Genomic DNA, 112,196 nt, shown 5'->3' on the forward strand with positions numbered 1-112,196 from the left:
GTCGGCAATTGCTCGCCCAGCAGCACGAAAATGATCCCGTTGAGCGAGAACTGCAGCGTATCCCACACCGAATTGCGCCGCATCCGCGTGATCGGCAACGCCTGACGCGATATCTCTGCGAAGGTCATCGTGACGCCGGCGCCGACCGCGGCGAGGATGCCCGAGGCATGCACCTGTTCGGCCAGCATATAGGAGCCGAACGGGATGAGCAGGCTCACCAGTATCTGTGAGCCGGTATCCTCGCCCCAGTGCTTCGTCACCCATGCCTTGGCGCGGGTTACCGTCAGCGTAAGCCCGACCCCCACAGCGATACCCGCCCCGGCAACCCAAAGGAAATTCAGCGCCGCGCCCGCGGCGGAGAAGGTGCCTGTCAGCGCGGCCACGATGGCAAAGCGCAGGCAAACGAGGCCCGAGGCATCGTTCAGCAGCGATTCCCCTTCGAGAATGTGCATCATCCGTTTCGGAATCGGCGCGCGTGCCGCAATCGCCGACACGGCGATCGGATCAGTCGGCGAGATCACCGCCGCCAGCGCGAAGGCGACCGCCAACGGCATCGCCGGGATCATCCAGTGGATGAACAGTCCCATGCCGATCACTGTGATGAGAACGAGGCCAAGCGCGAGTTCGACCACGGTCGACACGTCCTTGAGCAGTTCGTCCTTCGGGATGCGCCAGCCATCCAAGAACAGCAACGGGGGAAGAAATAAGAGAAGGAATAGCTCCGGTTCGAGCTCGACGCGATAAGAGGTCGACAGGCCGACTACCCCGCCGAGCGCGATCTGGACCAGCGGGGTCGGAATCGAAATCGGCAACATTCTCGACAAGGCGCCGCTGACCACGACCGCCAGAAGAAGAAACAGGACGATCGATACCGCTGCCAAAATTTGGGTCTCCACGGACTGAGGCATCTACTAGGGCGCTGGATCACGAGGGGGCAAGCCCGCATTCCCCTCCGGCCTGTGCTTGGCTTTTGCCCGGGCCAGGGTAACCTGCCGACAGTTTGGTTAGGAGAGCCTCATGGTTGTGACCGGCATAGGCGGCATTTTCTTCCGCGCCAAAGATCCCGAAGCGTTGCTTAAATGGTATCGCACCCACCTCGGCATAGCGGTTGAGGGGCAGATGCACTGGAACCAGCAGGCCGGCCCCACGGTGTTCATGCCGTTCGCGCATGACACGGATTACTGGCCGGGCAACAAGCAGTGGATGATGAACTTTCGTGTCACGGATTTGGATACCTTGCTGGCCTCGCTACGCCTGGCCGGCGTAGCGGTTGAAACCGATCCGAACTGGGATGCGCCTGAAATCGGTCGCTTCGCGCGCATCCATGATCCGGAAGGGAACCCGCTTGAACTATGGGAGCCGGCGGAGGGGGCTGGCTGATCTCGAAACCCGCGTCTTTGAGTATTCTTTCGATAGGGATTGATCCGATTGACCAGCACAAGGGAAATGACGGCTGACTATATCGTGTCTGCCACGAACGAAACCGGTGCCATACTGGTCCTGCGCGCCGATGATGAACGATCGGCGATCGAGGTCGCCAATCTTTTCCGCCAGAATGATTATACGCGCGTCACGATCAGCATAGCCGGCAGCGATCCCGATTGAGCCCGTGCGACTAGCGGCCGACGAATGCCGCCGCCCGCCGCTCCTTCGCAGATGACAGGCCCTCCCGGAAATCGTCGCTGCCAAGCAGTATCGCTTGCGTTGGCAGGTTCGCCGCCCACTCCGTTTCCATGCTCGTTTCAAGGCCGCGGTGGAGCGCCCGCTTTACAGCAGCATAGGCAAGTGGCGCTGCCGCGGCCAGTTCAAGCGCCAGTTCGTTACCGCGCGTCATGAGGGCGTCGCGAGCGACCACTTCGCCGACCAGACCGATCGTCATCGCCTCTTCCGCCCGCACGGCGCGGCCGCGCAGGCACATCTCGGCCGCACGCCCCATGCCGATGATACGCGGAAGCAGAAACGTGCCGCGCAGCGGCGGCATGATGCCGAGCCTGATCCAGCTTTCCTGGAACATCGCATCCTCGGAAGCGACGCGAAAATCCGCCGCCAGCGCCAGTTCGCAGCCGACGGTGACCGCGGCCCCCTGCACCAGCGCGATCGTCGGTTTCGCGCAGGCATAGAAGCGCCGGACCGCACCTTGGAAATGCGCGTAGACCTGGGTTTGCACATCGATGGCTGGCGTTTCCACCAGCGCATCCAGAAAGGCGAAATCGGCGCCTGCCGAAAAATGCTTCCCTTCCGCGCGCAGGATCAGGCAGCGGATCGCGGGATCAGCCTCCAATTCGTCGATGGCAGCGCCGATTTCGCGCATGGTCTGGGGGCGGATCGTGTTGCCGCTGCCGCGCGCCAGAACGATGTGGCCAACGGCTCCTTCCCGCACCACTCGAATATCGTCCATCATTGCTGCTTCTCCTCGACCGAAGACGAGGTCGTCGTGCGATAATCGCCGAACAGGCCATCGCGCGCATCGAGGGCGCGGGTGACGTTTTCGCGGAATTTGGCAAAGGTCGCTTGGCTGGTTTCGGTTGTCATGGCGAGCGCCTGTATTTCGGTGCCGGCGCGAATCGCTGCCCGCAGCCCCATTATTTCCATTGCCCGATGCACCGAGCGTTTGTTCATCGCCTGAACGTCTGTGGGGATGCGCGTCATCCGCTCGGCACGCTCGACGACCGCAGCGTCCAGCTCGGAAGCCGGGAAGGCGCGGTTGGCGAACCCGAGGCGAACCGCCTCCAGCCCGTCGATCGCATCGCCGGTGAGCATCATCTCCATCGCTGCGCGCATCCCGCACAACCAGGCGTGAAACTGGTTGTCGGGCGGGCTCATCATCCGCACCGGCGGATAGCCGATCTGCGCATCTTCGGCGACGTAAACGAGGTCGCACGCGGTCGCGAGTTCGGAGCCGCCGGCCAGGCACCAGCCGTGGACTTGTGCGATCACCGGCTTGGCGAGATCCCAGATGCGGAATGCGCCCTCGACAACGTGGCGCGGCCAGTGACCGGCGCCGGGGGCGGTGTGATAGGGAAAGGGCGGCGCTGTCCCGCCGCCAAGATCATAGCCGGCCGAAAAGCAGGTGCCGGCTCCCCGGATGATCGTGACGCGGGTTTCGGAATCGCGATCCGCATCCTCCAGCAGTGTGAAGAGCCGGTGCCGCAGGCTGTTCGACAGCGCATTGCGCTTTTCGGGGCGGTTCAGCGTCAGCCGCAGCACCGCTTCAGCCGGGCGATCGACAAGTATCAGATCGCGGTCATCCTGTTTCATCCATTCTCTCCTCACCTCCAAGGCTTGCAGAGGGGGAGGGTCCGGTCAATACTGACACGCGCAATCGATTCGGGGAGAGGGCAATCAATCTGGCGCTGGAAAGTGCCGCCTTGCGCGAAGGTGGGATCGAGGCGGTGGTGATTGGTGGCTGGCCCGTGCTGCTTGTGCGCAGCGAGGGAACCGTACGCGCCACGATCAACCGCTGCACGCATGCGGCGGCCGCGTTCGCGCCAGGCGGGCGCGTGCGTCGCGGGGTGCTGATGTGCCCGGCGCACGGCGCGCGGTTCGACACCGTCACCGGCAAGTGCATCGGCAGCCTTTATCGACCGCTGCGCACGTTCCCGGTGAAAGAAATGGATGGGTGGATCACCGTCTCGGTGCCGGATGACGCGCCGGGACCCGACGAACAGCCAGTCGCGCGATAGGGGAGTGAAACATGGAGTTGCAGGGCAAGGTCGCACTGGTCACCGGCGCGGCGGCGGGACTGGGCGAAGCAGCGGCGCGCAAGCTCGCTGAGGCGGGCGCGAGCGTGGTCGTGACCGATATCGAGGTCTCGACCGGCGAGGCGGTGGCGGGCGCGATTGGCGGGACGTTCGTTCGCCATGACGTAACCAGTGAGGCCGACTGGACGGCTGCCATCGACGCCGTGGAGCGATCTCAGGGCAGGCTCGACATATTGGTGAACAATGCCGGTATCACGCTGATGGGATCGGTCGAGGAAATGGATCTAGCCGGGTTCCGCCGCACGCTCGATGTTGACCTGGTCGGCACATTCATCGGCTGCAAGCTCGCGATACCGCTGATGACGCGGTCGGGCGGGGGGTCGATCGTCAATATCGCGTCGATAGCGGGTCTTCAGGCGTCGGCGAACCTGGTCGCATACAATGCGGCGAAGGCCGGCGTGACGCTGATGACAAAATCGATCGCGATGCACTGCGCGACCACGGGCACGGGCATTCGCGTCAATTCGGTCCACCCGGGCGTCATCCGGACCGCGATGCTCGACAAGGTCATGGCGCAGGTTCCGAATCCGCGGGAATTGATGGAGGGCTTCGTCGCCGTCCATCCGATCGGGCACATCGGCGAGCCGGACGATATCGCCGAGATGGTGCTCTATCTCGCCTCCGCGCGGTCGAAGTTTGTCACCGGCGCGGCGATGGTGGTGGACGGCGGCGCCACGATCTGAATTGACGCGACGTCGACGAAGAAGGTATAACACTTGCTACATTTGCAGGAGAGGGCCGCCCGATGAAAGCCATGGCGAATGCCGAGATCGCGGCAATGATGCGCCACAGCGTCAAACACGCGCGTGAGAATACGTTCGAACTCGTTGACGACGTGCTTGAGGTGCCGGCGAAAAATTATACAGACCCCGGCCGCTTCAAGCTGGAGGTCGACCGCATCTTCAAGCGCCTGCCGCTGATGCTTGCGCCTTCATGCGAGATCCCAAGTCCGAACGACTTCAAGACGATGGAAGTCGCGGGGATCCCGCTGCTGCTGGTACGCGGACAGGATGGGGTGGTTCGGCTGTTCATCAACAGTTGCACTCACCGGGGCACGAATGTCGCGGTCGATCCGACCGGCAACGCAAAACGCTTCGTCTGCCCCTACCATGGCTGGACCTTCGGGCAGCAGGGCGAGCTGATCGCGGTCGCGGCGGCGAGCGATTTCGGCAAGGTTGATAAATCGGGCTCTGTTGCAAAGATTGGCGGCAGTCAGAGGTAGGCTGTCGCTCTGCGCCGATCAGGCGGCTGCTGCGAAATGGTGGTTGAGCATGCCCATGGCCTCCGTCAGCGCCGAGGGCCCAATGCCAAAAGCTCTCTCCACAAGGCGCACCTCGCCCCTGATGCCGGGCTGCAGGCACCAGGGGCGAGCCTGTCCTTTGCGCAGGGCTCGCATGACTTCGAATCCCTTGATCGTGGCATAGGCCGTGGGGATCGATTTGAAACCGCGCACCGGCTTGATCAGTATCTTGAGCTTTCCGTGATCGGCCTCGATCACGTTATTGAGATACTTCACCTGCCGGTGGGCCGTCTCCCGGTCCAGCTTTCCTTCGCGCTTCAATTCGGTGATCGCTGCACCATAGCTCGGCGCTTTGTCGGTATTGAGCGTGGCAGGCTTTTCCCAGTGCTTCAGGCCTCGCAGGGCCTTGCCCAGGAACCGCTTCGCTGCCTTGGCGCTGCGGGTCGGCGACAGGTAGAAATCGATCGTGTCGCCCCGCTTGTCGACTGCCCGGTACAGGTAGGTCCACTTGCCCCGCACCTTGACGTAGGTTTCATCCAGGCGCCAGCTCGGATCAAAGCCACGCCGCCAGAACCAGCGCAGCCGCTTCTCCATCTCCGGGGCGTAGCACTGGACCCAGCGATAGATCGTCGTATGGTCGACCGAAATGCCGCGTTCCGCCAGCATTTCCTCAAGGTCGCGATAGCTGATCGGATAGCGACAATACCAGCGCACCGCCCACAGGATCACATCACCCTGGAAATGGCGCCACTTGAAATCCGTCATCGTTCCGTCCGTCCAATCTCCGCCAAGCATGCTCAAGCTTCACGATTTTTGCAACAGAGCCTCCGTCAAAGCTGCTGTGGGCCGAGTTCACCGGCCGCGCGACGGGAACGTGCAAAGGCAAGGGCGGCCCGATGCACATAACCCACCCGGAAACGGGGGTTATGGTGACGACGGGTGTCGTCGGCTCCGGCCTGCCGATCGCCAACGGCCTTGCGATCTCGTCGCAGAACCGCGGCGACGGCAAGGTAACGGTCGTATGCTTCGGAGACGGCGCGTCGAACATCGGCGCTTTCCATGAAGCGATGAACATGGCGCAGCTTTACAAGCTGCCGGTCATTTTCCTGTGTTCGAATAACAAGTATGGCGAACACACCGCGTTCGCGGCGCATACCGACAGCGAGTCGATCGTCAGCCGCGCCGCCGGTTATGGAATGCGCGGCGTGCAATGCGACGGCAATGATCCGGTCGACATGTATAATACCGCGAAGGAAGCGGTCGATCGTGCGCGGCGCGGCGAAGGCCCGACGCTGATCGAGGCGATGACGTTCCGCATGCTCGGGCATCTGTTCGGCGCGGATTTCAGTTACGTGCCGAAGGAAATCGCGGAACAGGGGGCGAAGGAGGATCCGATACCCCGTTTCCGCCAGCTGCTGCTCGATACGCACGTGTCGGAAAGCGAGCTCGACGCGATCGTCGCCGACATCGAGAAGGAGATCGATGAGGCTGTCGAATTCGCCCTCGCGAGCCCATTCCCCGAAGTGGACGAACTGCGCGTCGACGTCGTCAAGCAGGAGATCGCGGCATGAACGCGGAAACGGCCGTGAAGGCGAGCAAGATCAATTTCATTCAGGGTCTCCACCAGGCGCTGGACGAGGCGATGGCGGCGGATGAGAATGTCATCGCGCTGGGCGAGGATATCGGTGACGCACAGGGCGGCGGCATCTTCAAGGTGACGAAGGGGCTGACCGAGAAATACGGCAGGAACCGCATCCGCTCCACCCCGATTTCCGAGCAGGCGATCATCGGCGCGGCTGTCGGTGCGGCGATCGTCGGCATGCGTCCGGTCGCCGAGATCATGCTGATGAACTTCGTGACGGTGGCGATGGACCAGATCGTCAACCACGCCGCGAAGCTGCGCTTCATGTCCGGCGGGCAAACCAACGTGCCGCTCGTCATCCGCACCACCACCGGTGCGGGCGTCGGCTTTGGCGGGCAGCATTCCGATATGCTCGAGGCGTGGTTCGCGCACGTGCCGGGCCTGAAGATCGTGATGGCGTCCAACCCCGCCGATGCGAAAGGGCTGCTCGCCTCCGCGATCGAGGATGACGATCCCGTCATCATGATCGAAAATATCATGGCCTATGGTCAGATGGGGCCGGCGCCCGAAGCGGGCTATCGCGTTCCGCTGGGCAAGGCGGCGATCGCGCGCGAGGGCAGCGACGTATCGATCATCGCTTATGGGCGCGCGGTGCTCGATGCGCTTGCGGTGGCCGAGAAGCTGGCGGGCGAAGGCGTCTCGGCGGAGGTGATCGACCTTCGCACGATCGCGCCGTTCGACGAGGCGACGGTGTTCGCTTCGGTCGGCAAGACGCGGCGCGCCGTGGTGGTCCATGAGGCGGTGAAAGCCTATGGCACCGGTGCGGAGATCGCGTCACGGATCACCGAGGAACTGTGGGATACGCTGAAGGCGCCTGTCGGCAGGGTCGGCTCGACCTACTCGCCGGTGCCTTTCTCGCCGCCGCTCGAAAAGGCGTGGATCTACAGCCAGGATCAGATCGCCGCCGCGGTGCGCGGCACGATCGACCGCCGCGCGCGCGGCTGACCGGGGGAATACAGATGGCAGATATTTCGATTCCGAAGCTCGGCATGAGCATGACCGAGGCGACGCTGGTGGAATGGCTCGTCGCGGATGGCGGCGAAGTTGCGGAAGGGCAGGATCTCTACGCGATCGAAACCGACAAGAGCGTGCAGGAGGTGCAGTCGCCCGTATCGGGCAAGCTCCGCATCATCGCCGCGGCGGGCGAAGTGTATGAGGTCGGCCACCTGATCGCGACGGTGGATTGATCGCACGAGCGCCGGCGCCGCGGCATCGGCCCACCGCCGATCCCGGAAAATGTCACTCGGCGGCGCGCGGCGCGCGGCGGCGCGGCTTGGCAGCCGTCACAATCTCCTCGTTATCCGCGGCGCGCGTTCGGGCGGGCGGGTCAGCGATGGGGCTTGCGAAGCTGGTCGTGTCGCCGGTCCGCTTGATCTCGTCGAGGTAATGCGCGGCCTCGTCAGCCAGCGCGCCGCGCACCGCACCGATGATGAGCAGCAGCATGTTTTCCGCAAGACGCGGAAGATACTCCTCGTCGGTAAGGCGGGAGAGGCACCAGTCGTTGATGGTCGAATATTCAACGTTTGCAAGGCTGTGGTTGAAATGGTCGATCTCGATCCACGGATTGATGCTGGCGGCATTGTGCGAGAGCCAGTCGCCGTTGCCGCGCAACGCCATGTCCTGCAGCGTCTGCCAGACGTCGCGCGGGGTGGTGGGTGCGAAATAAATCGCGCAGACCGCCTTGGTATAATTGCGCACGCGAAAGTTGCGGCGGTTGATCGCGATCGTCCGGCTGAGCAGCCCGGACAGTGACGCCGGATCCGAGCCGGACCGTACATAGGCACTGAATTCGTCGAACGCCTCGCGGATAGCAAAGGCGATCAGCCGATCCTTGTTCTGGAAAGCGTTGTAGAGCGTGCGCTGCGCAACCCCGGCGCGCTGGCACAGCTTGCGGATCGAAAAGCCCTCCAATCCGTCTTCGGCGATCATGTGGCGCGCTTCCTTGAGCAGCCGCCGCCGCCGCGCGATGATCATCGGGCTGAAATAAAGCAGGGGCTTTTCAGGATGAGGTGCCAGTTCGCCCCGTCCGAATTTCGCAGCCATCCCCCGCTTCGCCTCCCGATGTCCCTGCGCCGAGAGTGGCGCAGCGAAGGCGTTGGCGCAACTGGCAATCATCGCCTCTTGATTGATGGGGAGCTTTACGTAAAAGTAGCGCGCAAATTACTTTTGGGGCGACATGGACTTCTCTCTCTCCGACGAGCAGCGGCTGCTGCGCGAATCGCTCGCCGGTTATCTTGCCCGCGGCTATGATTTCGACGCGCGTCGCGCGGCGGCGCAGAACGGCGGCTGGCGCGCGGAGGTGTGGCGCAGGTTCGCCGACGAGCTCGGGCTGTTCGGCGCATCGCTTGGCGAGGAGGCCGGGGGCCTGGGCGGCGGCCCCGTCGAGACGATGGTGATCGCGGAGGAGCTGGGCCGCGCGCTGGTAATGGAGCCTTACATCGAGAGCATCGTCGTCGCGACGGCATTGCTGCGCGATGAGCGCGGTGCGGCCGAGCCGCTACGCGCGGCCATCGTGGCGGGCGATGCGATCGTTGCGCCGGCGCTCTATGAGGCGAAGGGCAGGTCGAGCCCCGGCCTGGTGGCTGCCACCGCATCCAGTTCGGGCGATGGGTCGAGGCTGCACGGCACGAAGGTGGTGGTGGCAGCCGCGCCGATCGCCACGCATTTTCTGGTATCGGCACAGGAGGAAGGCGGTGTCTCGCTGTTCCTGGTCGATGCCCATGCCGAAGGTATCGAGCGGCGCGATTATCAATTGATCGATGGTCGCCCGGCATCCGATCTGGCGTTCGCCGCGGTCCCGGCTACGCGGATCGGCGCGGCGGGCGGGGCGATGCCACGCATCGAGCAGGCGATCGACGAGGGTATCGCTGCGCTCGCCGCCGAAGCGGTCGGCGTGATCGATGCGATGATTGTGCGGACGGTGGACTATACGAAGCAGCGCGAGCAATTCGGCGTCGCGATCGCCAGCTTTCAGGCGCTCCAGCATCGCATGGCGGATATGCTGACGCTGCTGGAACGGTCGCGCTCGATGGCGATCATGGCAACGCTGGCGCTGGATACGCCGGCCCCGGAGCGGCGACGCGCGGTATCGGCGGCGAAGGCGTTCATCAGCCACGCGCTCAAGACCGTCGGCGAGAGCGCGATCCAGCTTCACGGCGGCATCGGCACGACCGAGGAGATCGCCATTTCCCACTATTTCAAGCGCGCCACCACGATGCAGAGCCAGTTCGGCACGGCCGCATGGCACCTCGAGCGGATGGCGCGGGACGACCAGTAAGAACGACAATAATAAAACGAGGAGAGATCAATGCGAACGGTAGCGGTGATCGGCGCGAGCGGCCGGCAAGGTGGCGCGCAGGTACGGCAATTGAGCAAGGCCGGATTTGCCGTGAAGGCGCTCTCGCGCAGCGACGATCCTTTCTATGGCGAGGAGAAGCCCGCGAACGTCGAGGTGGTCGCGGCGGACCTTTACGATCACGATTCGCTGGTCAGGGCGTTCGATGGTGCGGAAGGGGTGTTTCACACGCACCCGCTGCGCGCGCGCGCCGATCGTGCGGCGATCGCCGGTGCGGTCGGCAAGGCGGCCAAGGAAGCGGGTGTGAAGCGCGTCGTGTGGAACACGTCCAGCTGGATTCCCGATCGCCCGGGCGATGCGTTCACCTATGCCGGCAACACGGAGGGGATCAACGCGCTGTGGCGTTCGGGCGTGGGCGCCACGGTGTTCGGATCAGTGCTGTTCATGGACAACCTGCTGACGAACTGGGCACGCCCGTTCATCGTCAACGAGGGGCGCTTCGTTTATGCGCACAAGCCGACCACCGAGGCGAACTGGATCAGCCTGGACGATGTGGCGCGGATCATGATCCACTCGCTCGATCGCCCGGATATGGAAGGCGCGTGGATGAATATCGGCGGGCCGGAGCGGCTGCGCCCCGGCCAGCTTGCCGATTCGCTGTCCAGCGTGCTGGGGCGCGAAATCCGGTATGACGCCTGTTCACCGGCCGAGTTCGGCCGTCATCTCGTCAATGCTTATGGGGACGAGATGGGGCCCGAGGAGGGCGAGGTGATGGCGAAGGGCATCGGCGACTTCTACGAATATAACGTCAATGCGCCGACGCGCCCGTTCGAGGTGGACACCGATGAGATGCTGCGGCGCATCCCGATCGAGCTGGAAACCTTCGCCGATTGGGCAAAGCGTCAGGACTGGCGCAACACCAACGGCAAGCGCCCCCCGGCGGGTTGAGCGGGATGCTGTCGCCAGATTACTGGTGGGTCACATTGGTCAGCGGCTTCGCGCTGCTGACCTATTATTTCACGCTGCTGATCGCGGGCGTGGCGCGGGTGCGTTTCAAGGTGCCAGCGCCCTCGCATGACGGGCCGGAGGACTATGTCCGCCGCGTCCGTGCGCATCAGAATACGCTGGAGCATCTGGCGCTTTTCCTGCCGGGCATGTGGCTGTTCGCGCTGACCGTTTCGCCGGTGTGGGCGGCGGCGGTCGGCGCGGTCTGGCCGCCGGCGCGGCTTGCCTATGCGATGGGATACCACCGTGCGGCGGAGAAGCGCCGCATCGGCATCTATATCAGCATGCCGCCGATCTACATTTTCGTGCTGGGCACGATCATCGCATCGATCGTACATCTGCTGCGACAATAGGAGAGAGACATGATCCTGTACGATTCGGTCGGGCCCAACCCGCGCGTGGTATCCATGTTCATTGCCGAAAAGGGCATGGAGATCGAGCGCCGCTCCGTTGACATCATGGCCGGCGAGAACCGGCAGGATGCCTACAGGCGCGTCAACCCCGGCGGCACGACGCCCGCACTGGAGCTCGACGACGGCGCGATGCTGTCCGAGACGGTCGCGATCTGCGAATATCTCGAGGAGAAGCAGCCGCAGCCGGCTCTGATCGGCACCACGCCGGAGGAGCGCGCGCACACGCGTATGTGGGTGCGGCGCATCGATTTGAGGGTGGCGGAGCCGATGACGACCGGGTTCCGCGGCGCGGAGGGGCGGCCGATGTTCGAGCCGCGCGTGCGCGTGGTTTCCAGCGCCGCCGCGCCCGATCTGAAGGAAATCGCCGCAGACGGCCTGGCATGGATCGACGGGGAACTGGGCGAGCGCGAGTGGATCGTGGGCGACCGCTTCACGCTGGCTGACATTCTGCTGTTCTCGTTCGTGGAGTTCGGCGCGCTGGTCGGCCAGCCGCTGCGCGAGGATCTCCACAGGCTGGCGGCATGGCGCGCCCGGGTTGCGGCACGGCCGAGCGCGCAGGGCTGAGCCGCGCAATTATCCGAGGGGAGGGGCGAGTGGTGACGACAGCCGGGACATTGCCGGAATTCTTCGATCCCGATATGCTGGAGGAGCCGTTCGCCTGGTATCAGGAGGCGCTCGCGCGCGGCCCGGTCGCCACGGCGGGCGGGGGCACGGTTCACCTGCTCCTCTCGCACAAGATCGTGTCGGAGGCGGCGGGGCGGCCCGATGAGCTCTCCAGCGATTTCGGCGCGATGATGCGGGGCGCGCGCGCCGACGACGCGCAGATCGCGGCGATCGAGGCGGATGGATGGCCGCAGGTCGATACGATGCTTACCGCCGACCCGCCCGTGCACACGCGGTTTCGCAAGCTGGTGAACCTGGCGTTCTCGATGCCGCGCGTGAACGCGATGGAGGATGAGATCCGCGGTGTGGTGGGCGGATTGCTCGATTCGCTCGCCGGGCGCGAGTCGATCGAGATCGTTCACGATTTCGCGGTCCCGCTACCGGTCGCGGTGATCGCCGCCCAGATCGGAATGAACCGCGACGAGGCCGCGAACGTGAAGCGCTGGTCGGACGCGTTCGCGGACCGGCTGGGCGGCATGGCGACGCGGGAGCGGGAGCTGGAATGCGCGCATCTCGTGGTGGAATTCCAGCAGCAGGTTAAGCGGCTGATCGATGCGCGGCGCGACGGCAACGGGCCGAACGACCTGCTCGGCGCGATCGTCAACGCGACGATCGAGGGCGAGCGACCGCTGGACGATGCCGAGATTCTCTCGGTCGTCCAGCAGCTGATGGTCGCCGGCAACGAGACGACCACCTCGACGATCGCCGGCGGCCTGCTGCTGCTGATCCGAAACCCGGAGCAGGAGGCGAAGGTGCGCGCGGATCGCTCGCTCATCCCGAATATGGTCGAAGAGATGCTGCGTCTCCTGTCGCCGACCGCCGGGCTGTGGCGCGTCGCCGCGAAAGACACGATGGTTGGCGACGTCGCGGTCAAGCGCGGCGAAATGGTGATGCTGCGCTTCGCGGCGGCGAACCGCGATCCGGCGGTTTTCCCCGAGCCGGACCGCTTCGATGTGGAGCGGAAGAATGCGCGCAGCCATCTGGCCTTCGGGCGCGGCATCCACATGTGCGTCGGCAACATGCTCGCCCGCAAGGAGCTGGCGGTGACGTTCGAGGAATTGTTCGCGCGCTACGACCGCTTCGAGCTGACGGAGGGAGCGAACGATTTTCGCCATGTGCCGAACCGGCTGCTGCGCGGGCTGGCGGCGCTGCATGTGCGGCTGCGATAGCAGGCGTCGCCGCGTTATTTCGCCGCCGCGTCGCCCGGCGCAGCCGCTTCGGCCGCCGCGGGTTGCGGCACCCAGACCATGTTGGGGAACTTCGGCACCTCGCCGGAACGACGCAGATCGATCAGGAACACTTCGGCTTCGTCGCGCACGGCGCCCTGCACGGCGCCGATCAGCAGCAGCAGCATGCTTTCGGCAAGCCGGGAGAGATACTGCTCGTCGGAAAGGCGGCCGAGGCACCAGTCGTTGATGACCGAATATTGCACGTTCGCCATCGTCGTCGCGAAGTGATTGATATCCACCCACGGCCGCAATTCGCCACGGCTTTGCATCACGACCAACCACTCGTGGATCGCGTTGACCGACATGTCGCGCAGCGTTTCCCACACGTCGCGCGGTGTCGTGGGCGCGAAATAGATCGACACCACCGCCCGCGTGTAATTTCGCACGCGGAAGTTGCGGCGGTTGATCGCGATCGTGCGGTCGAGCACGCCCGGCAGCGTGTTGGCGTCCGTCCGGTAACGGACGTTGAGGTTGAATTCGTCATACGCCTCGCGAATGGCGAGCGCGATCACCCGATCCTTGTTGTGAAACGCATTATATAACGTGCGCTGGGCAACCTCGGCGCGCTGGCACAGGCGGCGCACGCTGAAATTCTCGACACCGCCTTCGCCGATCATCTGCCGCGCCTCACGCAGCAGCCGTCGCCGCCGTTCTATGATGAGCGGGCTCGAATAGAGCAGTGGCTTGTCGGGGTGCGCGTCGAGCGCGCCGCGGGTTTCCGTTTGCGGCATGCACCATCTCTGCCCTGCGCGCGCGGTTTTGTCCACTGGCGACTAAAATGAATACGCAATGCAAAAAGATTGCACCCGGCCCAAAATTTGATACATGACTTCAGCGCGCAAAAATGCGGCTGCCCACGAGGCACTGTGTGGAGGAGATGGGATGAAGGCGTTTGCTCGGTCGCGGGCCTGCTGGCTCGCAGGAACCATGTTCACCTGCCTGGCGACGCCGGCGAACGCGCAGGAAACAGCGCCGCCCGCCACCGCCACCGCGAGCGCGGCCACAAGCGCGCCGCAGGTCGGCGGCCTCGAGGATGTCGTCGTCACGGCGCGCCGCCGCGCGGAGAGCGTGCAGGACATTCCGGTTTCCGTTCAGGCGATCAGCAGCGAGCAGATTCAGAAGCGCGACCTGACCAGCCTGGAGAAGATCGCCGCTTCCACCCCGCAATTCACCGTCGCGCGCGCCTCGAACGGCGCGGGAGCGCAGCTTACGATGCGCGGCATCGGCTCGTCCGCCACGTCGATCGGCATCGAACAGTCGGTCGCGGTCGTGGTGGATGGCGTCTATTACGGGCAGGGCCGGATCATCAACGAGGGCTTCTTCGATCTCGCGCGCGTTGAGGTGCTGAAGGGCCCGCAGTCGCTGTTCTTCGGCAAGAATGCCACCGCCGGCGTGATTTCGCTGAGCACCGCCGATCCCGGGGACAAGCCCGAATATATCGGTCGCGTCGGCTATGAGTTCAACGCGCAGCAGGTCTATGGCGAGGCGATCATCTCGACGCCGATCAGCGACAACGCGGGCCTGCGCGTCGCGATCCGCGCGTCGCGGATGTTCGGCGGTTACTATACCAACGACGCCGCCACCGCGACCTACAACACGACCAATTCCGCCAATTTCGTCACGACGCCGCGCACCGCCGAGCCCGCCGCGCGCGACGAACCGCGCGAGCGCGAACTGATCGGCCGTGTCACGCTCAAGTGGGATCCGACCGACCGCCTCTCGATCAATCTCAAGGCGTCCGGCTCGTTCAACTACACGCTCGGCAACGGCTGGAACTATTCAGCGGTGCGATGCGAGGGTGGGGTGCAGACGGCGAATCCGGCCTATCCGTGCAACGGCGGGTTCACGATCTTCCAGAACAAGCTGCCGGCCGCGCTGGCGCAGACGCTGCCGTTCGCGCGCAGCGACGGCCAGCTCTACAATCGCTATACCTCGTGGCAGACGACGGGCACGGTCAACTACAAGCTCGACAATGCGACGCTGACCTCGGTCACGAACTACAACTGGAACAACAATCGTTTCACCTGCGATTGCGATTTCCTGGGCGGCAACGTGTGGGCGACGGAGAATTCCACCTATCACGCGTTCAGCGAGGAAGTGCGCGGGCTGACGACGTTCGATGGCCCGTTCAACATCATGCTGGGCGGTCTTTACCAGAAAACGCGGCGTGATTTCTATCAGGCGGTGGTGTTCGCCGGCTCGGAGAATACCAACGCCGCGACGCAGAACACCTTCATTTCCTACGCCAAACTCTCCGCCACCGACGGTGAGACCTTGTCGGGTTACGGGCAGCTGATTCTGAAGCTCATTCCCGGCCTGGAGGGGACGGCGGGCGTGCGCTACACGCATGAAACCAAGACCAGCTTTTTCACCCAGCCTTATGTGAACCCGTTCCTCACCACGCTTTTCCGGCCGCAATCGGCGGCGGTGGACGGCACGCTTTATGGCAACCAGACGTTCAACGACTGGTCGCCGGATTTCACGGTGAGCTACAAGCCAAGCTCGAAGATCATGATCTATGGCGCGTACAAGACCGCGTACAAATCGGGCGGCTTCTCGAACAGCGCGATCAACTCCGCGCTCGTCACCAATAATCCCTCCCGCGATCTTGCGTTCAACCCGGAGAAGGGCAAGGGCTTCGAGGTCGGCATAAAGACCACGCTGGCGGATAATCAGGTGCGCTTCAACGTCACGGCGTACGACTATAAATATACCAATCTTCAGATCGATTATTTCAACGCGCAGGTATTCTCTTACGTCACCTATAACGCGGGCGAAGCACGCTCGAAGGGCATCGAGACGGAGCTTGAATATGCGCCGCTCTCCATGCCGGGGCTGTCGTTCCACGGCACCGTCAACTACAACCGCTCGCGCTACGATAAATTCCTGGCGCCCTGCTATTCGGGCCAGAGCCCGACGGATGGCTGTTCGCTGACGGCCGCCGGCGTCGCGCCCGGCGCAGGCGTTGCGGCGACGTTCCAGAATCTGAGTGGCGCGCCGACCGCGAACGCGCCTGAGTGGACCGCGACGCTCGGCGCCGCCTATGACACGACCACCGCGAGCGGCTTGAAGGTCGGCGGCAGCATCGATGGCCGCTATTCCTCCTCCTATCTCGGCTCCAGCTTCGGCGACGGCCGGACGCGGCAGGATGCGTATGCCGTGCTGGATGCCGGTGTGCGGGTCGGCTCGGCCGACGAGCGCTGGGAACTGGCGCTGATCGGCAAGAACCTCACCAACAAATTCTATTTCGTCGGCGCGGGGACGGCGCCGCTGACCGGGGCGAACACCGGCCTGCCGACGGCGGTGCCCGGTGATATCATCGGCTACGGCGCGTTCCCGCGCACGGTTAAGCTTCAACTGACGGTGAAATACTGATAAAGATAGCGCGCGTGTTATAAAGGATCGCTCATGGCTCTCAATGATCCAGTCGCGCCCGGTGTCGCGCGTTGCCCCGGCCCGGGCGCGCGCGAGATCATCCTGGCGGACGGGTGGCCAGTGCCGGATGCACTGGTCGCGGAGAGCTACGCGTTCCTTGGCGACGGCGACATCGGCTATGATCGTTACATCTCGCCGGCGTTCTTCGCGCGCGAAATGGAGCGCCTGTGGGCGAGGACGTGGCAATGGGCCTGCCGCGAGGAGCATGTGGCCGAGCCGGGCGACTGGATCACCTACGATATCGGGCCATGGTCGCTGCTGATCGTTCGCGGGGATGACCACGTCATTCGCGCCTTTCCCAACGCCTGTCTGCATCGCGGAACGCAGCTGAAACGATCCGAGAGCAGCGGCGCCTCCCCGGAACTGCGATGCCCGTTCCATGGCTGGAGCTGGACGCTGGAGGGCGGGCTGAAGAACGTCCCGTGCCGGTGGGATTTCCCGCATGTTTCGGACGAGAAGTTTGCACTGCCCCAGGTCAGGCTGGAAACTTGGGGCGGGTTTGTCTTCATCAATCTGGATCGTGATGCCGCGCCGCTTGCCGATCAGCTCGGCCCGCTCGCCGAGCATTTCACCGGTCGTTGGGATTTGCGCAACCGCCGCATCTCGCTGCATCTGCAAAAAGAGCTGCCGACCAATTGGAAAGCGGCGCAGGAAGCGTTTCTGGAGGCATATCATGTCTATGAGACGCATGCGCAGGGTCTGGCGACGGCGGGTGACGCCAATGCGGCTTATGACATCTTCAGCGATCATGTGACGCGCTTCGTTCACACGATCGGCACGCCCAGCCCGCATTATACCGAGCCGCAGACCGAGCAGCAGATCCTCGATAAAATGCGGGTCGACGGCGCGGTGGTGCCGGAGGGGCGGACGGCGCGATCAGTCGCCGCCGAAAAGCTGCGCGAGCAGATCGGCGCGGATGCCGGCGTCGATCTGTCCGACTATTCCGATAGCGAGATGCTCGATTCGATCGAATATCACCTGTTCCCGAACATGTGCCTGTTTCCGGGCGTGTCGCTGCCGATGATCTATCGTTTCCGGCCGATCGAGATGGATCCATCGCGCACGATGTTCGATCTGTTGTTCCTGAAGCTGGTGTCCGAAGGGACCCCGCTGGATTATCCGCCCGAACCGATCCCGATTGCGGCGGATCAGTCCTATGCTGATGCGCCGGGTATGAGTCCCGGGCTCGGCGCGGTGTACGATCAGGATACCGATAATCTCGCGATGCAATATCGCGGCTTCCAGGCATCGGCGAAACGCGGCCAGACGCTCGGCAATTACCAGGAGGCGCGCACGCGGCGCTTCCACCAGACCATCGATCAGTATCTGGCGCGTGACTGACATGGACCGGATAGACCGCCTCGAAAGCTGGCATGCGATCTACGACCTGTCGTGTGACTACATGCGCGGGCAGGATCGGCTTGATCCGGCTCTGCACCGCTCGGTTTTCCATGATGATGCGACGACGGATTACGGCGATGGCTCTCGCGGCGGCCCGGATGGCTTCGTTGCGTTTGCGCAGGGCGTGCTGCGGGCGCACGCCGCCAACCATCACATGATCGGGCAGGTGCGGATCGATTTCGAGGGCGCCGATACCGCGTTCGGCGAGGTTTATTTCCAGGCGTTCCACCGGGTTGGCGAGGAAGACCTGTTCGTATCCGGTCGCTATGTCGATCGCTACGAGCGGCGCGCGGGCGCGTGGAAGATCGCGCACCGCAGCGAACTGGTCGATTGGGTCCGCACCGAGCCGGCGGCGGACGGATTGCTGCGCGAGAAGCCTGGCTTTCCGCTCGGCGCGCGCGCGCCGCACGATCTGTCGTGTCGCCGCGAAGAGGTGCGCACGCGATGATCCAGATGTCGCTTCTCGCGGATCGGCTGGCGATCCAGGATGTGCTTTGCCGCTATGCGCGCGGGATAGATCGCTGCGACGAGGCGGTGCTTCGGGCGGTGTGGTGGCCGGGCGCGCAGGCGGATTACGGCAACGGCTTCATGGATGCGGGCGACTGGTCCGGCGGCGTGGTGAAGGCGCTGGGGGCGATGCGGCGGACGCAGCATTTCCTCGGCAACATGCTGATCGAGATCGACGGCGATCGCGCCACGGCGGAAACCTATTGCCGCGCCTATCATGAAGTCGATGGCGCCGAGCGACCGGAGGAGATGGAGGTCGGCGGCCGCTATCTCGATCGGCTGGAAAAGCGCGGCGGCGAATGGCGTATCGCGCACCGCCGCTACGTCCACGACTGGAACCGCAACACGCCATCCACCGCGTCATGGGACGGGCCGCTGTATGGCGGCCTGTCCCGCATCGGCGCGCGTGCCCCCCATGATCCGAGCTACACCGGAGACTGACGAATGACCGCACCCGATCCCCGACTCGCGCGGCTGCTGGACAAGCAGGATTGCGTCGAACTGGTCCACAAGCTCGCGCGCGCGATCGATCGCTGCGACGCTGATCTGGTGCGTGAGGTTTTTCATCCCGACGCCACCGACGATCATGGAGGATTCAAGGGCACGGCGGCCGATTTCGTTCCGTGGGTGATGGAGGTGCTGAAGGGGATGCGACGCACTCAGCACATGATCGGTAACGTTCTCGTCGAGATCGATGGCGATCAGGCGCAGGGTGAGGCATATTTCATTGCCCATCACGTGCTGCCGGGCGACGGCGGCGATCGCTTCATGGTGGCTGCCGGCCGGTATCTCGATCGTTTCGAGCGGCGTCATGGCGTGTGGAAGATCGCGCATCGCCACGCCGTTTATGACTGGAGCACCAGCGCGGGCGCGTCCGATATCTGGGATCGAGCGAATTCGCCCGGCTACGTCTTCGGCGATCGCGGCACGAGCGACGCATCCTATTCGCATTTCGCCCGCACCGCGCGGGCCGCCTGATTATCTGTTTTTAGGAGGAAAAAGCCATGGCCACCGTCATCAACCGGCCCGAAGGCGATATCGCACGGGCGGACATGTCCAAATTCCGCGAGCCGGAATTCAGGAATACCGCGATAACGCCGGATCGCTATTATTCTCGCGAATGGGCCGCCCGCGAATGGGACAAGATCTGGACCAAGACCTGGCAGATCGCTGGCGTCATGGCGCAGCTTCAGAAGCAGGGCGACTGGCTGACCGCCGATTTCGGTCCCGAGACGATCGTCTGCGTGCGGGGCGAGGGCGATACGGTGCGAGCCTTCTATAACGTGTGCCAACATCGTGGGATGCCCGTGGTGGTGGGCCAGCAGGGGCATGCCAAGCGATTGGTGTGCCCATATCACGGCTGGGCCTATGATCTTGCCGGCAAGCTAAAGACGGTGCCCGACGAAGCTGACTTCATTCAGGGCTCGCCGTGCGGCAAGCTGAACATGGTAGAGGTGAAATGCGAAGTCTGGGCCGGCTTTGTCTGGATCAACATGGATAACAACGCGAAACCGTTGCGTGATTTCCTGGGGCCGATCGCCGCGCAGATCGATACCTATCCGATGGACAGGATGGTCCGCACGCACTGGATGACGATCGAGGGCAATTTCAACTGGAAGCTCATCCAGGACAATTTTAACGAGAGCTATCACGTGCCGTTCGTCCATCCGCAGACCAAATTCGTGATGGAATATTCACATCACCACTGCCAGTTCGACCTGTATGAAGAAGGCCATGCGCGGATGTTCATGCCTGGCGCCGGGCCGACCAAGCAGCTTCGCGGCGGCGAGAACGAGACGCTCGGCTATCTGAAACAGGAGCTGGAGTTCTGGGGGCTGGACCCGGATTCATTCCGGGGGGGCAAAACCGGTGAGATCCGCTCCGCGCTGCAAAAAGCCAAGCGCGAGAAGGGAGCGGAGAAGGGCTTCGACTTCTCGACCTATCATGACGATCAGCTTACCGACCACTGGCATTTCACGATCTTCCCGAACCTGTCGTTCAGCCTGAAGCCGGACGGAAACATCTGGCTGCGCGGTCGCCCGCACGAGAGCGATCCCGAGAAATGCTATTTCGATATGTGGTACATGACGCTCTTTCCCGAAGGCACCGAGCGCTATTATTCGCAGAGCATGGCCGAATGGGTCGATGTCTCGGTGCCGGCACCCCACGTTCAGGGCAAGGTCGGCGAGGTCGACATGGGGCCGGGAATCACCCAGGATGTAGAGGTGTGGGAAGTGCAGCAGCGCGGGCTTCACTCGCGCGGCTACAAGCGCGACTATCTTGCCTGGCAGGAGCGGCGCGTGCGCTATTTCCACGAAAATCTGGAAAAGTGGATGAGCGCCTGAATGCATGGCCTCGCCGTGCCGATCGGCGCGGCGAGGCCATCAATGAGAAGGATCAGGGTTCGCCGATCTGGAGGATCATCTTGCCCTCGTTCGTCCCCTCGAACAGGCGCAGGAACGCGGGCAGCGCATTCTCGATGCCGCGATCGATATGCTCGTCGAACCGCAGCTTGCCCTCCCGTATCCAGGCGGCCATCTGCGCGCCACCCTCCTCGAACCGGGCCAGATAATCCGAGACCAGGAAGCCACGGATCGACGCGCGGTGGACGATCAATTGCCACAGCTGGCGCGCGCCGATCTTCTCCGGCGAGTTATACTCGCTGATGAGGCCACACAGCGCGACGGTCGCATGAGTGGAAAGACAGGCCAGAGTCGCATCGAGGATGTCTCCACCGACATTCTCGAATACCAGATCGATGCCATCCGGCGCGGCGGCGCGGATTTCCGTTTCCAGTGTCACGCGATCCTTGCGGCGATAGTCGATGCCGACGTCGTATTTATAATCCCGCGTCAGCCGCGCCACCTTCTCCGGTCCTCCGGTGATCCCGATCGTGCGACAGCCAAGGATCTTGCCGATCTGCCCTACCAGCGAGCCGACCGCACCGGCGGCGCCCGACACCAGCAGAGTTTGCCCCGCTTTAGCGCCCAGCACGTCCACAACGCCGAAATAAGCCGTCATCCCGACCGCGCCGAGCACCGAGAGATAGTTGGAGGGGGACGGCACCGCATCGGGGTCGATCCGCCGCATGAAGCCGCCGGCCTGCGACAGCGAATATTCCTCGATCGCGCCGAGCCCGCTGACCCATGCTCCCTCTGGAAAGTCCGCGTTCTTCGAGGCTGCCACACGCCCCACGGTACTGGCACGTACCGCATCGCCCAGCGGAATCGGCGGCATGTAGGACGGTGCATCGTCAAGCCAGCCGCGCATCGCAGGGTCGAGCGAGGCGTAGATCGTGCGGACTACGAACTCACCGTCACCCGGAACCGGGACGGGCGCTTCCGCCAAACGGAAGTCCGCAGGGCCGGGCACGCCGTTCGGCCGGCGTTCGAGCAGGAAGCGGCGGTTGGTCGGCATCATCTTCTCCTTGTGTTGCGCAGCTAAATATATAACGCTGTGCATGTTATCGCGCATCAAGCGCGGACGATAGCGGGAGAGGGTGATGGAGGCGAGTGACGCCAGACACCACCGGCGGGTAATCGCGTTGATGGCGCTGACGAAGCTGATCCTGACGGCGGATTTCGCCATCGTGAGCCTGGCGCTACCGTCGATCGGGCGCGATCTAGGTGTCTCGCCCGCCACGTTGGGCTGGGTCGTTACCGCGAACACGCTGGCGCTGGCCGGGACGCTGATCGTCGGCGGCAAGCTGGTCGACCGCTACGGCCATCGCCGCGCGCTCACCGTCGGCCTGGCGCTGTTCGGGCTGGCGTCGCTGGCGGCGGGGCTCGCGCCTCATTTCGAACTCGTCCTGGCCGCCCGCGTTGCGCATGGGCTCGCAGTGGCGCTGCTCTCCCCCGGCGCGTTCGCGCTCATCACCGCCTTCCTGCCGGACGGGCCGATCCGTCATCGCGCGCTTGGCATATTCGGGATCACCCAAGGATTGTCGCTGATCGTCGGGCTGCTCGTTGGTGGCTGGATCGTTTCGACATTCGGATGGCGCGGCGCGTTCTTCGTGAACGTGCCGCTCGTCGGCATCGCATTGTCCATGACGCTGGCCTGGCTGCCGCGGGTCGCGACGACACGCGGCGAAGCGATCGACGGCGCGGGAGCGATCACCGCGACCGTCGCGATGACGCTGCTGGTCGGCGGTATCGCGCTGCTCGGGCGAATCGGGGTGGCGCCCACGACACTCGCGATGCTGGCCGGTGCGGGCGTGACGGTCGCGATGTTCGTCGCGATCGAGCGGCGTGTCGCTGCGCCGCTGGTGCCCGCGACCCTGGTGCGGCGACCGATGTTCGCGCTGTCGGCATTCACGCTCACGTTGTTCATGGCGGCTGTCGGCGGTCTTCTCGTCTTGTCACAGCTTTACATGCAGCGCGTACTGGGCTTCGCGCCGGCGTTGGCCGGTCTGGCAGCGATGCCCTACGCCCTCGCCGTGATCGCGGCGGGCCAACTCGCGCCGACCCTGCTTGCGCGTGTTACCGCGCGAAGGGCGGTGCTGGGGGCCGGACTGCTAAACCTTGCCGGATTGACGTGGCTCGCGATGTCCATGGGGCAGCCATATGCGACCAGCATCGCGCCCGGCATGGTCATCTGCGCGCTTGGCAGCGTCACAACCTTCATCGTGATGATGCAGGCCGCGACCGCGCCGCTCGCCCCGGGCGAACAGGGCGTGGGCACCGCATTGCTCTTCACCGCCCAGCAGGTCGGCACCGGTCTTGGCGCCACGGTGACCATGGTGCTGCTTGACCCGGGCACGAAGGTGCTGGCGGCCGACGATTTCACCATCCCCTTCCTGGCGCTGGCGGGCGGCATCGTCGTCGCGCTGGCCGCGGTGATATTCACCCGTCCGGCGATGGTGCGCGACGGACAACTTAAACAGACCTGACGAGGAGGAATACGTGCCGATCATCATCAATGCGGTTATCGATCTGGAGCCTGACGGCGCACAGCAGGCGCTGCTCGACGCACAGCCGCTGATCGAGGCATCGCGAGCGGAAGCGGGCTGCGTAGCCTATGACTGGTCGCTTGATCCTGCCAAGCCGGGGCGCGTTAACGTTTACGAGGAATGGGAAAGCGAGGATGCGCTCGCCAGCCACTTCCGCGATCCGAGTTATGCTGCGATGCGCGATCACGTCGGCAAATCCGGTCTGATCCAGGCGCGTTCGCAGAAATATCGCTGCGATGCGGTTGAGCAGGTCTATGACGCCACCGGCACGCCGCAGGCGTATTTCGCGAAGGTCATCTGATGCGCGGATTTACAGGCAGCGTGGCCGATCGCCTCGCCATTCGCGAGCGCATCGAATCGTATAACGATGCGGTATTCCGGCGCGATCTTGAGGATTATGCCGAATGCTGGGCCGCCGACGCGCACTGGCAGGTTGGCGAGCATCGCGCCGAAGGCCGACAGGCAATATCCGATCTGTGGGTGAAACTGATGGCCGGCTTCGAGTGCGCGGGTATGTATGTGGCGCACGGGGCGGTGTCGATCGACGGCGATAAGGCCACCGCCCGCAGTTACATGCTGGAGATGCTCAAGCAGACGGATGGAACCGAGCGGCTTGTATCCGGGCGTTACGACGATGATCTGCGCCGCGATGCCGATGGCGAATGGCGTTTCACATCGCGCGGCTACACCGTGCTTCAGGTACGCTGATGGAACGCTATCGCGGCAAAGTCGCGTTCGTTACCGGTGGCACGAGTGGCATCGGCGAGGCCACCGTGGCGCGCCTTCGGCGAGAAGGCGCACAGGTGGTTTTTACCGGGCGCAACGAGAATGCGGGCGCGCGGGTGTCGGATGAAACCGGCGCGATCTTCGTTCGCCACGCGGTGGAGGACACTGCTGGATGGGCCGGGGTGGAGCAGGCGCTTCGCGCGCTCGGCCGGCTCGATCTCGCCTTCGCCAATGCTGGCGTGGAGGGCGGGGATACCAATGTCGAGGATATCTCGCTTGCGGCCTGGAACGACATCATCGCGATCAACCTGACCGGCCCGATGCTCACCGCGCAGGCCGCGATCCGCATCATGCGCGACAATCCCGAGGGGCCAGGCGGTTCGATCGTCCTCAACAGCTCGATCAGCGGGATGCTGGGGCTGGCGGGCAATGTCGGATATACTACTTCCAAGGGTGGCGTCCGTCTGCTTGCCAAGTCGATTGCGATGCATTGCGCGGCGCACGGCTATCGCATCCGTTGCAACGCGATCCTTCCCGGCGTCGTCGCCACGGCGTTGATTGAAGGGGCCATTACCGGCGCGCCCGATCCGATTGCGGCGCGCACAATGCTCGAAGGCGTATCGCCGATGAAGCGGATGGCCACACTGGAGGAGATCGCCGGGCTGGTCGCGTATCTGGGATCGGACGATGCGGCGTTCGTGACCGGCGCCGATTATGTGATCGACGGCGGGGCGACCGCCGGGATGGTGGGCGTGTGAGGCCGCCTGCGTCTGATGATGATCCACACGACCGACTAAGGAGAGAAACATGGACCTGAAACTCAAGGGCCTGAAAGTGGTGCTGACCGGCGGCAGCCGCGGGACCGGGCGTGCGACGCTGGAATTGCTCGCGGCGGAAGGCTGCGACGTCGGCTTCTTCTCCCGCAACCGGGAACAGATCGACGATGCGGCAAAAGCCTATGCGCGGCATGGCGGCAAGGTGGTGGCGAGGCAGGGCGATCTTGCCGATCTCGATCGCTATCCCGCGTTGCTGGCCGAGATCGCTGACGAACTTGGCGGATGCGATATCTTCATCCCATCCGCCAGCGCGTCCGGCTCGAAGCTCGCGCAGGATTGGGACGCTTGCTACAAGATGGACGTGCTCGGAACCGTGCGCGGGTGCGAGGCGATGCTGCCCTATCTCGAAGAATCGAAAGCGGCGTCGATCGTAATCCTCGCCAGTATCGCGGCGACGGAAACCTTCTTCGCGCCGAACGCCTTCAACGCCATCAAGGCCGCGTTGCTCACCTATTCGGGTCAGCTTAGCCAGGCGTGGGGCCCGAAGGGAATTCGTGTCAACGCGGTATCGCCCGGGCCGGTTTGGTTCGAGGGAGGCAATTGGGACGACATCCGGAAAGGCGCGCCGGACATGTACAAGTCGTTCGAGGAGGCGACAGCCGTAAAGCGGCTTGGCGAGACTGCCGATGTGGCGAACGCGATCGCCTTTCTCGCCAGCCCGGCGGCGGCGTGGATCACGGGCACCAACCTGATCGTCGATGGTGGCTATACCAAGCGCGTCCAGTTCTGACGCCCGTTTGGGCTACGGTGCGGCCATTGCCGCACCGTCCGCCATTATCCCGCCGCCGGTGATGAAGCGCGCAGCGTCGCTCATCAGGGAGGCGATGACGTCGGCGATATCCTTCGGCCTGCGCAGCCGCCCGAGCGCGGCTTTCTGCCCCCGGAATGCGGCATCGGCTGGGTTGGCGGTGAAGGCGGCCCCGATATTCTCCGGGCCCCGATCCCCGCGCATAGCGCCATCCCGTCTAACGGACCCATCGCCTCGATCGCGCCGTTAATGATCCGCTCCGCTGCATCGGCCTCGGTGACGTTCAGTGAGATAACTACCGCACCGTGCCCGATCCACGCCGAATACCTTGGCACCGTCCGTCTCAAGCCGCGCAATCGTCGTCGCAGAATTTCCGAACCTGCGCCTTTGACAAGTATATGGCGCCCGGCCAGCCGCATGCTCACTTTGCCCACTCCCGGGCGGCTGGCGATGAGACCCAGCGAACCGCATTCTCGACGAGCTTTCGATATACCGGATTGTCGTACGTCACTTTATCGTCGCCAGGTTGAAGATAGACTAGCGGGCTGTTACGCGCGCGCTTCGCCCAGCCGATCAGGTTTGAGCCGTCGGGATGTTCCCATCCTTCATTCGAGAACATGCGGCCCTCGATCGCGGCGGTCGCGGAGTAGAAATTGTCGCGAGCAAAGGCGTGTCGGGCGCGCAACAACGGCACCACATCGTCCTCGAACACCTCGCCCAGATATAGTTCGTCGACCATGGGGAAGGTCGCCGGAATGTCGGCAAGGACAGGGTGATCCGGCGTGACGACCTCAGCGGTATAATCGACTTGATGTCGATAGCCGGAATCTGCTCGCTGCTGACCACGCAAGATGCCCGACCGATACAGGAATGTGCCACCGAGCAATTCGCCGTATTCTGGCCAGCCCGGCCAGCCGGCAAGCGCGTGGTGAAGCGCGAGTACCCCTATGCCGCGGTCGAGCATCGCGGTGAAATTCTCTACGAATCCCGGGGGAGGGGAAACAGGCGCCGCGCGCGGCTCGGCGACGAAGTCGAGGCCGGGCATGTCATACAGCACTAGCGCGTCGAACGCCTCGATCAGATCGGGCCGCATCATATGCGCGGCCGCTGGTTGGTCGACGAATGTCGCGGCGATCCCGGGCATATCATCGAAAAGCGCTGCGAAGGCGTTCCGATCGAACGGGTGACCGCGAACCGCGACTAACAGGCGGATAGCTGCGTGATAATCGATCGTGGTCATTTCTGGTCCCGGTTCCGCCCGTCGCGATCAATCATATCGACTCCAAGGAACGATCAGGTCCTGCCCGTCCCAGTTCTGTGCTGCATTTCGCGCGGTGCGATACATTGCGCGGATGATTTCATTTTCCGGGTATAGCTCGATCATGTGACCATGCGTCGCACGCGCGGCGACATAGCAGATCTGCTCGCCGAAGCCCGTTATAAACTCACTGGCGATCGAATATCCGGCGGCGATCCACTTATCACGCGCAGCGCCGTAATCGGAGCAAAATACCGCGCTGTGATGAAAGCCTTCGGCGCCTTCTGCGAACATGTCGTTGAACGCGTCGGGCCCGCGGGAGAGGATTTGGATCAGTTCGAGGTTCAGATCACCCGACTGGGCGAACACCCCTCTGATAATGATCGGAGTAGTCCTTATTCCGCGGTAGATGTGATTATCGAGCGTGTTCTCTCCGCCGCCGACGAAGGGGCCTATTCCGTATAGCCCATGCATTCGAGCGCATGCCGCCTTCAGGTCGTGGACGACATAGCAATTCTGAACTATCGCGGCTTCGTCTGGGGCTTTCGTCATAGTCTGTCTCGTGTCGAACGACCGGCAGACGGCCGGCGCGCCCCCTTTTCCGCGCCGTCTGTCCACCGATCGCTCCCCGGTCAGCTCATTAGAAGCTGAAGCCGAGTTCGATACCATATGTCCGCGGTTCGCGGGCGTTGGGCGACTTGAACAGGCCCGGAACGATCGTGTTGGCCGCGATCCCGCGCTTGTCCAGTATGTTGCGCATATAGAGGTTAATCCGCGGCTTGAAGTTGCCGGTGCCAAGATCGGGCTCAAGCGCAACGCTCATGTCCCACTGATCCAGCGGTCGCGTTCGGCTGGCGACGACGTTGAGTGTCGGCGCAGCCGGGTTAGGGTTGGAGGGATCAGGCGTGATTGCGGTGAAATAGGTCGAGATATGGCGGTAGTTGGTGGATAGAGTGATGTCGCCGATCGCTGTCGGGGCGGTGTATGATCCGCCAACCGATCCGGTGAAGCTCGGGTTGAACGTAAGGCTGAGGCCCGAGAAGTCGATCGGGGTCAACGTCAACGGGTTGAGCGTCAGAAAGTCATTGTAGTTCGACTTCAGGAAACCGACGGAGCCGTTCAGCGACAGGCCCCGGACAGGGCGTGCCGTGAAGTCCGCCTCGATCCCCTTGATCGATGCAGAGGCGACGTTCGCCACCACAGTTTCGCTCGCGTTCGGCGATCCCGGTGGCGTGCGGCGGATGATCGATTCCTGCTTATTGTCATATTTGGTCTTGAACGCCGCGATGTTGAACGAGAGCTTGCGGTCGAAGAACTGCGTCTTGATGCCGCCTTCGTAGCTGTCCACCGTCTCCGGATCGTAGGATTGCTGCGACGTGGCGACTGAAGTGGCTCGCCCGTTGAATCCGCCCGCGCGATAACCGCGCGAATAGGAGGCATAGAACATCACCTGTTCATTGGGGCGATAGTCGACTGAAATCTTTGGTGTGAACTTGCTCCAGTCCTTGCTCGCCGAAACGTCGAACGCGCCGGGGAAACGGTTGCGGAACGTTTTGGAGTCTTTCGTGTATCGACCGCCGACAGTCACGCGGAAGTGATCGGCAAAGGCCCAGTTGGCGTCAAGATACGCCGCATATGATTTCGAGTTTTGTTCTGCGAACTGATTGGCTGTGGTGCCGCCTAAGATCGGGCCGAGGAAGGTGGTCTGGTGATTGGTATAGCGATTATCGAAATAATAAAGGCCGGACACGAAATCGAACGTTTCGCTAACTTTTGCGGAAACGCGCAACTCTTGCGAGAACTGCCGATAAAATTGGTCACGTATCGTTTCATATAGCTGCGCCGACGTGCCGTCGAAATCCTGGTAGAAGGATTCGTTGCTCTTGCGCCAGCCGGTGATCGACGTGAGCTTCACATCGTCGCTGACGTTCCAATTCATCTCCAGCGTAGCTGCCGGAGATGAATAGCGCGTCGGATTATCGAACTCGGTGAAGGTGGTATATAGATCAGTAGTTAGGTTGCGATTGCACTGATTGGCGGGCGCGACGAGGCAGACGAGATCGCCGGTCGTGCTACCGGAAGAATTGACGGTGTGCCCGCGTTGGGTCTGTTTCTCGACTGTAAGCAACGCTTCGAAATTCGGTGCTGGCGTGAAAAGGAAAGCGGCGCCGAAATTGTCCGAAGTTATGCCCGGTTCGCTGCGCTTGAAGGTTACGTTGTAGTAATAGCCGTCGCTGTGGGTGTGCTGCTCGAACAGCTTCACCGCCAGCACATCCTTGATGATCGGCACGTTCAGCACGCCCTTCGCCTGGAACAGCCCGTAATTGCCGAACGTGACTTCACCCTTGCCGCCGAACTCGCCCGTCGGGCGCGTGCGACGGATGTTGATGACGCCGCCGATCGTGTTGCGGCCGAAGAGCGTGCCTTGCGGTCCGCGCAGAACTTCAAGGCTGCCGATATCGAAGAAATCGAGCAACTGCCCTGTGTTCGTGCCGATGAAGACGCCATCGACCAGCACGCCGACGGCGGGGTCAAACGACTTTTCGATATCGGCGAAGACGACACCGCGGATCGCGATCGCGGCGGCCGAGGCGCCCGCCCCGACCTGCTGGATCACGAGATTGGGGATCGAGCCGCTGACATCCTGGATCGTCAGCGCGTTGGTATTTTCCAGCTGCGTCGGCGAGATCGCGCTGACGGAGAGGGGGGTCGTCGCCAGCGTTTCGGAGCGCTGACGCGCGGTGACGATGACGTCGCCCGGCTCATTCGCCGCCGCCAAAGGTTGCGCGGCGGCAACGCTATCGGCCGGGGGAGGCGCCGCCGTCTGTGCCAAGGCGGCGGGCGTCAGCGCCAGCACTAGCGGCGCCGCCGCGCAGAGGAGTAATCCGCGTGCCGCGCGGCCGGAAATGTCATTGGATTTCGACAGGCAAAAGCCCGCCTGCCCCATACGCAGTATGGCCATGTTCCCCTCCCTAAAAGCAGATCTTTCAGTCTGATTGCGCGGGGGTTAACGTTTTTATCGCACGCATGTCAATTTCTATTTGGGATCGTGCGATCACGTCGATCGGGGCATTGCGAAAAACACCTCATTGCGTCGCGAGCCCGGAGATTTATGATGTTCGTGATATAATCATGTTGCTCGGCATTCCACGCGGCTGAGCAGGATCAGAAAGGGCGGGGTGCGGCGACGGTGGCGTTTTCGTGTTCGAAACATCGACCACCGCATCTGGGCTTATCGGAGGGGAGATTGACGATGACGGGACGGGTCGAGGGCAAAGTGGCGCTGGTAACCGGCGCCGGTTCGGTCGGGGGGATCGGCCAGGCCATCGCCCGGCGTCTGTCGCAGGAAGGGGCGATCGTCTATCTCGGCGACGTGGACGAGGTGGGCGCGCGGGCGCGGGCGGCCGAAATCGGCGAGAACGCGGTCGGACTTGCGCATGATGCCACCTCCGAAACCGGGTGGGCCGATGCGGTGCGCCGCATTGTCGATGATCGCGGGCGGCTGGACATTCTGGTCAACAACGCGGGCGTGGCGATCCTTTATCCGATCGAGGAAATGTCGCTGGAGCGCTTTTCCAGACAGATGGAGGTCAACATGACGAGCGCCTTCCTGGGCATGCGCGAGGCGGTCGCCGCAATGCGAGAGGCCGGGAACGGCGGGTCGATCGTCAACATCTCGTCGGTCGGCGGGATCGTCGGTCTCGCGCGGACGCATGCTTATGGCGCGAGCAAGGCTGGGGTGCGCCTGTTCGGCAAGGCGCTGGCAATGGAGACGGCCAGGGACGGCATCCGCGTCAACAGCGTCCATCCCGGCATGATCGAAACCGCGATGACGGCGCCTCTCGCCGCGCCCGATCCCGAAGAGCAGCGCCAGCGGGTAGCGACGATGGTGCCGATGGCACGGATGGGCAAGCCGGAAGAGATCGCAAACTGCGTGCTTTTTCTCGCGTCGGACGAGGCTAGTTATGTGACCGGCGCCGAGTTCGTCGTCGATGGCGGGATGACGGCGCAGTGAGGTTAGCGCGCGGGCGGCCCGGCACTAACGATGGCCCGGAGGCGCTTGCTCGAACACGGATGACCCGACGAATTCTGTCCGCAGGCGCGATTCCGCTGTCCGCTGCGGCAGCGAGCCCTCGATCGGTCGTCGCTTACGAGACAGGGCCGGGCGCGCCACCCGGCCCTTGAGCAATCAGAACGCGTAGCCGACGGTTACCCGATATGACCGGCCGAAAATGGGGCGCACATCGGGGATGGCGGCACCCGGCCCGGCCAGGAAGCGCGGATTTCCTTCGGTCAGGCCGTGTGAGTTGGTGAGATTGTCGCCGGCGATCTGAAGCGTGAAGCCATCGACCCGCGCCTTCAGGCCGGCGCTCAGCGTCTGATAGGCGGGCAGCGCCTGCAGGTTCAGGAGGTCGCTGTAGCGCTTACCGATCGCCTCGAACGTGCCGTAGAGGGTGATATCCGACGTGTCGGAAGCGGTAAGCGTGTAAGTCGGCGTGACGCGCACCTGATACGAGGGGATACGCTGCGCACGCTTGCCATCGAACGCCGGGATCGCCGGTGTGTGCGTGCTCGCATCCTCCAGCACCGCATTGCCGACCACGCCGAAGCCGCTGGCATGTTGCCAGGAGGCATCGAATTCCACGCCCTTGGTTCGGGAACCGGCGATCTGCGGCGGCACGCCGACATCGTTATATACCGCGCCTTCCACCTCGTCGTAGAAGCCGGTCAGCGCGAGCGAAAGGCCGCGATCGCGATACTTCACGCCGCCTTCGTACGACCGAACGCTCCAGTTCAGGTCGAGCCGTGGGCCAGTGTTGCCAAGCTGCGAACGAACGTCGTCGAACGAGGGGGAGTGATAACCCTGGGAAACGCGCGCATAGACATCCAGCGTGCTGGTCGCGCGATAGTTGAGGCCCACCGTCCACGGGGTAGCCTGCCGCTCGATGCGGGCATAATCGGGAAGGCCGTTGCCCTGGATGTTGAACTTGATGTTCGTCCACTGATGCCTCACGCCGGCATCGATGCGCAGCGCGTCGGTGATGTTGAGTGAGTCGGACAGGTAGATCGCGTTGACGTCTGCCCGCCCGTAATCCGCGATCGCAAAGCTGCTGAGCGGGCCGTTATCCAGATCGACGAGATCGCGAGAGCCGCCGACCTGCATCCAGCGGTTCGCGCCCAGGCTCCACGCGTCGGTGGAGGAGAAGTGTGAGAAGTAATATCCCAGATTGAGCGTGTTGGCGCCGCTCTTGAAGGTCACCACCGCCTCGTTCGAGATGTTGCGGAGCTTCTTTTCCACCACCCAGGCGCCGAACTGCTGCACATAGTCGGTCGGGGCGAGGGTTTGACCGGTGTTGATGGTGTGCACCGCCGTCTGGCCCGGATTGCCCGAGGAGGCGAGCGCCGTCGCCACCGTCACCGCACCGGCACCGGCGGGCACGAGGCCCATCGTCTGCAGCGTGCCACTGGAGAATCCGAAGCGGTCGGCAAAGGAGAGGCCGCCGCCGAAATCGTAATTCAGGTTGACCCCGGAGACGACGCCCTTCCAGCCGCGCCCGCCGTTCAAATCCACATTCTGGGTGGCGCCGCTGCCGGCGCTGCCCGGAACGATGATCGTCGCATAGCGCGAATACTGGCTGAGCTGGTTGTACGTGCCCAGGTCGACGCCCGGAACGCCCGCGGCGAACGGCAGGAACCATTCGCCATGATCGTCGGTGTAGCGGGCGAACACGTTGATGCTGCCTCGGTCGAACTTGTGGGTGACGTTGGCGGTGATCTGCCCGCCCTTCTCGGTGTCGAAGCCTGCGCGCCGCACCGTGTCGCCACGAGAGAGGTAACCACCGACCATATAATATGTGTCAGTCGCGATCTTGCCGCTCAGATAGCCGTCGACCCGATAGGCGCTGTAATCGGTGACGGAAGCGCTGAGGCTGCCGTGCATCTGCTCGCCTCCCTCACGCAGCCGCAGGTTGGTGGTGAGGCCTGGCTGACCGTCCGAGAACAATGATCCCGGACCGCCGTTCACGCCTTCGATTCCCTCGATCGTGTCGTCGATGCGAACCATGCCGGTCTGGTCCATGAACGACAGGCTGCTGGCGCCGTACACCGGAATGCCGTTGAACTGCATCGTGACGAACGGCGCGTCGCCGGTGCTGGGGATGCCGCGCACGAAGACGTTCGAGGTGCCGACGCCGCCCGAGCTTTCGACCCAGACGCCCGGGATCGATTTCAGCACATCGCCTGCGCTTTTCGGCGCCTGCAGCTTGATGTCGTCGGCGGATATGGTGGTGATCGAATAGCCCGCCTCGAGCTTGTTGATCCCGCTGCCAGCCGGGCGGCCGGTGACGACGATGTCGTCCATAGCGGCAGAATTTCCGGCGTCCTGCGCCGCGACCGGGGCCGTCGTCGCGTCCTGTGCCGATGCTCCGTTGGCAAGGACCATCGCGACGGCGAAGCCCGAAACGGCGATGAATTTACGATGGCGCGACGACGTCATATTCCTCTCCTGCGGCGGACGCATCCTTTTCGACACGCGTCCTGGCACAGGATCTACGCCTCACTGAATTGCATTTCAATAAAATGTTGCAACTCCATTACCTGAAGATAAGCATTATATAACAAATAGTTATATATTTTACATCGGCGAGATGCGTTGCTCCGATGCAACACTGCGGATGAAACCAATGCGGCGGCCCCTCGTCAGAGAGTGCGTTTCGCAATCGTCGACACGCACGGAAACCGCGCATCGGCGCGCCTTGACGTTGCGCCGACGGCCTTCCCCAGCCTACCCTCACGTGCAAAGTGGCAAGCGGCCACGGCGGCGGTGATCGCGAAACCGGTTTCAACGGCTTCGGCGTGAGCCCCCGCTATCGGGAGTGAGAATATTGACGCGTCGGCGCGGCATGGACGTGAATATGGGCGATATCGCCCGGCTGGCGAACGTCTCCAAGCCTACGGTGTCGCGCGTCCTGAACAACAGCCCGCTGGTCAACGAGGAAACGCGAGAGCGCGTGCTGCGCGTCGCGCGCGAAAATGGCTATGCGATCAACCGGAACGCGCAGAAGCTGCGGCAGGCGCGCAACGATACGATCGCCGTGGTGCTGGACCTTGCCTCGCATCGCGCCGGCCGCATCGCTGATCCGTTCATCTTCGAGTTACTGGCGGGCGTGTCGGAGGCGCTGTCGGTGCGCAATCAGGATCTGCTGCTGTCGCCGCCCAATCTTACGGATGCGCAGAGCCATATCGACCTTGTCAGTTCGCGGGTTGCGGACGGGTTCATATTCCTCGGCCAGGGTGCGAGAGGGCTGATGCTGCGTGACCTGGCGCGCGCTGGCGCACCGTTCGTGGTATGGGGCGGCGTCGATCCGGCCGAGCCTTATTGCGCGGTCGGCAGCGACAACCGTCTTGGCGGCAGACTGGCGGGCGAGTTATTCGTCGAGCGTGGCGCACGTCGCTGGATGTTCGTCGGCAACACCGCTCATACCGAGATCGAGATGCGTCTGGCCGGCCTGCGTGAAATCGCCGCCGATCATCCCGGCGTCACGCTCGAGCATCTGGCGGCGGAGCAGATGGCCTATGCCTCAACCTTTCAAGGCGTAGCGCAGCGGCTGCGCGACAAGGCGCCACCGCCGGATGCGGTGTTCGCTTTTTCGGACACGGCCGCGATGGCTGTCATTGCCGCCTTTCGCGAAATCGGGCTTGAGGCCGCACGCGATTATTCGCTGTGCGGCTATAACGACATCCCGCCTGCGGCGCATTTTACACCCGCGATCACCACCATCGAACAGGAAACGCATCTGGCGGGAGCGCTGCTGGTGGAAAAACTGATGCAGATACTCGAGGGAGGAAAGCCGAGGTCGAGCGTCCTGCCGACCCGGCTGATCGTCCGCGAAACCTAGGCGCCTTCCGGCGCCAACCGCAGCACCGCCGCGAAATCGACGGCTGCCGTCGACTCATAGACCCGGTCGGCAGCGGCGAGAACGATCGGATCGCCAATCCCGACCGCCGTCATGCCGGCGGCTTTGATCGCGGCGACCCCTGCGGCGGCATCCTCGAAGCCGACACAGGCCGCAGCCGGCGTGGTCAGCGCGTCGGCGCATGCCAGGAAGATATCCGGTGCAGGCTTGGACAGGGCGATCGCGGCCGCGTCGGCCACGAAATCGAACGCGTCGAGCAGCCCCACGCGCGCGAGCACCGCGGTCGCGTTGCGGCTGGCAGACGCCACCGCCAGCGCCAATCCTGCGCCGCGTGCAGCCGTCAGCAGCGCACGCGCGCCAGGCAACACATCGTTTCGGCCCATTGTTTCAAGCGCTTCGAGGTAAAAGCCGTTCTTGCGCGCGGCGAGCTCGTCCTTTTCGGTCGCCGTGCGCGTTATTCCGCCCAGCGCCAGGATATGGTCGAGCGATCCCATGCGATCGACGCCTTTCAGCGCCTCATTCTCATGCTCGGTGAACGGAACGCCAAGTTCGTCCGCGATCCTTTTCCACGCGACGAAGTGCAGCCTGGCGCTATCCACCAACACGCCGTCCAGATCGAAGATCGCCGCCCGAAATGCCACCGTCACGCCGCGTCCGCCGGTGTGACGATATCTTCCCCACGACAGCGTACCGCGACGGCGGTGTCGCCACGCACCGTTGCGCGCGCGTGTCGCCCGGAAACACTCACCTCGATCCGCGCACCGCGAAACGCCACGGTAAAAGCATAGCTCGCCAACCCCGGAATCTCGATCGGATCGAACGTCAGCGCGTCGCCGTCGATACGCATTCCCGCAAACCCCATCGCCAGCGCGCTCCAGCTTCCCGCGAGTGCCGCCATGTGCAATCCGTGATCGGCATTGCCGAAGAGATCGGACAGGTCGGTCAAGGCCGCGACCCGCCAATAATGCGCTGCCCGCGCACCATCGCCGACCCGCGCCGCAGCCGTGGCGAACGCGCTGGCCGAGAGCGTCGAATCATGCACGGTCGTCGCCTCGTAGATATCGAGCATCCGGCGCCCCGCGTCGGCACCGAACGCTTCCGGCATCAACGCCAGCGCGAGCACCGCATCCGCCTGTTTCGATACGCGGTGACGATAGATGGTCAGCGGATGGAAATGCATCAGCAGCGGATAGGCGCTCGCGGGCGTCTGCGCATATGGCCAGGGTTGCAGGGCAAAGAACGCATCGTCCTGCGCGTGAACCTGCCTTTGCTCGTCGTATGGCAGCCACATCTTTTCCGCCGCGCGGATCATCCGCGCCGCCTCCGATGCGTCGATCAGCCCGGCAGCTTCGCCCTCGCGCGCGGCGAAGCGCAGGTGCCGCGCGGCCATCATGTTGGTATAGAGGTTGTTGTTGACGATCGCCGAATATTCATCCGGCCCGGTCACCCGGTTGATGACGAATGCGCCGTCGCGCGCCGGATCGTGGAAGCCGATCTGCAGCCATATCCGTGCCGTTTCCACCAGCAGCGCCGCGCCGCCGGCCGCCAGGATCGTGCGGTCTCCGCTGGCCGCGACATAGGTTTCCAGCGCGAAGGCGATATCCGCGTTGATGTGATATTGCGCCGATCCCGCCGGGAAGAAGGACGAGCATTCGTGCCCGCCGATCGTTCGCCAGGGATAGAGCGCGCCCGCCGTCTGACCCATTGCCCGCGCGTTGTCCCGCGCGGCATCCAGCCCGGAAATCCGCCATGCCAGCATCGCGCGCGCGATCTCCGGCCGGGTGAAGGCGAACACCGGCAGGACGTAAAGATCGGCATCCCAGAAGACATGCCCCTCATAGCCTTCGCCGGTCTGCCCCTTGGCCCCGATCGAGGTCTTGCCGTCGCGCCCCGCCGCCATCACCAGTTCCGCCAATGCGAACCGGATCGCCAGCGACGCCTTGGGATCGGCCGGGACCGCGACATCGCAGTCGGCCCAGAAACCAGCGAACCAGCGCTCGTGCTCGGCCAGGATCGCATCGTATCCGTCGGCGCTCGCGCACCGGATGGCCTCGATCGCGCCGCTTTCCGGATCGGCATCGCGCAGGGCGTGATAGCTCGATACGAAATCAATCTGCACATCGTCGCCGATGGAGCGTCGATCGATCAGCTTCATCGCCGCCGCCACAAGGAAACCGCTGCGATCAAGTCGATCGACGCGCAGCGCCAGCCCAGCCTCGTCGTGCACTTTCTGCTCGATCCACGGACTGCGCTTCAGCGCGGGTGCGATCCGTGGGTCATAGACCGCATCGGCGGGCGGCGGCGCCGGCTCGCCAGCACCGGGCGGCGGCGCGACACAGGGCAGCGCCGTCACCTGATGGCCCGCAGTGTGGCGAACACGGGTGAGCACCAGCCCCTGGCGGGTCACCGACGCGAACTGCTCGATCGTGATCGTCGCGCCGTCGACGGCGATCGTCTCGGTTCGCAGTCCCCGTGAAAGATCCAGCGCCACCTTGTCCGCCGCGCGCCGGGGCGAGCCGTCGATCAGGATCGCCGGCCGTGTCGCATCGGCCACCGCCAGCCGCATGTCGCTCTCGCGCGCGAAGCCGTGCGCCGCTTCGTGATAGGCTATGGGCACCCGCTCATAGACGCCATTGAGATACACTCGTGGATCGCCCGGCGCGTCCCCCGGACCGCGCACGCCGACGAATCCGTTGCCGATCGAGAAAATCGCCGCGACATGGCCGGGGCGCTCGCGCTCGGCTATTGCGGAAAGATGCCAGCCGTCGTCAGCGAACCGGAGCGACGCGAATGACGTTTCCGGTAATGATCGCGCCACTGCATTGCTCTCCGCAAGATGGCGACCGTTCGCCCGATTTGCTTATGATATGCATTTCATAATAGGAAATGGTCAAGACATAGTCCGGGCAATCCGGGCAGGGGAGGATGATGAACAGGACACGGCTCACGATCGCGCTCGCGCTCAGCTATGCCATCTTCGCGGTTCTGCTCAACAGCGTCGGGACGGTGATCCTGCAATCCATCGAGTCGTTCGGTGTGACCAAGGGCGCCGCCAGTTCGCTTGAAGGGTTCAAGGATCTGTCGATCGCCGCCACAAGCTTCCTGCTGGCGGCGCAATTGCCGCGCTTCGGCTTGCGTCGCGCGCTGATCGTGGCGCTGAGCGGCGTTGGTCTCGCCTGTCTCGCGATGCCGCTGGCACCGGGATTCTGGACAACGCGGCTCGTTTTCCTGGCGATCGGGATCGGCTTCGGGCTCGCGAAGGTATCAGTGTACAGTTTCGTCGGACTCCTCACGCAAGGCAGCGCGCGGCATGCATCGCTCCTCAATCTGATCGAGGGAATATTCATGCTCGGCGTGCTGAGCGGTTATTGGATCTTCGCCGCGTTCATCGATCCGGTCGCGCCCGGGAACCTGCAGTGGCTCAACGTATATTATGTGCTCGCCGGCGCCTGCCTGCTTGTGGTGATGCTGCTTGTCGTAACGCCGTTCGAGGAACGGGCGCTGCAAAATGAAAAGGCTGCCGCGCCCGAGCGCCGTTTCGCCGAGATGCTTCGCCTCGCCTGGCGGCCGCTTTCGTTAAGCTTCATCGCCGCGATCTTCTGCTACGTGCTGGTGGAGCAGGGCATCGGCTCGTGGCTTCCGACGTTCAACCGTGAGTTGCTGGGTCTCTCTGCGCCGATGAGCGTGCAGGCGGCCTCGATCTTCGCGGTGAGCCTGGCGGCGGGGCGCCTGGCCGCAGGCGTGATCGTACGGCGCACGGGCTGGTTTCCGCTGGTCTGCGGCTGCCTCGTCGCGATGGCCATATTGATCGTCGCGGTCCTTCCGCTCGCTGAGGCGCATCATGGCGAGGTGACTGCCTGGAGCCGGGCCCCGATCGCCGCATTCGTGTTTCCGATGATCGGGCTGGCGATGGCACCGATCTATCCGGCGCTCAATTCCGCCATTCTCTCCGCCATGCCCGCGAGCGAGCAGCCGCCGATGGTGGGCCTGATCGTGGTATTCTCCGCGCTCGGCGGAACGACTGGCTCGTTCATCGTCGGCCATGTGTTCGCCGCAGCGCATGGCGCGACGGCGTTCTACATGCTTCTGGCCCCGATCGCCGCGCTGGCCGGGACCACGATTTTGGTAAAAAAGGTGCTCGCGAAAAGCACTCGCGACGAAGGGGCGCCGCTTGATGCCCGAGCTACCTAAATCTAGGCCGCCACGGCCGAGATGGCGTTGTGCGACATGGGCGCGGACACGCGCGCCGATCGGGTGCCGAATAGAGTGATAACAGCGCCACCGACGACGGCCTTGCGGTGCCGGCGGGGATTGACCATGCCGGCCGACGTCCCACCGACGAAGCTGTTCGCTGCGAGGCATCCACACGTCCGGCTGGACGTTGAAGCCGACGTATGACCGTCCTTATCCCCGTGCTTGGCGATCAGCTCTCGCACAGCCTTGCCTCCTTGCACGACGTCGCCAAGGCTGACGCCGTGATACTGCTGATGGAGGTGGCGGACGAAACGACCTACGTTCGTCACCACAAACGCAAGATTGCGCTGATCCTTTCCGCCATGCGACATTTCGCGAAGGAATTGCGGAATGCCGGATGGAGCGTGGATTATGTCCAGCTTGACGCACCCGGCAACAGCGGCAGCTTCACGGGAGAGGTCGCGCGGGCGATCAAACGGCACCGGCCGGCATCCATCCGCATCGTCGAGCCTGGCGAATGGCGCGTGAAGAAGATGATCGACGGCTGGTCGACGCACTTTGATCTGCCGGTCGATATCCTGCCCGACGACCGCTTCGTTTGCGGTATTCTGGAGTTTCAGACCTGGGCACAGGCCCGCACCGAACTCACGATGGAATTCTTCTATCGCGAGATGCGCCGTAAAACCGGGCTGCTGATGAGCGCCGATGGCAAGCCCGAAGGCGGGCGGTGGAACCTCGACAAGGAAAACCGCGCGCCGCCCCGGCGGGGGATCAAGTATCCGGCGCCGATGCACTTCGCGCCCGACGATATCACGGGCGAGGTGCTGGCGATGGTCGCGAAGCGCTTTTCCGGGCATTTCGGGCGCCTCGACAAGTTTGCGCTGCCAGTCACCGCCGGGCAGGCGCGTCGTGCGCTCGATCATTTCATCCGTACCGCGCTGCCCGATTTCGGCACGTATCAGGATGCGATGGTGACCGGTGAGGATTGGCTATATCACAGCTGGCTCAGCCCGGCGCTGAATCTTGGCCTGCTGACGCCGCTCGATGTGGCGCAGGCGGCCGCCGACGCCTACGCCGCCGGCGACGTGCCCCTCAACGCCGCGGAAGGCTTTATCCGCCAGATCATCGGATGGCGCGAGTACGTTCGCGGCTATTACTGGATGGAAATGCCCGATGTCGCGAACGCCAACGCGCTAAAGGCGAAACGGCCGTTGCCAGAGTTGTACTGGACCGGCGATACCGACATGCGCTGCATGGCGGAGGCGATACGCAACACGATCGATCATGGCTACGCGCATCATATCCAGCGCCTGATGGTACTCGGCAATTTTGCGATGCTGGCGGGCGTTCGGCCGCAGGATGTCGCTGACTGGTTTCTGGTGGTCTATGCCGATGCTTATGAATGGGTGGAGCTGCCCAATGTGATCGGCATGAGCCAGCATGCAGATGGCGGGCGGCTGGCGACAAAACCCTATGCGGGCGGTGGCGCATACATCAATCGAATGTCCGACCACTGCGGGCATTGCCGATACGACGTGAAGCAGAAGACGGGGGCAGATGCTTGCCCCTTCAACGCGCTCTATTGGGACTTCCTCGCGCGCCATGAGCGCCGCTTTCGGCGCAACAGGCGGATGACCCAAATGTATGCGAACTGGGACCGGATGGCGTCCGGGCAGCGCGACGCCTATCGCGCGAGCGCCGCGTCGTTTCTCGAAAGCCTTGAACCGGCGGCTGAAGGCTGGGCGCGTTGATTCTCAACAGCCTCCGGATCCGTACTCGGGAGGTATATCCGTCGGGAAGGGAATAACGGTACGCGCAGCGATCGGGATTGCGGCTAGGGCGGTGGCAGGCAAGATGGCGCCACTGCGCCCGTATCCGATGCCGCTAGAAAAGCCGCTTCAGAGTCCCGCGTTTGTTTTGCCAAGCTCTATCACCGAGTCGCCTCGGCCGGACAGGATCGCCTTCGCCATATAGAGAGTGAACCCCTTCATCTGCTCCAGCGTGATCTTGGGTGGCATCGACAGTTCGTCGCGCGCGGTCACGGCATCCAGCAACGCGGGGCCTGGATGCTCCAGCACCGCGCGAACCCCGTTTTCCACCTCGCCCGGATCGGTGATGCGCACGCCGTGCAGACCGATCGCCCGCGCCATCGCCGCGAAATCGGGATTGTCGAGCGAAACGCCGGTTTCGATCAGCCCCGCAGTTTTCATCTCCATTTCCACGAACCCGAGCGTGCCGTTGTTAAAGACGATGATCTTCACTGGCAGCCCAAGTTGGCGAACGGTCAGGAGTTCACCCATCAACATCGCCAGCCCGCCGTCGCCAGACAGCGTCACGACCTGACGATCGGGACAGGCTGACTGAGCACCGATCGCCTGTGGCAGCGCGTTGGCCATGGAGCCGTGATTGAACGAGCCGATCAGTCGGCGGCGCCCGTTCATTTTCAGATAGCGCGCCGCCCAGATTGTCGGCGTGCCGACATCGCACGCGAACACCGCATCTTCGCTGGCCAGCGCGCTCACGACGCGCGCCACATGCTGCGGATGAATTATGCCGGTGCCGGCCTTGCCGTGGGCCAGCTCGTCCAGCCCTTTGCGCGCTTGCGCGTAATCGGCGCGGGCTGATTGCAGGAACGCGCCATCGCGTCCGGCTTTCAGAGAGGGGATCAGCCCCGCCAACGTCGGCGCGATGTCGCCAACCAGCCCCAGGTCAATGGCGGCGCGCCGACCGAGATTTTCCGGCCGCAGGTCGATTTGCGCGACTTTGGCCTTTTCTGGATAAAACTGTCGGTAGGGGAAGTCCGTGCCGAGCATCAGCAGCACGTCGCACCCCATCATTGCGTCGTAGCCACTCGAGAAACCGATAAGTCCGGTCATGCCCACGTCGTAGGGATTGTCGTATTCGATGAACTCCTTGCCACCCAGCGCATGGACGATCGGGGCCTGGAGCAGTTCGGCGACCTGCAGCAGCTCGGCGTGCGCGCCCTTGCAGCCCCGACCGGCCAGAATCGTCACTTTTCCCGCACCGTTCAGCAGCGCTGCAAGCGCCGCTATTTCTGCCGCAGCGGGCACCGTGCAGGCGACCGGCGGCAGCAACGCCGCCGCTGATCGTGTGGGCGTGCCAGTCGCGGCGCGCAATGCCACGTCACCGGGCATCGCCACGACCGACACGCCGCGATGGCCGACCGCCGCGCGTATCGCGGTTTCGAGCGTCCGGGGCATCTGGTCCGCGTCGGAAATCGTCTCGCAATAAACGCTGCATTCGCGGAAGAGCGCCTCCGGCCGGGTTTCCTGAAAGTAGTTCGAGCCGATTTCCGCGCTCGGAACCTGCGCGGCGATCGCAAGAACCGGTACGCGCGTTCGGTGACAATCATACAATCCGTTTATGAGGTGCATGTTGCCCGGCCCGCAAGATCCCGCGCACGCCGCCAGCCGGCCCGTTATCTGCGCTTCTGCTCCGGCGGCGAATGCGGCAGCCTCCTCGTTACGCATGTGCACCCATTCGATCCGGCCCTGGCGGCGCAGACTGTCAGTCAGTCCGTTCAGGCTGTCTCCCACCACGCCATAGATGCGCTGCACCCCGGCGAGATGGAGCGTTTCGGCAAACAGATCGGCAATGGTAGGCTTCGGCATCAGGCTGACTCCGCAGGGCGGGATATTCCCGATCGGCGATCCGGCGGGCAGGACGCTAACGTTTCAGGCCCCGATCGGGATGCAAGCGGTGCGCTCTTTGCATCCGGCACATCGCGCCGTACCACACCGCCAAACGACTGACCAAGATCAGGCGCGTGCCACCGGGGTGGTTCGAATGTTGAGCTGGCCTGCGAGCCCCGCGATCCGGTGCTTCTCGATTGCCTGATATTCGGGGAGCTGGATCATCGCCATCATCGCCGCACGGGAGGGATAGCGCGCCAGCGCAACCATATCCCATAGTTCGTCCACCGCGCCGATCATGATTTCGGTGATGGCACCAGCGTATAGTGCCTCGCCGCCTACCGCCTGAAGGCACGCCCGCACGCCTGCGCCATATCGCGCATAGGCCTCGCGGCCGGAAAGATGCCCTTCACTGCCGTCCGGATATTCGGCGCGCTCCCTGAATTTCAGGAGGTTGAGCATGACAAACGGGCCGTCATCGGCGGCGCTGAAGAATGCCGCCGCCTGCTCGGCCGGCGAAAATACAGCGTTCTCGCAGTTCATCGCACCGCTCCAATATCGTGTGCGATCAGCCCGTCGATCAGCGCGCATAGTTGCTCGGGCGCGTCTTCCTGGATGAAATGCCCGCCGCCCTCGATAATGACATGATCTTGCCCGCACGCGCCGGGGATGGTTTCGATGAACAAGCGCTCGCCGCCGCGGGTCACGGCGTCCTTGTCGCCGAACGCCGCGAGGACCGGGCGATCAAAACGTTCCAGCACCTGCCACGCCGCCCTGTTCTCCGCGACGGACGCGTGATTGGCGGTGATCGGCACCAGCGCAGGGAACTGCCGCGCGCCGGCCTTGTAGCTTTCATCGGGGTAGGGCGCATCGTAAGCGGCGATCTCGGCGGCGGTAAGCTCGCGCGTCGTGCCGCCGTTGACGATCGCGCCAGCCGGGAACACAGGCACGTTCTGGCTGAACGCAAGCCACGCGTCGAAGCCCTGGGACGATCCCTTCCCGATCGGCAGCCCGGTGTTCGACAGGACCAGGCGCGCGAAGCGATCGGGGAATGCCGCGACCAGCCGCAGGCCGATCAGCCCGCCCCAATCCTGGCAGAACAGCGTAATGCCCCGAAGATCGAGCGCAGCGAGCCAGCAGCTCATCCAGGCCACGTGGCGCTCGTAAGTATAGTCGGTGCGCTCGGCTGGCTTGTCCGATCGGCCGAAACCGACCAGGTCGGGCGCTATCACGCGATGTCCGCGGGCGGTCAGCCAGGCAACGAACTTGCGGTAAAGGTATGACCAGCTCGGCTCGCCGTGCATGAGCAGGATCGGCGCCGCACTGCGCGGCCCCTCGTCAAGATAGTGGATCCTGAGCTCGGTGCCGTCCGCGTCGGTAACCGTCAGATAGCGCGGCGCGAACGGATAGTCGGTCAGATTTTCGAATCGCTCATCCGGCGTTCGCAGTACGCGCATGCAGCCCCTCCATATTATGGCACTGACAGTGTCAAAATATCGTCCGAAGGTCAACGAGACGGCGACGCGATTGCCGCCGCACTGTGTCCGCGTTACGAGACGTTCGTGGCAACCTCCTCCGATCAGCCGAATGCGCGGGCGCAACTGGCCGAGGCGTTGCTGCGCACCGGCGCGGAGGACCGTTCGGCGCTTCAGGAAGTGTATCGGCTGACATCCGCGAAGCTATTCGGCATCTGCCTGCGTATCTGTGGAGACCGCAGCAGTGCCGAGGATGTGTTGCATGAAGTCTATCTCACGATCTGGAAAAGGGCTGGCGCGTTCGAACCTGGACGGGCGAGCCCCATTTCCTGGCTGGCGACGATCGCACGCAACCGGGCGATCGATTGGGTGCGTGCGCGCGGCGCGCGGCCATCCAACCCGATTGAGGAGGCCGACAACGTGGCAGACGCATCGCCCGATCAACTGACGCTCATCGAGCGCGATGAGGAATCCCGGCGCCTGCGTGATTGCATGGACGCACTGGACGAGCGCGCGCGCGACGCGATCCGAACCGCTTTCTTCGACGGCGTCACCTATGCCGAACTCGCCGCGCGCAAGGGGCTGCCGCTGGGCACGATGAAGAGCATCGTGCGCCGGGGTCTGCTGCAACTGAGAGGGTGTGTCGATGTCGACTGACGCGCCCGGTTCTGGCCCCGACATGACTGCCGCCGAACTCGCGCTTGGGCTGCTGGACGGCGCGGAGCGCGCGGAAGCGCTGCGTCTCACGCTGTCCGACCCCGCGTTCGCGCGCGAGGTGGAGGAGTGGCGCCATCGCCTCGCCGGGTTGTTCGATGAGTATGCGGAGGTTCCCGCGCCCGAATGGGTGGCCGAGCGACTGGCCGCACGATCGCCGCGACGGCGCGCATCATGGCCGTTCGTCGCGACGCTCGCCGCAATGGCAGCGGCACTGGCGCTGTTTTTCGTCGTCCGGCCGATACTTTCGCCCGTTGCGCCGCATCAGATGATGGCGGCCTCGTTGTTGCTGAACGACAAGACGGCGGCGGTGCCGGCGGTCATCGATATGGCGACCGGGGAGATGCGTGTTGGCGAGGCCGCCGTAGCGCGGGGCGGCAAAAGCGCGCAGCTTTGGATGATCGGCGGCGACGGCGTGCCGGAGGCGATGGGGGTGCTTGCGGCGACCGGACCATCGCGTATGACGCTTCCGGTCGCGACGCGCGCACGGCTTGGCGCGGGCGTCACGCTCGCGATCTCGATCGAGCCGAATGGCGGATCGCCGACCGGCAGGCCGACCGGGCCAGTGGTGGCCAGCGGCAAACTTTCTCTCGCCTGAAGTGCATCCGATCGTCGCTGACGTTCGTATCTGCCTATGCACGCGCGATCTGCGTGTTCCAGGAGCAGGCACATGAAAGCAATCCGTAAGCTGATGTTGGCAACCGCGCTCGCGGCCGGTGCGACCGCCGGTATCGCCGCAACGACGAACCCGATGGTGGGCGGCGCCGCGATGTATCCGACCAAGAACATCGTGGAGAATGCGGTCAATTCAAAGGATCACACGACGCTCGTCGCTGCAGTTAAGGCTGCCGGTCTGGTCGATACGCTGTCCGGCCCCGGCCCGTTCACGGTGTTCGCGCCGACGAACGAGGCTTTCGCCAAGCTGCCGGCGGGCACGGTCGACACCCTGCTGAAGCCGGAGAACAAGGCGCAGCTCACTGCCGTGCTGACCTATCACGTCGTGCCCGGCCGCATCACTGCAGCCGATATCGCCGCGAAGGCAGCGCAGAATATGGGCAAGGCGACCTATGCGACGGTGCAGGGCGAGACGCTGACCTTCACCAAATCGGGCAAGGGCTGGTGGGTCGCTGACGACAAGGGCCACAAGGGCCGTATAACCATCCCGAACGTCATGCAGTCGAACGGCGTCATCCACGTGATCGATACGGTGATGATCCCGTAATTGTAGTATGGGCCGGCGCCATAAAATTAGGGTGCCGGCCCGATCTGCGGTTCGATGGCCGCAGTGTACCGAATGATCGCCGTCATATCTCCATGAACGATAACGCGATGGGTTTGTTTTCATCCCCGAACGCCAAGCGATGAACGCGCGCAGATCATCCTTCGTGAAGGATTTGCGCGGTAATCTGGCACGAGTGACGATCGCGCCGCTCTTCTTGTTGGCGGGCGCCCTGCATCTGACGCGGCCAGACATCTTCGTGGCGGTTACACCGTCGTTCGTCCCTTATCCCTATGAGGCCGTGCTTCTTACGGGTGTGGCCGAACTTCTGGGAGCCGTAGGCCTTTTCGTGCCGCGAACGCGCGCCCTGGCAGGCATGATGCTCGCGCTCTATGCAGTGTGCGTCTACCCTGCGAACATCGCCCACGCGGTCCACGATCTGTCGACCGGCACGGGCCTTGGTTGGGCCTATCATTATCCGCGACTGTTCGTTCAGCCGTTGATCTGCTGGTGGGCACTGGCGGCGGGAAGATGCCTCATCGGGCGATCAAGACCTTGAACTTCCTCAGGTCGCGATTGACCCCCGCGCATCGGCGGCGAATTTCGCGTCGGCCGTCTCCGGCTGCCTAAACAGGGGCATCTTGACCTCCGCGCCGTCACGTTTCTCAGTCACGCGCAGCGGCACGTCAATCAGCGCATTGCCGCCCGTCTCGACCCGGTTATCCATGATGCCAAAGGGGTGTGCGGGGTGAAGCGGATGCGGATCAGGCCGTCGGAGCCGTTCGCGAGCTAGTCGTTCCGATCGCGGCGGGGATTAGATTCCACCAGGCCCGAAGCTCAGCGCTGAAAAAAGTCCGGTTGTCAGATACGCTCGTAACGCGCGCGACGCCTGGCGGATAGAGATGCTGAACGTGCGTGCGGGAAGCATGATCTCTCAGTTTCTCCAAACGGCACGATACCCTAACCGGCTTTTGAGGGATCGAATGACGCGCCGATATGCGCGACGCCACGCTTCTCCGCAAAGCGCGTCTGGCGCATCCGCTCGGCATAGCGGGCGCGCTGGTCGTTGCTGCGCTCGGCATGACAGCGCGGGCAACTGACACCCTCCTCGTATAACGGCGAGGCGCGGTCGGCGGCATTCAGCGGCATCCGGCATGCACGGCACAACTCGTGGGAGCCGGGCGTGAGACCGTGCGATACCGCCACGCGTTCATCGAATACGAAGCATTCGCCCTGCCACAGGCTTTCCGCCGCCGGCACCGTTTCCAGATATTTCAGAATGCCGCCATCCAGGTGATAGACCTGCTCCACACCCTCCGACTTGAGGAAGGCGGTGGCTTTTTCGCAGCGGATGCCACCGGTGCAGAACATCGCCACTTTAGGTTGCGTCTCGCCGCGGAGCAGCGTGTCGCGATTGGCGCGGAACCACGCCGGAAAATCGCGGAAGGTGGGCGTTTCCGGGTCGATCGCACCTGTGAACGTTCCGATCGCGACCTCATAATCGTTGCGCGTGTCGATCAGGATCGTGCCCGGCTCAGCGATCAGCGCATTCCAGTCGGCGGCGGCGACGTAGTGGCCGGCATCGCCGAGCGGATCGATATCCGGCTTCCCCATCGTCACGATCTCGCGCTTGATGCGGACCTTCAGCCGGTGAAAGGGGAGCACGGCAGCGCGCGAGAACTTGGGCTCCAGCGCGGCGCAGCCCGGCAAGGTGCGGATAAGCGCGAGCAATTGCGTGATCGCATCGTCGCTGCCAGCCACCGTGCCGTTGATGCCTTCGGGAGCGATAAGCAGCGTGCCCTTCACACCGAGCGCGACGCAACGGTCGTAGAGGGACGCGCGGATCGCTGGGCAGTCATCGAAGGCGGCGAAGCGATAAAGCGCCGCCACGCAGATCGGCAGATGGGGATCGGTCACGTAAAAACCCGGCTGACAGTCGTTATGTCCTGCGCGCTCTACAGCCCATCCCGCGATTGCGCCACCGCTCGCACCGGCTCAGGGTGCGGGGCGGGCGGGCTGCGCTTCGGCGAGATAGATCGCAAACTGCTCGTCAGGATCGGTCCATTCGGCGATCGGTGTCCATCCACCAGCGCGGAGCAATAGCCGCGCATCGCGCGGGCCGTATTTATGACTGTTTTCGGTGTGGATCGTTTCACCGCGCGCCATCGAGAATGCACGGCCATCAACCGAGAAGGCAATATCGCGCGTCGCCTCCAGATGCATCTCGATCCGCGCACGCTCGGCGTTCCAGATCGCGCGGTGGTGGAAGGCGTCGACCGGAATCGTGCCACCCAGTTCGCGATTGATCCGTGTGAGCAGATTGAGGTTGAAGGAAGCGGTGACGCCGGCGGCATCGTCATAGGCGCGTTCGAGCGTCGCCTGATCCTTGATTCGGTCCATCCCGATCAACAGCATCGCTCCTTCACCGAGCGCTCGGCGCATCATCCGCAGCAGATCGGTCGACGCATATGGGATGAGGTTGCCGATCGTGGAACCCGGGAAGAAGCCAAGCTTCGGTAACGCCCGAACCTCCGACGGCAAAGTCACGGGCGTCATGAAGTCCGCGACCAGCGGATGGACCGGTAGCGCGGGAAAGAGTTGTGCCAGATCGCGGGCGGATTCGTGCAGGAAATCGCCGGATATATCGATCGGGACATAAGCGGACGCTTCGACGGCGGTGAGTACCGTCGGGGTCTTGGCGGACGAGCCCGAGCCGAACTCGATAACCGCCCGGCCACGCCCGGTGTGTCGTACGACATCCTGGCCAATCGTCTGGAGCAATGCTGTTTCGGTCCGCGTGGGGTAATATTCGGGCAGCGCGGTGATATCCTCGAACAGTTCCGAGCCGCGATGATCGTAGAACCATCGCGCGGGGATCGCGCGTGGCCGACGCATGAGGCCATCGATGACGTCGGCACGAAATGCCGCGTCGGGCGCGTTCAGCGTAACCAGTATTTCGTCGTCGCGTTTCAGCATGGAAGGTCCGTTGCCAATCGCACGCCGGTGAACTGCCAGCGCTGATGTGGGTAAAAGAAGTTGCGATAGCTCGCCCGTGCATGGCCGCGAGCCGTTGCGCACGATCCGCCGCGCAGCACGAACTGGCCGCTCATGAACTTGCCGTTATACTCCCCCACCGCGCCGGGCGCAGTGCGGAAGCCGGGGTAGGGGCGATAGGCGCTGCCGGTCCACTCCCATACATCGCCGAAAAAGCCAGGGTCACTCGGCGGGCGCGGTTCGACCGGGCCGGCAGCATCGAGCAGGTTTCCAACCGCACGATCATGGCGCCCGGCCGCGACTTCCCATTCCGCCTCGGTCGGCAGGCGCGCCCCCGCCCAGCTCGCATAGGCATCCGCCTCGAAGAAGCTGATATGCGTCACGGGTGCGGCGAGATCGACCGGCTGGCGGCCGTCCAATCCGAAACGGGACCAAACGCCATCGCCGCTTTCCCAGTAGAGCGGCGCGCCGATGCCCTCGCGTTGTGCCCACGCCCAACCGTCGGACAGCCAATACGCGGCGTTTTTATAGCCGCCGTCGGCGATGAAGGCCGCCCATTCGCCGTTGGTGACGGGTCTATCCGAAATAGCATATGGCGCCAGCCAGGTGCGATGTCGCGGCCCTTCGCAGTCGAAGGCGAAGCCGGCACCGTCATTCCCGATCCATGCCTCGCCGCCGGGATGCTCGATCCAGCCAGACTTAGCGGGCAGGGCGACCGGGCGGCGACGGGCGACAGGCCATATCGCGGGCTCGAGCGGGTTTTGGGAGAACAGGTGCAGGATATCGGTGAGAAGCAGCTCCTGATGCTGCTCTTCATGATGGCAGCCCAGTTCGACGATCTCGCGCGCCTGATCCGGAAGGGCCGGCAACGCAGCCAGCAGCGCCTCGTCCACCGCGTGGCGGTAGCGGCGGATTTCGTCCAGCATGGGGCGCGTAAGCATCCCGCGGGCTGCGCGGCTGTGGCGCTTGCCCTCCGCTTCATAATAGCTGTTGAACAAGAAGGGGAAGCGATCGTCGTGCAGGCGATAACCGGTCACGAAATCGCGCAGCACGAAGGTCTCGAAAAACCATGTGGTGTGCGCAAGATGCCATTTGGCCGGGGAAGCATCGTCCATGGACTGGACTGTGGCATCGGCATCGGACAGCGGCTCGGCCAACGCCATTGTTAGCGCGCGCGTGGACGCATAACGGGTGGCGAGTTGGCTATCGGAAAGGCGGGAGCCGGATCGCGCGGCGCGCATATTCTGACCCGAGCTTTCGATCGTCATCTTGCTTGCATCCGTGGGATTGATAAGACGACGAACTGCTACGCCGTTCGACTGCACACCCCCGTCGTGCCATCATCAAGCCCGTCGGGAACCAACAAAACGCAGATGTGCATGATTTGTTCATCGAAAGTCCAGATACCGCTCGAGCCGGTGCTTTTGGATCCGCGCGCAACGGTTTAGGTGAACGCCGTTCATCGAGTTTGCGTATCGGGGAATGAGCCATGAAGATCGACGGTTTCCTGCTGGCGATGCTGGGCGCGATCTTCCTGGCGTTCGTCGCGCCGGAACTCGGCGCGCCCGGCGGGCCGCTGCACATGGGCCTGGTGACGACGCTGGGGATCGGCTTCGTTTTCTTTCTCCATGGCGCGAACCTGTCGCGAGATGCGCTGAAGGCCGGGGCGGCGAATTGGCGCATCCACGCGGCGGTGCAGGGAAGCACGTTCGTTCTTTTTCCGCTGATCGGTTTCGCGATCTTCTTCGGGTTGCCGCTGCTGCTGACGTACGAGGTGCGGCTTGGCCTGTTCTTCCTGTGCGCGTTGCCGTCAACGATTTCCTCCTCGGTGGCGATGACGAGCCTGGCGCGCGGCAACGTGCCGGCGGCGGTGTTCGACGCGTCGCTGTCGGGCATCATCGGCATGATCGTCACGCCTATGCTGATCGCCACCGTGGTGGCGGTGGGCGGGACATCTTTCCCGGTGCTGCCGGCGATCCTCGATATCGCGTTGACGCTGCTGCTTCCGTTCGCGATCGGCCAGGCAATGCGCCCGCTGATCGCCGCGTGGCTGGTGGCGAACAAGCGGATCATCAACCTGCTCGATCGCGGCGTTATCGTACTCATTGTCTATTCGGCGTTCTGCGAATCCACCGCGTCCGGCCTGTGGCGGCAGTATTCACCGTGGGTGATCGCGGAGATCGCGCTGTTCGCCGCCGCGCTCCTGGCGCTGGTGCTGTGGCTCACCGCCGCGCTGGCGCGCGCATGGGGATTTTCCCTGCCCGACGAAGTGACGACGGTGTTCTGCGGATCGAAGAAAAGCCTCGCCAACGGTGCGCCGATCGCCAAGATATTGTTCGCCGGCAGCCCCGCACTGGGCATGATAATGTTGCCCGTGATCCTCTATCACCAGATGCAGCTAATCGTCTGCTCGATTCTCGCGCGCCGCTATGCCGCGCGGGCTACAACGCCGGGTGGTGGCGAATCGACGATGGCGCGCGCGCGGCAATCGTGATAAAGCGCCGCGATCGATGAAGCCCGAACTGCTGGCGCCCCTCGTCCGAGTGGTCGCGCTGCTCCCGCTGGAATCGACCCCGCTTCAACGGGTTTGTGAGCAGCCGCACAGCTGCCTCGACCGCCGCTGATTTCGTCCCCAGGCCGTGTCCGCGGCCAGATTGTCCGTGAGTTCAATGACCTTTTCCAATCTTCCGCCCGTGATCGCCGAGGCGCTGGCCGACCGTGGCTATGACGCACCTACCGCCGTGCAGGCGGCCGTTACAGCGCCCGAAGCGGAGGGGCGCGACCTGATCGTTTCCGCACAGACCGGCTCCGGCAAGACGGTCGCCTTCGGCCTGGCCATGACGCATGAGTTGCTGGGCGGCGAACCGGCGATGCCGTTCGCCGAAACGCCGCTGGCACTGGTGATCGCGCCGACCCGCGAACTCGCGTTGCAAGTGAGCCGTGAGCTTGAATGGCTTTACGGCAAGGCACGCGCGCGGATCGCTACCTGCGTCGGCGGCATGGATGCGTCGAAGGAGCGGCGCGTGCTGCGTGGCGGCGCACACATCGTCGTCGGCACGCCGGGACGTCTGCGCGATCACCTCGAACGCGGCGCGCTCGATCTGTCGGCGCTGCGCGTCGCGGTGCTCGATGAGGCGGACGAGATGCTCGACATGGGCTTCCGCGAGGATCTGGAGGAGATTCTCGACGCGACGCCGGAGGGCCGGCGCACCTTGCTGTTTTCGGCCACGATGCCGCGCCCGATCGTCGCGCTCGCCAAACGCTACCAGCGCGATGCGCTGCGGCTCGCGACGACGAGCGAAGAGCGCGGGCATGGCGACATCGCCTATCAGGCGGTGACGGTATCGCCGTCGGAGATCGAGGCGGCGGTGGTCAATCTGCTGCGCTTCCACGCCGCGGAGACGGCGATGTTGTTCTGCGCGACGCGGGATAATGTGCGGCGATTGCATGCCACCCTGCTGGAGCGCGGCTTTACCGCCGTGGCGCTCTCCGGTGAACATTCGCAATCCGAGCGCAACCGCGCGCTACAGGAATTGCGCGATCGCCGCGCTGCGGTTTGCGTGGCGACGGACGTGGCGGCTCGCGGAATCGACCTGCCCAGCCTCAGCCTCGTCATCCATGTGGAAATTCCGCGCGATGCGGAAACGTTGCAGCATCGCTCCGGCCGTACCGGGCGCGCGGGGAAGAAGGGAACGGCTGTACTGGTGGTGCCCTATCCAGCGCGTCGCCGGGTCGATGCGATGCTGCGTGGGGCGCGGATAAATGCGGAGTGGATTGCTGCTCCGACGCCCGAGGCGATCCGCGCGCAAGATCGTGAACGCTTGCTCGCCACACTGCTGGAGCCGGTGGCGTTCGACGAGGATGACCGTCTGCTCGGCGCCAAGCTGCTCGCCGAGCGGTCGGCCGAGGATATCGCCGCCGCGCTGGTTCGCGCGTATCGCGCCGCGATGCCCGAGCCCGAGGAGATGATCGAGGATACGCCGGATGCCCGCCGTGCGGCGCAGCAGGAGCGGCACCGCCCGGGCTTTGACGACGTGGTGTGGTTCCGCATGGATGTGGGGCGGCGGCAGAACGCCGATCCGCGCTGGATATTGCCGTTGCTGTGCCGGCGCGGACATATCTCGCGCAACGAGATCGGCGCGATCCGCATCGGCCCTTCGGAAACGCACTTCCAGATTCCACGTGCGATTGCCGCAAAGTTCAACGCCGCGCTGGCAAGAACGGCGGGCAGCGGCGGCGAGGAGCAGGATGTACGCATCGCCCCCTCCGACGGACCACCGCATCCCGCCGCGCGCGGGGATCGCCATGGCGGCGCGCCCCAGACGCACGGTCAGGCGCGCGCGCCCTATCCGCGCAGCGGCGCGCGCGCGGGCGGCAAGCCAAGGCAGAGCCGGCCTAACGCCAGACCGCGCTAAGCGCTGGTGACTGGCGCTCTGCCATCGTTCGCCATATCGGGGAGCGGCAGCGGCGGAGAGGGAAAGCGGCCAATGGCGAAAATCGTGGCACTGGCGGCACTTGAGCAGGCGCTGGCGGCGGTGGTGCGCGCGGTAGCCGTGGCATGTGCGCCGGGCGGGCGGCTCGACGGCGCGGCGCTCGATGCCCAACAGTCGGTGATCTACGATCTCGCCCTGTGCCACGCTGACCTGCTTGCCGCGCGTGAGGCGCTGGCGGACGGGCGGTCTGCGCTTGATAGAGCGCTCGGCCATGCTTTCGCGGCGGAGGTCGCGCCTGCGGTGCTCGTTCGGTTGGAAGGCGCCTATCTTTCGATCGGGCTTTCCATTGAACCGCTGGATGCGGTTACCGGGGACGTGAGGGTGCTGCGCGCCGAGGCGGGGCGCCCGGGGGGGGTGGCTGAGATCGGACGAGAGGTAATAGCGGCCACCGGCGAGCTTGGCGATGTCGCGCTCGATGACCAAACCGTGATCGCGCGGGATGCCTTTCGCCGCTTTGCGAAGGACGTGGTCGCGCCGCTGGCCGAGGACATTCACCGCCGCGACCTGACCGTGCCCGAATCGTTGCTGCGGCCGATGCGCGAAATGGGAGTCTTCGGCCTGTCGATCCCGGAGCGGTTCGGCGGCTCCGCGCCGGACACGGGCGAGAATACGCCGCTTATGATAGCTGTTACCGAGGCCTTGTCCGAAGCGTCGCTTGCGGCGGCGGGGAGCCTCATCACCCGGCCGGAAATTCTTTCCCGCGCGCTGATGGCTGGCGGCACTGCCGAGCAGAAGGCGCATTGGCTGCCGCGCATCGCCGCCGGCGACCCGCTTTGCGCCATCGCGATCACCGAGCCTGACCACGGATCGGATGTCGCCGGGCTCACCCTGCGCGGCGCGAGAGTTGCCGGCGGCTGGCAGCTCAACGGCGCAAAGACGTGGTGCACTTTCGCGGGCAAGGCGGGCCTGCTCATGGTCGTCACCCGCACTGATCCGGACCGCTCGCTCGGGCATCGAGGGTTGAGCCTGTTGCTGGTCGAAAAGCCCGCGTTCGACGGGCATGAATTCGTGGTCGAGCAACCCGCCGGCGGTGTGCTGCGCGGACGTGCGATCCCGACGATCGGCTATCGCGGGATGCATTCATTCGATCTGGCATTCGAGAATTTCTTCGTCCCCGATGCGAATGTCGTTGGCGGCGAGGAAGGTCTCGGGCGCGGCTTCTACCTGACGATGGCGGGGATGACCGGCGGCCGCATCCAGACCGCAGGTCGCGCGCTCGGCGTGATGCGCGCGGCGCTCAAAGCGGCGATTGATTACGCCCGAGATCGCAAGGTGTTCGGCGCGCCACTGGCCGATTATCAGCTTACCCTGGTGAAGATCGCGCAGATGGCGGCGCGCTTCGCGGCTTGCCGCAGCCTCGCCTACGCTGTGGGGCGATCGCTGGACGAAGGCGGTGGCCAGATGGAGGCCAGCCTTGCCAAGCTGATCGCGTGCCGATCGGCAGAGATCGTGACGCGCGAGGCGCTGCAGATCCACGGCGGCATGGGCTATGCCGAGGAAAGCGCCGTCAGCCGCTACTGGATCGATGCGCGCGTGCTGTCGATCTTCGAGGGCGCGGAGGAAACGCTGGCACTGAAAGTGATCGGGCGCGGGCTGCTTGAGGAGGCGCTCACCCGATCGTGCTGATCGCGGTCGCGCCTATTTCGCCATCTCCGGCTCGCGCGCGGTGCGGCGTTCCAGCAGCGGGGCGAGATAATGGCCGGTGAAACTGCCCTTCGCCGCGGCCACTGTCTCCGGCGTCCCCTCCGCGACGATCTCGCCGCCCTTCACGCCACCCTCGGGGCCGAGATCGATGATCCAGTCCGCCGTCTTGATGACATCCAGATTGTGCTCGATCACCACCACGGTGTTGCCCTGTTCGACCAGCGCGTGGAGCACCTCCAGCAGCTTGCGCACATCCTCGAAATGCAGGCCCGTCGTTGGTTCGTCGAGGATGTATAGGGTATTGCCGGTGGCACGGCGCGACAGTTCCTTGGCCAGCTTCACGCGCTGCGCTTCGCCGCCCGACAGCGTGGTCGCCTGCTGCCCGACCTTGACATAGCCCAGCCCCACTTCCGCCAGCATCGCCATCTTGTCGCGGATCGGCGGCACCGCCTTGAAGAATTCGGCGGCGTCCTCGACCGTCATGTCCAGCACGTCGGCGATCGAAAGACCCTTGAACTTCACCTCCAGCGTCTCGCGATTGTAGCGCGCCCCGTGGCACACGTCGCAGGTGACATAGACGTCGGGCAGGAAGTGCATCTCGATCTTCAACACGCCATCGCCCTGGCACGCCTCGCACCGGCCACCTTTCACGTTGAAGCTGAAGCGGCCGGGCTTGTAGCCGCGCGCCTGTGATTCCGGCAGACCGGCGAACCAGTCGCGGATCTGGGTGAAGGCGCCGGTATAGGTCGCCGGGTTCGATCGTGGCGTGCGACCGATCGGGGATTGATCGATGTCGATCACCTTGTCGAGATGCTGGAGCCCGGTGATCCTGTCATGCTTGCCGGCCAGGATGCGCGCGCCATTGAGCTGACGCGCGGCCGAGGCATAGAGCGTGTCGATCGTGAAGCTTGATTTGCCCGAGCCGGAGACGCCGGTGATGCAGGTGAAGGTTCCGAGCGGGATGCTCGCCGTCACCCCGCGTAGATTGTTGGCTGCGGCGTTGTGGACGGTAAGCTTCTTGCCGGATCCCTTGCGCCGCTTCGCCGGCACGGGCACCGCGCGGGTGCCGTTGAGATAATCGGCGGTGACCGATCCGGTCGATTCCAGCAATTCCTGAAGCGTGCCCTGCGCCACGATCTCGCCGCCGCGCACGCCCGCGCCCGGCCCCATGTCGATCACGTAATCGGCGGTGCGGATCGCATCCTCGTCATGCTCCACCACCAGCACGGTGTTGCCCAGATCGCGCAACCGGCGCAGCGTGGCGAGCAGCATGTCATTGTCGCGCTGGTGCAGCCCGATCGACGGCTCGTCCAGCACGTAAAGCACGCCGGAAAGCCCGCTGCCGATCTGGCTGGCGAGGCGGATGCGCTGGCTCTCTCCGCCCGACAGCGTGCCGGACGTGCGATCGAGATTGAGATAATCCAGCCCGACATTGTTGAGGAAGCCGAGCCGCTCCAGAATCTCCTTCAATATGCGCTCGGCGATCGCGCGCTGCTGCTCGCCGAGCTGCTCCGGCAACGCGGTGAACCATGCCAGCGCATCCACCACCGACAGCCGCGTCGCATAGCTGATATCCTTGTGCGCGATCTTTACCGCCAGCGCCTCGGGCTTGAGGCGCGCGCCGTGGCATATTTCGCACGGCTGCGAAGACTGATACTTGCCCAGCTCCTCACGCATCCATGCGCTTTCCGTCTGGAGCAAGCGACGATTGAGATTGCCGATCACGCCTTCGAACGGCTTTTTCACGTCGTAGGACTTCTTGCCGTCCACGAAGGTAAGCGTGACCGGCTTTCCGCCGGTGCCGTGCAGGATGATCAGCCGAACCTCCCCGGGCAGATCCTTCCACGGCGTCTCGAGACTGAAACCGTAGGCACGCGCAAGGCTGCCCAGCACCTGCATGTAATATGGCGAGGGCGGGTTCGATTTCGCCCAGGGCACGACGGCGCCCTTCTTCAGGCTGAGGTCATGGTTCGGGACGACCAGATCCTCGTCGAAGATCAATTTCTCTCCCAATCCGTCGCACGCGGGGCAGGCGCCTTGCGGCGCGTTGAAGGAGAACAGGCGCGGCTCGATCTCCGGGATCGTGAAGCCGCTGACGGGGCAGGCGAACTTTTCGGAGAAGACGATGCGGTTGGCCGGGATGCCGGCGTTTTTCATCTGACCGCCGGCCGCGGCCTCATCCTCGCGCCCCGGCACCACCCCCTCGGCAAGATCGATATAGGCGAGCCCGTCGGCCAGCTTCAGCGCGGTTTCGAAACTGTCCGCCAGTCTCGTCGCGATGTCGTCGCGCACGATCAGGCGATCGATCACCACCTCGATGTCGTGCTTGTATTTCTTGTCGAGCGCCGGGGCCTCGTCGATCTCGTGCATCTCGCCATCGATGCGCACACGGGTGAAGCCGGCCTTCTGCCATTCGGCCAGCTCCTTGCGATATTCGCCCTTTCGCCCGCGCACGACCGGCGCGAGGAGATACAGCCGCGTGCCTTCGGGCAGGGTCATCACCCGATCGACCATCTGGCTGACCGTTTGCGCGGCGATCGGCTCGCCGGTAACGGGCGAATAGGGAACTCCGACCCGCGCCCACAGCAAGCGCATGTAATCGTAGATCTCGGTGACGGTCGCGACGGTGGAGCGCGGGTTGCGGCTCGTCGTCTTCTGCTCGATCGAGATCGCCGGGCTCAGCCCCTCGATATGATCGACATCCGGCTTCTGCATCAGTTCCAGGAACTGGCGCGCATAGGCCGAGAGCGACTCGACGTAGCGGCGCTGACCCTCGGCATAGATCGTGTCAAAGGCCAGGCTCGATTTGCCCGATCCGCTGAGCCCCGTGATCACCGTCAAGGTATCCCGCGGGATATCCACCGCGACGTCCTTCAGGTTGTGCTCGCGCGCGCCGCGGACGGAGATATGAGTCAGCATGAAGGATGTTCTACTTCTGTTCGGGGAAGCTTTCCAGCCCCGGCGAGATGGGGGCGGCGGCCGGCCGCGACAAGGCGCGCCGCGGGGCTGGTGCATCGGCCAATGTGTATTATATTGGTGGCACACAGGGCTGGCGCAGGATCGTATCATGGCGAAGAAGGACAGCAAGAAGGGAAAGAAAATCCCCAAGAAAATTGGCGGAGTGAAGATTCCCAAGGAACTGCGACACGCGGGCGAGGCGCTGCTCGACAAGGCTAATTCGCCCGCGGGGCGGGAATTGCTCGCCTCCGGGCTCACGATGGCCGCCGCCGCAGCGGCAGCGGCCGCGATGAAGCAGCGGGCGAAGGCCGAGGCAGTCAAGCCGGGTGACCCGGGCATCTTCGATCCGCAGCGTGTCGCCGACAAGGTGGGCGATGTAGCGGAGGTGGTGCTCGATCGACTGTTCGGCACGAAGAAGTCGACGTAACGATTACCGCGATTTCATCCGCCGGACGCGATCGCGTCAGGCGCCGGAGGGCAAAAGCACGGCACCTTTTTTAGGAGGAAGTCATGACCCAATCGAAGATCATGCTCGCGGCGGCTGCCGGAGCGCTCGCGCTCAGTGGCTCGCCGGCGCTGGCCAAGGGCTGTATCCGTGGCGCGGTCGCGGGCGGCGTCGCCGGGCATTATGCCGGCCACCATGCCATCGCCGGCGCGATGGCGGGCTGCGCGGCCGGGCATTATTACTACAAGCACAAGGCCAATGTCGCCGCGCAGAAGCAGGCGCAGGCGGCGCATCCCGGCGCGGCGCCGGCGCACCAGTAAGTGATGATCGGCGGCGCGCTCCCTGCCGGAAGCGCGCCGCCTCGTCAGAAGTAGCGCGCGATCGCGAAACGGAAGCGCGTGCGGTTATTGGCGTAGAGCGGCAGGGTCGAATCCATGCGGCTCCAGGTCACGCCGATCGTTGGCGAGAACCCCTTCCAGTTGAAGGCCCGGTTTCCGACGGTCGCGCGTAGCGAATAGCGCCAGTCGTGGCGCGGATCGGGCGAGAAGATCGTTATCGGTGCATCATAGAGCGCACGACTGAGCGATCCACCGAAAGCGACATTGAAACCCGCCGGAAGTTCACCGCCGATGCCCGTGAGCAGCCCCACCTCGACGCTGGAATAGGGGGCGGCGCGGAAGGAATCGCGGCGCACGAACACACCGCCCGACGCGACGATCGACCGTGCGACGACGCGTTCATACGTCGCATAAAGACCCGATTGCCAACCATTGTAATTATTGTCGAAAGGCGACGCGGTGTGGCGGATGTCGAGCTGCACGCCGACGCGCGAGGCGGAATCGAGATCGATCTCCGCGCCGCCCTTGACCCCGAATTGGCGGGTGATGAGATGCTGGCCGAAAACGCGATCGGCGCCCACAGCCTGCATCCGTACCCTGAGGGTCTGGCTGAGCGCCACTTCAGCGCCGCCTGCAATTTCATAAGAGAAGTCGTTGAAACGACTGTCGCTATAGACTGTCTTGGAGGCATCCAGATCGCCGAGGATGCTGACGCCCCCGCCAACCGGCAGCTTCAGCCCGCTTTCGATCGTCGCGAAATGCCCGGTGCCGGAGCGAGCGCGCGCGTCGGGGCTGAGGGCGAGCGGGATCGCGAGCGGGCCGAACAGGACGGTCACGCTGTCCGCGCCTGTGGCATTGTTGATATTGGTATCGGGCGCGAAGCCGCCGTCGATATTGAGCGTCCACGCCCGTTTCGAGCGGATCACGTTGCGCGCCAGGCGGATTGTGCGCAGGACGTCCGGCGGCAGATCGCGATCCGCCTCGGCGAGCCGAAACTCCCGGTCGGCCGACTGCGTCTGGCCCATCGCGAACAGGGCGCGCGCCAGTTCCAGCCTGACGCGGGTCTGTTTTGGATCATTGACCAGAATGGCGCGGAACATCTCCACCGCGCGCGGCAGGTCGCCCGTCTGCTCCGCGATATAGCCGGTAAGGAAACGATAGTGGAAGGTAAGCTGCGGGATGCCCGCCAGCGCCTCCACCATCGGCTTCGCCTCGGCATAGCGCTTCGCCGAAACGAGCTTCTGCACCTCGTCGAGCAATTCGCCCGGCGAAAGGCGCGCCTTGCAGGTATGCGCGACGCACTGGTCGATCAGCGCCTGCGCGGCCGCCGGGAGCGGGGCGAGGGCCGTCGCCAGCAGCGCAAGCGCCGCTGGCTTATGCATCACTTCTTGCCCGTGTAGGCGCCCAGAATATCGATCCGCTGATCCGGCGTGCCGCCAACGATGCGGAAGCCGCCGCCAATTTCCTGCGCCGCCGGCCCGAAGAACGCGCCGTCGAGGCTGGAGCCTGCGATGGACACCGCATAGGCCGTGCCGCCGGGCGTGGTGAACTTGGCGTCGCCCACAGTGCCGGTGAAGCCGCCCTTGTTGACCAGATCGATCGTTCCCGAACCATGGGCGACAAACGTCGTGCCCGCCGGCAACACCGTGTTGCCATTGGTATAGGCATCGAGCGCCGCGGCAGAGACGGTGCCGTTGAAGGTCGAGCTTACCGAGAGCTTCGCGAAATCGATGGTCGTGGTGTGCGAGCCGGTGATCCACTGGAAATAGGTGGAGGCGAGCGGATCGTTATCGATCAGCGGGTTGAACACCATCGTCGCCAGCATGTCGCCGGCGTAGCTTGCGCTGCCCGTTTTCGGGACGACCGAATTATCGCTTCGTTCGCCATAGGCGAAGACGGCGCGATCAAGCGAATAGCTGTTCTCGAGATAGGTTGCGTTGGTGGCCGAATCGGTAATCTTGGTGGTGCCGAGCGTGTTGCGGACATAGCCCGCATAGGTGACGTACTGGGTTGTCGTGCCCGGCTTCTGATAGAAGAAGGTCTGTACCTGAGAGCTGAAGCCGTCATTGCCGACGACATAGTGACTCGTGTCGCCGGGATTCAGGATCGGTCCGCTGCTCGAGCCGGACTGAAGATACTGGATCGCGGCGGCGTCCGGCAATTGCGGCACGCCGTTCTGGGGCTGGACCAGGCCGCCGAAATTGGTGCGATGCGCGGGATCCTGGAAACGGTTCGTGCCGGTCGATACGCTTGCCTTGGTGCGGTTGACCGTCACTTCGAAGATCGCGTCCCGCGGATTGTACGATACCGTGATGCCGCTGTCGCGCGCGCTGTTGGCGTCGCCCGCGTAAAGCTCGCTATACTGGGAATTGCCGTCCGAACGGGTCTTGTATTCGAAATGCTGCGCGCCGCCGATCGCGTCATAGGTCTTGGTGTCGACCGGATTGACGAAAGTCCCGGTGGTGCCCGAGCCGGAGCCGCCGGCGTTCACGGCGCCGACACTGCCAGCAGACTGCGGTCCGGCGCCGCCGCAAGCGGTCAGCGCGGTGGCGGAAGCAAGAACGATGAATTTGCGCATGGTGACGGGCCGTCCCCCCAAGATTGGTTCGGGCGGAAGGTAACCGTGCGTGGTTAAGAGAAGGTCAACGCCGTCTGTTATCGAATGCCGTCGGGCGCATTTGCGGAACAGCTATTTCCCGCGCCGCTTGCGGTGAGATTCCAGATCCAGCACGGCCGAATCCTCGCCCTCCGGCAAAAGGCCGAGCCGACGCGCGACTTCCTGATAGGCTTCCGCCTCGCCGCCCAGGTCGCGGCGGAAGCGATCCTTGTCGAGCTTCTCGTTGGTCGTCATATCCCAAAGGCGGCACCCATCCGGGCTGATCTCGTCGGCCAGGATGATGCGGCCGAAATCATTGTCCCAGATGCGGCCGAATTCGAGCTTGAAATCGACCAGCCGGATGCCGACCGCTGCGAACAGGCCGGAAAGGAAATCGTTGATGCGGATCGCCAGGTCCGCGATGTCGTGCATCTCTTCCTGGCTAGCCCAGCCGAAGGCAGCGATATGCTCGTCGGTGATCATCGGATCGCCCAGCGCGTCGTCCTTGTAATAATATTCGAGGATCGTGCGCGGCAGGCGCGTGCCTTCCTCGATGCCCAGGCGCGTGCTCAGCGAGCCCGCGGCGACGTTGCGCACCACCACCTCGACCGGAATGATCTCAACCTGACGAATAAGTTGCTCGCGCATGTTGAGACGGCGTATGAAGTGGGTCGGCACGCCGATATGATCGAGCAGCGTGAAAATATGCTCGGAAATGCGGTTATTCAGGACGCCCTTGCCGTTGATGGTGCCCTTTTTCTGCGCGTTGAAGGCGGTGGCATCGTCCTTGAAATACTGGATGAGGGTGCCCGGTTCCGGGCCCTCGTACAGGATCTTCGCCTTGCCCTCGTAGATCTGCCGCCGCCGCGCCATCGCCAGTTCCTCGAAAATAAACAGCCCCGGCGACGCGTGCCGCGCGGCCGGGGCGGGAATCCGTTCCGCGCTATAGGGGAAGGGGTTAGCGGGCGCAATCAGCCCGCCGGCGCCTGCGCGTGCCTGGCTCAAAGGGCGGCGAGAATCAGTCGCTTCGCGGCGCCCCAGGCGGCGGATTCCGGGGCGATCAATTCGACGTGGCCAGTCGCCGGAATCGTGTGCAGCGCGACGCGATCGCCGGCATCAGCGGCGCGGGCGACATAGTCCGCGGCGAAACGATAGGGGATGATCGCGTCTTCGCGGCCGTTGACGAGATCGTGCGGCACACCCAGCGGCAACAGTGGCGGGATCGAGGTGTCCGCGAAGGGGGCGGCGCGATCGGAGCCGACAAGCCGCTCGATCACCTCCACGCCGCAGCCATTGTCCGGGCTGGTGGCAGTCGCTTCCAGATCGGGCAAGCCGCCGAGGCATATGACATGCGCGATCGGCAATGGCTCGGTTCGATGAAGCGGGCTCGCCGGGGAGAGCCGCGGTCGAGCGGCGAGCCACAGCGCGAGATGGCCGCCGGCCGAGTGACCCACCGCCACAACCCGGCGCAGATCGAGACAATACGCCGCCGCGTGATCGCGGAGCAGATCGACGGCGCGGCCGGCATCGTCGAATGTGCCCGGATAACCGCCGCCGGGCCTGTCCACGCCGCGATAATCGATGTTCCATACGGCGATGCCGGCGGCGCGCAAATCGGCGGCGATCCAGTCCATCAGGGTCCGGTCGGCGATCGACGTCTGCCAGCAGCCTCCGTGGACCATCACGACCGCCGGGTGCGGCCCGTCGTCAGCAGGCAGCCACAGGTCCACTTTCTGGAACGGATCGGCACCATAAGCAATCGTCGCATCCGGCGCGGGGCGCGGGCGTGCGACGAGATCGGGCCAGGTCAGGAGTCGCGGCGAGGGCATGTCCGGCCGGACCATAACGATCCGGCGGCGTTTGTCGCGCGGGCAAGCCGGCGAACGTGCGTGCGTCGCGCGCTGGCATCGCAACGACGGCGCTGCTAACGCCTGCTCCCTCATGGCCACCGACTTCGCAGAACCGCCGATCGGCATCCTCGACGCGCCGTTCGACAGCGCGCTTTCCGAACGCTACCTCGTCTATGCCCTCTCCACGATCACGGCGCGGTCCCTGCCGGACGTGCGCGACGGGCTGAAGCCGGTGCATCGTCGCCTGCTGTGGGCGATGCGGCTGCTGCGGCTCGATCCCAGCTCCGGCTACAAGAAATGCGCGCGCGTCGTGGGCGACGTGATCGGCAAATATCATCCGCATGGCGACCAGTCGGTCTATGACGCGATGGTGCGGCTCGCCCAGAGCTTTGCGCTGCGCTATCCGCTCGTCGACGGGCAGGGAAATTTCGGCAACATCGACGGCGATAACGCCGCCGCCTATCGCTACACCGAGGCACGGCTCACGCAGGTCGCGATCGATCTGATGGACGGGCTGGACGAAGACGCTGTCGCGTTCCGCCCGACGTACAACGGGGAGGAGCAGGAACCCGAGCTGTTTCCCGGCATGTTCCCCAATCTGCTCGCGAACGGCGCGAGCGGCATCGCGGTGGGCATGGCGACCTCGATCCCGCCGCATAACGCCGCCGAGCTGCTCGACGCCGCGATCGCGCTGGTCGACAATCCGGCGACCGATCCGCTTACCTATGTGCAGGGCCCGGATTTCCCCACCGGCGGCCTGATGGTCGACGGGGCGGCGGCGGTTCGCGAGGCTTACGCCACCGGGCGGGGCAGTTTCCGGGTGCGGTGCCGCTGGACGGTGGAGCGCGAGAAGGGCGGCGGCTGGCAGATCGTCGTGAGCGAAATTCCCTATGGCGTTCAGAAGGGCAAGCTGATCGAGCAGATCGCCGCGCTCATCAACGACAAGAAGTTTCCAATTCTGTCCGATGTGCGTGACGAAAGCGATGAGGTCATCCGCCTCGTGCTGGAGCCGCGCAGCCGCACCGTCGATCCGCAGGTGCTTATGGACGGCTTGTTCCGCCTGTCCGATCTCGAAACCCGCGTCCCGCTCAACCTCAACGTGCTCGACAGGACGCGCACGCCGCGCGTGATGAGCCTCACGGAGGCGCTGGAGGCGTGGGTCGAGCATCAGTTCGTCGTGCTGCGCCGCCGCACCGAGCATCGTCTCGCCAAGATCGCCGACCGGCTGGAACTGGTCGCCGGGTATATCATCGCGTTTCTCAACCTCGATCGGGTGATCGAGATCATCCGTACCGAGGATGAGCCAAAGCCGGTGATGATGGCGGAATTCCAGTTGACCGACCGGCAGGCGGAGGCGATCCTCAACATGCGGCTCCGCTCGCTGCGTCGGCTGGAGGAGATGGAACTGAAGCGCGAACAGGATGCGCTGACGAAGGAGCAGAGCGAGTTGCAGGCGCTGCTCGGCTCCGACGCGCGGCAGCGGACGCGGATGAAGAAGGAGCTGACGAAGGTCCGCGATCGCTACGGGCCCGAAACGGCGCTTGGCAAGCGCCGGACGACGATCGAGGAGGCCGCCCCCGCGCGCGAGATCCCGCTCGAGGCGATGATCGAGCGCGAGCCGATCACGGTGATCCTGTCGCAGCGCGGCTGGATCCGGGCGATGAAGGGCCATGTCGACCTCGCTTCCGCCGATACGCTCAAGTTCAAGGAAGGCGACGGCCCGGCCTATGCCTTTCACGCGCAGACTACCGACAAGCTGCTGCTGGCGGCTGAGAACGGCCGCTTCTACACGTTGGCGGCGGACAAGCTTCCCGGCGGTCGCGGATTTGGTGAGCCGGTGCGCGCCACGATCGACCTGGATGGCAATGTCGGCATCGTGGCGTTCATGAGCGCGACAAGGCTTGGCAAGCTGCTGATCGCGGCGAGCGACGGTCGCGGCTTCGCCGTCGCCGCGAGCGATGTGATCGCGGAAACGCGCAAAGGGAAGACGGTGATGACACCGCGCCCGGGCGCGAAGCTGATGCTGGTCAGGCCGATCCCGGACGGTGCGGATTATGTCGCTGCGATCGGGGACAATCGCAAGATGGTGGTGTTCCCGCTTTCCGAACTGGCAGAGATGACGCGCGGGCAGGGCGTGCAGTTGCAGCGTTACCGCGACGGCGGGCTCTCCGATGCGGTTGCGTTCCGCTACGCCGATGGCCTGAGCTGGTCCATGGGGGGCGAGAGCGGACGCGTGCGCACCGAGAGCGATCTCTCCCCCTGGCGCACCGCGCGGGGTGCGGCCGGCCGGATGCCGCCGACGGGCTTTCCGCGCAACAACCGATTCTGAGGCGTCCTTCAGAATTCTCGGTCAAATTATTGAATTATATTTAGATCCATCGGAATTCAGCGCATCGAGCGGGGACGCATTGTAAATTTAGGTCATCCTTAACGATCGGTGTGCCACATCGATCGTGAATGTTGACCGGGGCAGCCTTTGCGAACGCCATGCCCGCTGTGATGCCCGCGGGCATGACGGCGGCCGAGGGGGCGCTTGAACTGCTGCCGATCGCGGCGGTGATGGTCGGCTTCGACGACGGGCGCATGGTGCGCGAGATGCCGAACACGGCGTATCGCCGCCTTGGGCTTGATCGCGCGCTCATGGAAATCGGGCCACGGGTCGCCGCCTTTCTTGATCTGGGCGAGCACCGCGCGGAATTCACCTGGGACATCGGCGATTCGGTTGAGCAGCGCCACTTCACGGTGACGCTGGCGCGCATCGCGTTTCGGGCCGAGCCCCGGTGTCTCGTCACCTTCGTCGATCACACCGGCGAATTGCGCACGGAGCAGAATCTCCGTCGCGAGATGGCGACCGACAGCCTCACCGGCCTGCCCAATCGCAGCGGTTTCGGCGACATGCTCGAAACGGTAATCGCGTCGGGCAACAGCAATTATGCCGTGATGGTGGTCGATCTTGACCGCTTCAGCCGGATCAACGCGTGCCTCGGCAGCATGGCCGGCGACGAGTTGCTGATGGCGCTGGCGCGCCGGATCAAGGGCGCATTGCGCGTGCGAGACATGCTGGCGCGGACGGGGGGCGACGAGTTCGGCATTCTGCTGTCGCTCGATGACAGCCGCGATGAGGCGGAGCATGTCGCAAAACGCATCCGCGCGGTGCTTTCGGCACCTTTCCGCCTGAGCGATTATGAAATCCATGTTTCCTGCTCGATCGGCATCGCCTTCGTCGACGAGACCGTGAACGAGGCGGAAGACGTGATCCGCCACGCGCAGTTCGCGGTGAAGCGCTCGAAACACAGCGGTCAGGCGGAGGCATATCAGAATCAGGCGTTCGTGCGCGCGCGCGAGGAGTTTGCGCTGGAGACGGCGTTGCGGCGGGCAATCGAGGAATCTCAGCTCACGCTGCACTATCAGCCGATATGCGACCTTGCGACGGGAAGAATTGTCAGCTTCGAGGCCCTGGCACGCTGGACGGATCGCGACGGGGTGCCACAGTCGCCCTCGACATTCATCCCTGTTGCCGAGGAATCGGGGCTGATCGTACCTTTGGGCCGCTGGGCGATTGACGAGGCGGTACGGACGCTCGCCTCGTGGGATCGGCGCAGCGGCGGGGATTGCGGCGTTTCCGTCTCGGTGAATCTTTCCGCGATCCAGCTGCAGCGCGACGCGGTGGCGCCGATCGTTGCCGCCGCGCTCGATCAACATGGGCTGCCCGGCCACCGGCTGCGGCTGGAACTGACCGAGAGCGCGCTCGTCGCGGAGCCGGACCGGATCGCGCGGGTGCTGCACGCGCTGAAGGCGCTGGGCACAACGATTGCGATGGACGATTTCGGGACCGGCTATTCCAATCTCGCCTATCTCCAGAAGCTGCCAATCGACATCCTCAAGATCGACCGCAGCTTCGTCACGGGCATGCTGGCCGATCGCGACAAGGTGGCGATCGTGCGCGCAGTGCTGGGCCTCGCGGCCGCGCTCAATATGCGCACCGTGGCGGAAGGGATCGAGGCGGTAGAAGTGGGCCAGACGCTCGCCGCGCTGGGCTGCACCTGCGGGCAGGGCTATGCCTATTCGCGACCGCTGGAGGGGGACGCGGCTTATCAGTTGCTGCGCGAAAGCAACAACTGATCGAGTATCGCGACGGTGGCGGCTTCATCCGGAAAGCCGCGCGCGATCCATTCGCTCTCCACGGCGCGGAGCAGGCCCGCGACCTCCGGCCCCTTAGCCACGCCGCGCGCGACGATCTCGCCGCCGCCGATCGGCAATCGCGGCGGCTCCCAATCTGTCAGCGCCGCGACGCTTCGCCCCGCCAGCAGCAGCCGATCGGTCGCGATCACCGGGCCGACGCGATAGGCAAGCGCGCGCGGGCCTTCGTCGCCGGGGCCGTCGTGCGCCGCGCGAAGGCGTTTGCGATCGGCATTCGAGAGTTTGAGGCGCGCGCCCACATCTTCGGTTTCGCCCGGCTTCAGCAGCGCGGCGAGCCGGCGGATCGCATCCGGCGCGATCCCTTCGGCCTTCTCGCGCGCGGCGAGCGCCGCCAGCGGGGAGACGTCCGTGATCTCCGGCAGGACCGGGCGGAAGATGCCACGCTCGATCATCAGCGCGATCACCGGCACCGCATTCTTCGCCACCAGCAGCCGTAGCAGCTCCGCCGCGATCCGCTCGCGCGACAGCGCCATCAGATCGTTGGCGCGATCGGTGCAGGCGGCCAGCCCCGCCGCATCGATCTCATCGCCGAAACGCGCGTGAAAGCGGAAGAAGCGCAGGATACGCAGGTGATCCTCGGCGATCCGCTGGTAGGGATCGCCGATGAAGCGCACGCGTCCGGCACGAAGATCGTCGAGCCCGCCGAACCAGTCGAAGATTTCGCCTGTGCGCGGATCGGCATAGAGCGCGTTCATCGTGAAATCGCGGCGGGCAGCATCCTCGCGCCAGTCGTCGGTGAAGGCGACAGTGGCGCGTCGGCCGTCGGTGGCAAGGTCGCGCCGCAGCGTCGTCACCTCCACCACAGTGCCGCTCGAGACGGCGGTTATCGTGCCGTGATCGATGCCGGTGGGGATCGCCTTGATTCGCGCCCGCTCCAGCCTCGCAATCACCTCGTCCGGCGCGTGGCGCGTGGCGATATCGATGTCCGCCACGGCCAGGCCGAGCAACGTATCGCGCACGGCGCCGCCGACGTACCGCGCCTCGCCGTCGTTCGCGCCGAGCGCGTCGGCAATTCGGTCAAGCCCCGGCAGGTCGCGCCATGCGGCCGGCGGCAGGGTGCCCGGTTCGTGGTTCAGCTCGCCCATCTCAGCCGTCGCGCGAGGTTGACGATCATCGCAGCGGTCGCGCCCCAGATACGGTGCCCTTCCCAGTTGATCTCGTAATAATGGCGCTCATGCCCCTGCCACTCCACCGTCGCCTCGACGTGATTGGCGGTATCGAGCAGGAAATCCAGCGGCACCTCGAACACCGCCGCGACCTCGGCCGCATTGGGCACCAGCCGCAGATCGGGCGGGACAACGGCGATCACGGGCGTGACGATATAGCCGGTTACGGTGCGATAGCTGTCCACCGTGCCGATCACCGACACCACGGCGCGGGGCAGGGCGATTTCCTCCTCCGCCTCGCGCAGCGCCGCCGTTATCACATCCTCGCCGGGATCGACGCGGCCACCGGGAAACGCGACCTGCCCGGCATGGCGGCGCATGGTTTCGGGCCGACGCGTCAGGATAACGCCGGGGCGTGGGCGATCGGTGACGGGTACGAGCACGGCGGCGGGGCTCATCCGATCGTCCGGCCCGAGATCCAGTTCCGCGCGGTCGCCGGTCAGCAATACCGGATGCTCGCCCTGACCAGCGATCAGCGCGCGGTGAAGGCGATCGGCAAGCGAGCTCAAGCGATCAGCGGGAAGAAGCTTCCCGCGCTCCAGATGCCGGGCGGTTCGTCGTCACCGGCCAGCGCTCGCTCCGCGAGATCGTAATAGACCGCGCGCGTCACCAGTGCCTCTAGCCCGCCACGGACGAGCAGATAGGGGTGGGGGCCGTCGTCGTGCTCGACGAAGCGCAGCGGGTGATCGGCCGACGCGGTGACGAGATCGCCCGTATTCAGGCGAAAGGCGAGCGTGGCATCGCGCCCCTCGCCCTCGGCCTTCATCTCGACGGCGACGAACGGCGCGTCCTCCACCGCGATGTCGAGCTTTTCGGCGGGGGTCACCAGCACATAGCCGCCATCCGGTTCGCGTCGCAATATGCGGCTGAAAGCGCGCACCATCGCCTGCCGCCCGATCGGCGAGCCCTGATGATACCAGGTGCCGTCGCGCGCGATCCGCATCTCGCTGTCGCCGCAATGCGTCGGGTGCCAGCGCTCGACCGGCGGCAGGCGATCGCCCTCCGCCAGCCGCGCGATGTCGGCGATCGTCAGCGTTTCGAAATCGGGTGGCGGCGCCATCGGCATTGCCTGCGCGTAGGGGAGGGCGCGGCGCCCGTAAAGGTCAGGCGGAAACCGCGATGCGCGGTCCGATCGTGCCGTCCGCCGCCGGCACCCGCTCGCCGCGCGCGAGGAGCCGGTGGCGCTCGACCGGCCCGGGGAGGCGCCAGCCGGCGGTGCGTTCGGCGGAGAAGCCGAAGAAGCGGCCGTAATATTCGGGGTCACCGATCAGCATGATCGCGCCATCCAGCCCCGCGCGTGCCGCCGCGTCGAGGCAGGCGGACATCAGCAGCCTGCCGACCCCGTCGCGCTGGCGCGCCGGCTCAACCGCGACGGGGCCGAGCAGGGTGAGCGGAACGGCACGGCCGTCGTCAGCGGTGAAGGTGACCGGCCAGCATTGTATCGTCCCGATCAGCACGCCGCCGTCGTGCGCAGCGAGGCTCAGCGCCGGGATCGCGGCGGTGCCGGCGCGGAGACGATAAGCGGTGCGGCTGTGACGATCACTGCCGAAGGCTCGATCGAGCAGCGCTTCGATCGCGTCCGTTCCCGCCTGTTCCAGTGCCGTAATCTCGATCACCCGCCTTATTCCCCAATGGATGCCAAGGGCGGCGCGGATTAGCGATAGTGCGGCTGAACGCAAATGGAATGATGGCGTGAAGCTTCATGATGCTGTTCGGGCGCCTAGCCCCAGACGCGTGCGAATATTCCTTGCCGAGAAGGGTATCACGGTCGAGCGCGTAGCGATCGAGCTGCGTGAGGACGAGCAAGTCGGCGAGCCATAACTGGCGATCAATCCGCGGGGGGAGCGGCGGCGGCGTTGCAGCTCGATAATGGCGAGGTGATCTGCGAGTCGGCGGCCATCTGCCGCTATTTCGAGGGGGTGCAGCCGCATCCCGCGCCGCTCGGCGGCACGCCGTTTGAAATCGCGCGGATCCCGGCGGTCTCGCACTCGTCGATGCGCGGGATAGCGATCTCGCCACCCGTCCCTGATAGCGGGCGAGATCTATCGCTTCGCCGACATGACCGCGCCGGCGACAGTCGATTGCGCGCGAACGGCGACACTTTCGGTGCCCGAATCGGCGGCCGGCCTGCGCCGCTGGCACATCGCAGCGAGTGTGCGGCCCAGCGTCGCTGCCTGATTCGCTTGCCCCGATGTCGCGGCGAGCCTAGAGGCGCCGCTTCATCCGCGCCGGCGGATCAACCTCTTGCGAGCGCGCGATGGACGATAGTCTCGAACTGGAAGTGCACGATCTGGAGGTGCCGGTGCTGACCGGCATCTATTCCGAGGAAACCCATCTTCCGCAGCCGTTGCGCATCTCTATCGGCGTGCAGCTTGATGTGTCCGCGCATTTCGCCCCGGATACGCCGCTAAGCGCATCAAAAAACTATCTCGACCTGAAGCGTGCCGCGACCACCGCGCTGCCGCCCGGCGTCCATTTCACGCTGATCGAGGGCGTGGCCGATCATATCGCCGAAACCCTGTTCATTCAGGATCGGCGGGTGCGGCGGGTCACGGTCAAGATCGTCAAGCTGGCGATTGCCGAGGCAGGCGAATCCATCGGAATCACCCTGGTGCGCTACCGCCGTTGAGCTGGCGACGGCACGGCCCCAGTCGCTCCAGCACATATCGATAATCCTCCCGCGCCTGCGCAGCGTCTGTTGCCGAGAGTGAAGCTGTGCTGTCGTCGCCAAGATCGCGCGGCAGGCCACAGGCGAGCCGGTACCAGAGCAAGGTATCCGGCTTGGGCGGGGCGGCGGAATCATCAATGATCTCGGACAGCGCGACCGCCCAGCGTGGCTGCTCTCCCGGGCGGCGCAGGATCGATAGCGAAACGGGGCGATGATCGGCTGTGCGCAGGAATATCTGCGTCTCGCCTTCGCCGGGCAGTGAGCCGGCGACATGGAAGGCGCTGCCGATGCCGGTCACTGCCGGGGGGGCATCGCTCGCCAGCACCTCGCCGACGATTCGCCGTGCCAGCGCATCGCTCGCTGCCGACCAGCCGAGTTGCGCCCCTGGGGTCACAAGCTGAACCTGATCTGCGCGCCCAGGCACGGGGCGCGCAAACAAAAGAACCCGCGATTTCCTGTATTTGGGAACGCGGCCAAGCGGATCGGGGGCGGCGTCGAGCAGATAGCCGACGCGCGGGGGAATCGCTCCTGGCCCCCGGACGAGCGCGTTGACGTCCGCCTCGACGTAAAATCGCGTTGCGCCAGGAGCGACACCAAGTGCTTCGGCGGGCTTTATCTTGGCGGTCGAACGAATCGTCGCGTCAATGACGAGCGGACTGGCGATCACCAGATCGGCCATGTCGGCATAGGGCGGCGCCGCGGAATTTTCCTCCACCGCGGCCGCGCGTTGCTGCGCAACACCCGGAAAACCTACCGAAAAACTAAGCGCGGCAAGCGCAACCGCGCCAGGAAACGTAATCGATCTCATGCGTTTTCGATTACGCGATTGAGAGCTTTCGATACAGAAATAATTCTGCCATGCGGAGACTGTACGTTTGTTGCGCCAGACAAAGCGTTTGCACGCCCGGAAACGGCACGATAGGACTCGTGGCGCGTTCGGGCTTGTTCTAGCCAACGGACGTACTGGGTCGCCGGTTCGATGCGCCGGATGGGTGATCTGGCCCTAGTGGCCCTAGGGATGAGGGAGTTTCACTGCTGAATGGCCTACGCTGACCAGAAGATGAGCGGGAGCAAGGTAGTCGCGATCGTTATCGTCGCGGCGATTCACCTTGCGCTCGGCTATGCTTTCGTCACCGGCCTCGCGTACCAATACGTGAAAAAGGTGTCGGAGAAGTTAAATACGTTCGACGTTGAGGAGCCACCGCCCCCGCCGCCGGATGAACCGCCGCCCCCGCCGCCGGACGTCAAGATGACGCCGCCGCCGGTCGTCGCGCCGCCACCGATCGTGCAGACAACGACGGTAGCTCCGACCATCGTCAGCGTGCCGAATCCGCCGCCGCCCCAGCCGATTGCGGTTCCGGCCCCACCTGCACCCCCGCCGGCCCCGCCGCGGGTATCGCAGGCTGCTGTCGCGAAGGGCAATCCGGGGCAGTATTTCGGCTCTGACAACTATCCGCCGTCGGCATTGCGTGCTGGTGAGCAGGGTCGTGTCGTTGCGGCGCTTACCATCGGTACAGATGGACGCGTGGCTGAGTGCGAGGTCACCGCGTCGAGCGGTAGCGCCGCGCTCGATCAGGCGACGTGCAGGATCGCCAAGAGCCGCGTCCGCTACACGCCGGCCAAGGATGAGAACGGTCAGCCGATCGCGTCCAAGACGTCACTGCCGGTGAAGTGGGTCATTCCGGAATGACCCGCTTCCACTCCACCTTCTGACGCCATTCGTTTTTCAAGGGACTAGCAACACATGATCACCACCATTCTTGCCGCGGCAGCGGCGCCGGCCGCCAAGGGCGACAACCCGTACGGCCTGATCCCCGCGCTCCGCGAGGGCGGCCTGATCTCGCAGACCGTGTTCGGCATCCTCGTGCTGATGTCGATCGTCTCGTTCTACATCCTGTTCTCGAAGCTGTTCGAGCAGCAGAAGATCATCAACCAGGCCAAGCGCGTTCGCCAGGGCTTCTGGAACTCGAACTCGCTGCGCGAAGGCTCGGCCAAGCTCGAGAAGAACTCGGCCTACAAGCAGATCGTCGACGATGGCCTTGCCGCGCAGGAACAGCATCAGAAGCTGACCGATCCGGTCGAGGCGCATGACTGGCTGCACGGTTCGCTCGCGCGGTCGGAAGCGGCGATCAACTCGAAGCTGGGCACCGGCCTCGCGTTCCTGGCGACCGTCGGCGCAACCGCGCCGTTCATCGGCCTGTTCGGCACGGTTATCGGCATCTATCGCGCGCTCATCAAGATCGGTGCGGCCGGTCAGGCGTCGATCGACGCGGTCGCCGGCCCGGTCGGTGAGGCGCTCATCATGACCGCGCTCGGCCTCGTCGTCGCCGTGCCGGCGGTGCTCGCATACAACTGGCTGCAGCGTCGCAACAAGTCGATCGCGGAAGACCTCTCGGCCTTCTCGAACGACGTGCTCGGCTATCTCGCCTCGGGCGGCGCGGTTCGTCCGTCGCTGGCCGGTGCGCCGAAGCCTGCGCCGGCAAAGCCCGCCGCTGCGACCACGACCGCCGGTCAGACCCGCGCGTAAGATGGATAGGGAGGCGGGGCTGCGCCTGTCGCAGCCTCGCTTACCAGCCCGCGGGGTTCACCCAAGGGCCGAATGAGTAGGAAAGCCTGACACATGGCGATGAGCGTTGGCGGCGATTCCGCCGCCGAAACCCCGATGTCGGACATCAACACGACCCCGCTGGTGGACGTCATGCTGGTGCTCCTCATCATCTTCCTTATCGCGGTTCCAGTCGTGATCCAGTCGGTGAAGCTCAAGCTCCCCGATGTGCGTTTCGACCCGACCACGACCAAGCCAGAGAACGTATCGCTCTCGATCACGAGCGACTCGAGCGGCACCTGCAAGGTCTATTGGGGCCTGTCCCCGGTGACCCACCAGGAACTGCTCGACCGTGCGGTGGCTAAGCTCAAGGCGGAGATCGCCCGTCAGGGCGGCGTCAACGCCCCGGGCCTGGAACTGCCCGAGGCGCATATCCGCGGCGACGTGAATACGCCGTGGCGCTGCATCGGCGGTGCGATCTTCAACATGCAGATGGCCGGCTTCGCCAAGGTTGGCTTCATTTCGGAGCCGCCGCCGGGTGAAAACCCAGAGCGGCTGTAAGCCAAGCGGTCAGGAGTAACACGACATGGCAATGAGTGGCGGCCGCGACGACGGCGAGCCGATGATGGAAATGAACACGACGCCGTTGATCGACGTCATGCTCGTGCTCCTCATCATGTTCATCATCACCATCCCGATCCAGACCCACGCGGTTAAGGTTGATCTGCCTCAGAATCAGTCCAACCCCACCCCGCCGCCGGTCGAGCCGGACAAGAACAAGGTCGCGATCGCGGTCGATGGTACCGTCACCTGGAACGGTACGCCTGTGGATGCGGTCACGCTGCGCCAGTATCTGGACGTCGCTGCTGGCATGACGCCGGAACCCGAGCTGCACTTTCAGCCCGATCCGCAAGCGCGTTATGAGGTGGTCGATCGGACGCTGGCAGTGATCAAGCGCTCGAAGGTGACCAAGCTCGGTTTCATCGGGAACGAGCAATATTATCGCGACTTCTAAAGACTGATTCTTTTAGTCACGGTGTGTTGTGAGAGGGCGGCCCCATCCGGGTCGCCCTTTTTCGTGCGAACCGTGCTGACCCGCGTCCTGTAGGCAACGGTGTCATGAGACCATCGCCGGCGCGGACCATCGCCGGCGCGGAACGGTTTGCGAGAATTGCTGCCCCGCCCGGATAAGGCTCAGCGCTCGTCGCCCGATCGTGAGCGCCCGGCGTCGATCACTATCGCCTCACATCGGGCGCGATATCCCAGGCAATCGCATGAATCCACGCCACGACGCTGCCGCCGTCTGGCACCCTGTTGCCGATCCAATGTCCGGTAGCGCCGCTGTGGCGCGCAGCAATATTGGTCCGACGATCGAGCAGCGCCCTGCGCAACGCAAGGTTGTTCCGGGCGGGCACGGATGACCGTTTCAGGAAATTGCCCGCGCGTTACCTAGCGCGCGGGCGCCATTCCGCCTTAGAGTTTGCGGGAAATCACTTCTTTCATGATTTCGTTCGTGCCGCCATAGATCCGGCTGACGCGCGCGCCGCGCCACATCCGAGCGATGGGATATTCGTTCATGTATCCGGCGCCGCCATGAAGCTGTAGGCACTTGTCCATCACTTCCCATTGCAGATCGGTGTGCCACAGCTTGGCGGCAGCACCTTCCTCGTTGGTCAGTTCGCCGTTCAGGTGGCGGGCGATTGCCCAGTCCAGATGCGCCCAGCCGATCTGCAGCTTGGCCTTCAGATCGGCCAGCACGAAGCGGGTGTTCTGGAAATCGAAGATCGTGCCCTTGAACGCCTTGCGATCCTTGGTGAAGGCGACGGTATCATCGAAAGCTTTCTGCGCGGACGCCTGACAGGACACCGCAATCGACAGCCGCTCCTGCGGCAACTGGCTCATCAGATAGACGAAGCCCTTGCCTTCCTCGCCGAGGCAGTTGGTGATCGGGACGCGCACATCCTCGAAGAACAGTTCGGAGGTGTCGGCGGCGTCCTGACCGATCTTGTCGAGCTTGCGACCCTTCTGAAAGCCCTCGCGATCGCTTTCGACCAGGATGATCGACATGCCCTTCCACGCCGGTTGGGCATCGGGATCGGTCTTGGCTACGACGAGCGTCAGGTCGGTGTTCTGCCCGTTGGTGATATAGGTTTTCGATCCGTTGATCACATAATGATTGCCATCCTTGCGCGCGGTGGTGCGGATGGACTGGAGATCGCTGCCCGTGCCCGGCTCCGTCATCGCGATCGCGGTGATAACATCGCCGGACACCATCTTGGGCAGCCATTCCTTTTTCTGCTCCTCCGAACCATAGGTCTCCATGTAGCCGGCCACGATATCGGACTGGAGCGAGAAGCCGGCCGGGACGCCGGAATAGGCCATTTCCTCGTCAACGATCGCGTTATAGCCGAAATCGAGGCCAAGGCCGCCGTAGGCCTCCGGCACGGTGGGGCAGAGCATCCCGATCCCGCCGGCCTGCTGCCAGAAGGATTTCGGCACCAGCCGGTCCTTCTCCCACTGATCTGAGTGCGGCACGCCCTCCTTGGCGAGGAAACTGCGAACCGTCTGGCGGAACGCCTCGTGATCCTCATTGTAGGCGAAACGGCCGGCGACGGTATCGAGCGACATGACGGATCCTCTTCCAAAAACTGCTTGGCACTTTGTCGCCAGCGTGGGGCAGGGGGTCAAGTAACTTTTGTTATGGCGCGTTGCGATGGCTTGCGCGGCGGTGCGCGGCGGCCCAACCTCTCGACTCCGCCGTGAAGACGCGGCAAGGAGCCGGCGAAGGAGATCGTAACAAATGAAACTAGCCAGCCTGAAGCACGGTCGCGACGGAAAGCTCGTCGTCGTTTCGAACGATCTCGCGTGGTATGCCGACGCGAGCCACATTTGCCTCACGTTGCAGGCGGCGCTGGACGATTGGGAGCGGATCGCGCCATCACTGGAACTGCTCGCCACGGACCTTGACCACGAGACGATACCGCGCGCGCGCTTCCACGAGCATGATGCCGCCTCGCCGCTGCCGCGGGCTTATCAATGGGCGGACGGATCGGCCTATGTGAACCATGTCGCGCTCGTGCGGCAGGCCCGGGGCGCGGAGATGCCGGAAAGCTTCTGGCACGATCCGCTGATGTATCAGGGTGGCTCGGATGGCTTCATCGGCCCGCGCGATCCCATTCCGCTGAGAGACGAGGCGTGGGGCTGCGATCTGGAGGCGGAAGTCGTGGTCGTCACCGGCGACGTGCCGCTCGGCGCAACGCGGGAAGAGGCGCTGGCGGCGGTGCGGCTGGTGGGCCTCACCAACGACGTGTCGCTCCGTAATCTGATCCCGGGCGAGCTGGCGAAGGGCTTCGGCTTTTTCCAGTCGAAGCCGGCATCTGCCTTTTCGCCGGTGTTCGTCACGCCGGATGCGCTGGGTGACTGGTGGCGCGACGGCAAGCTGCACCGCAAGCTGATGGTGGACCTGAACGGCGCGCCGTTCGGTCGCGTGGACGCGGGCGAGGACATGACGTTCGATTTTGGCACGCTCATCGCCCATGCCGCCAAGACACGGGCGCTGGGATCGGGCACGATCGTCGGCTCCGGCACCGTGTCGAACCGCGATGCCGATGGGGGGCCGGGTCGCCCGATCGGCGATGGCGGCGTCGGCTATTGCTGTCTCGCCGAGGTGCGCACGGTGGAGACGATCCGGTCCGGGAAGCCGGTCACGCCGTTCCTGAAGACTGGCGACACTATCCGCATATGGGCTGAGGACGAGCGCCACCATCCGATCTTCGGCGTGATTGAGCAGACAGTGGGCGGCTGATGATCCATGTCGGCTGGTGGCCTGGCGGTACGAATTCGCTGGATTTTACGGCTGGTGAGCCCAAAGTTGTGGCCTGCGCCGGCAATCCGTTCGTTGGCGCGGACGATAGAAAATAAGACGGAGGTGAGAGATCATGAAAAAGATCGTCCTTCTCGGAGCGCTTGCATTGGGGATGTTGACGACGGCGGTAACCGCGTCAGCCGCGGATTACCCGCCCTGCACCGCCTCGATGCATGACAATTGCGTACAGGGCGCACGTTCGATGGGTCATGTGCGCCATGCCCGACATCATGCGATGAAGAAGCATCACGCGAAGCGCTGGCATCATGCGAAGCGCGGGCACCATATGAAGCACCACCGGCCGCACAAGGCGAAACATTGAGGATATGACGGCCCCGGCATCATCGCCGGGGCAATCTTCCGGCCATTGCGGCGGGTTCGCCCGACGACGCAAATGCCATTATCCCGACGGGCCTGGATAAGCCGGCGGTCTGGCGCCGCGTTCTGGCTGGTTCGGCTCGCCGCGCTCTCCCCGGAACCGTCGCGAAGCCCGCACCGAAGGTTGATCGCGCGCATCCGAAGCCGCGCTAGTGAAAATCATGGCTGCGGATCGGGATCACGTCCTGCGCCCGATCGCGGAAATGATAGTCTGAGCGTGTGCGGGGACGCCATTGGCGCTCGTCCTTTTCCTTTTCCCCACGATCGGGGCCACCGTGCCCTCCCGTGCCGCGCGCGGTGAGCTTGGGCAGGTCTATGTCTCCCACCTGACGCAGCAGATGCGTGAGGTTCGTAACCTGTTCGGTCACCACATGGATGACGATCCCCTCTTTCTGCACGCGGCCACGGATCGACACCATCGCAGACGTCATGACGATGCGCCGCTGCGCCTCGAACCGATCGGGCCACAGGATGCCGTTGGCGATGCCGCTTTCGTCCTCGATCGTCAGGAACAGCACGCCCTTCGCGCTTCCCGGACGCTGGCGCACGAGGATCAGTCCGGCGACCTCCACCATGCGCCCGTCGCGAATATGCGGAAGATCGGCGCATGGCACGATCCCGCGCCGCTTCAGCTCACCACGCAGGAAGGAAAGCGGGTGCGGCCGGAGCGAAAGCTGCGTCGCGCGATAATCCTCCACCACTTCGCGCCCCGCGGTGAGCGCCTTCAGATGCACCGGCGTCTCGCGCGTCTCCAGCGCGGCGAGCAGAGGGAGCGGCTTTTCACCCAGCCCGCGGATCGCCCACAAGGCTTGTCGCCGGTCCAGCCCCATGCCGGCGAAAGCATCGGCCTTGGCGAGGCGCTCCAGCGCGGCGAGCGGCACGCCCGAACGCCGCCACACATCCTCGATCGAGCCGAAGCGCCCATCCTCGCGCGCGGTGAGTATCCTGCCCGCATGTTCCGCCGACAGCCCCGCGACGATGCGCAGCCCCAGCCGGAGCGGCAGGTAATCCGTCGCACCGGGGCCGGTCGTGCCGATCACCGCCGTGTCCCATTCGCTCTCGACCACGCAGACCGGCCGCACCTCGATGCCATGCGTGCGCGCGTCGCGTACGATCTGCGCCGGCGCGTAAAAGCCCATCGGCTGCGCATTGAGCAAGGCCGCGCAGAACACATCAGGATGATGGCATTTCATCCAGGACGAGGCGTAGGCGATCTTGGCGAAGCTCGCCGCGTGGCTTTCGGGAAAGCCATAGCTGCCGAAGCCTTCGATCTGCTTCACCAGCCGCTCGGCGAATTCCAGCGTGATGCCGCGCTCCAGCATGCCATTGATGAGCGGATCGCGGAACCTGCCGACGCCGCCGGTTGACTTGAACGTCGCCATCGCGCGGCGCAGCCTGTCCGCTTCGCCGGCGGTGAAACCCGCGCCTGCGATCGCCACCTGCATCGCCTGTTCCTGAAACAGGGGAACGCCCAGCGTCTTTTCAAGCACCTCTTTCAACGCATCATTGGGATAGGTGACGGCTTCAACCCCGGTCCGCCGCTTCAGATAGGGGTGGACCATGCCGCCCTGGATCGGCCCGGGCCGCACGATCGCGACCTGGATCGCGATATCGTAGAACTTCCGCGGCTTCATGCGCGGCAACATCGACATCTGCGCGCGGCTCTCGATCTGGAACACCCCCAGCGTATCGGCGCGGCAGATCATGTCGAAAGTTGCCGGATCATCCTCCTGCATCGGCGGGCTGGAGAGGGTGAGGCGCGTATCCTTGTGCGCGGCCAGCAGATCGAAGGCGCGGCGCATGCAGCCCAGCATCCCCAGCCCGAGGATATCGACCTTCATGAAACCGATCGATTCGATATCCTCCTTCTCCCACTCGATCACATGGCGATCGGCCATTGCCGCCGGCTCGATGGGCACAAGTTCGCGCAGCGGCGCGCGGGTCAGCACGAAGCCGCCGGGATGTTGCGACAGGTGACGCGGCGTGCCGATCAGTTCGCGCGACAATTCCAGCGCGAGCGCCAGGCGCGGCTCGCTGGCGTCGAGGTTGAGCGCCGCCACATGGCTGTCCGGCACGCCATCATTAGACCAGCCCCAGATCTGGCTGGAGAGCGCTGCGGTCATGTCTTCCGGGAGACCCAGCACCTTGCCCACTTCGCGGATCGCGCCGCGCGAGCGGAAGCGGGAGACAACGGCGGTCAGCGCGGCATGGTCGCGGCCGTAATGTTCGTAGATCCACTGGATCACCTCCTCGCGCCGTTCGTGTTCGAAATCGACATCGATATCGGGCGGCTCGTGACGCTCCTCGGAGATGAAGCGCTCGAACAGCAGCTTGTGCTTCACCGGATCGATCGACGTGATGTGCAGCGCGAAACAGATCACCGAATTAGCGGCGCTGCCGCGCCCCTGACAGGCGATCTGCTGGCTGCGCGCATATTGGACGATCGAATTCACCGTCAGGAAATAGGGCGCGTAATCCATCTTCGCGACGAGCCGCAGCTCATGTTCAAGCATGTCGCGATGCGCCTGCGATGGGTTTCCGGCAAATTTCTGCTTCAGCCCGTTGAGCGCAAGTGTCGCCAGCGCTTCCTGCGCGTTCTTGCCCGGAATGACGATCTCGTCGGGATATTGATAGGTAAGGTCGCGCAGCGAAAAGGCGCAGCGCTCAACCACTGCCTCCACCGCCGCCAGCGCATGCGGATGATCGCGGAAGCGGCGCGCCATCTCCGCCGGTGACTGGAGATGGCGATCGGCGTTGCGCTCGCGGTGGAAACCGAGATCGTCGATCGTCGTTTTCATGCGGATCGCGGTGACGACATCCTGCAACATCCGCCGCGACGGGTGATGATAGAGCACGTCCCCGGTCGCGAGCGGGATCAACCCGTGCGCCTCAGCCGCCAGCACGGTTTCATGAAGGCGCAGCACGTCACCCGGCCGGCGATGATGGGTGAGGCAGACATGGCCGCGCCCGCCCGCACCAAACACATCGGCCATCCAGCGCAGCGCGCGCGGCTCCGGGATGCGGTCGGCGACCAGCGCGGCCACCAGCCCCTCGGCATAAGGGGCGAGATCGTCCCAGTGCAGGAAGCATTTGCCCTTTTCGCCGCGCTGGGCGTCCGCGCGCGCCTTGCCGATGCTGAGCAGGCTGGTCAGCCGGCTCCAGGCGGCGCGATCCTCGGGCCACACCAGCACCGCATCACCGCTGACCAGATCGAGCCTGCAGCCGGCGATGGGGCGGACGGTGACGCCGATATCCTCGCGCATCCGCTCGCTCGCGCGCAGCGCGCGCACCGCGCCGGCGACCGAATTGCGATCGACGATCCCCAACGCCGGCATTCCCAGCATCGCGGCGGCGGCGAACAGCTCCTCGCAGGACGAGGCGCCGCGCAAGAAGGAATAATGCGTGGTGACCTGAAGCTCGCTGTAGCTCATCCTGCATCACCCGAACGTGCCGTGGATAAACCAGCCGAGATCCCCCGTCTCGGGGCGCACGCCATCGCCGCGTCGGAACAGCCAGAAGCGGCGGCCCGCTTCATCCTCCACCCGGAAATAATCGCGCACGGCATCCCGTTCCGCGCCGCGCCGCCACCATTCGCCGGTGATCCGTTCCGGCCCGTCCCCGCGCACCACCTGATGCCGCTCGCCACGCCAGGTGAAACGGCGCGGCGGCTGATCGGGCAGTTCGGCAAGGACGTGATCGAGCAGCTCGGGGCGATGCAGCAGCCGTACGGGCCGGGGCCAGCGCGGGTGCCACGGGTGATCGGGCGGCCGCTCGTCGAGCCGGCGCACATCGTCGAGCTTCAGCCGCGTGGGGTCTCCGGCGGGCGGATCCAGCGGCGGCGTGGCGGCGACGGCGCGCTCGGGCACATCGCTTTCCACCGGGCGCTGCCGCCACAGCCGCGCACGGCCGATGCGGTTGGCGAGCGCATCCACCAGCGGCGCGAGGTCCGGGGTCTGCTTCTCCGCCAGCGCTGCGCCCAGCGTCTGGGGGCCGAGCGGCTCGGCGCGGCGGATGTGGAGCGCGAGCGTCTCAATGCCGTAGCCGGGTTCGATCTCCTCGATCCGGCGTGCGATCAGGCGGCGGATATGCGCCGCATCGCGGGTCGCGCGGGCGAAGCCGATGCGCAGCACCTGCGCCTGATGATCGAGGCGCTCCGCGACAAATAGCAGCGCGCGCGCGCCCAGCCCCTCGCGGGCGAGCGCGGTCGCAAGCTCGCCGGTCAGGCCGCCCAGCCAGTGATCGATCGCCTCGGCGGTGGCGATCGGCTCGGCGAAGCGGCGCTCCACGCTGATCGGCTGCTGCGGCATGATCGGGGTGAGCGGTTCGGCGGCTAGCCCGGTTGCCTCATCCAGCCGTCGCGTGATCGCGGCGCCGAACCTGCGCACCAGCGGGGCGCGCGGCAGCGCCAGCAACTCGTCGATACGCTCGATACCGAGCCGGTCGAGCAGTTCCAGCGCCTCGTCATCGAGCCGCAGCGCGGCGACCGGGAGGGGAGAAAGGGCGGCACGATGGGCGGCGGGAGAGACGACGATAATGCCCCTTTCACCATCCATGCGGTCTTTCGAGGTGGGTGAGTGGGGCGCAGAATGCGCGCCTGATGCCTTTCCGTAATGCGCCAGCGCCCAGGCTGCGCCACTGGTGTCGGCCACCGCGATGCGGGCGGCGATGCCGATCCGGGCCAGCATTCGAACGATGCGCCCCGCCATTCGCGTCTCGCCACCGTGGAGATGGGAGACGCCGGTGATGTCGAGGAACAGGCTATCGGGATCGGCAATCGCCACGATCGGCGTCCAGCGGCGGGCAAGGGCAAATGCGAGGCGCTCCAGATCGGCGCGGTCGCCGACGGGATCGGCATCGCGCACGTCCAGCCCCGGCACGGACGCCCGCGCCTGCGTCAGCGCCATGCCGGGCGCGATGCCCAGCGCGGCGGCCGCCGGAGAGACAGCGGCGATCTGGACGCGACTGCCGATCTTGTGGGCGGTGACGAGCGGCGTGCCGCCAGGCGAAAAGGCCGGTACGACGCCGCGCCCGCCCTTCGCCCAGCGCGCGCCGGGTCGCCAGCCGGTGATGCGATCGGCCGGACGCGGCGCATGGATTGGTGCAGGCCCCAGCGCGTCAGGCGGCGGTGGCGTGCGCCGCTCCGACCTGACGACGCGGTCGATCGACCAGTGCGGCAGGTAGAGCGAGGCGACCCGTTTCATCCACGGCCTCCACGATCAGATCGAATGGATCGCCGCCGCGCTGGCGGGCGAGCGAAAGGTGCCAGCGCGCGCGGCCGATACCGCCCGCCAACCCCCTGGTGGGAAGCGGTGCGGACGGGGCGGCGGCGACGCGCCAGCGCGTGATCGCGGCGGATGGCACCGCGAGCGGATCTCCGCCCTCCCGCGCATGTCGCTTCATCAGCAGCGCGATCGTGCGCCCGCCCTCGGCGGCGAGTTGCAGGCGGCGGGTGGAGCCCATGGCGGCACGCTTGGCTTCGCCCAGCACCGCGCCCAGGCCGCGGTGGCGGATGCCTTCCTCCATCAGCGCCAGCAGCTCGGCATCGTCGCGCGCCTCGGCGTAGATCACGCGTTCCGGCGAGAGCCCCGCCTGATAGAGGCCAGGCGCGAACAGATCGCGGCGGTGCACCACCCACAGGATCGGCCCCCATGCCCGCGCGGCGATGCCGGCCATGAGCAACGTGGCGCAGGCATCGTCGGCCAGGCTGGGGGTGGCCGGCGCAATCTCGTGCAGCGCATCGAGCCGCAGGCCGCCGGCCGCAAGCCGCGCATCCAGCGCCTCGATTCCGAACGGCATCACCTCACGCCGGCGGTGCCCGTCGCCCTCGATCGTGCGCAGCGTCTCGCGAAGTTGGGCAATGACGGCAGGGCTGGGCACGGAAACACGACTCGCAAGGAGAACAATGTTCCTAATTTGTTCTCACAAAACCGGCGAGTCAATCGCAACTTGTGGAAGTGACAATTTCGTCATGTCATTGAAACTGCCGTGCGGGATCAACATTGCTACGGGACGATCATGCACGGGAGACGGCACATCCACGCGCTAACGCGCCCTGGCCGCTGGTTGCGCTGGCTCGCGATCGCGATTGGCGTGATCGTGCTGATGATCGGCGGTGCCTTGTGGCGGGGCAGCTATTTCGATCTCGATCCCTATGAACGCACCCCGGCGCACGGTCCGACGAGAGGCGATGTCGCGGCGCTGTATCTTTCCGGCGACATGGGCCTGCGCTTCGGCCCGGGCGAGACGATGACGGATCGGCTGGCGGCGCGCGGGATTCCCGTGATCGGTTTCAACACGCCGGTCGCCTTCCGGGTACGGCGAAGCACGGCCGAAACCGAGGCTATCATCGCCGGTGCGATCCGCACCGCGCTGGCCGAGCCGCATACGCGGCGACTGGTACTGATCGGCCGCTCGTTCGGCGCCGACGTGCTCGCCGCCGCGCTCCCCGCGCTGCCCGCCGATCTGCGCCGGCACGTTGCGGCGGTGGTGTTGGTCGTGCCGGGGCGGCAGGTGTTCTTTCGCAGCGATCCCAGCAATATCACCTACCTCGGCACGCCGGACAGCGATGCGCTGCATGGCATTCGCGCGATCACCTGGGCGCCGCTCACCTGCATCCATGGCGTGGAGGAAACCGACAGCGCCTGTGCCGGCGCACGCCAGCCGAATGTGACGAACATCGCCATGCCCGGCGGACATTTCCTAGATTTCGATACCGATGCGATCGTGCACAATGTAATGGAAGCGATCACCCGCGTGACAGCAATGCCGGTGCGGGAATCGAAGGGCAGGGGATGATGCGCTGGAAGATCGCTGCGGCTGCCGTGCTGGGCGCGGCATTCGCGTTGCCGGGCCTTGCGGCCGGCACGGTCGTGCCGTTCGGGATATGGAGCAATCCGCGCGGCACGCTCGCGGTGCGCACCGCCGCATGCGCGAACGGCATATGCGGGACGATCGTCTGGGCCAATGATCGAGCCCAGGCGAACGCGCGTGCGGCCGGGCTTGCGCATCTGGTGGGCACGCAATTGCTGCGCGATTATCATCCGAGCGGCAACGGCTCATGGTCCGGGCGGCTGTTCGCGCCTGACATGAAACGCAGCTTTCCCTCGCGCATCAGCCTTGTCGCGCCTGATCGCCTGCGGATATCGAGTTGCCTCCTGCGGCAATATTTCTGCCGCTCGCAGGAGTGGCATCGGCTGCGCTGATGAAACGTCGAGGGTTCGGGTTTCCCGCATTTTTTGCAAGACATCGCCGCTGGCTGTTGCCGGCGGCCGTGGCATGCGTGGGATCGCTGGGCTTCGTCGCGCTGCGGCTCGTGCTGGCCGAAGTACATCTGCGCGACGTGCGCGCGACGCTGGGGACGGTGGCGGCGGACCGGATCGCACTGGCGGTAGCGCTGACGGCGATGAGTTACACGCTGCTTACGCTGCACGACTGGATTGCATTGCGCGTGATCGGGCGACCGCAGCCGTGGCATATCGGCGCGACCGCGTCGTTCCTCGGCAATGCGATCAGCTATAACCTCGGTCTGTCGCTGCTGACGGGGAATTCCGCGCGCTACCGCATCTATGGTCAGGCGGGGCTTTCGCTCGCCGAGGCGGTGAAGGTTGGCGCGATCGGCACGCTCGCCTTCTGGAACGGCGTGGCGGCGACGGCGGGCGTGGCGCTGCTGATACAGGATTCGCCGCTGCATCTCGGGCGCTGGACGCTGGCGGCGGAGGCAGCGCATGGCTTTGGACTGGCGCTGCTGCTGGGGGCGGCGGTGCTGCCGATCCTGCGCGCGGGCGGCATCGGGCGAATCGGCGTGGCAGGCTTCGACCTGCCGCTACCCGGTTTGCGCGCGCTCTTCGCGCTGGTGGGCATATCGATCGCCGATCTGATGCTGGCGTCGGCGGTGCTGTTCGTGCTGGTGCCGGGGCTGTCGCCGGACGCCTACCCCGCCTTCTTCGTCGCCTATGTGCTGGCGATCGTCGTGGCGGTGTTCGCGCATGTACCGGGCGGGCTGGGCGTGTTCGAGGCGGTGGTTCTCGCGACGCTGCCGGCGGACAAGCCGGCCGTGTTTGCCGGCCTGCTGCTCTACCGGCTGGTCTATTACCTGCTGCCGCTGCTGCTGGCCGCGATCGTGCTGGTGCTGCGCGAGGCGAGCGCGCTGCGGCGGCCGATCGGCGCGGGGCTTTCGATGCTCGACCGGGTGGGGAGGGCGCTCGCGCCCAATGCCATCACGCTGCTGGTGTTCGTCGCGGGCTTCATCCTGCTGGTTTCCGGCGCGCTGCCCGGTGCGCACGAGCGACTGACCGATCTCGACGAGATGCTGCCGTTGCCGTTCATCGAGGGATCGCATCTCGCGGGCAGCCTGGTGGGCACGCTGATGCTGCTCGTCGCCCCCGCGCTCAACGCGCGGCTGCGCAGCGGCTTCGTGCTGGCGCGCATCCTGCTGGTGGCGGGGATCGTCTTCTCGCTGCTCAAGGGGCTGGATTACGAAGAGGCGGCGTTGCAGTTCGTGGTGCTGGTGGTGCTGCAATATGCGCGTCCGGCCTTTTACCGGCGCGGCGGAATCGCCACCGAGCCGCTCGACGGGCGCTGGCTGGCGGGGGCGGCGGCGGCGCTGGCGCTGAGCGCCTGGGCCGGCTTCTTCGCGTACAAGCGCGTGCCATACAGCGACGATCTGTGGTGGAAGTTCGCGCTGCACGGCAATGCGCCGCGCTTCCTGCGTGCCACCTTCGCGGCGGGCGTATTGATGGCGGCGATCGCGATCTGGCACCTGCTCGTCGGCCGCAACGCCCGACCGGCATCCAGCGCCGATCTGCCGGACAGCGTAGCGCGGGTGGCGCTCGCGCATAATGCGCGCACCGACGGCAATCTCGCCTTCACCGGAGACAAAAGCTTCGTCATCTCCGCCGCCGGGGATGCTTTCCTGATGTATCGCCTGCGCGGGCGCACCTGGATGGTGATGGGCGATCCGGTGGGGCCGGAGGCGGCGTGGGGCGAACTCGTCTGGGCGATCCGTCACGCCTGTGATGCCGCGCACGGGCGGTTATGCTTCTACCAGATCAGCAGTGAGATGCTCCCGCTGATGATCGACATGGGGCTTGAGGTGATGAAATATGGCGAGGAGGCGCATGTCGATCTCGCCGATTTCTCGCTTGAAGGGCCACAGGCGAAGGATTTCCGCGCCGCGCTGCGCCGGGCGGATCGCGACGGGCTGACCTTCGCCGTCATCCCACCGGCCGGGGTGACGGCGATCATTCCGGAGCTGCGCGCGGTTTCCGATGCGTGGCTGGAGGATCGGGGCGGGGACGAGAAGCGCTTCAGCCTCGGGCCGTTTGATCCCGATTATCTCGCACGGTTCCCGATCGCGGTAGTGCGACAGGAGGGGCGCCTGCTCGCCTTCGCGAATATCTGGATCAATGGCTCTGGCGGGGAGATGTCGGTCGATCTGATGCGCCATCTCCCCGATGCGCCCGCGGGGACGATGGACATGATGTTCGTGCGGCTGTTCCAATGGGGGCGGGAGCAGGGGCACGAGACGTTCAACCTCGGTCTCGCGCCGTTGTCCGGCATGCCGGAGGACCGCCTCGCGCCGATCTGGGCGAAGATCGGGCGCACGCTGTTCGAGCGCGGCGAGCGGCTGTATCGTTTCACCGGGCTGCGCGCGTTCAAGGAGAAGTTCCAGCCGCAATGGGAGCCGCGCTACATTGCCACGCCCGGGGGGCTGCCGCGCCTGCGCGCGCTGGTGGCGCTGGTCGGTGCGGTGAACAGTTGACACGGCAGGAACGCGGCGCGGCGGTCCGCGTTATCTTTCCACACATAAGGAGAGCGCGATGCCGCCGGAAAATCAGCACCCCAATCAGGATGCCGGGCAGGACGATTCGATCCGTCGGCGCCTGAAGAAAGACCCCTCCGACAAGGAGGCGAAGCTCGACAGCGCGCTGGATGAATCGATGGATGCTTCGGATCCGCCGGGGCTCACGCAACCGGGAAAAGGCAAGGATCCGGCGCCCTCATCGGGCTATAGCGAGGAAGCCGAGCGCCAGCAGGACGCCTGATTGTTGCGCAAAAGGCGCACCTTAGCCTCATTGATAACAATCACGCTCCACTCGTCGCAACCATTGTTGCGGCGCGGCAAGCTCCATGATTCATTGATGAACGCCGGGCATCACGGCGTTAAGGGCGGTGTTAACCATCCTGGCGCATGATGATCCGGCCCAATTGGTACGAGGCGGGGTGAGTCGATGAGTGCCAGGATGAAGCCGGCGGAAGGCGCGATGGCGCTGGCCGAAATGAAGGAATTCGCGGGGTTCGCCGCCGCAACCCAACGCTATGTCCGGCGCAGCCTCGATATCGGGCTGGATCGCGACGACGCGATGGCGCGCTGGTCGCGCGATGTTGTCGAGGCTGCGAGCATTCGTGCGCAGGCCCGCCATTATGATCGGTTGTCCGACATCCGTGCGCTCGTGCCCGACGACAGCGGGCTGGATCGCGTGGAGGTGTTTCTTGCGCCGCTCGTCACCGTCAGCGCCTTCGATCTCGGGCAAGGGCGGTTACCGACCTTCTCCGCCTATCGATTCCTGTATGAGCGGTTGATCGGCGCGAGCGTGCGGCCGTGGCTGCCCGGCGCTTTTTGCGCCGCCGCCGCGCTTCCGCATCTCCACCCGGAATTGCGGCGCAAGCTGCTCCAGTCGATCAGCGAGGCGGCGGCGACGGCTTCGGGCTGGTCATCGCGTCAGCCGAGCTTCTTTCCGCACTGGGTCGAAAAGGTGGAAGAGGGCGCGCTGCCGCATTGAGCGACGGCGCGCGCTACCCGCGCATCGCGCCGTCGATCGGCTCGGACGTGACCGGATATCCGGCGTCGTCGGGAATGCAAAGATGTTGTTCGCCGCCACGCTCCTCTGCCCAGGGAGTGATGATGCGTACAGGGGTCGCCCGCGCGTGATCGGCAGCTTCCGCGAAGCTGTCGAACTGCGCCAGCCGCTCCAGATTGCGCCGCGTCGGAAAGATGATCGCGAGTTTGCCCGCATCCGCGTCGTCGAGCACCGATTGCGCGGTCGCCCATACGAGGCGGACATTCTCTGTCTCGTCCACGGTGGCGCGGGGGGCGTCGGCAGGTAATTCGGCGAGATAGAAGCGGGTGTCGAAGCGGCGCATGTGCGCATGTGCGGGCAGCCAGCGTGCCCACGGCACCAGCAGGTCAAGATCCAGTTCAGCGCCCGCTTCGGCGAGCACCTCCGCGAACGATCTGCCGGCGTGCAGGCCGGCGCGCATCGCATCGAGCGCGGTTGCCGACGGGTCGCTTCTCAGCCCCACGGGAAGCCCGGCCTCCTCGATCGTTTCGCGGATCGCGGCGATGCGCGCTGCTGTTTCCTCTCCGCCACCCAAACCCGCTCCCAACAAATGGTCGCCTGCGTCCACACGGCCGCCTGGAAAAACCATCGCCCCGCCAGCGAAAACCATCGCCTTGGCGCGCTCCACCATCAGCAGTTCGGGCGCGGCGACGCCGGCGCGGAATATCACCAGGGTGGCGGCGGGAATTGCGGGCGGCAGATCGCTATCGCTCATATCATCCGTCGCCTTTCTATCGGCACTCTATCGTTATCGGTGCTCCGATGGCATCTTCACTTGTGTGACGAATTGGTCAATGCGGGATGATCGATCGTGCTTGTCCAGCGGCTAGTGAGATCGTCAGCCACTGGCTGTGCCAAGGCTCAACTTTCCCGCACTGCTGCCAGCACCGCAGCCGCATGGCCCGGCACCTTAACTTTGCGCCATTCGCGCACGAGCTTTCCGTCCTCTCCAAAAAGAAAGGTTGCCCGTTCGATCCCCATATACTTGCGGCCGTACATTGATTTTTCGACCCACACCCCGAAAGCCTCGCATGCGGCGCCATCTTCGTCGCTCGCCAGCGGCACGGTCAGGCCGTATTTCGCAATGAACTTCGCGTGCTGTTTCGGGCTGTCCTTCGAGATGCCTAGCAGTGCCACGCCTTCTTTCGCGAAATCGGCGGCCAGCGCAGTAAAATCCTGCGCCTCTCGCGTACAGCCGCTCGTGTCGTCTTTGGGATAGAAATAGATGACGAGCGGGCGCGGACATGCGGTCAGCTCTATTGGCGCGCCGGCGGCATCAACCACCGTCAATGCGGGAATCGTTTCCATCAATCACTCCTTTCCAGGCGGTGGTCACTTCCTGACGCGCGGCATCAAGCCCGGCAAGCACGGCTGCCCAGTCGTCAACGCCGATCGCTCGCGCCACCAGTGCGCGTGTCGCGGCGGCATCTGGCTCCCGTGCGTCCGGGGCGACCAGCCGCAGCGTGACGAGCAGACGCGTCAGCAGCTGATAGGCGGAACCTATCCCGGCGGGCAGAAACTGTCCGAGCAGGTCAATCGCGCGCGCAAGCCCCGGATCGAAGCCCATGCGATGCGCGAGCTGCAACGTGTGAACGGTGAATTCCAGATCGACAAGCCCGCCGGGCAGCAGCTTGGCGTCGAGTGGCCCGACGGGGTTCTTGTGCGCCGCCATCTCCGATCGCATTTCCGCCGCGTCGGCCGCCACGTCCCGCTTCCGGCGGGCGCCGGCGAGCACTGCGTCAATCTCGACCTGAACCGCCGCGCGTGCATTGCCTGATCCAAATATCGGCCGGGCGCGGGTGAGGGCCATATGCTCCCACGTCCATGCATCCTCGCGTTGATAGCGCGCAAACGATTCCACGCTTACCACCAATGGGCCTTGGGCGCCGGACGGCCGCAGGCGCGTGTCGACCGAATAGAGCGGGCCGGCGGCCGTTGCGACCGACAGTGCCGCCGTTACACGCTGGGCCAGCCTGTTGTAGTATAGCGTCGCGCCCAACGGCCGCGGTCCATCGGATTCTGCCGAGAATTCGCCCGTGAATAGATAAATGAGATCGAGATCGGACGCGTGGGTCAGCGCTCCGCCTCCCAGCCGTCCAAGTGCGAGAATGACAAACTCGCTGCCCGGCACCGGGCCGTGCGCGCGGGTGAATTCGTCGATCGTCGCCGTCGTCAGCGCCTCGATCGCCGCCTCCGCGACCCGGGCGTAACCGGCGGAAACCTCGAGCGGATCGGCGGCACCGGCGATGATCTGGACGCCGAGCGCAAATCTTTTGTCGCCCACGATGCGGCGGACATGATCGAGCCGCACCTGGTAATCGGCCCCGCGCTCCGCCGCTTCCATCTCCGACAGCAGTGTGGCCAGATCGCCCACCGGCTCCAGCGCAGTGGCATCGATCAGCCCATCCAGCAGGGCGGGTCGCCGCGCCAGTTCCTCGGCAAGAGTAGGTGCGTGGCTCAGTACGGCAGCGAGCAGGCTGGCAAGCGCGGGCCGCGCCTCCAGCAAACGGAAGATGTTGATTGCGCTCGGCATGCGCTCAAGCAGTGAATCGAAGCGCTGCAGCGCAGCCTGCGGAACCGGCGCGTCGGCAAAGGCGGCGACAATTCCGGGCAGCACCGCCTCCAGCGCGACCTTTGCGGCAGGACTGCGTAACGCCGGATAGCGGCCCGTGCGCCACAGCCCGATCCTGGCAGCTGCGCCCTCGGCATCCGCGAAACCGGAAGCTTCGAGTTGTTCAACCAGCCGCTTGTGATCTGGAGAGAGCGCGGAACCGGTGGGAGGGACAAGCCTGTCGAACACCGCCGCGACGTGCTCGACATGGGGGCGGAGATAGTCAAGCAGCGCTGCCCCATCCGATCGTCCGTCAAGCCGTGCGACACGATCGAGCGCATCGCCCAGCGGCAGGTGATGCGTCTGGCGATCGTCGATCATCTGGACGCGGTGTTCGATTGTGCGCAGTGCGACATAGGCGTCTGTCAGAGCGCGGGCGTCTTCGGTGTCGATCAGGCCCGCCGCCGCCAGCGCCGCAAGCGCGGCACGGGTATCGCCGAGCCGTAGCGCCGGATTGCGGCCGCCGTGGATGAGCTGATGAATCTGGGCGAAAAACTCTACCTCGCGAATACCGCCACGACCACGTTTCAGGTCATAACCCGGCCCGAACGCTTGCCCCTGAGAATGATGATCGCGAATGCGGCGCGTAATATCGACGATCTCTCCAATCGCGCCGAAATCGAGGCTGCGCCGCCAAACGAATGGCCGGATCGCGTCGAGAAAACGTGCGCCCAGCGTCATGTCCCCTGCGCAGACGCGGGCGCGGATGAAGGCGGCACGCTCCCACGGCAGCGCCTGCGACTCGTAATAGGAGATCGCTGCCTCGATCGGAATGACGATCGGCGTGACTTCGGGCGACGGTCGCAGTCGCAGGTCGATACGCAGGACATAACCGTCTCCGTCCAGCGCCTGGAGTAATTCCACTACCCGCCTTCCGATCCGAACGGCTGCCTCGCCGGGATCTTCGCGCGGCCTTGTTGGCAGCGTTTGAGGATCGAAGAGGAGGATCGGATCGATGTCCGAGGAATAGTTCAGCTCTCGGCTACCCTGCTTCCCTAGCGCTATCGCGGTAAAACCGATCGGTTCCGCGCCTGGCGTTCGCTCCTCGATCGCGGTGCGGATAGCGCGGTCGAGCGCCGCGTCGGCAAAATCGGAGAGCGCGTGCGTGACGGCGGTGAGATCGAGCGCATTGGAAAGATCCCCGATCGCAACCACCAGCGCCAACCGCCGACGTGCGAGACGCAATGCGCGCGCGGCAGGTTCGTCGCCGATCGATTTGGCTTCCCTCAGCGGCAGTTCACCTGAATTGAGCCGCGCCGCCAGTTGATGCTCGCGATCCAGCAGCAGCGACAGAAAAGGCGAATTTCCCAGCGCACGGACGATCGCGGCGTGCCCGGTATCGCGCGAAAATGCTGGGTGGGGCGATGTGGAATCAGTCATAACGCCGTTTAGCTGGCGAGAAACTTCATTGTCGTTCAATCGTTTCAATTTTCATGGATCAAATGATCGCGCCTCAGACCGACGATACCCGCACCGTTCAGCTGGTGCGGCGACCAAGGCGGAGCGACGCCCTGGGCACGTCGCTTAGACAAGCCTATCGTTGCTCGCGCACAGACGAGGCAATGCAGGAACTGATCGAAAAACTGACGAAACTCTCGTGAATCAGCGAATTTCAACGATCTCGGCTCAGCTCGTTGACCTCATCCATGATAGCATCGAGAGTGGAACCAGTGGTTTCATTTTTATGGCCAGTACGGCGTGACATGTCAGTGCCGCTCATCAACGCCTCGAGCGCGACGCGGCCTCGCGCAACGCGGCTTTTGATCGTTCCTACCGCAACACCGCAGATTTCTGCAGCTTCTTCGTAAGCGAAGCCGCCAGCGCCAACGAGAATCAGGGCCTCCCGTTGCGGCTGTGGCAAATGCAGCAACGCGCGTTGCATATCTGCCAGTTCGACATGCTTATCCTGCCCGGCCGGCGCAGCCAGCAGGCGCTCCGCAACCAGATCGTCCCACTCCCCCTTGAAGCGTGAACGCCGCATCTGCGAGAGATAGAGATTACGCAATATGATGAACGTCCACGCGCGCATGTTGGTGCCTGCCTGAAAGCGTGCGCGAGCCGCCCAAGCCTTGAGCAGGGTTTCCTGGACAAGATCGTCGGCGAGATCGCGGTTGCCGGACAGGGATCGTCCAAAGGCGCGCAGATGCGGGATGACGCGCCCAAGCTCCGCCTTGAACTCTCCATCTGGAAGCGGGACGTGCGCAACTGGAGATTCTTCGCCCGCATCATCATTGTACGATGGCTGTTGCGTCATGCTGTCGCGATCATTCCCAAGAACGACCGGTATCCATTACCGGCTGGTTTAGAAGAGATATGGGTAAGGTATGCGTTTTTCCACCCGCTTCGGAAAACGCACTCGGCGACGCTAGGACCGCGCGATCACCACGATCGCGAGGATAACCACGACGAGCACGAGGGAAAAGCCGAGGATATACCGCGTCATATGCGGCGTTGCCCCGGCCCTTGCTTCCTCAGTGTTAAGGTGAATCGGTTCCTGTTCGTCACTCATAAAAGTCAAACGAACAGAAACCGTTTTGGGTCCGTATCAACCTTAGACCGCCGGCACCGTCGCCTGATCAAAGAATAGCGCCTGGCTGATCGCTGCCTTTACGGTCGACCGCTGGAACGGCTTGGTGATGAGGAAGGTCGGCTCAGGGCGCTCCCCGGTGAGCAACCGTTCCGGAAACGCGGTGATGAATATAACGGGTACGCTAAACTCCGCGAGAATATCCTTTACCGCGTCGATACCCGAGCTGTCGTCCGCCAGCTGGATGTCCGCAAGAACCAGGCCCGGGCGGTCTTCCATCGCAAGCGCGACCGCTTCGTCACGCGTCACCGCCACGCCAGTCACCTCGTGTCCGAGGTCCCGGACAATCGTCTCTACATCCATGGCGATGATCGGCTCATCCTCGATAATGAGAACGCGCGCGCGCGTCTGCTTTTCGATCTCCGACATCGCTTCATCGACCAGTTCCTCGATTTCGCTGACGGGCACGTCGATAAGATATGCCGCGTCTTCCGGCGTGAAGCCCTCCATCGCCGTCAGCAATAGCGCCTGTCGCGACAACGGGGTCATTCGCGCCAGCCTCGCGCGTGCGACTAACTCCTGGTCGTGCAAATCGCCGGGATCGGCTGGCTCATCGATATTCGCGGATGACCAGATGGCCTGGAAGGTCCGATAGAGCCCAAGACGCGGGTCAACGTCGCGAGGAAACTCCTCAGGCGCTGCGACGATCGCTTCCAGTGTCGCGCGAACGTACTTGTCGCCATGCGATTGGCTACCGGTAAGCGCACGGCCATAGCGCCGAAGAAACGGAAGGTGCGGCGCGAGTTGTTGTCCGAGCGACATGGGCGATAAAAACTCCCTACATTGGCACGGCGATAATCACCGCAGTCAGCAGATTCGAAACCTCATTAACGCGGAAACGCATCATCAACAGCGCGGTTTCGCGCAGCCGGGACGATTTTGTTGCCTCGGCTGGAACCAACGAGCATGTCTTTAGTTTCATGGGCTCTACCCGAATGTACCAAACATCGGGCCTTGCGGTTTTGTGCGACCGCGTCTTTTAGATAGCCCGTGCTACGAACGGTTACGGGGGGCAGGCGTTGAGTTTGAGCGATCAGGCAAAAATACCGGATCAGAAAAAGGGCGCGGGGGACCATGCGAATGATCGCGACATGGGCTCCGCGCTTCGTTCCATCTATCAGAAGACGATAGAGGAAAAGATTCCTGACGAGATGCTGGCGTTGCTCGGAAAGCTGGATTAGACCCCAATTCGACATGGCTGGGAAGGTGGAACGTCCCGGCGCCGCAACGTCAATGGCGGCAACCTTTGTCGCGCGGTGGCCGACTGGGGCGAAATTATTTCTGATTCTCAGCATCGCGCTGCTCCCGCTCGCGGTAATTGCCGTATTTGCGACCTTACAGACTACCCGAAATGCCGATAGCGAGGCACTGGCGGGTCTCCGACTGGCCTCTTCGGAAAGCAGCCGCGCAATCGCGATCGAACTTATCGGCGATATGACCGCGCTGCGTGCTACCGTCGATGCACTCGCTGTCGACCAGCGCGACGCGCCTAGTTGTGCCCGCGCGCGCGGGGTTTTCGCGCAGCAATCCACCAACGGAACCCAATTCGTGATCTTCAATCGCGAGGGCCGGGTGCTTTGCGGAACGCCCTTTGCTGGCGCCCGGCGGGTCGCTGTCAAAGCAGATGGCTCTAATGTGACCGCGTCGCTGCAGCCGGGTCAGGGGCTGTCGCTCGGCGTCGCAGGCAATCGTCGGCGGGTGTTTGGCGCTGCCTTCTTCCCGATTTCGGTGCTCGCAAACCTGAGCCGGCCAAGCGCCTTCGTGCATCCGTACGAACTGGCCATCCTCGAGGGGCGAAAGCAGCTGATTATCAATCCGCTGCCACGCGAATCGGCGCTCGAGCGCCGGACGCTCAATCGTACCGATCTGGGGATAGCTGATCTCGCGATCGAAATGCAGGTGCGCAGCACGCCGATCACTTCTTCATTGGTGATCGCGCTTTTGCTCCCGCTGCTGATGTGGGCGGCTGCGGCGGGCATTTCGTGGTTTGTCGTCGATCATCTGCTCGTGCGGCCACTGCGTCAGCTGCGAGCGAATATCGCTGCGCTGACACCTGGGGAAGAGCCCGATCCCGCGGTGTTGCGCGCGCTGCCCGCGCAGGAGATTCGGGAACTCGGCGATACATTCCGCACACTGTCTCGAACGGTGGCCCTGCATGAGGCGGGGCTTGCCGAAGGGCTGGTGCGGCAGACGCGGCTGACGCGCGAGGTGCATCATCGCGTAAAGAACAACCTTCAGGTGATATCCAGCCTTATCAACCTCCACGCGCGCGGCGCGACCACGCCGGATGCGTCGCTCGCCTACGCCTCGATCCAGCGCCGTGTGGATGCGCTGGCGGTGGTCCACCGCAATCATTTTGCCGAGATGGAGGAGAATCGCGGGCTGGGTCTTCGGCCGGTTGTCAGCGAACTTGCCACGAATATCCGCGCCACAGCGCCGGATGGCAGTCGCCTGGGCATTGCGCTTGAGCTCGATTCGTTTTTCGTCAGCCAGGATATCGCGGTTCCCGTCGCCTTTCTGGTAACCGAGGTGGTGGAGTTGGCGCTCGCATGCGATCCGCAAGCGCAGATTGCGATATCGCTTAAGCCCGCTCCCGATCAGATTGAACGCGCGATCTTGCGCGTCTCTTCTCCAGCGCTGATCGAAAGCGAATCGCTTCGGCAGCGGCTGAACCAGCGTTACGGCAGGGTTATCGAGGGCCTCTCGCGTCAGTTGCGCGCGCCGATGCAATATGACGCAGACCAAGGCAGCTACGCTATCTCGATCGCAACGCTTGGCCGGGAATAGCGACGGTGTTTTAACAGACCGAGAGATATTTTTCGCGCGGAGCGGAACCGGTCGTCGGAGGGATGGTTTGAACATTCGGATAGCGAATATATGCCCCCCCGCTCTCGCTATCCAAGTAACAGGCCCGAAAGCGTCGTCCCCTCCCCCCCCGGTGATGCTTTCGGGCCTTCATTTTTCCAGTTGCTTCGTCGCGGTATGCAGTCTCTGCTAGACCAGCGAGATCAAAGCGGCGCGTCCCGATGTGGACCTTAGAGCGCGCAAAGTTCTGAGCATTCGATATTCGCCAGGCTTTCGTGGTGGCAGAGAGCAGCTCGGTTGGGCGCGCGGGTCTCGACCCATCGTCGGCTGGCAAAACCGTGGCGAGAACCGATCGCGATTCTACCTCGGGCTGTTGGCGGGCGGGTGCAGCAGACCGAATGCGCCTATCATTCGTCCGAAACCGCTTCTCCTACCGCATCGGCCGCCCGCGATCGGCTACGCTCGGTGAACCAGATGCCGATTAGCGCGAGTTCGTAGAGAAAGCACAGCGGGATCGCGAGCAACAGTTGCGATCCCACATCAGGCGGCGTCAGGACGGCGGCGATCGCGAACGCGGCTACAATGGCGTATCGTCGTGCGGCGATAAGCTGTTTACGCGTCACTATTCCAGCGCGCTCCAGCAACATGAGCAGAACCGGCAGTAGAAATGCGATGCCGAATCCGAAAAGAAACTGCATGATGAAAGAGAGATAATTGCCGATCCCCGGCAATGCCTCCTGTGTCACGCCGCCGACGTTTCCCTGAAAGCTCAGCAGAAAATGGAGGGCCATCGGCACAGCGATGAAATAGGCCATTGATGCACCGATGCCGAACAATACTGGCGTCGCGACCAGAAACGGCAGCAGCGCGCGCTTTTCTTTTCGATACAGGCCGGGTGCTATGAATTGCCACAACTGGTTTGCGATCACCGGAAAGGCGACCATTGCCGCTGCAAAGAAAGCAACCTTAACCTTAACGAAGAACGCCTCGAATATCTGAGTATAAATAAGCTTAGTCTGGCCAGCCAAAAGCAAAGGGCGGACGAGGATGGCGAAGATGTTTTCGGAGAAGTAATAGCAGCCGAAGAAGGCGAGGATCAGCGCCGCGATGCAGTAGAGCAGCCGGCGGCGCAGCTCGATCAGATGATCGAGCAACGGCGCCTTGGTATCATCGAGCTCGTTCATGACGCCGGCTTTTCATCCGTCCGGGCGGCCACGGGCGGTTTTTCCACCATCACCGGCGGCACATCCGCCCCATCGCCGGCACCCGGAGCATGATCGATCAGATCGGGCGGGGAGGGGGCGTGCATGCGCATGATACGCTCATTCTCCTCCTTCCACTTCTTTTCCATCTCGGCGAGCTCGGCCTCGCGGATCATCTCGTCGAAGCCGGCGCGAAACTGCCGCGCGACCGAACGCGCCCGGCCGACCCAATAGCCGATGACGCGCATCGCCTTGGGCAGATCCTTCGGCCCGATGACGACCAGCGCCACCAGGGCGACCACCGCCCATTCGGAAAAGTTGAAATCAAGCATGATCGAGCCGGCGACGCGGGCGTTTCAGACAGACGCGTTCCGCGATCAGCGCGCCTTCTCGTCCTGAACGATCGTTTCGGCCGGGCGCACCGGCTGCTGCACCTCGATGCGCGGCGCGGGCTTGGCGGCGGATTCCTCATCCTCCTCCGCCATGCCCTTCTTGAAATTCTTCACGCCCTTGGCGACATCACCCATCAGGTTCGAGAAACGCCCGCCCCCCAACAGAAGGATGGCGATGATGGCGACGACGATCCAATGCAGCGGGCCAAACGTGCCCATGACGGGTCTCCTGATATACGAACAGCGTATCTAGTCGTCCTCGGCGCCCTTTTCCACCGTCAGTTGGTCGAAAGCGAGATCGACCGGATCGAGCAGCCCGGCAGCGCGCAGATCATCGATCCCCGGCAGATCGCGGCGGCTCTCCAGCCCGAAGTGATCGAGGAAGCCCGGCGTCGTCGCGAACATCAGCGGCCGGCCCGGCACTTCGCGGCGCCCGGCCGGGCGGACCCAGCCCGCCTCCATCAACACATCCAGCGTGCCCCTCGATATCTGCACGCCGCGGATCGCCTCAATCTCCGCGCGCGTCACCGGCTCGTGATAGGCGATGATCGCCAGCGTCTCGATGCCGGCGCGGGAGAGCTTGCGCGCCTCCTCCCGATCGCGGCGCAGCAGGTGCGCGAGATCGGGCGCGGTCTCGAAGTGCCAGCGGCCGCCACGTTGCACGAGGTTGATCCCGCGCCCGGCATAATCCCCGGCCAGCATGCCGAGCACCGCCGCCACATCGCCATCCCCGACATGGGCGCGGATCGCGTCCACCGTCAGCGGCTCGGTCGCGGCGAACAGCACCGCCTCCACCGCGCGGGCAAGATCATCGGGCGGGGTCATGCCGGCGAACGCAGATAGAGCGGCGCGAAAGGGGACTTCTGCGCCAGTTCGACGCGCCCCTGACGCGCCAGTTCCAGCGCGGCAAGAAAACTCGATGCGAGCGCGGACTTCCTGAACCTGCCGGATGCGCCGTCTGGCAGGAAACGCTCGATCGCGGCCCATTCCACGGTGGCGCCGATCAGCGCCGCGACGCGCTCGATCGCCGCATCGAGCGTCATCACCTGCCGATCCTGCACGACATGCATCACCGGCCGCGTCCGCGCGGAAATGCGCCCGTAAGCCGCGATCAGATCATATATTTCCGCCGTCCAGCGCGCCTTGCGAACGGTGCGGAGCCCCTCCGCCGCGGCGCGCGGAAAGACATCGCGGCCCAGCCGGTCCCGCGCGATCAGCCGCGCGCCCGCCTCCCGCATCGCGTTCAATCGTTCGAGCCGGATCTGCAGGCGCAGCGCAAGCTCCTCCGGGCTTGGCTCGATCTCGGGATCGCGCGGCAGCAGCAGCCCGGATTTGAGATAGGCGAGCCACGCCGCCATCACCAGATAGTCGGCCGCCAGCTCCAGCCGCAGCGACCGCGCGCGATCGATGAACACCAGATATTGCTCGACCAGCGAAAGGATCGAGATCTGCTTCAGATCCACCTTCTGCGATCGCGCGAGCGCGAGCAGCAGATCGAGCGGCCCCTCCCACCCGTCGAGATCGAGCGTCAGCGTGTCAGGTTCGTCGGTCAACGGAAGATGCGGAGCGCGCAAGGGATCATGCGCGAATGCTGGCAGATTCGCGCCGCATTGCACAGGCGACAATGTGGAATGTCTCTCGCCTCGATCGGCGGGTGGCCCGATCCTGCTGATGCCGCCGCCGATGCGTCGCGCCGTGGGCGCTCAGGCCATCGCCATGTAATGCGCGCATTTGCGGCGCCGCTCCTGACCCTGCAGGGTCAGGACAAGATGCCCGAGCTGGCGGCGGACAAGGCCCTGATCGGTGAGCGCGTCGATCGTCGGCTGGGGCTGTTCACGCGGAAGAATCAGTATGGTGCCGGCGCGACGCGCCGACCACAGGATACGCTCAATCTCATCCGGCGGAAGCGGAATGCCGGAACCGTGCTTTGCCATGTAACCCCCCGACCCGGGACAGTTGCGGCTATAAATTTTCGCCGTCTGTCCCATTCCGGTCCGATTCGAATCGATTCGTCAAGGGAGAGGCTGGCGGAATTGTGTTGCCGAAAGGTGAATCGGGGGATTCGGGGGATTAACCGACTCTGTTTACGACAAGATCTTCGACGACGGACGGATCGGCGAGGGTAGAGATGTCCCCGAGGTTCGCCGTATCCCCCTCCGCGATCTTGCGCAGGATGCGGCGCATGATCTTGCCAGAGCGGGTCTTGGGCAAGCCCGGCGCGAACTGGATCGCGTCCGGCGTGGCGATCGGGCCGATCTCCTTGCGCACCCATTGCCGGAGCGCGGCGTTAAGGTCTGCCGACGCGGCCTCGCCGGCGTTGAGCGTGACATAGGCGTAGATGCCCTGGCCCTTAACCTCATGCGGCATGCCGACCACCGCCGCTTCGGCAACCTTGGGATGGAGAACCAGCGCGCTCTCCACCTCCGCCGTGCCCATGCGGTGGCCGGAGACGTTGATGACATCGTCGACGCGGCCGGTGATCCAATAATAACCGTCCGCGTCGCGGCGGCACCCGTCGCCCGTGAAATATTTGCCGCGATAGGTGGTGAAATAGGTCTGGAAGAAGCGGGCGTGATCGTTCCACACCGTCCGCATCTGCCCGGGCCAGCTCGCGGTGATGCACAGGTTGCCGCTCGTCGCGCCTTCCAGCACCGTGCCGTTCTCGTCCACCAGCTGCGGCTGGACCCCGGGCAACGGCAGGGTCGCCGAGCCGGGCTTCAGGTCGGTCGCGCCGGGAAGCGGGGCGATCAGCGCGCCGCCCGTTTCCGTCTGCCACCAGGTATCGACGATCGGCGAGCGGCCTTCGCCCACCACGTCATGATACCAGCGCCACGCCTCCGGGTTGATCGGCTCGCCCACGGTGCCCAGCAGGCGCAGCGAGGCGCGGCTGGTGCGGTGGACGGGCGCGTCGCCCTCCTTCATCAGCGCGCGCAGCGCCGTCGGCGCGGTGAAGACAGTGTGGACCTGGTGGCGATCCACCACCTGCCAGATGCGGCTGGCATCGGGCCAGTTGGGCAGGCCCTCGTACATCAGCGTCGTCGCGCCGTTCGCGAGCGGGCCATAGACGATATAGGTGTGCCCGGTGACCCATCCGATATCGGCGGCGCACCAGAAGACGTTGCCGGGCCGGTAATCGAATGCGAGATCGTGCGTGTAGCTCGCCCACAGCAGATAGCCGCCGGTGGTGTGGAGCACGCCCTTGGGCTTGCCCGTCGAGCCCGAGGTATAGAGGATGAATAGCGGGTCTTCGGCGTTCATCGGTTCGGGCGGGCAATCGGAGGAAACGCCCGCCGCCGCCTCGTGATACCAGATGTCGCGCGGGCCCATCGCCACGTCGCCGCCGGTCGCCTTGATGACGATGACGCGCTCCAGGCTCGGCGCGCGATCGGCCGCCTCGTCGACATTGGCCTTGAGCGGCACGCGCTTGCCGCCGCGCCGCCCCTCGTCGGCGGTGATGACGAGCCGTGAATCGCAATCCTCGATGCGCCCCGCCAGCGCATCGGGGGAGAAGCCGCCGAACACCACCGAATGGATCGCGCCGATCCGCGCGCACGCCAGCACCGCGAACGCGGCCTCCGGAATCATCGGCAGATAGACGGTGACGCGATCGCCCTTCTTCACCCCTTGCGCCTTCAGCACATTGGCGAAGCGGCACACCTCTTCGTGAAGCTCGCGATAGGTGAAGCGGCGCGGCTCCGCGGCGGGATCGTCCGGCTCCCAGATGATCGCGACCTGATCGCCGCGCGCGGCCAGATGGCGGTCGATACAGTTGGCGGCGACGTTGAGCACGCCATCGGCAAACCATTCGATGCGGAAATCCGCCTCGTCGAACGACCAGTTGCCCGCCGTCGTGGGCGCCGTCATCCAATCCAGCCGCCCAGCCTGTTCCAGCCAGAACCCCTCGGGATCGGCCACGCTGGCCCGGTACATTGCGTCGTAGCGCGGCCGATCGACCTTCGCCGTCATGCTCCAGTCGGCGGGAACAGGGTACAATTCGTGCTCGGCCATGCAACGCTCCTTTTCGCCGGTTCCGTATACCGCGTGCCGCCACCGGACAACTTGGCAGTGCATTGGTTTCTCTATAAAACCCAATTCGACATACAAGAGAGGATCGCCGATGGCTGGGACCGTGCTCGTAACCGGAGGCAGCGGCTATATCGCCGGCTTCCTGATCCAGCGGCTGATCGAGCGCGGCTGGAGCGTCAACACGACCATCCGCAATCTTGCGAAAGAGCCGGAAGTGCGCGCCACGCTCGGCGTGCGGGCCGATCGCCTGCGCTTCTTCGCGGCGGACCTGGAGAATGACGCGGGCTGGGCCGAGGCAGTGGCCGGATGCAGCCATGTCGCCCATGTCGCCTCGCCGTTCCCGGCCGGCAAGGTGACCGACGAGATGCTGATCCGCCCGGCGCGCGACGGCGCGCTGCGCGCGCTGCGCTTCGCGAAGGAGGCGGGCGTGGCGCGTTTCGTGCTGACCTCCTCAGTGGCCGCGATCGCTTACGGCCATGCGCCGGCCAACGGCGTCGCCTTCACGGAGGCGGAATGGACCGATGTGAATGCGCCCGATGTCGCGCCCTACATCAAATCCAAGACGATCGCGGAACGCGCCGCGCGGGACTGGATGGCGGCAAACGGCGCCGGCATGGAATTCTGCTCGATCAATCCCAGCGCCGTGCTGGGGCCGGTGATGAGCGGCGATTTCTCCACCTCGATCCAGATCGTGCAGCGGCTGCTCGACGGATCGATCCCCGGCTATCCGCGCATCGGCTTCGCGGTCGTCGACGTGCGCGATCTCGCCGAACTTCACGTGCTGGCGCTGGAGACGCCGGGGCTGGACGGCGAACGCTTTATCGGCGCCGGTCGCTTCATGATGATGGAAGAGGCGGGCGACGTGCTGCGCGCGCGGCTGGGCGACAAGGCGCGCAAGGTGCCGCGCCGGCGCATCCCCGACTTCGTCGTGCGGCTGTTGGGCCTGTTCGACGGCAGCATCCGCCAAATCGTCGGCGAGCTTGGCCGCGTCCGCGCGGTGGACCCGGAGCATACCGCGCAAGTGCTCGGCTGGCGGACGCGGAACGAGGAACAGTCGATCATCGATACCGCCGAAAGCTTGATCGCGCGCGGGATCGTGAAGGTCTAGCCTTGTCATAAGGCGCAGGGTCTAGCGGGCGGGCGCGGGTGCGATGAATGCGGCCGCGCCCGCCCGTATTGCTGGTGCGCCCTTCAATAAGCGGCGGAAAAGGTGAGGAACCACTGGCGCGGCGCGATCGGATAGGCGGAGTAGCTGTTGGTCGCCGATCCCACCGAGAGGGTGGATACGCCCTTCTTGTCGGTGAGATTGGTGACATTGAGCGCGAGCTCGGCCTTGCGCAGCGGCAGCACGTTTTCCGGAACCCGCGCGGCGATGCGCAGCGAGGTCAGGAAATAGGACGGGACGCTGGCGTCGTTGGTGAAGGTGGCGAAGCGGCGGCCGACGAAATCGCCGATCAGCTGCAGCTCGAACGGGCCGCCGGAGAGCGTCGCGACCGTCTTGTTCATCCACTTCGGCGTGCCCGGCAATTGCTTGCCGCAGGTCGGCACCACGCCGCTGGTGACGAGATAGCCGCCGATGCAGGTGCCCGTGGCGGCGCCGATGCCGAGCGCGGTGGCGGTATAGTCGCTCTAATATTTCGACAGATTGTAAGAGGTGGCGTTGTAGAGCGAAAAGGCACGGCCGACGCGAAGCGTGAAGGCGGCATCGACGCCGTCGGTCTTCACATCGCCGACGTTGACGAGGATCGAGGTGCCGCCGGTGATGCCGCCGCCCGCGATACCGCCGGGATTGGTGGAGATCGCCAGCAGCCGGTTGCTGAACACGACGTGATAGTAATTGATCTGGGCGTCTAGCCCGATGTCGCCGGCAAAGCCGCGGTGCGTGCGCAGGCCGCCCTCGTAGGTCCAGCTGCTCTCGGGCTTGCCCTCCCGGGCGAAGGCGTCGAACGCGGCCTGGCTGCCGGTGAACCACGGGCCGCCGCCGCCAGCCAGATAGGCCTGATACTGGCGCAGGTTCTTCTGGACGTTGAAATAGACCTGCTCGTGGCCGTTGAGATCATAGGTCGCGCCGAAGGCCGGCAGGAACCAGCGCAGCGTGTTGATCCGGCCCTGCGGCAGGCCGCCGGACAGGCCGGAGAGCGAGCCGGCCCTGGGCTGGACCGGGAACCAGCCGTTAGCCCATTGCGCGCTCGTCTTGAAGCCGGCCTGGAGCAGCAATCGCTCGGTCGCCTGCCAGGTGTCCTGGATGTGGAGCTGGAGCTGGTTGATCCGCGCCTCACCCTGATATTGCGTGAACAGCGGCTGCGCCACCTCCAGCGGGCGGATATAGGGCGTGCTCGATGCCGGATTGTTGACATCGACCGCATACCAGCGCCGCCATTGCGTGGTGCTGTTGTGCTCGAACCAGCCGCCAAGCTCGATCTTGTGATCGCCGATCTCGGCGCTCAGCGCGGAAATCACGCCGCCGCGATCGATACGATATTCAGTGGTGCGGGTGATGAGGCCCGATCCGCCCGTGGCCGCCACCAGCGCCGCGCCGGCCGCCGCCGCCTGGGCATCGGTCAGCGCGGTGCAGGCGGCGGGGCGGGTGCCGTTGTTGTTGCCGCTGAAACGGCAGTTGGCGGGCAGCGTCGCGTAATTCGGGTCGAGATAGGCCTGCGCGGTGGTGATCGACTGGCCGAGCGGCCCGGCGACGACACCGGCGCCGTCATTGTGATGATAATAGCCGGTCGTCGACCAGGTGATCTTGTCCGACAGGTGCGCGTCGTAGCGGGCATAAGCGAGATAGTCGGTGCGCTGCGCATCCGAATAATAGTTTCGGTAGTTGCTGCCCTGCGATGCCGGGGAATTGCCCAGCGGGCTGAGGTAGGACGTGCGGTACGTGCCGAAATCGGGATAGAAGAACGGCTTGGTATAGGGCGTGTAAAGCTGCACCGCCGATGCCGTCTGGCCGGCGGCGGTGTTCGGCTTGTAGAAGACGGTCGAATCCTCGTTCGGCTGGGTCATGTCGTTATAGTCGAAATAGAGCGTGAGCTTGCCGGCCTTGCCCTCGTGGACGAACTTGGCATTGGCCTGATAGCCGCCCTGATTGCCGTTGAAATCCCACGCGCGGGCGTGCTGGCGCGCCGCCGAGATATAGGCCGAATTGCTGCCGTCCGCGCCGAACGCGCCGCTGTCGATCCGCACGAACGTGCGCGACGTGCTGTAGCTGCCGAAGGTTTGCGACGCCTGCACGCCGAGCGCCGCGAGCGGGGCCGACGAATAGGTCTCGACGGTGCCGCCGAGATTGCTGTTCGACGCGGTGGCCAGATCACCCGCGCCGGTCGATACGACCACACGGCCGACATTCTCGGAGATCACCGCGCGCTGCGGCGAGAGGCCGTTGTAATTGCCGTAGCTCTGGTCGCCCAGCGGAATGCCGTCCATCGTGTAGCCGAGCTGGTTGGCGGCGAACCCGTGGATGAAGATCTGCGCATTCTGCTCGTTGTAGCCCCATGGATCGGCGGTGATGTACAGCACGCCCGGCAGCGTCTGGATCGCCTTCAGCGGGGAGACGCCGGGCAGAATCTTCTGGATCTCGCTTTGCGGGATCGCGGTGGCGGAGCGCGTCGATTTGGCGTTGACGATGATCGTCGAGACATCGTCCGCCGCCGTTTCGTTCGCGGCGGTGTCGGCTGCGGCTGTGGCTGTGGCGGCGGTGGCGGTCTGCGCGGATGCCGCGTCGGCATAGAGAAGCGCGCCGGCGAGCGCGAGCAGGCTGGAAGTAAATCGGATCACGGCAGGCCCCCTTCGTGCAGTCATTGCTGCAATGCAGAACAGGGCCGCTGTGCATCGCGAGCATGCCAATCTCGCGACAGTTCGGTTGCGCCTTGATGACAATCGTCAGGCGGCGTGATCGCGCCCGCGCGACGGGCGCCGTTTCAGCCGCCGGCGCCGCGTGGCGCCGGCGTGACCATTCAAACGATCGACCGGCGCCGCGTCACGCGTCGATGCTGGTGCCGAGCGCGGCGTTGACGAGCCCGCCGTCCACGACAAGCGTGTCGCCGACCACATAGTCCGACGCGCGGCTGGCGAGGAAGATCGCCGCGCCGGCCATGTCCTCGAAATTGCCGATCCGGCGCATCGGGATGCCGTGCGCGACCTCGTCGCCGTGATCGCGGGCGGCGCGGTTCATCTCGCTGGCGAAGGCGCCGGGCGCGAGGCTGGTGACGATGATCCCATCCTTCACCAGCCGCGCCGCCATGCGCTTGGTGAGGTATATCAGTGCCGATTTGGAGGCTTGATAGCTGTACGTATCCCACGGATTGAGCCGCAACCCGTCGATCGAGGTGATGTTGATGACCTTCGAGGGGCGATCATGGCTGGCCTCGCGCTTGAGATGGCCGTGCAGCGCCTGCGTCAGGAAGAAAGGCGCCTTGACGTTAAGGTCCATCACCTTGTCCCAGCCGCTTTCGGGGAATTCCTCGAACGGGGCGCCCCACGCCGCGCCGGCATTGTTGACGAGGATGTCGAGCCGTTCCTCGCGCGCCATGATCGCCTCCGCCAGCGCCGTGCAGCCGGCGACCGTGGAAACATCGGCGGGCAGCGAGATGCAGTTCGGGCCGAGTTCGGCGGCGGTTTCATCGCACGCCGGCGCCTTGCGCGACGAGACATACACCCTGGCGCCTTGCTCGATATAGGCCTTCGCGATGATCTTGCCGATGCCGCGCGACCCGCCGGTGACGAGCGCGATGCGCCCTTCCAGGCTGAAAAGACTGTTCAGGCTCATCGCTACTCTCCATCGCAAATGCTGTCGCAGCGCGCTATCCGAGCCCCCGCCGGTGAGCAAGGGTGACAAACCGAAAATTCGAACGATGCGCGATTGACGCGATAAAACCCCATACTATGCTGCCGAAAAAAGAGAGCACAGGAGAGAGTATGCGCTTTTCGGGCAAGCGCGCCGTCGTGACGGGCGGCGCCTCCGGCATTGGTCGCGCGACCGCCGTTCGACTCGCGGAGGAGGGCGCAGAGGTGTGGATCGGTGACGTCGACGAGGCGGGCGGCCGCGATGTGGCCGAAACCTCGAACGGGCGCATCCGCTTCCAGCGCTGCGACGTGACGAGCGCCGATGATATTCGCGCGCTGATAGAGGCGGCCGATGCGGCCGGCGGGCTCGACGTGCTGTTCAACAATGCCGGGGCCGGCGGCGCACGCGCGCATATCGACGAAATCGCGCCCGACGACTGGGACCGCACGCACGCGCTGCTGCTGCGCTCGGTGGCGCTCGGGATCCGCTATGCCGCGCCGCTGATGGCGAAACGGGGCGGCGGCGCGATCGTCAACACCTCCAGCGTCTCGGCGCTGGGCAGCGGCTATGCGCCGATCGCCTATTCCACCGCCAAGGCGGGCGTGCTCCACCTCTCCAAGGTTGCGGCGGCGGAACTGGCCAAGGATTCGATCCGGGTGAACGCCGTCGTTCCCGGCTTCATCACCACAAACATCTTTGTCAGCGCGGTCGATGTGCCGGCGGAAAAGCGCGCCGCGGCCAACCAGTTGATCGGCGGCATCGCGGCGCATGCCCAGCCGGTGAAGCGCGCCGGGCGACCGGAGGATATCGCGGCCGCGGTCGCCTATCTCGCCAGCGACGATGCCGCCTTTGTTACCGGCACGCATATTCTCGTGGATGGCGGTCTGACGATCGGCACGCGGCAGAGCTGGGATCCGACGATGCCGGGCATGTTCGAAGCGCTGGAGTCATTCGCGTGAACGCGCCCGTCGCGCCCGAACAGGGGGCCGCGACGGTGACGACGACCCCGCCCGCGCGCCGGCTGCCCGGCGGCGTGATGGCGAGTTACGGTTTCGGGGCCGCCGCCTATGGCGTGAAGGATTCCGGCTTCGGCACGTTCCTGCTGCTGTTCTACAATCAGGTGGTCGGCGTTCCGGCCGCGACGGTCGGCTTCGTGGTGATGATCGCGCTGATCGTGGATGCGTTCATCGATCCCACCGTCGGCTTTCTCTCGGATCGCACGCGCAGCCGCTGGGGGCGGCGGCACCCGTGGCTGTATGGCGCGGTGCTGCCGATCATGCTGGGGTGGGTCGCGCTGTGGAACCCGCCGATCGGCGCGGCGGAAACGACGATCCTGCTGTGGCTGTTCGTGGTGGCGGTGATCGTGCGCAGCGCGGTGAGCGCCTATGAGGTGCCGGGGCAGGCGATGGCCGCCGAGCTGAGCGCCGATTATGACGAGCGCACGCGCATCATGTCCTACCGCTATCTGTTCGGCTGGGCGGGCGGGCTGGTGATGCTGGTTTCCGCCTATGTCTATTTCCTGGCGCCGGCGCCGGGCTATCCCAACGGTCTGCTCAATCCGGCGGGCTATCGCGGCTTCGCGCTGGCGGGCGCGCTGTTCATGGGCTTCGCGATCCTGGTTTCCGCAATCGGCACGCATCGCGAAATTCCGCGCCTGCCCAAGCCGGAGATCGAGAAGAAATCGTTCAGACGCAATCTCGCCGACATGGCGGAGACGGTGAAGAACCGCGCGTTCGCCACGCTGATGCTCGCGGGCATCAGCGCCTATACGGGGCAGGGCATCATCTACGCGATCTCCAATTACCTCGCCAGCTTCGTGTGGGGCTTCAAGGGGATGACGTTCCTCTATTACAGCGTCGTGCTGTTCATGGGCGTGGGCGTCGCGTTCGTCGTCGCGCCGGTGGCCGGGCGGCGCGGGAGCAAGCCGCGGACCGCCGCGATCGCCTCGATCACCGCCGCCATGATCGGCACCACGCCGTTCTGGCTGCGGCTGGCGGGCCTGTTTCCCAGCCCCGGCGATCCGCTGATGCTGCCGCTGGTGTTCATGTTCGCGGGGCTTTCGACGGCGTTCAGTGTGACCGCTTATATCCTTGGCGCATCGATGCTGGCGGATGTGGTGGAGGATTCGGAAGCGCGGACGGGGCGGCGATCCGAGGGGCTGTTCTTCGCCGGCGGCTTCTTCGTCCAGAAATGCACCAGCGGGATCGGCATCTTCGTGACCGGGCTGATACTGGTCGCCGCCGGCTTCCCGGCGAAAGCGGTGCCGGGCACGGTGCCGGTGGCGACGCTCGACCGGCTTACGCTGATTTTCTGCTGCTGTTATCTGCTGTTCTACGGGCTGGCGGCGTTCTTCTACGCACGCTTCCCGTTCGGGCGCGGCGAGCATGAAGCACGGCTGGCGAACCTCGCGGCGGCCGGCGTGCTCGAGTCGGAGCCGCGCGAACCCTTCGCCTGACGGCTGGATGAACGGCTTTTGGTTCGGGTTATCGGCGCGCCGAAACGATTCATCGGAAAAGGTTCCCGCCGTGCTTGGTTTCTTTAACCCTTGTCCGTAGCCGGGATGCAACGAACGTCCTGATTGACCGGGGGGTCGCAAGTGAATTTGAAGGTTTTGGCAGCGCGCTTTGCGCTGGTGTTTTCGTGCGGCCTGATGGCAGCGGCACCGGCCTCCGCCCAGTTCTGGCAGTGCGCCACCTATGCCCGCGAGATCTCGGGCATCGACATTCATGGCAACGCCAACACCTGGTGGGGCCAGGCCGCCGGCCGTTACGAGCGTGGCAGCTCCCCTCGTGTCGGCGCGGTGCTCGCATTCAAGCCAACCGCACGGATGCGTGTCGGCCATGTCGCGATGGTGTCGCAGATCGTCAGCGATCGTGAAGTGCTGCTGACCCATGCCAACTGGTCTCGCCCGGGCCGCGTCGAAACGAATGTCCGCGCGGTGGATGTGTCGGCGAACAACGACTGGAGCGTGGTGAAGGTGTGGTATGCCCCGCAGGGCGACCTCGGCACCTCCAGCTATCCCACCAGCGGGTTCATCTATGGCGGCGATGCGCCGGCGGCCACGCACGCGGCACCCGATGGCGACACGCGCAGCACCACGGCGATGGCGAACATGACGATCGCCGCCGCCGCGAAGGCGCCGGTTACCGGGGGCATTTCGCTGGAACAGTGAGTGTCGCGCCGCCGCGCGGCATTGCCAGCGCGCGCGGAACGATTATGGTGCATGCGCAACGGGGCCGCCTTCGATCGCAAGCGCGGCCCTCTTTCGTGTTCGAGCCAAGGTAGTGCCAGTGAACGTTCGCCCAGCAGCCGCCCCGATCGCTCTTCTCGCGCTGCTTGGTGGCTGCGTGAAGGCCGGCGATATCGATCTTTCCTCCGGCGTCGGCATCACCGCCGTGCGTTCCGCCTGCCCGTCAGTGGGCGTGCCGGCGGGGACGGGGGATATCACGCTGTTCGATCCGGCCACCAGCCGCGATTCGTCCGCGATCGACGTCGTGGCGAATATCAGCAATGTCCGCTCGACCTGCGACGACAGCGGCGCCGACGTGCTGACCACCGTCACCTTCGACGTGCGGGCGCGGCGGACGCGTGCGCAGGACGCGCGCGACGTCACGCTGCCCTATTTCATCACGGTCGTACGCGGCGGCAACGCGGTGACGGCCAAGCGCATCGGCCGCGTCGGGCTGCATTTCGATGCCGGCCAGACGCTTGCCACCACCAGCGGCCAGGCATCGACGACGATCACGCGCGCGGCCGCGACGCTGCCGGACGAGGTGCGCGCCAAGCTCAACCGCAAGCGCAAGGCCGGGCAGGATGACGCGGCGGTCGATCCGCTCAGCGCGCCCGACGTTCGGCAGGCGGTGCTCTCCGCCAGTTTCGAGGCGCTGGTCGGTTTCCAGCTTACCGAGGATCAGCTGAAGTATAACGCGCAGCGCTGACGGCGCGCCGTCAGTCCCGCTCGATCAGATAGTTCATTCGCGCGGCGGCGATCGGCCGCGATCGATCGTCCTGCCAGGCGAAGGCATCGACATTCGCGACGCGATTGCCGAGCCGGGTGATCCGGCCAGCGGCACGAGTCTCGCGATCGCGCCCGCCGCGCATGAAGTCCACCGTCGCGTTGATCGGCTTGATACGGCCGCCGCCTTCGCCCGCCAGCGCGTGGCGCAGCGCGGCGATCGCGGCGACCTCCAGCAGGCCCGAGATCGCGCCACCCTGAAGAAATCCGGGGCGGCCGACCACGCCGGCGTGGAACGGCATCACGATCACCGGCGATCCGTCCTCCGCGCGCTCCAGCGTCGCTTCGAGCAGCGCCGCATAGGGAGGCAATCTCATTTGCCGGTCCTCGGATAGGTGCCGCGCGGCACCATGAAGGTCGCGGCGACATGCGCGATCGGATCGTCCGCATCGCCATCGTGCGCGATGCCGCGGGTGAAGGCGATCGATCGCGCGACGCGAAGGCATTCGACACGCCCGATAACGATATTGCCCGGGCGCGCCGGACGCAGATAATCGATCCGCAGATCGAGCGTCG

Annotated in this window: 109 protein-coding genes and 1 pseudogene (2 of these 110 cut by a window edge); 59 read left to right on the forward strand and 51 right to left on the reverse strand. The window is 64.7% G+C overall.

Going from position 1 to position 112,196, the window contains the following annotated elements; all coding sequences use genetic code 11:
* Positions 1-881, reverse strand: the 5' portion of a protein-coding gene (locus tag ACM61V_RS07755) for a Na+/H+ antiporter (RefSeq protein WP_171007612.1). Its footprint begins 751 nt before the window's first position; only the first 881 of its 1,632 coding nucleotides appear in the window; it begins with the start codon at positions 879-881; the stop codon falls past the left edge of the window.
* A 136-nt stretch (positions 882-1,017) separates the two neighbouring features.
* On the opposite strand from ACM61V_RS07755, the gene ACM61V_RS07760 reads away from it, so the two are divergent.
* Both ACM61V_RS07760 and ACM61V_RS07765 read left to right on the forward strand, forming a co-directional pair.
* On the forward strand, positions 1,018-1,380 hold the full coding sequence (locus ACM61V_RS07760) for a VOC family protein (protein ID WP_137787343.1): 363 nt from the start codon (positions 1,018-1,020) through the stop codon (positions 1,378-1,380).
* Positions 1,381-1,446: 66 nt separating this feature from the next.
* Positions 1,447-1,605 (forward strand): hypothetical protein, encoded by a 159-nt coding sequence (locus ACM61V_RS07765; RefSeq protein WP_419713924.1) that lies wholly within the window; start codon positions 1,447-1,449, stop codon positions 1,603-1,605.
* Positions 1,606-1,615: 10 nt separating this feature from the next.
* Here ACM61V_RS07765 and ACM61V_RS07770 read toward each other — a convergent pair whose 3' ends face one another.
* Together ACM61V_RS07770 and ACM61V_RS07775 are read right to left on the reverse strand one after the other, a co-directional pair.
* Positions 1,616-2,401 (reverse strand): enoyl-CoA hydratase/isomerase family protein, encoded by a 786-nt coding sequence (locus ACM61V_RS07770; RefSeq protein ID WP_137787342.1) that lies wholly within the window; start codon positions 2,399-2,401, stop codon positions 1,616-1,618.
* Positions 2,398-3,258 (reverse strand): enoyl-CoA hydratase/isomerase family protein, encoded by an 861-nt coding sequence (locus ACM61V_RS07775; RefSeq protein WP_137787341.1) that lies wholly within the window; start codon positions 3,256-3,258, stop codon positions 2,398-2,400. The genes ACM61V_RS07770 and ACM61V_RS07775 overlap by 4 nt, the downstream gene beginning before the upstream one ends.
* Before the next feature lie 95 nt (positions 3,259-3,353).
* On the opposite strand from ACM61V_RS07775, the gene ACM61V_RS07780 reads away from it, so the two are divergent.
* The 3 genes from ACM61V_RS07780 to ACM61V_RS07790 all read left to right on the forward strand — a co-directional run bounded on the left by ACM61V_RS07780 (position 3,354) and on the right by ACM61V_RS07790 (position 4,983).
* The gene (locus ACM61V_RS07780) at positions 3,354-3,683 is read left to right on the forward strand and encodes a Rieske (2Fe-2S) protein (protein ID WP_419714252.1); all 330 of its coding nucleotides are present in this window, start codon (positions 3,354-3,356) and stop codon (positions 3,681-3,683) included.
* 11 nt (positions 3,684-3,694) lie between these two features.
* On the forward strand, positions 3,695-4,444 hold the full coding sequence (locus ACM61V_RS07785) for a glucose 1-dehydrogenase (RefSeq protein WP_137787339.1): 750 nt from the start codon (positions 3,695-3,697) through the stop codon (positions 4,442-4,444).
* A gap of 62 nt (positions 4,445-4,506) precedes the next feature.
* Positions 4,507-4,983 (forward strand): aromatic ring-hydroxylating oxygenase subunit alpha, encoded by a 477-nt coding sequence (locus ACM61V_RS07790; RefSeq protein WP_419713925.1) that lies wholly within the window; start codon positions 4,507-4,509, stop codon positions 4,981-4,983.
* Between the two features lie 18 nt (positions 4,984-5,001).
* On the opposite strand, the gene ACM61V_RS07795 is transcribed toward ACM61V_RS07790, so the two are convergent.
* Entirely contained in the window at positions 5,002-5,766 is a 765-nt protein-coding gene (locus tag ACM61V_RS07795; protein WP_001389365.1) for an IS6-like element IS6100 family transposase, read from the reverse strand.
* A gap of 44 nt (positions 5,767-5,810) precedes the next feature.
* On the opposite strand from ACM61V_RS07795, the gene ACM61V_RS07800 reads away from it, so the two are divergent.
* From ACM61V_RS07800 to ACM61V_RS07810, 3 genes are read left to right on the forward strand one after another with little or no spacing between them, the layout of a single operon-like run.
* Positions 5,811-6,572 carry a thiamine pyrophosphate-dependent dehydrogenase E1 component subunit alpha gene (locus tag ACM61V_RS07800; protein WP_419714253.1) on the forward strand — a complete coding sequence of 254 codons (762 nt, stop codon included), beginning with the start codon at positions 5,811-5,813 and terminating at the stop codon, positions 6,570-6,572.
* The gene (locus ACM61V_RS07805; protein ID WP_137787318.1) at positions 6,569-7,588 is read left to right on the forward strand and encodes an alpha-ketoacid dehydrogenase subunit beta; all 1,020 of its coding nucleotides are present in this window, start codon (positions 6,569-6,571) and stop codon (positions 7,586-7,588) included. The genes ACM61V_RS07800 and ACM61V_RS07805 overlap by 4 nt, the downstream gene beginning before the upstream one ends.
* A 14-nt stretch (positions 7,589-7,602) precedes the next feature.
* Positions 7,603-7,830 (forward strand): biotin/lipoyl-containing protein, encoded by a 228-nt coding sequence (locus ACM61V_RS07810; protein WP_137787317.1) that lies wholly within the window; start codon positions 7,603-7,605, stop codon positions 7,828-7,830.
* 52 nt (positions 7,831-7,882) lie between these two features.
* Here the strand turns inward: ACM61V_RS07810 and ACM61V_RS07815 are convergent, their stop codons facing one another.
* Positions 7,883-8,686 (reverse strand): TetR/AcrR family transcriptional regulator, encoded by an 804-nt coding sequence (locus ACM61V_RS07815; protein WP_171007608.1) that lies wholly within the window; start codon positions 8,684-8,686, stop codon positions 7,883-7,885.
* Between the two features lie 133 nt (positions 8,687-8,819).
* Between ACM61V_RS07815 and ACM61V_RS07820 the strand changes: the two genes are divergently transcribed.
* From ACM61V_RS07820 to ACM61V_RS07840, 5 genes are read left to right on the forward strand one after another with little or no spacing between them, the layout of a single operon-like run.
* A complete protein-coding gene (locus tag ACM61V_RS07820; protein ID WP_137787315.1) occupies positions 8,820-9,920 on the forward strand; it encodes an acyl-CoA dehydrogenase family protein in 1,101 nt (366 codons plus the stop codon).
* A gap of 30 nt (positions 9,921-9,950) precedes the next feature.
* Positions 9,951-10,886 carry an SDR family oxidoreductase gene (locus ACM61V_RS07825; RefSeq protein ID WP_137787314.1) on the forward strand — a complete coding sequence of 312 codons (936 nt, stop codon included), beginning with the start codon at positions 9,951-9,953 and terminating at the stop codon, positions 10,884-10,886.
* A 5-nt stretch (positions 10,887-10,891) separates the two neighbouring features.
* The gene (locus tag ACM61V_RS07830) at positions 10,892-11,296 is read left to right on the forward strand and encodes an MAPEG family protein (protein ID WP_137787313.1); all 405 of its coding nucleotides are present in this window, start codon (positions 10,892-10,894) and stop codon (positions 11,294-11,296) included.
* A gap of 9 nt (positions 11,297-11,305) precedes the next feature.
* A complete protein-coding gene (locus ACM61V_RS07835) occupies positions 11,306-11,920 on the forward strand; it encodes a glutathione S-transferase family protein (protein ID WP_137787312.1) in 615 nt (204 codons plus the stop codon).
* A 32-nt stretch (positions 11,921-11,952) separates the two neighbouring features.
* Complete coding sequence (locus tag ACM61V_RS07840) at positions 11,953-13,188, forward strand: cytochrome P450 (protein WP_249341597.1); 1,236 nt, start codon at positions 11,953-11,955, stop codon at positions 13,186-13,188.
* A gap of 14 nt (positions 13,189-13,202) precedes the next feature.
* Here the strand turns inward: ACM61V_RS07840 and ACM61V_RS07845 are convergent, their stop codons facing one another.
* Complete coding sequence (locus tag ACM61V_RS07845; protein WP_137787310.1) at positions 13,203-13,979, reverse strand: TetR/AcrR family transcriptional regulator; 777 nt, start codon at positions 13,977-13,979, stop codon at positions 13,203-13,205.
* 151 nt (positions 13,980-14,130) lie between these two features.
* Between ACM61V_RS07845 and ACM61V_RS07850 the strand changes: the two genes are divergently transcribed.
* Genes ACM61V_RS07850 through ACM61V_RS07875 form a run of 6 tightly spaced genes read left to right on the forward strand, consistent with a single transcriptional unit; the run spans position 14,131 to position 20,936 of the window.
* Positions 14,131-16,623 carry a TonB-dependent receptor gene (locus tag ACM61V_RS07850; RefSeq protein WP_419713926.1) on the forward strand — a complete coding sequence of 831 codons (2,493 nt, stop codon included), beginning with the start codon at positions 14,131-14,133 and terminating at the stop codon, positions 16,621-16,623.
* A gap of 33 nt (positions 16,624-16,656) precedes the next feature.
* Positions 16,657-18,024, forward strand: coding sequence for an aromatic ring-hydroxylating dioxygenase subunit alpha (locus ACM61V_RS07855; RefSeq protein ID WP_137787308.1), 1,368 nt, complete (start codon positions 16,657-16,659; stop codon positions 18,022-18,024).
* Between the two features lies 1 nt (position 18,025).
* The gene (locus ACM61V_RS07860) at positions 18,026-18,532 is read left to right on the forward strand and encodes a nuclear transport factor 2 family protein (RefSeq protein WP_249341606.1); all 507 of its coding nucleotides are present in this window, start codon (positions 18,026-18,028) and stop codon (positions 18,530-18,532) included.
* Positions 18,529-19,032 (forward strand): nuclear transport factor 2 family protein, encoded by a 504-nt coding sequence (locus tag ACM61V_RS07865; RefSeq protein WP_137787306.1) that lies wholly within the window; start codon positions 18,529-18,531, stop codon positions 19,030-19,032. The genes ACM61V_RS07860 and ACM61V_RS07865 overlap by 4 nt, the downstream gene beginning before the upstream one ends.
* Positions 19,033-19,035: 3 nt before the next feature.
* A complete protein-coding gene (locus ACM61V_RS07870) occupies positions 19,036-19,569 on the forward strand; it encodes a nuclear transport factor 2 family protein (protein WP_137787305.1) in 534 nt (177 codons plus the stop codon).
* A gap of 26 nt (positions 19,570-19,595) precedes the next feature.
* Positions 19,596-20,936: an aromatic ring-hydroxylating oxygenase subunit alpha gene (locus tag ACM61V_RS07875; RefSeq protein ID WP_212742200.1), complete on the forward strand. Its 1,341-nt coding sequence runs from the start codon at positions 19,596-19,598 to the stop codon at positions 20,934-20,936.
* A gap of 52 nt (positions 20,937-20,988) precedes the next feature.
* Here the strand turns inward: ACM61V_RS07875 and ACM61V_RS07880 are convergent, their stop codons facing one another.
* A complete protein-coding gene (locus tag ACM61V_RS07880) occupies positions 20,989-22,008 on the reverse strand; it encodes an NADP-dependent oxidoreductase (RefSeq protein ID WP_137787304.1) in 1,020 nt (339 codons plus the stop codon).
* 85 nt (positions 22,009-22,093) lie between these two features.
* Between ACM61V_RS07880 and ACM61V_RS07885 the strand changes: the two genes are divergently transcribed.
* From ACM61V_RS07885 to ACM61V_RS07905, 5 genes are read left to right on the forward strand one after another with little or no spacing between them, the layout of a single operon-like run.
* Entirely contained in the window at positions 22,094-23,479 is a 1,386-nt protein-coding gene (locus ACM61V_RS07885; protein WP_419713927.1) for an MFS transporter, read from the forward strand.
* A gap of 13 nt (positions 23,480-23,492) precedes the next feature.
* Positions 23,493-23,840: a putative quinol monooxygenase gene (locus ACM61V_RS07890; RefSeq protein ID WP_137787302.1), complete on the forward strand. Its 348-nt coding sequence runs from the start codon at positions 23,493-23,495 to the stop codon at positions 23,838-23,840.
* Positions 23,840-24,247, forward strand: coding sequence for a nuclear transport factor 2 family protein (locus tag ACM61V_RS07895; protein ID WP_137787301.1), 408 nt, complete (start codon positions 23,840-23,842; stop codon positions 24,245-24,247). Before ACM61V_RS07890 ends, ACM61V_RS07895 begins: the two co-directional genes overlap by 1 nt.
* Positions 24,247-25,023 (forward strand): SDR family NAD(P)-dependent oxidoreductase, encoded by a 777-nt coding sequence (locus tag ACM61V_RS07900; protein ID WP_137787300.1) that lies wholly within the window; start codon positions 24,247-24,249, stop codon positions 25,021-25,023. Before ACM61V_RS07895 ends, ACM61V_RS07900 begins: the two co-directional genes overlap by 1 nt.
* 49 nt (positions 25,024-25,072) lie before the next feature.
* Positions 25,073-25,831, forward strand: a complete 759-nt coding sequence (locus tag ACM61V_RS07905) for an SDR family NAD(P)-dependent oxidoreductase (protein WP_137787299.1) — start codon at positions 25,073-25,075, stop codon at positions 25,829-25,831.
* 12 nt (positions 25,832-25,843) lie between these two features.
* Here ACM61V_RS07905 and ACM61V_RS07910 read toward each other — a convergent pair whose 3' ends face one another.
* The 4 genes from ACM61V_RS07910 to ACM61V_RS07925 all read right to left on the reverse strand — a co-directional run bounded on the left by ACM61V_RS07910 (position 25,844) and on the right by ACM61V_RS07925 (position 30,069).
* Positions 25,844-26,053, reverse strand: coding sequence for an SDR family oxidoreductase (locus ACM61V_RS07910; RefSeq protein WP_137787298.1), 210 nt, complete (start codon positions 26,051-26,053; stop codon positions 25,844-25,846).
* A 217-nt stretch (positions 26,054-26,270) separates the two neighbouring features.
* Positions 26,271-27,089 carry a ThuA domain-containing protein gene (locus tag ACM61V_RS07915; protein WP_137787297.1) on the reverse strand — a complete coding sequence of 273 codons (819 nt, stop codon included), beginning with the start codon at positions 27,087-27,089 and terminating at the stop codon, positions 26,271-26,273.
* A gap of 27 nt (positions 27,090-27,116) precedes the next feature.
* Positions 27,117-27,776, reverse strand: a complete 660-nt coding sequence (locus tag ACM61V_RS07920; RefSeq protein ID WP_137787296.1) for a VOC family protein — start codon at positions 27,774-27,776, stop codon at positions 27,117-27,119.
* Positions 27,748-30,069, reverse strand: coding sequence for a TonB-dependent receptor (locus ACM61V_RS07925; RefSeq protein WP_137787295.1), 2,322 nt, complete (start codon positions 30,067-30,069; stop codon positions 27,748-27,750). The genes ACM61V_RS07920 and ACM61V_RS07925 overlap by 29 nt, the downstream gene beginning before the upstream one ends.
* A gap of 291 nt (positions 30,070-30,360) precedes the next feature.
* Between ACM61V_RS07925 and ACM61V_RS07930 the strand changes: the two genes are divergently transcribed.
* Positions 30,361-31,122: an SDR family NAD(P)-dependent oxidoreductase gene (locus tag ACM61V_RS07930; protein WP_137787294.1), complete on the forward strand. Its 762-nt coding sequence runs from the start codon at positions 30,361-30,363 to the stop codon at positions 31,120-31,122.
* Between the two features lie 174 nt (positions 31,123-31,296).
* On the opposite strand, the gene ACM61V_RS07935 is transcribed toward ACM61V_RS07930, so the two are convergent.
* Positions 31,297-33,603 carry a TonB-dependent receptor gene (locus tag ACM61V_RS07935; RefSeq protein ID WP_137787293.1) on the reverse strand — a complete coding sequence of 769 codons (2,307 nt, stop codon included), beginning with the start codon at positions 33,601-33,603 and terminating at the stop codon, positions 31,297-31,299.
* 388 nt (positions 33,604-33,991) lie between these two features.
* Between ACM61V_RS07935 and ACM61V_RS07940 the strand changes: the two genes are divergently transcribed.
* Positions 33,992-35,005, forward strand: coding sequence for a LacI family DNA-binding transcriptional regulator (locus ACM61V_RS07940; protein ID WP_249341594.1), 1,014 nt, complete (start codon positions 33,992-33,994; stop codon positions 35,003-35,005).
* Here the strand turns inward: ACM61V_RS07940 and pgmB are convergent.
* Together pgmB and ACM61V_RS07950 are read right to left on the reverse strand one after the other, a co-directional pair.
* The gene (gene pgmB / locus ACM61V_RS07945; protein WP_249341593.1) at positions 35,002-35,670 is read right to left on the reverse strand and encodes a beta-phosphoglucomutase; all 669 of its coding nucleotides are present in this window, start codon (positions 35,668-35,670) and stop codon (positions 35,002-35,004) included. The genes ACM61V_RS07940 and pgmB overlap by 4 nt on opposite strands.
* Positions 35,667-37,841: a glycoside hydrolase family 65 protein gene (locus ACM61V_RS07950; RefSeq protein WP_137787292.1), complete on the reverse strand. Its 2,175-nt coding sequence runs from the start codon at positions 37,839-37,841 to the stop codon at positions 35,667-35,669. Before ACM61V_RS07950 ends, pgmB begins: the two co-directional genes overlap by 4 nt.
* A 110-nt stretch (positions 37,842-37,951) precedes the next feature.
* On the opposite strand from ACM61V_RS07950, the gene ACM61V_RS07955 reads away from it, so the two are divergent.
* Together ACM61V_RS07955 and ACM61V_RS07960 are read left to right on the forward strand one after the other, a co-directional pair.
* A complete protein-coding gene (locus ACM61V_RS07955) occupies positions 37,952-39,214 on the forward strand; it encodes an MFS transporter (RefSeq protein ID WP_137787291.1) in 1,263 nt (420 codons plus the stop codon).
* A 203-nt stretch (positions 39,215-39,417) separates the two neighbouring features.
* Entirely contained in the window at positions 39,418-40,968 is a 1,551-nt protein-coding gene (locus ACM61V_RS07960) for a cryptochrome/photolyase family protein (RefSeq protein ID WP_137787290.1), read from the forward strand.
* A gap of 147 nt (positions 40,969-41,115) precedes the next feature.
* Here ACM61V_RS07960 and poxB read toward each other — a convergent pair whose 3' ends face one another.
* The 3 genes from poxB to ACM61V_RS07975 all read right to left on the reverse strand — a co-directional run bounded on the left by poxB (position 41,116) and on the right by ACM61V_RS07975 (position 44,327).
* Positions 41,116-42,849 carry a ubiquinone-dependent pyruvate dehydrogenase gene (gene poxB, locus ACM61V_RS07965; RefSeq protein WP_419713928.1) on the reverse strand — a complete coding sequence of 578 codons (1,734 nt, stop codon included), beginning with the start codon at positions 42,847-42,849 and terminating at the stop codon, positions 41,116-41,118.
* A gap of 147 nt (positions 42,850-42,996) precedes the next feature.
* Positions 42,997-43,413: a DUF1330 domain-containing protein gene (locus ACM61V_RS07970; protein WP_419713929.1), complete on the reverse strand. Its 417-nt coding sequence runs from the start codon at positions 43,411-43,413 to the stop codon at positions 42,997-42,999.
* The gene (locus ACM61V_RS07975) at positions 43,410-44,327 is read right to left on the reverse strand and encodes a haloalkane dehalogenase (RefSeq protein WP_137787287.1); all 918 of its coding nucleotides are present in this window, start codon (positions 44,325-44,327) and stop codon (positions 43,410-43,412) included. The genes ACM61V_RS07970 and ACM61V_RS07975 overlap by 4 nt, the downstream gene beginning before the upstream one ends.
* 105 nt (positions 44,328-44,432) lie before the next feature.
* On the opposite strand from ACM61V_RS07975, the gene ACM61V_RS07980 reads away from it, so the two are divergent.
* From ACM61V_RS07980 to ACM61V_RS07995, 4 genes are all read left to right on the forward strand, one after another.
* Positions 44,433-45,002 carry a sigma-70 family RNA polymerase sigma factor gene (locus tag ACM61V_RS07980; RefSeq protein ID WP_171007606.1) on the forward strand — a complete coding sequence of 190 codons (570 nt, stop codon included), beginning with the start codon at positions 44,433-44,435 and terminating at the stop codon, positions 45,000-45,002.
* The gene (locus ACM61V_RS07985; protein WP_137787286.1) at positions 44,992-45,657 is read left to right on the forward strand and encodes an anti-sigma factor; all 666 of its coding nucleotides are present in this window, start codon (positions 44,992-44,994) and stop codon (positions 45,655-45,657) included. The genes ACM61V_RS07980 and ACM61V_RS07985 overlap by 11 nt, the downstream gene beginning before the upstream one ends.
* Positions 45,658-45,729: 72 nt before the next feature.
* On the forward strand, positions 45,730-46,281 hold the full coding sequence (locus ACM61V_RS07990) for a fasciclin domain-containing protein (RefSeq protein WP_419713930.1): 552 nt from the start codon (positions 45,730-45,732) through the stop codon (positions 46,279-46,281).
* 139 nt (positions 46,282-46,420) lie between these two features.
* Positions 46,421-46,837 (forward strand): DoxX family protein, encoded by a 417-nt coding sequence (locus tag ACM61V_RS07995; RefSeq protein WP_137787284.1) that lies wholly within the window; start codon positions 46,421-46,423, stop codon positions 46,835-46,837.
* 6 nt (positions 46,838-46,843) lie between these two features.
* On the opposite strand, the gene ACM61V_RS08000 is transcribed toward ACM61V_RS07995, so the two are convergent.
* The 4 genes from ACM61V_RS08000 to egtB form a co-directional block, all read right to left on the reverse strand.
* The gene (locus ACM61V_RS08000) at positions 46,844-47,005 is read right to left on the reverse strand and encodes a hypothetical protein (protein WP_249341592.1); all 162 of its coding nucleotides are present in this window, start codon (positions 47,003-47,005) and stop codon (positions 46,844-46,846) included.
* A 233-nt stretch (positions 47,006-47,238) separates the two neighbouring features.
* Entirely contained in the window at positions 47,239-48,195 is a 957-nt protein-coding gene (locus ACM61V_RS08005) for a rhodanese-related sulfurtransferase (protein ID WP_137787283.1), read from the reverse strand.
* Positions 48,196-48,273: 78 nt separating this feature from the next.
* On the reverse strand, positions 48,274-49,254 hold the full coding sequence (gene egtD, locus ACM61V_RS08010; protein ID WP_137787282.1) for an L-histidine N(alpha)-methyltransferase: 981 nt from the start codon (positions 49,252-49,254) through the stop codon (positions 48,274-48,276).
* Complete coding sequence (egtB, locus tag ACM61V_RS08015) at positions 49,248-50,513, reverse strand: ergothioneine biosynthesis protein EgtB (RefSeq protein WP_137787418.1); 1,266 nt, start codon at positions 50,511-50,513, stop codon at positions 49,248-49,250. The genes egtD and egtB overlap by 7 nt, the downstream gene beginning before the upstream one ends.
* A 248-nt stretch (positions 50,514-50,761) precedes the next feature.
* Here egtB and ACM61V_RS08020 point away from each other — a divergent pair, with 248 nt between their 5' ends.
* From ACM61V_RS08020 to ACM61V_RS08030, 3 genes are all read left to right on the forward strand, one after another.
* On the forward strand, positions 50,762-51,766 hold the full coding sequence (locus ACM61V_RS08020) for a bile acid:sodium symporter family protein (RefSeq protein WP_137787281.1): 1,005 nt from the start codon (positions 50,762-50,764) through the stop codon (positions 51,764-51,766).
* Between the two features lie 175 nt (positions 51,767-51,941).
* Positions 51,942-53,687, forward strand: coding sequence for a DEAD/DEAH box helicase (locus ACM61V_RS08025; RefSeq protein ID WP_137787280.1), 1,746 nt, complete (start codon positions 51,942-51,944; stop codon positions 53,685-53,687).
* Between the two features lie 72 nt (positions 53,688-53,759).
* Positions 53,760-55,391 carry an acyl-CoA dehydrogenase family protein gene (locus tag ACM61V_RS08030; protein ID WP_137787279.1) on the forward strand — a complete coding sequence of 544 codons (1,632 nt, stop codon included), beginning with the start codon at positions 53,760-53,762 and terminating at the stop codon, positions 55,389-55,391.
* Positions 55,392-55,403: 12 nt separating this feature from the next.
* Here the strand turns inward: ACM61V_RS08030 and uvrA are convergent, their stop codons facing one another.
* Complete coding sequence (gene uvrA / locus ACM61V_RS08035) at positions 55,404-58,328, reverse strand: excinuclease ABC subunit UvrA (RefSeq protein ID WP_137787278.1); 2,925 nt, start codon at positions 58,326-58,328, stop codon at positions 55,404-55,406.
* A gap of 148 nt (positions 58,329-58,476) precedes the next feature.
* Here uvrA and ACM61V_RS08040 point away from each other — a divergent pair, with 148 nt between their 5' ends.
* Both ACM61V_RS08040 and ACM61V_RS08045 read left to right on the forward strand, forming a co-directional pair.
* Positions 58,477-58,794, forward strand: a complete 318-nt coding sequence (locus tag ACM61V_RS08040) for a hypothetical protein (RefSeq protein WP_137787277.1) — start codon at positions 58,477-58,479, stop codon at positions 58,792-58,794.
* Positions 58,795-58,877: 83 nt separating this feature from the next.
* Positions 58,878-59,132 carry a hypothetical protein gene (locus ACM61V_RS08045; protein ID WP_137787276.1) on the forward strand — a complete coding sequence of 85 codons (255 nt, stop codon included), beginning with the start codon at positions 58,878-58,880 and terminating at the stop codon, positions 59,130-59,132.
* 44 nt (positions 59,133-59,176) lie between these two features.
* Here ACM61V_RS08045 and ACM61V_RS08050 read toward each other — a convergent pair whose 3' ends face one another.
* The 4 genes from ACM61V_RS08050 to ACM61V_RS08065 all read right to left on the reverse strand — a co-directional run bounded on the left by ACM61V_RS08050 (position 59,177) and on the right by ACM61V_RS08065 (position 63,575).
* Positions 59,177-60,532 carry a porin family protein gene (locus ACM61V_RS08050; RefSeq protein WP_137787275.1) on the reverse strand — a complete coding sequence of 452 codons (1,356 nt, stop codon included), beginning with the start codon at positions 60,530-60,532 and terminating at the stop codon, positions 59,177-59,179.
* Positions 60,532-61,728 (reverse strand): transferrin-binding protein-like solute binding protein, encoded by a 1,197-nt coding sequence (locus ACM61V_RS08055; RefSeq protein ID WP_137787274.1) that lies wholly within the window; start codon positions 61,726-61,728, stop codon positions 60,532-60,534. Before ACM61V_RS08055 ends, ACM61V_RS08050 begins: the two co-directional genes overlap by 1 nt.
* A 111-nt stretch (positions 61,729-61,839) precedes the next feature.
* Positions 61,840-62,619 carry a phosphoribosylaminoimidazolesuccinocarboxamide synthase gene (gene purC / locus ACM61V_RS08060; protein WP_137787417.1) on the reverse strand — a complete coding sequence of 260 codons (780 nt, stop codon included), beginning with the start codon at positions 62,617-62,619 and terminating at the stop codon, positions 61,840-61,842.
* Positions 62,620-62,747: 128 nt separating this feature from the next.
* Complete coding sequence (locus ACM61V_RS08065; protein ID WP_137787273.1) at positions 62,748-63,575, reverse strand: alpha/beta hydrolase; 828 nt, start codon at positions 63,573-63,575, stop codon at positions 62,748-62,750.
* A 112-nt stretch (positions 63,576-63,687) separates the two neighbouring features.
* Here ACM61V_RS08065 and parC point away from each other — a divergent pair, with 112 nt between their 5' ends.
* Positions 63,688-65,925, forward strand: coding sequence for a DNA topoisomerase IV subunit A (gene parC / locus ACM61V_RS08070; RefSeq protein WP_137787272.1), 2,238 nt, complete (start codon positions 63,688-63,690; stop codon positions 65,923-65,925).
* A gap of 158 nt (positions 65,926-66,083) precedes the next feature.
* On the forward strand, positions 66,084-67,718 hold the full coding sequence (locus tag ACM61V_RS08075) for a putative bifunctional diguanylate cyclase/phosphodiesterase (RefSeq protein WP_419714254.1): 1,635 nt from the start codon (positions 66,084-66,086) through the stop codon (positions 67,716-67,718).
* On the opposite strand, the gene ACM61V_RS08080 is transcribed toward ACM61V_RS08075, so the two are convergent.
* The 4 genes from ACM61V_RS08080 to ACM61V_RS08095 are packed head-to-tail and all read right to left on the reverse strand — an operon-like array spanning position 67,691 to position 70,578.
* Positions 67,691-68,881 carry a CCA tRNA nucleotidyltransferase gene (locus ACM61V_RS08080; RefSeq protein ID WP_137787270.1) on the reverse strand — a complete coding sequence of 397 codons (1,191 nt, stop codon included), beginning with the start codon at positions 68,879-68,881 and terminating at the stop codon, positions 67,691-67,693. The two genes, ACM61V_RS08075 and ACM61V_RS08080, sit on opposite strands and share 28 nt — an antisense overlap.
* Entirely contained in the window at positions 68,869-69,471 is a 603-nt protein-coding gene (locus ACM61V_RS08085) for a CoA pyrophosphatase (protein ID WP_137787269.1), read from the reverse strand. The genes ACM61V_RS08080 and ACM61V_RS08085 overlap by 13 nt, the downstream gene beginning before the upstream one ends.
* Positions 69,468-70,028 (reverse strand): DUF1285 domain-containing protein, encoded by a 561-nt coding sequence (locus ACM61V_RS08090; protein ID WP_137787268.1) that lies wholly within the window; start codon positions 70,026-70,028, stop codon positions 69,468-69,470. Before ACM61V_RS08090 ends, ACM61V_RS08085 begins: the two co-directional genes overlap by 4 nt.
* Positions 70,029-70,065: 37 nt before the next feature.
* Positions 70,066-70,578: a GNAT family N-acetyltransferase gene (locus ACM61V_RS08095; protein WP_137787267.1), complete on the reverse strand. Its 513-nt coding sequence runs from the start codon at positions 70,576-70,578 to the stop codon at positions 70,066-70,068.
* Between the two features lie 641 nt (positions 70,579-71,219).
* Here ACM61V_RS08095 and ACM61V_RS08100 point away from each other — a divergent pair.
* Positions 71,220-71,591, forward strand: coding sequence for a dihydroneopterin aldolase (locus ACM61V_RS08100; protein WP_137787266.1), 372 nt, complete (start codon positions 71,220-71,222; stop codon positions 71,589-71,591).
* On the opposite strand, the gene ACM61V_RS08105 is transcribed toward ACM61V_RS08100, so the two are convergent.
* Positions 71,566-72,438: a hypothetical protein gene (locus ACM61V_RS08105; protein ID WP_137787265.1), complete on the reverse strand. Its 873-nt coding sequence runs from the start codon at positions 72,436-72,438 to the stop codon at positions 71,566-71,568. The two genes, ACM61V_RS08100 and ACM61V_RS08105, sit on opposite strands and share 26 nt — an antisense overlap.
* 231 nt (positions 72,439-72,669) lie before the next feature.
* Between ACM61V_RS08105 and ACM61V_RS08110 the strand changes: the two genes are divergently transcribed.
* From ACM61V_RS08110 to ACM61V_RS08125, 4 genes are all read left to right on the forward strand, one after another.
* Positions 72,670-73,320, forward strand: coding sequence for an energy transducer TonB (locus ACM61V_RS08110; protein WP_419713931.1), 651 nt, complete (start codon positions 72,670-72,672; stop codon positions 73,318-73,320).
* 54 nt (positions 73,321-73,374) lie between these two features.
* A complete protein-coding gene (locus tag ACM61V_RS08115) occupies positions 73,375-74,157 on the forward strand; it encodes a MotA/TolQ/ExbB proton channel family protein (RefSeq protein WP_137788300.1) in 783 nt (260 codons plus the stop codon).
* A 93-nt stretch (positions 74,158-74,250) separates the two neighbouring features.
* Positions 74,251-74,736: an ExbD/TolR family protein gene (locus ACM61V_RS08120; RefSeq protein WP_137788299.1), complete on the forward strand. Its 486-nt coding sequence runs from the start codon at positions 74,251-74,253 to the stop codon at positions 74,734-74,736.
* Positions 74,737-74,761: 25 nt separating this feature from the next.
* Positions 74,762-75,190: an ExbD/TolR family protein gene (locus ACM61V_RS08125; RefSeq protein ID WP_171007685.1), complete on the forward strand. Its 429-nt coding sequence runs from the start codon at positions 74,762-74,764 to the stop codon at positions 75,188-75,190.
* A 458-nt stretch (positions 75,191-75,648) separates the two neighbouring features.
* Here ACM61V_RS08125 and ACM61V_RS08130 read toward each other — a convergent pair whose 3' ends face one another.
* Positions 75,649-76,803: an acyl-CoA dehydrogenase family protein gene (locus tag ACM61V_RS08130; RefSeq protein WP_137788298.1), complete on the reverse strand. Its 1,155-nt coding sequence runs from the start codon at positions 76,801-76,803 to the stop codon at positions 75,649-75,651.
* A 172-nt stretch (positions 76,804-76,975) separates the two neighbouring features.
* On the opposite strand from ACM61V_RS08130, the gene ACM61V_RS08135 reads away from it, so the two are divergent.
* Both ACM61V_RS08135 and ACM61V_RS08140 read left to right on the forward strand, forming a co-directional pair.
* Positions 76,976-77,980 (forward strand): fumarylacetoacetate hydrolase family protein, encoded by a 1,005-nt coding sequence (locus ACM61V_RS08135; protein WP_137788297.1) that lies wholly within the window; start codon positions 76,976-76,978, stop codon positions 77,978-77,980.
* Positions 77,981-78,113: 133 nt separating this feature from the next.
* Complete coding sequence (locus ACM61V_RS08140) at positions 78,114-78,362, forward strand: hypothetical protein (protein ID WP_137788296.1); 249 nt, start codon at positions 78,114-78,116, stop codon at positions 78,360-78,362.
* A 205-nt stretch (positions 78,363-78,567) separates the two neighbouring features.
* Here the strand turns inward: ACM61V_RS08140 and ACM61V_RS08145 are convergent, their stop codons facing one another.
* From ACM61V_RS08145 to ACM61V_RS08155, 3 genes are read right to left on the reverse strand one after another with little or no spacing between them, the layout of a single operon-like run.
* Positions 78,568-81,849: an error-prone DNA polymerase gene (locus tag ACM61V_RS08145; RefSeq protein ID WP_419713932.1), complete on the reverse strand. Its 3,282-nt coding sequence runs from the start codon at positions 81,847-81,849 to the stop codon at positions 78,568-78,570.
* Between the two features lie 6 nt (positions 81,850-81,855).
* Positions 81,856-83,619 carry a DUF6504 family protein gene (locus tag ACM61V_RS08150; protein WP_419713933.1) on the reverse strand — a complete coding sequence of 588 codons (1,764 nt, stop codon included), beginning with the start codon at positions 83,617-83,619 and terminating at the stop codon, positions 81,856-81,858.
* A complete protein-coding gene (locus tag ACM61V_RS08155) occupies positions 83,534-84,214 on the reverse strand; it encodes an ImuA family protein (protein WP_419714255.1) in 681 nt (226 codons plus the stop codon). Before ACM61V_RS08155 ends, ACM61V_RS08150 begins: the two co-directional genes overlap by 86 nt.
* Positions 84,215-84,433: 219 nt before the next feature.
* Here ACM61V_RS08155 and ACM61V_RS08160 point away from each other — a divergent pair, with 219 nt between their 5' ends.
* The 5 genes from ACM61V_RS08160 (at position 84,434) to ACM61V_RS08180 (ending at position 89,199) form a co-directional block, all read left to right on the forward strand.
* On the forward strand, positions 84,434-85,213 hold the full coding sequence (locus ACM61V_RS08160; RefSeq protein ID WP_137788305.1) for an AcvB/VirJ family lysyl-phosphatidylglycerol hydrolase: 780 nt from the start codon (positions 84,434-84,436) through the stop codon (positions 85,211-85,213).
* Positions 85,213-85,620 (forward strand): DUF2147 domain-containing protein, encoded by a 408-nt coding sequence (locus tag ACM61V_RS08165; RefSeq protein ID WP_249341737.1) that lies wholly within the window; start codon positions 85,213-85,215, stop codon positions 85,618-85,620. Before ACM61V_RS08160 ends, ACM61V_RS08165 begins: the two co-directional genes overlap by 1 nt.
* Entirely contained in the window at positions 85,620-88,178 is a 2,559-nt protein-coding gene (gene mprF / locus ACM61V_RS08170) for a bifunctional lysylphosphatidylglycerol flippase/synthetase MprF (protein ID WP_419713934.1), read from the forward strand. Before ACM61V_RS08165 ends, mprF begins: the two co-directional genes overlap by 1 nt.
* 58 nt (positions 88,179-88,236) lie before the next feature.
* Positions 88,237-88,461, forward strand: coding sequence for a hypothetical protein (locus ACM61V_RS08175; RefSeq protein ID WP_137788290.1), 225 nt, complete (start codon positions 88,237-88,239; stop codon positions 88,459-88,461).
* A gap of 186 nt (positions 88,462-88,647) precedes the next feature.
* Positions 88,648-89,199: a hypothetical protein gene (locus tag ACM61V_RS08180; RefSeq protein ID WP_137788289.1), complete on the forward strand. Its 552-nt coding sequence runs from the start codon at positions 88,648-88,650 to the stop codon at positions 89,197-89,199.
* A 13-nt stretch (positions 89,200-89,212) separates the two neighbouring features.
* On the opposite strand, the gene ACM61V_RS08185 is transcribed toward ACM61V_RS08180, so the two are convergent.
* The 3 genes from ACM61V_RS08185 to ACM61V_RS08195 form a co-directional block, all read right to left on the reverse strand.
* Positions 89,213-89,971, reverse strand: a complete 759-nt coding sequence (locus ACM61V_RS08185) for an NUDIX hydrolase (protein ID WP_137788288.1) — start codon at positions 89,969-89,971, stop codon at positions 89,213-89,215.
* A gap of 146 nt (positions 89,972-90,117) precedes the next feature.
* The gene (locus ACM61V_RS08190; RefSeq protein WP_137788287.1) at positions 90,118-90,564 is read right to left on the reverse strand and encodes a peroxiredoxin; all 447 of its coding nucleotides are present in this window, start codon (positions 90,562-90,564) and stop codon (positions 90,118-90,120) included.
* Positions 90,533-93,247, reverse strand: a complete 2,715-nt coding sequence (locus ACM61V_RS08195) for a bifunctional [glutamine synthetase] adenylyltransferase/[glutamine synthetase]-adenylyl-L-tyrosine phosphorylase (RefSeq protein ID WP_137788286.1) — start codon at positions 93,245-93,247, stop codon at positions 90,533-90,535. Before ACM61V_RS08195 ends, ACM61V_RS08190 begins: the two co-directional genes overlap by 32 nt.
* A gap of 62 nt (positions 93,248-93,309) precedes the next feature.
* On the opposite strand from ACM61V_RS08195, the gene ACM61V_RS08200 reads away from it, so the two are divergent.
* Positions 93,310-93,468, forward strand: a complete 159-nt coding sequence (locus ACM61V_RS08200) for a hypothetical protein (protein ID WP_171007684.1) — start codon at positions 93,310-93,312, stop codon at positions 93,466-93,468.
* Between the two features lie 11 nt (positions 93,469-93,479).
* On the opposite strand, the gene ACM61V_RS08205 is transcribed toward ACM61V_RS08200, so the two are convergent.
* Positions 93,480-94,121, reverse strand: a complete 642-nt coding sequence (locus ACM61V_RS08205) for a sigma-70 family RNA polymerase sigma factor (RefSeq protein ID WP_137788285.1) — start codon at positions 94,119-94,121, stop codon at positions 93,480-93,482.
* Between the two features lie 297 nt (positions 94,122-94,418).
* Positions 94,419-95,216, reverse strand: coding sequence for a response regulator (locus tag ACM61V_RS08210; RefSeq protein WP_137788284.1), 798 nt, complete (start codon positions 95,214-95,216; stop codon positions 94,419-94,421).
* Positions 95,217-95,479: 263 nt separating this feature from the next.
* On the opposite strand from ACM61V_RS08210, the gene ACM61V_RS08215 reads away from it, so the two are divergent.
* Positions 95,480-95,635 (forward strand): NepR family anti-sigma factor, encoded by a 156-nt coding sequence (locus ACM61V_RS08215; protein ID WP_249341735.1) that lies wholly within the window; start codon positions 95,480-95,482, stop codon positions 95,633-95,635.
* Between the two features lie 25 nt (positions 95,636-95,660).
* A complete protein-coding gene (locus ACM61V_RS08220; RefSeq protein WP_349290341.1) occupies positions 95,661-97,241 on the forward strand; it encodes a sensor histidine kinase in 1,581 nt (526 codons plus the stop codon).
* Between the two features lie 425 nt (positions 97,242-97,666).
* Here ACM61V_RS08220 and tatC read toward each other — a convergent pair whose 3' ends face one another.
* The 7 genes from tatC to acs all read right to left on the reverse strand — a co-directional run bounded on the left by tatC (position 97,667) and on the right by acs (position 102,861).
* Positions 97,667-98,443, reverse strand: coding sequence for a twin-arginine translocase subunit TatC (tatC, locus tag ACM61V_RS08225; RefSeq protein WP_137788283.1), 777 nt, complete (start codon positions 98,441-98,443; stop codon positions 97,667-97,669).
* On the reverse strand, positions 98,440-98,793 hold the full coding sequence (tatB, locus tag ACM61V_RS08230) for a Sec-independent protein translocase protein TatB (RefSeq protein ID WP_137788282.1): 354 nt from the start codon (positions 98,791-98,793) through the stop codon (positions 98,440-98,442). Before tatB ends, tatC begins: the two co-directional genes overlap by 4 nt.
* A gap of 45 nt (positions 98,794-98,838) precedes the next feature.
* On the reverse strand, positions 98,839-99,072 hold the full coding sequence (locus tag ACM61V_RS08235) for a twin-arginine translocase TatA/TatE family subunit (protein ID WP_137788281.1): 234 nt from the start codon (positions 99,070-99,072) through the stop codon (positions 98,839-98,841).
* 30 nt (positions 99,073-99,102) lie between these two features.
* Positions 99,103-99,678 (reverse strand): SMC-Scp complex subunit ScpB, encoded by a 576-nt coding sequence (gene scpB / locus ACM61V_RS08240; protein WP_137788280.1) that lies wholly within the window; start codon positions 99,676-99,678, stop codon positions 99,103-99,105.
* A complete protein-coding gene (locus ACM61V_RS08245; RefSeq protein WP_137788279.1) occupies positions 99,675-100,406 on the reverse strand; it encodes a segregation and condensation protein A in 732 nt (243 codons plus the stop codon). The genes scpB and ACM61V_RS08245 overlap by 4 nt, the downstream gene beginning before the upstream one ends.
* A 150-nt stretch (positions 100,407-100,556) precedes the next feature.
* Entirely contained in the window at positions 100,557-100,787 is a 231-nt protein-coding gene (locus ACM61V_RS08250; RefSeq protein ID WP_137788278.1) for a hypothetical protein, read from the reverse strand.
* Between the two features lie 136 nt (positions 100,788-100,923).
* On the reverse strand, positions 100,924-102,861 hold the full coding sequence (gene acs / locus ACM61V_RS08255; protein WP_137788277.1) for an acetate--CoA ligase: 1,938 nt from the start codon (positions 102,859-102,861) through the stop codon (positions 100,924-100,926).
* Between the two features lie 109 nt (positions 102,862-102,970).
* On the opposite strand from acs, the gene ACM61V_RS08260 reads away from it, so the two are divergent.
* The gene (locus ACM61V_RS08260; RefSeq protein ID WP_137788276.1) at positions 102,971-103,987 is read left to right on the forward strand and encodes an NAD-dependent epimerase/dehydratase family protein; all 1,017 of its coding nucleotides are present in this window, start codon (positions 102,971-102,973) and stop codon (positions 103,985-103,987) included.
* A gap of 83 nt (positions 103,988-104,070) precedes the next feature.
* Here ACM61V_RS08260 and ACM61V_RS08265 read toward each other — a convergent pair.
* Both ACM61V_RS08265 and ACM61V_RS08270 read right to left on the reverse strand, forming a co-directional pair.
* Positions 104,071-106,680: pseudogene (locus ACM61V_RS08265) on the reverse strand (TonB-dependent receptor).
* A gap of 178 nt (positions 106,681-106,858) precedes the next feature.
* On the reverse strand, positions 106,859-107,647 hold the full coding sequence (locus ACM61V_RS08270) for an SDR family oxidoreductase (protein ID WP_137788274.1): 789 nt from the start codon (positions 107,645-107,647) through the stop codon (positions 106,859-106,861).
* A 149-nt stretch (positions 107,648-107,796) separates the two neighbouring features.
* Between ACM61V_RS08270 and ACM61V_RS08275 the strand changes: the two genes are divergently transcribed.
* From ACM61V_RS08275 to ACM61V_RS08290, 4 genes are all read left to right on the forward strand, one after another.
* Positions 107,797-108,624 (forward strand): SDR family NAD(P)-dependent oxidoreductase, encoded by an 828-nt coding sequence (locus tag ACM61V_RS08275; protein WP_137788273.1) that lies wholly within the window; start codon positions 107,797-107,799, stop codon positions 108,622-108,624.
* Positions 108,621-110,120 carry an MFS transporter gene (locus tag ACM61V_RS08280; RefSeq protein WP_349290340.1) on the forward strand — a complete coding sequence of 500 codons (1,500 nt, stop codon included), beginning with the start codon at positions 108,621-108,623 and terminating at the stop codon, positions 110,118-110,120. Before ACM61V_RS08275 ends, ACM61V_RS08280 begins: the two co-directional genes overlap by 4 nt.
* Before the next feature lie 141 nt (positions 110,121-110,261).
* Positions 110,262-110,837 (forward strand): CHAP domain-containing protein, encoded by a 576-nt coding sequence (locus tag ACM61V_RS08285; RefSeq protein WP_137788272.1) that lies wholly within the window; start codon positions 110,262-110,264, stop codon positions 110,835-110,837.
* Between the two features lie 118 nt (positions 110,838-110,955).
* Positions 110,956-111,603, forward strand: a complete 648-nt coding sequence (locus ACM61V_RS08290) for a hypothetical protein (protein WP_171007682.1) — start codon at positions 110,956-110,958, stop codon at positions 111,601-111,603.
* 10 nt (positions 111,604-111,613) lie between these two features.
* Here ACM61V_RS08290 and ACM61V_RS08295 read toward each other — a convergent pair whose 3' ends face one another.
* Both ACM61V_RS08295 and ACM61V_RS08300 read right to left on the reverse strand, forming a co-directional pair.
* Complete coding sequence (locus ACM61V_RS08295; protein ID WP_137788271.1) at positions 111,614-111,997, reverse strand: PaaI family thioesterase; 384 nt, start codon at positions 111,995-111,997, stop codon at positions 111,614-111,616.
* Positions 111,994-112,196 carry the 3' end of a PaaI family thioesterase gene (locus ACM61V_RS08300; protein WP_137788270.1) on the reverse strand. The gene runs 250 nt beyond the window's last position, so 203 of the gene's 453 nt are visible here — the last part of the coding sequence; its start codon lies beyond the right edge, outside the window; the stop codon is at positions 111,994-111,996. The genes ACM61V_RS08295 and ACM61V_RS08300 overlap by 4 nt, the downstream gene beginning before the upstream one ends.

The sequence above is a fragment of the Sphingomonas sp. TX0543 genome (genome assembly GCF_048565505.1).
Taxonomy (GTDB): domain Bacteria; phylum Pseudomonadota; class Alphaproteobacteria; order Sphingomonadales; family Sphingomonadaceae; genus Sphingomonas.

Bases quoted from the DNA above. Each gene is read 5' to 3' on its own strand.
- ACM61V_RS07760 (WP_137787343.1), top strand. From the start codon at position 1,018: ATGGTTGTGACCGGCATAGGCGGCATTTTCTTCCGCGCCAAAGATCCC.
- ACM61V_RS07765 (WP_419713924.1), top strand. From the start codon at position 1,447: ATGACGGCTGACTATATCGTGTCTGCCACGAACGAAACCGGTGCCATA.
- ACM61V_RS07770 (WP_137787342.1), bottom strand. From the start codon at position 2,401: ATGATGGACGATATTCGAGTGGTGCGGGAAGGAGCCGTTGGCCACATC.
- ACM61V_RS07775 (WP_137787341.1), bottom strand. From the start codon at position 3,258: ATGAAACAGGATGACCGCGATCTGATACTTGTCGATCGCCCGGCTGAA.
- ACM61V_RS07785 (WP_137787339.1), top strand. From the start codon at position 3,695: ATGGAGTTGCAGGGCAAGGTCGCACTGGTCACCGGCGCGGCGGCGGGA.
- ACM61V_RS07790 (WP_419713925.1), top strand. From the start codon at position 4,507: ATGAAAGCCATGGCGAATGCCGAGATCGCGGCAATGATGCGCCACAGC.
- ACM61V_RS07795 (WP_001389365.1), bottom strand. From the start codon at position 5,766: ATGACGGATTTCAAGTGGCGCCATTTCCAGGGTGATGTGATCCTGTGG.
- ACM61V_RS07805 (WP_137787318.1), top strand. From the start codon at position 6,569: ATGAACGCGGAAACGGCCGTGAAGGCGAGCAAGATCAATTTCATTCAG.
- ACM61V_RS07810 (WP_137787317.1), top strand. From the start codon at position 7,603: ATGGCAGATATTTCGATTCCGAAGCTCGGCATGAGCATGACCGAGGCG.
- ACM61V_RS07815 (WP_171007608.1), bottom strand. From the start codon at position 8,686: ATGGCTGCGAAATTCGGACGGGGCGAACTGGCACCTCATCCTGAAAAG.
- ACM61V_RS07820 (WP_137787315.1), top strand. From the start codon at position 8,820: ATGGACTTCTCTCTCTCCGACGAGCAGCGGCTGCTGCGCGAATCGCTC.
- ACM61V_RS07825 (WP_137787314.1), top strand. From the start codon at position 9,951: ATGCGAACGGTAGCGGTGATCGGCGCGAGCGGCCGGCAAGGTGGCGCG.
- ACM61V_RS07830 (WP_137787313.1), top strand. From the start codon at position 10,892: ATGCTGTCGCCAGATTACTGGTGGGTCACATTGGTCAGCGGCTTCGCG.
- ACM61V_RS07835 (WP_137787312.1), top strand. From the start codon at position 11,306: ATGATCCTGTACGATTCGGTCGGGCCCAACCCGCGCGTGGTATCCATG.
- ACM61V_RS07845 (WP_137787310.1), bottom strand. From the start codon at position 13,979: ATGCCGCAAACGGAAACCCGCGGCGCGCTCGACGCGCACCCCGACAAG.
- ACM61V_RS07850 (WP_419713926.1), top strand. From the start codon at position 14,131: ATGAAGGCGTTTGCTCGGTCGCGGGCCTGCTGGCTCGCAGGAACCATG.
- ACM61V_RS07855 (WP_137787308.1), top strand. From the start codon at position 16,657: ATGGCTCTCAATGATCCAGTCGCGCCCGGTGTCGCGCGTTGCCCCGGC.
- ACM61V_RS07860 (WP_249341606.1), top strand. From the start codon at position 18,026: ATGGACCGGATAGACCGCCTCGAAAGCTGGCATGCGATCTACGACCTG.
- ACM61V_RS07865 (WP_137787306.1), top strand. From the start codon at position 18,529: ATGATCCAGATGTCGCTTCTCGCGGATCGGCTGGCGATCCAGGATGTG.
- ACM61V_RS07870 (WP_137787305.1), top strand. From the start codon at position 19,036: ATGACCGCACCCGATCCCCGACTCGCGCGGCTGCTGGACAAGCAGGAT.
- ACM61V_RS07875 (WP_212742200.1), top strand. From the start codon at position 19,596: ATGGCCACCGTCATCAACCGGCCCGAAGGCGATATCGCACGGGCGGAC.
- ACM61V_RS07880 (WP_137787304.1), bottom strand. From the start codon at position 22,008: ATGCCGACCAACCGCCGCTTCCTGCTCGAACGCCGGCCGAACGGCGTG.
- ACM61V_RS07885 (WP_419713927.1), top strand. From the start codon at position 22,094: ATGGAGGCGAGTGACGCCAGACACCACCGGCGGGTAATCGCGTTGATG.
- ACM61V_RS07895 (WP_137787301.1), top strand. From the start codon at position 23,840: ATGCGCGGATTTACAGGCAGCGTGGCCGATCGCCTCGCCATTCGCGAG.
- ACM61V_RS07900 (WP_137787300.1), top strand. From the start codon at position 24,247: ATGGAACGCTATCGCGGCAAAGTCGCGTTCGTTACCGGTGGCACGAGT.
- ACM61V_RS07905 (WP_137787299.1), top strand. From the start codon at position 25,073: ATGGACCTGAAACTCAAGGGCCTGAAAGTGGTGCTGACCGGCGGCAGC.
- ACM61V_RS07910 (WP_137787298.1), bottom strand. From the start codon at position 26,053: ATGCGCGGGGATCGGGGCCCGGAGAATATCGGGGCCGCCTTCACCGCC.
- ACM61V_RS07915 (WP_137787297.1), bottom strand. From the start codon at position 27,089: ATGACCACGATCGATTATCACGCAGCTATCCGCCTGTTAGTCGCGGTT.
- ACM61V_RS07920 (WP_137787296.1), bottom strand. From the start codon at position 27,776: ATGGTATCGAACTCGGCTTCAGCTTCTAATGAGCTGACCGGGGAGCGA.
- ACM61V_RS07925 (WP_137787295.1), bottom strand. From the start codon at position 30,069: ATGGCCATACTGCGTATGGGGCAGGCGGGCTTTTGCCTGTCGAAATCC.
- ACM61V_RS07930 (WP_137787294.1), top strand. From the start codon at position 30,361: ATGACGGGACGGGTCGAGGGCAAAGTGGCGCTGGTAACCGGCGCCGGT.
- ACM61V_RS07935 (WP_137787293.1), bottom strand. From the start codon at position 33,603: ATGACGTCGTCGCGCCATCGTAAATTCATCGCCGTTTCGGGCTTCGCC.
- ACM61V_RS07955 (WP_137787291.1), top strand. From the start codon at position 37,952: ATGAACAGGACACGGCTCACGATCGCGCTCGCGCTCAGCTATGCCATC.
- ACM61V_RS07960 (WP_137787290.1), top strand. From the start codon at position 39,418: ATGACCGTCCTTATCCCCGTGCTTGGCGATCAGCTCTCGCACAGCCTT.
- poxB (WP_419713928.1), bottom strand. From the start codon at position 42,849: ATGCCGAAGCCTACCATTGCCGATCTGTTTGCCGAAACGCTCCATCTC.
- ACM61V_RS07970 (WP_419713929.1), bottom strand. From the start codon at position 43,413: ATGAACTGCGAGAACGCTGTATTTTCGCCGGCCGAGCAGGCGGCGGCA.
- ACM61V_RS07975 (WP_137787287.1), bottom strand. From the start codon at position 44,327: ATGCGCGTACTGCGAACGCCGGATGAGCGATTCGAAAATCTGACCGAC.
- ACM61V_RS07985 (WP_137787286.1), top strand. From the start codon at position 44,992: ATGTCGACTGACGCGCCCGGTTCTGGCCCCGACATGACTGCCGCCGAA.
- ACM61V_RS07990 (WP_419713930.1), top strand. From the start codon at position 45,730: ATGAAAGCAATCCGTAAGCTGATGTTGGCAACCGCGCTCGCGGCCGGT.
- ACM61V_RS07995 (WP_137787284.1), top strand. From the start codon at position 46,421: ATGAACGCGCGCAGATCATCCTTCGTGAAGGATTTGCGCGGTAATCTG.
- ACM61V_RS08000 (WP_249341592.1), bottom strand. From the start codon at position 47,005: ATGGATAACCGGGTCGAGACGGGCGGCAATGCGCTGATTGACGTGCCG.
- egtD (WP_137787282.1), bottom strand. From the start codon at position 49,254: ATGCTGAAACGCGACGACGAAATACTGGTTACGCTGAACGCGCCCGAC.
- egtB (WP_137787418.1), bottom strand. From the start codon at position 50,513: ATGCGCGCCGCGCGATCCGGCTCCCGCCTTTCCGATAGCCAACTCGCC.
- ACM61V_RS08020 (WP_137787281.1), top strand. From the start codon at position 50,762: ATGAAGATCGACGGTTTCCTGCTGGCGATGCTGGGCGCGATCTTCCTG.
- ACM61V_RS08025 (WP_137787280.1), top strand. From the start codon at position 51,942: ATGACCTTTTCCAATCTTCCGCCCGTGATCGCCGAGGCGCTGGCCGAC.
- ACM61V_RS08030 (WP_137787279.1), top strand. From the start codon at position 53,760: ATGGCGAAAATCGTGGCACTGGCGGCACTTGAGCAGGCGCTGGCGGCG.
- uvrA (WP_137787278.1), bottom strand. From the start codon at position 58,328: ATGCTGACTCATATCTCCGTCCGCGGCGCGCGCGAGCACAACCTGAAG.
- ACM61V_RS08040 (WP_137787277.1), top strand. From the start codon at position 58,477: ATGGCGAAGAAGGACAGCAAGAAGGGAAAGAAAATCCCCAAGAAAATT.
- ACM61V_RS08045 (WP_137787276.1), top strand. From the start codon at position 58,878: ATGACCCAATCGAAGATCATGCTCGCGGCGGCTGCCGGAGCGCTCGCG.
- ACM61V_RS08050 (WP_137787275.1), bottom strand. From the start codon at position 60,532: ATGCATAAGCCAGCGGCGCTTGCGCTGCTGGCGACGGCCCTCGCCCCG.
- ACM61V_RS08055 (WP_137787274.1), bottom strand. From the start codon at position 61,728: ATGCGCAAATTCATCGTTCTTGCTTCCGCCACCGCGCTGACCGCTTGC.
- purC (WP_137787417.1), bottom strand. From the start codon at position 62,619: ATGGCGCGGCGGCGGCAGATCTACGAGGGCAAGGCGAAGATCCTGTAC.
- ACM61V_RS08065 (WP_137787273.1), bottom strand. From the start codon at position 63,575: ATGCCCTCGCCGCGACTCCTGACCTGGCCCGATCTCGTCGCACGCCCG.
- parC (WP_137787272.1), top strand. From the start codon at position 63,688: ATGGCCACCGACTTCGCAGAACCGCCGATCGGCATCCTCGACGCGCCG.
- ACM61V_RS08075 (WP_419714254.1), top strand. From the start codon at position 66,084: ATGCCCGCTGTGATGCCCGCGGGCATGACGGCGGCCGAGGGGGCGCTT.
- ACM61V_RS08080 (WP_137787270.1), bottom strand. From the start codon at position 68,881: ATGGGCGAGCTGAACCACGAACCGGGCACCCTGCCGCCGGCCGCATGG.
- ACM61V_RS08090 (WP_137787268.1), bottom strand. From the start codon at position 70,028: ATGCCGATGGCGCCGCCACCCGATTTCGAAACGCTGACGATCGCCGAC.
- ACM61V_RS08100 (WP_137787266.1), top strand. From the start codon at position 71,220: ATGGACGATAGTCTCGAACTGGAAGTGCACGATCTGGAGGTGCCGGTG.
- ACM61V_RS08105 (WP_137787265.1), bottom strand. From the start codon at position 72,438: ATGAGATCGATTACGTTTCCTGGCGCGGTTGCGCTTGCCGCGCTTAGT.
- ACM61V_RS08110 (WP_419713931.1), top strand. From the start codon at position 72,670: ATGGCCTACGCTGACCAGAAGATGAGCGGGAGCAAGGTAGTCGCGATC.
- ACM61V_RS08115 (WP_137788300.1), top strand. From the start codon at position 73,375: ATGATCACCACCATTCTTGCCGCGGCAGCGGCGCCGGCCGCCAAGGGC.
- ACM61V_RS08120 (WP_137788299.1), top strand. From the start codon at position 74,251: ATGGCGATGAGCGTTGGCGGCGATTCCGCCGCCGAAACCCCGATGTCG.
- ACM61V_RS08125 (WP_171007685.1), top strand. From the start codon at position 74,762: ATGGCAATGAGTGGCGGCCGCGACGACGGCGAGCCGATGATGGAAATG.
- ACM61V_RS08130 (WP_137788298.1), bottom strand. From the start codon at position 76,803: ATGTCGCTCGATACCGTCGCCGGCCGTTTCGCCTACAATGAGGATCAC.
- ACM61V_RS08135 (WP_137788297.1), top strand. From the start codon at position 76,976: ATGAAACTAGCCAGCCTGAAGCACGGTCGCGACGGAAAGCTCGTCGTC.
- ACM61V_RS08140 (WP_137788296.1), top strand. From the start codon at position 78,114: ATGAAAAAGATCGTCCTTCTCGGAGCGCTTGCATTGGGGATGTTGACG.
- ACM61V_RS08145 (WP_419713932.1), bottom strand. From the start codon at position 81,849: ATGAGCTACAGCGAGCTTCAGGTCACCACGCATTATTCCTTCTTGCGC.
- ACM61V_RS08150 (WP_419713933.1), bottom strand. From the start codon at position 83,619: ATGAAACGGGTCGCCTCGCTCTACCTGCCGCACTGGTCGATCGACCGC.
- ACM61V_RS08155 (WP_419714255.1), bottom strand. From the start codon at position 84,214: ATGCCGTTCGGAATCGAGGCGCTGGATGCGCGGCTTGCGGCCGGCGGC.
- ACM61V_RS08160 (WP_137788305.1), top strand. From the start codon at position 84,434: ATGCACGGGAGACGGCACATCCACGCGCTAACGCGCCCTGGCCGCTGG.
- ACM61V_RS08165 (WP_249341737.1), top strand. From the start codon at position 85,213: ATGCGCTGGAAGATCGCTGCGGCTGCCGTGCTGGGCGCGGCATTCGCG.
- mprF (WP_419713934.1), top strand. From the start codon at position 85,620: ATGAAACGTCGAGGGTTCGGGTTTCCCGCATTTTTTGCAAGACATCGC.
- ACM61V_RS08175 (WP_137788290.1), top strand. From the start codon at position 88,237: ATGCCGCCGGAAAATCAGCACCCCAATCAGGATGCCGGGCAGGACGAT.
- ACM61V_RS08180 (WP_137788289.1), top strand. From the start codon at position 88,648: ATGAGTGCCAGGATGAAGCCGGCGGAAGGCGCGATGGCGCTGGCCGAA.
- ACM61V_RS08185 (WP_137788288.1), bottom strand. From the start codon at position 89,971: ATGAGCGATAGCGATCTGCCGCCCGCAATTCCCGCCGCCACCCTGGTG.
- ACM61V_RS08190 (WP_137788287.1), bottom strand. From the start codon at position 90,564: ATGGAAACGATTCCCGCATTGACGGTGGTTGATGCCGCCGGCGCGCCA.
- ACM61V_RS08195 (WP_137788286.1), bottom strand. From the start codon at position 93,247: ATGACTGATTCCACATCGCCCCACCCAGCATTTTCGCGCGATACCGGG.
- ACM61V_RS08200 (WP_171007684.1), top strand. From the start codon at position 93,310: ATGATCGCGCCTCAGACCGACGATACCCGCACCGTTCAGCTGGTGCGG.
- ACM61V_RS08205 (WP_137788285.1), bottom strand. From the start codon at position 94,121: ATGACGCAACAGCCATCGTACAATGATGATGCGGGCGAAGAATCTCCA.
- ACM61V_RS08210 (WP_137788284.1), bottom strand. From the start codon at position 95,216: ATGTCGCTCGGACAACAACTCGCGCCGCACCTTCCGTTTCTTCGGCGC.
- tatC (WP_137788283.1), bottom strand. From the start codon at position 98,443: ATGAACGAGCTCGATGATACCAAGGCGCCGTTGCTCGATCATCTGATC.
- tatB (WP_137788282.1), bottom strand. From the start codon at position 98,793: ATGCTTGATTTCAACTTTTCCGAATGGGCGGTGGTCGCCCTGGTGGCG.
- ACM61V_RS08235 (WP_137788281.1), bottom strand. From the start codon at position 99,072: ATGGGCACGTTTGGCCCGCTGCATTGGATCGTCGTCGCCATCATCGCC.
- scpB (WP_137788280.1), bottom strand. From the start codon at position 99,678: ATGACCCCGCCCGATGATCTTGCCCGCGCGGTGGAGGCGGTGCTGTTC.
- ACM61V_RS08250 (WP_137788278.1), bottom strand. From the start codon at position 100,787: ATGGCAAAGCACGGTTCCGGCATTCCGCTTCCGCCGGATGAGATTGAG.
- acs (WP_137788277.1), bottom strand. From the start codon at position 102,861: ATGGCCGAGCACGAATTGTACCCTGTTCCCGCCGACTGGAGCATGACG.
- ACM61V_RS08260 (WP_137788276.1), top strand. From the start codon at position 102,971: ATGGCTGGGACCGTGCTCGTAACCGGAGGCAGCGGCTATATCGCCGGC.
- ACM61V_RS08270 (WP_137788274.1), bottom strand. From the start codon at position 107,647: ATGAGCCTGAACAGTCTTTTCAGCCTGGAAGGGCGCATCGCGCTCGTC.
- ACM61V_RS08275 (WP_137788273.1), top strand. From the start codon at position 107,797: ATGCGCTTTTCGGGCAAGCGCGCCGTCGTGACGGGCGGCGCCTCCGGC.
- ACM61V_RS08295 (WP_137788271.1), bottom strand. From the start codon at position 111,997: ATGAGATTGCCTCCCTATGCGGCGCTGCTCGAAGCGACGCTGGAGCGC.